The organism is Nocardiopsis lambiniae (genome assembly GCF_031845465.1).
Lineage (GTDB): Bacteria > Actinomycetota > Actinomycetes > Streptosporangiales > Streptosporangiaceae > Nocardiopsis > Nocardiopsis lambiniae.
The window spans coordinates 113,734-229,076 of the sequence record NZ_JAVREP010000003.1; the positions used below are offsets into that span (position 1 = coordinate 113,734).

Genomic DNA, 115,343 nt, shown 5'->3' on the forward strand with positions numbered 1-115,343 from the left:
GGTCGGTGAGGCATTGCTGCACTCCGGTCTCGGGCGGGCCCTCGCCGCGATGGGGGAGACGGGCCCGGCCTGTGCGGCTCTGGAACGGTCGATCGTCCTGTGGGGGAGTCTGGGCGATCGCGAGGGGGAGGCACAGGCACGGGCCCTCCTGGAGCGGACGGCGGTGGCCGCGGGCGCGGGCGCGGCGGTGTCGCCGGGCTGAGCCCGGGCGGGGCGCCCGGTGGCTACTTGGGCCAGTTGCCGCTGTCGGTGCAGGAGGAGGTCTGGCAGGTCGGCGGGGTGCCGGAGCCGTCCTCGGCGAGGGCGGGAGAGCCCAGGAGCGAGACCAGGGTCAGAGCGGCGGCGGTGAGGACGAGGAAGCGGAGTCGCATGGGGGGTGCCTTTCTTCGGTCGGGCTCTCCTTGAGGCGTGTCCACACCGTAGAAATCCGCCCTGTCCTCTCCCTATCCCCGTGCTATTGCCGCCGCGGTCCCCCACCCCCCGGTACCGATAGCGGCGGGGATGAGGACGCGATAGCCCGGTCTTCCACGCTGGTGCACACCCCAGCAGACGCCACCTGAAAGGTCGACGTGGAACATGGAAGCCCGGGAAGTGCAGCAGGCCTTCGGACCCCTCCTCCTCAGATTCAGAGTCCGTAGCGGATTGACCCAGCAGGAGCTGGCCGATTTCTCCACCATCAGCGTCCGCGCCATCCGGGACCTGGAACACGGGCGCGCCCGAACCCCCCGCCGCGACACCGTCCGCCTGCTCGCCGACGGGCTGCGGCTCAACGACAGGGACCGTGAGGACCTGCACGCGGCGGCCGGCCGCCGGTCCGGCCACGGGTGCCCGAGCCTGCGCCTCCAGGACGTCGCGGGAGACCCGCCCGTGGCCCGCACCCCCCTCCTCGGAAGGAAGGGGAACCTGGCGACGCTCACCGCCGGCCTGGCGTCGGTCGGCGACCGGATCGTCTCCGTCGTCGGGCTGCCGGGTGTGGGCAAGTCCCGGCTGGCGGCCGAGGCCGCGGCGCGGCTGCACCGCGACCCCGGCCTGCGTGTCGCCTGGGCCTGCGGCGACGCCTGCGAACTCGTCCATGACCCCGCCCGGACGCCCCTTCCCGCCGCGGCCGTCGACGCCCTCCACTCCGACACGGGCGACACCGACGCCTTGGACACGGTCGCCGCCGTCCTGGGGGACGAGCCCGTCCTGCTCGTCCTCGACGACCCCCGCCCCGACCGCCTGGCCGCCGCGCCCGTGGCCCGGCTCCTGGCGTCCTGCCCCGGTCTGCGCATCCTGGCCACCGCCCGACGGCCCCACGGCCTGCCGGGTGAACAGGTCTTCCTGCTCGATCCCCCTGAGCAGGAGGACGCCCGCGAGATCCTCGACCACCATTTGGGGCTGGCCGACCCCCGGCTGCGCTTCGGCGACCCCCGGACGGAGGAGATCTGCCTCCTGCTCGACGCGTTGCCCGGGGCGCTCGTCTCCGCCGCCTCCTGGTCCTCGGTGTACGACCTGGACACCCTGCGCGCCCTGCTGGTGGAGGACCCGTTCCCCCTGCTCGCGCGGCTCGACGGGGGAGGCCCCGACCGGAGGAACGCCTTCCTCACGGCGGTCGAGGACTGCCCGGGGGAGCAACGAAGCCTGCTGTCGGCCCTGCGCGCCTTCCCCGAAGGGGTCACCGCCGCCTCCCTGGCCGAGGCCTCGGGCAGCTCCATGACCGACTGCGGGCGCTCCCTCGCCGGGCTGATGACCCGCGGCCTGGTCCGTCGCGATCGCGGCTCCGCCCTCTCCCTCTTCCGCACCCCCCGCCTGGTCGGTCTGCTGGACCCGGCCCCCCACACGTTCGACGACCGCATCGGAGCCACGCCGTGACCACCACCGGACGCCTCACCACCGGGCTGCGCGCCGGGACCCGGCGCAGGCTCTTCGAGAACGGCTCGGCCGACGTCTCCGCCGAGCTGGGACCCATCACCGAGGTGGACCTGGCGCACCTGGTCATGCTCGACCGCACCGGGCTGCTGGACCGCGCCCGCACGGCCGCGCTGGCCGGTGCCGTCACGGACCTGCGCGCGGACGGGTTCGCCGCGGTGCGCGGGCTCCCCCGGCCCCGCGGCCTCTACCTCGCCTACGAGGAGTACCTGAGCGGCCTGCTCGGACCGGAGGTCGGTGGCGCCCTGCACACCGGCCGGTCCCGCAACGACCTCAACGCGACCACCGCGGCCATGCTCCTGCGGGAGCGCGCGCACGGGCTGCTCGGACAGACCCTGCGTCTGCACGCGGTCCTGCTCGGTCGGGCCCGCGTCCACCGGGACACGGTCATGCCCGTGTACACCCACTTCCAGGCGGCGATGCCCGTCACCTACGGGCACTACCTCCTGGGCGTGGCCGAGGCCCTGGGGCGGGACGCCGACGCGCTCGCCGAGGCCGCCCGAGGCCTGGACCGCTGCCCGTTGGGCGCGGGCGCGGTGGCCGGCACCGACCTGCCCATCGACCCCGCGGTGACGGCCGACCTGCTCGGCTTCCGCGAGCCCGCGCGGCACTCCGTCGACGCGGTGGCCAGCCGCGACACCCACCTGCGTCTCCTGTCGGCCGCGGCCGGACTGGCCGTCACCCTCAGCCGGCTGGCCTGCGACCTCCAGCTCTGGAGCACCGCGGAGTTCGGGCTGATCGACATGGCCGACCACCTCGTCGGCGGCAGCTCGGCCATGCCCCAGAAGCGCAACGCCTTCCTGTTGGAGCACCTGAAGGCCAAGGCCGGGGCCGCCATCGGGGCCTGGACCGCAGCGGCGTCCATGACCAAGTCCACCCCCTTCACCAACTGCATCGAGGTCGGCACCGAGGCCGTCGCCGCCTGCCGGCCCGGGTTCGAGGCCGTGCACGAGGCGCTGCTCCTGGCCCAGGTCCTGGTCGGCGGTGCCAGGCCCCGACCGCGGGACATGCTCCGCCGGGCGGAGGAGGGGTTCACCACGGCGACCGCCGTCGCCAATCACCTCGTTCGGGAGGGCGTCGCCTTCCGCACCGCGCACCACGCGGTCGGCGCCGAGGTGCGCGCGGCCCTGGACGAGGGCCGCACCGGGATCGACACGGTGGAGGCGGACGGCGTCCGGCGGCCGGTCCCCGCCCACCTGGCCTCGGCCCGGGAGGCCGCGCTCGCCACCCGCGCCGGCGGCGGACCGGGCGCCTTCGACGGCCTCTTCGCCGGTTCCCGGCGGGACCTGCGCGCCCGTGCGCTCGACCTCGCCGCGGCCCGTGAGCGGTGTGCCCGGGCGCACCGCCGCCTCGACGACGCGGTCCGCGAGCTGACCGCGCGGACCCCCTCCGCCGTCTGATCCGCGCCCCACCCCGAGAAGGGAAGTCCCCCATGACCGGTACCACCTCCCCCCGCCTGGTCCTCGTCGAGAGCAACACCACCGGTTCCGGCCGCGAGTTCTGCGCCCGGGCCCGCGCCCTGGGCGTCGAACCCCTGCTCCTCACCCGCGACCCGCGTCGGTACGCGTACGTCGAGCAGGACGCGATCCCCCACCTGGTCACCGACACCGCCGACCGCGAGTCCGTGGCGGCGCTCTGCCGGGGGCTCGGCGGGAGCGTCGCCGGCGTCACCTCCAGTTCCGAGTACTTCGTCGCCACCGCCGCCGCGGCAGCCCGTTCCCTGGGACTGCCCGCCCCCGACCCCGAGGCCGTCGACCGCTGCCGGGACAAGGCCCTCCAGCGGCGGATCCTCGCCGCGGCCGGGGTACCGGGCCCGCTGTCCCGAGAGGTCCGCAGCACGGCCGAGGGGGCGGCGCTCGCCCGTGTCGCGGGAGGGACCGTGGTGGTCAAGCCGGTCCTGGGATCGGGGTCCGACGGCGTCCGGGCCTGCTCCGGTCCCGCCGAGACGGCCGAGGCCCTGCGCCCCCTGCTCGACGCCGAGCCCGGCCGGGCCCTGGTCGAGGAGTACCTCGACGGCCCCGAGTTCTCGGTCGAGACCTTCGACGAACGCGTCGTGGGCGTCACCGCCAAACGCCTGGGATCGCCCCCGCGCTTCCTGGAGACCGGCCACGAACACCCCGCCGACCTGGCTCCGGGCGCCGAGCGTGCGCTGGCGGAGACCGCGCTGGCGGCCCTGCGCGCCCTGGGCCTGGGCTGGGGCCCGGCCCACGTCGAGATCAGGCTGACCACGGCGGGCCCGCGCATCGTCGAGGTCAACCCCCGGCTGGCCGGCGGTATGATCCCCGCCCTGGTCGAGGCCGCCACCGGCGTGGACCTGGTCGCGGCCACCGTCGCCCGCGTCCTCGGGGCGCCGGTGCCCCTGGAGCCGACCCGCTCCGAGGCGGCGGCCATCCGCTTCCTGTTCGCCGGGCAGGCCGGCACCGTCGCCCTGGTGTCGACCGACGGCGCCGAACGCTCGCCGGGGGTGGTCCGGGCCGCGGTCACGGTGCGGGAGGGCGCACGGGTCGAGGTCACGCACAGCTTCCGTGACCGGATCGGCCACGTGATCGCCGTGGCGCCACGGCCCGCACGCGCGGTGGCCGAGGCCGAACACGCCCTCGGCCTCCTGGGCGTCCTCGTCTCCAGGGACGACGACGCCGCCCTTCCCGCCGACTGACTGCCTCCCGTTTCTTCCGGTCCGCCGGGGGACGCGAGGGTTACGTTTCTCACGCCCGATGAGAACCATCCCTCACGACCCCCTGGCGGTTTCCCATGCGGCCCATCTCCCACGGCCCGGCTCCGGAGGATCCCGGACCCGTCACCGTACTGTCCGGGACCTCCTCCGATTCCCACACCTGGAACCTGGTCTTCCTCCAGCTACTCCTGGAGGAGGCCGGGCACCGGGTGGTCAACCTCGGCCCCTGCGTCCCGGACGACCTGCTCATCGACCGGGTGCGCGAGCACCGGCCGCGCCTGCTCGTGGTCAGCAGCGTCAACGGCCACGGGTACGAGGACGGTCTGCGGGCCGTCACCGCGCTGCGGGCGGCACCCGGAACGGACGGGGTGACCGCGGTCATCGGCGGGAAACTGGGAGTGGACGGGGTCCTGGACCGGGACCGCGTCGACGCCCTCGCCACGGCCGGTTTCGACGCGGTCTTCGCCGACGGGGACACCGACGCCTTCCGCGTCTACCTGGGGGGCTTCGTCCTGGAGGCGGCGTCATGACCCCGGCCGCACCGCCGGCGACCGCCCTGGACGCGTTCGGCGGCTTCGTCGGCCGCGAGCACGCCCGAGGCCGCCTCGTGGTCCAGCCCCGCATGGGTTTCAGCGATCCCGGGCGCATGCGCGGCGGGCTCGCCGCGACCCGGGCGGCGGACGCCGCCACCGTCGGCACCATCACGCTCGACAGCTACACCCGCGTCGGCGACGACGAATCCGCCCGCCGGGCGGTGCTCGAAGGGGTCGACCTCAACGGCTACCCCATCGTCGTGCGTCCCGCCCGGGAGACCCACGACGTGCTCGACGGCATCGCCGGTCCCGACTTCCCCGTCCAGGTCCGGCACGGCTCGGCCGCCCCGCAGGCCATCTTCCGCGCCCTGCTCGGGGCCGGGCTGACCGCCACCGAGGGCGGGCCGGTGTCCTACTGCCTGCCCTACGGGCGCACCCCGCTGGAGCGCTCCGTGGACAACTGGCGCGAGAGCGCCGAGATCCTCGCACGGCACGGCGGCTCCACCCACATCGAGACGTTCGGCGGCTGCATGCTCGGGCAGCTCTGCCCGCCGTCGATGCTCGTCGCCATCAGCCTCCTGGAAGGACTGTTCTTCCTCCGGCACGGGGTCACCGGGATCTCCCTGAGCTACGCCCAGCAGACCAGCCCCGCACAGGACCGCGAGGCCGTGCGAGCCCTGCGGCGCCTGGCCGCCGAGTTCCTGCCGGGCGCGCGGTGGCACGTCGTCCTCTACACCTACATGGGGCTGTTCCCGCGCACCCCCGGCGGCGCCCGCTCCCTGCTCCGCCAGGCCGCCCGGACCGCGGTCGAGGCGGGCGCGGAACGGATCATCGTCAAGACGGAGGCCGAGGCGCACCGCATCCCCACCGTCGAGGAGAACGTCCGGGCCCTGGAGGTCGCGGCGCGGGCCGCCGAACAGGCGGAGCCCCTGCCCGAGGGGGACCCCGACAGCGAGGTGTACCGGGAGGCGCGGATCCTGATCCGTGCCGTCCTGGACCACTCCGACGACGTCGGAACGGCGCTGCTGAGGGCGTTCGCCCGGGGGCACCTCGACATCCCCTACTGCCTTCACCCCGATAACGCGGGCCGCGTGCGGTCCCGCATCGCCGAGGACGGCCGTCTGTGCTGGGCGGACACCGGCGCACTCCCCCTCCCCGCCGTGGCCCACCGTTCCGGTGCCGTGACCTCGGCGAACCTGCTCTCGACGCTTTCCTACATGGAGCGCAGGCACGACAGCGGCGTGGCCACCGCGCCGACGCCCCAGGAGAAAAAGGTGAACCCATGACCGCGACCGCGTCGAACGCCTACGGAAGCTCTTTCACCGCCCACATGGTCCTGGCCAGGTGGACCGAGGAGGACGGCTGGTCGCGACCGGCCACCCTGCCCTTCGGGGAACTGCCCATGCACCCCGCGATGGTCGGCCTCCACTACGGCCAGGTCGTCTTCGAGGGCCTCAAGGCCTTCCGCGGCCGGGACGGCGGACTCGCGCTGTTCCGACCGGAGGAGAACGCGCGCCGCTTCCGCCACTCCGCCCGCCGGCTGGCCATGCCGGAACTGCCCGACGACCTGTTCCTGGACGCCGCGGAGGAGCTGGTGGCACGGGACGGCCACGTCCTGGGCGATGGGGACGCCCGGAGCCTGTACCTGCGGCCGCTCATGTACGCGAGCGAGCCCGACCTCATGCTCCGACCCGCCCGGGAGTACACCTTCCTGCTCATCGCGTTCGTGACCGGCGGCCTCTTCGGCGACGCCGACGCGATCTCGGTCTGGGTGTCCCACGACCAGAGCCGTGCCATGCCCGGGGGCACCGGGGACATCAAGTGCGCCGGCAACTACGCGCCCACCTACCTCGCACAGAACCGCGCCCTGGAGCAGGGCTGCCAGCAGGTGGTCTGGCTCGACTCCGAGGAGCGCCGCTGGATCGAGGAGGCCGGCGCCATGAGCCTGTTCTTCGTCCGCGGGGGCCCGGACGGGGCCCGCGTGGTCACCCCCGAACTGACCGGGACGCTCCTGCCCTCCGTGACCAGGGCCAGCGTCCTCGACCTGGCCGCGGACCTGGGCCACACGCCCGTCGTCGAACGCGTCTCGCTGGAGCAGTGGCGCAAGGAGTGCGAGACGGGTGAGATGACCGAGGCCTTCTCCTGCGGCACCGCCGCCGTGATCACCCCCGTCACGCGCGTCCGCGACGCGGGCGGCGACTGGGTGGTCGGCGACGGCGCCCCTGGCCCGGTCACCCGTTCCCTGCGCTCCGCGCTGGTCGACGTCCAGCACGGGCGCCGCCCCGACCCCCGAGGCTGGCTGCACGCCGTCGCCGCACGCTGAACCTCCCCCGACCACACCCTCTGATCACCCCTCACACACAAGGAGTCCGCCATGACCGTCACCGACACCGTCCGCGTTCCGTTCCCCGCCGTCCCCGCGCGGGCCGGCCTCGACGACCCGGCCTCGCTGGACGCCCGCGTCCGCGAGGTCTACGCCCGGGTGGACGCGGGCGACATCGAGGGCCTGCTCGAACTCTTCAGCGACGACGTCGTCTACGACCGTCCCGGCTACCCCTCCATCGTCGGCCGCGACGCCTTCGAGCGCTTCTACCGCCAGGCCCGCGTGATCCGTGAGGGCACCCACACCCCCGAGTCCGTGGTGGTGGGGGCGGACGGCGTGGCCGTCCAGGGGCGGTTCGAGGGCGTCCTCAAGAACGGGAGATCCGTCTCCCTGCGCTACGCGGACTTCTTCGGCACCGCACCCGACGGCCGCTTCCGCCGCCGCGACACCTACTTCTTCTCGCCCATGGTCTGAGCGCGCCCGGGACGGGGCGGATCGGCAACTGCCGTCGATCTGCCCCACCGGTGTGCCGGGTGCCGGGCCCCGCCGAAACTACGTTTCTCCTCGTACCGCATTGGCGATCCCTGGGATCCCCCGACCGACGAGGAACCGTGCGATGTCCCCCCACCTTGACCAGACCTGGCCGCTGAGTGAGTCGCAGAAGGGGATCTGGTTCGCCCAGCAGGCGGACCCCCGGACCCCCATGTTCGTCAACGCCGAGTACTACGAGATCGACGGCGCGCTGGACGCCGCGCTGCTCGCCCGGACCGTCGACCTGGTCGTTGCGGAGGCGGAGAACCTGCGCCTGCGCTTCACCGAGACCGACGACGGGCCCGTACAGCACCCCGATCCCGACATCCGCCTGCCGCTGCGCCTCATCGATCTGCGCGGTGAGGACGACCCGCACGCCGCCGCCCTGGAGTGGATGAGGCGGGACGTGGCCCACGCCCCGGACCCCCGCTCCGACGCGCTGTGCGCCTTCGTCCTGTTCCGCACCGGCGAGGACAGCCACCTCTGGTACACCCGGGCGCACCACCTGGTCGTCGACGGCTACACCTTCATGCTCCTGGCTCGCCGTATCGCCGACGTCTACACGAAGCTGGCCGCGGGGGAGGAGCCCGCACCGGCCTTCGGCTCCCTGCGCGACCTCCTGGAGGAGGACCTGCGCTACCGGGACGGCGGGGAGGGCGTGGCCGACCGCGCCCACTGGGAGGAGCGCCTGGCAGGGGCTCCCGCCTTCACCTCCCTGACCGGCCGCACCGCGCCCCCCTCGCACCGGCACCTGCGCTCCAGTTTCACCGTCCCACCGGAGGAGCTCACCCGCATCGAGGCCGCCGCCGAGCGGATCGGCACCGGGTGGAAGCAGGTCCTGATGGCGGTGGCCGCCGTTTTCACCCGCCAGTGGTCGGGTGAGGACGACCTCCTGCTCAGCCTCCCCGTCGCGGCGCGCACCACCCCGCTGAGCCGCCGGACGCCCGGCATGCAGTCCAACGTGGTTCCGCTGCGCTGCCGGACCGCCCCGGACCTCACCTTCGCGGAACTGGCCCGGTCGGTGGCCGCCGAGCTGCGTGCCTGCCTGCCCCACCAGCGCCACCCGATCGCCTCGACCCTGCGCGTGCTGGGGCAGACCGCGGACGCTCGCCACGAGTGCGGCCCGATCGTCAACATCATGGCGTTCGACTACGACCTCTCGTTCGCCGGCCTGCCGGCCCGGCCGCACAACATCTTCCAGGGGCCCATCGAGGAGCTGCGGATCGACGTTCTCCAGCGCGGTCGCGGGGGAGCCCTCACGATCGACTTCGACGCCAACCCGGCCGTCTACTCCGAGCGGGAGCTGGAACGCCACCGCCTCAGCTTCGAGGTGCTGCTGTCCCGCCTGTGCGCCGACCCCGACCTCCTGCTGCGCGACGCCGACGGCATGGCCCCCGGGGACCGGCGCCGCCAGCTCACGGAGTTCAACGCGACCGGTGCGGGTGTGGTGGATCGGACGGTTGCGGAGGTGTTCGAGGAGCACGTGCGTCGTGATCCGGACGCGGTGGCGGTGGTGTTCGGCGAACAGCGGTTGACCTACGCGGAGCTGGACGCGCGCGCCAACCGGCTGGCGCATCACCTGGTCGAGGTCGGGCTCTCTCGTGGCGACACCGTCGGCATTCTCCTGGAGCGCGGTGTGGAGTTGGCGGTGGCCGTGGTCGCGGCGACCAAGGCCGGTGCCCCCTACCTGTTGTTGGACTCGGGTTTCCCGGATGAGCGGTTGCGGTCGTTGGCCGGGAGTGCGGGTGTGCGGGCGGTGGTGACGCGTGGGGTCTGGGCGGATCGGGTTCCCGCGGTGGTGCCGCCGGTGCTGGTGGACGAGCACACGGAGGTGATCGCCGCCTGTGCGGCCACGACCGTGGTCGCGGGTGTGGTCCCTCAGGACGCGTTCGGTGTCATTTTCACGTCGGGTTCGACGGGTCGTCCCAAGGGTGTGTTGACCTCCCATCGTGCGGTGGTGGGGACGTTCGTGGGGCAGGACTACGTGGATTTCGGTCCGGATCACGTGTGGTTGCAGTGCGCGCCGGTGTCGTGGGACGGGTTCGTGTTGGAGTTCTGGGGTGCGTTGTTGTCGGGTGCGGCGTGTGTGCTCCAGCCGGAGCGTTCGCCGGAACCGGACCGGATCGTGGATCTCGTCAGGCGGGAGTCGGTGACCACGTTGTGGTTGTCGGCGGGGTTGTTCAACCTGTTGTTGGACGAGCATCCGGGGGTGTTCTCCTCGGTGCGGCAGGTGATGACGGGTGGTGAGGCCCCGTCGGTGGAGCACCTGCGTCGTTTCCGTGCGATGTTCCCCGGTGTGCGGTTGGTCCACGGGTACGGTCCCGCCGAGGCGATGATCTTCACCAACGCCGTGACGCTGGGGGAGATCCCCGAGGGGCGGGTCCCGGTGGGGCCTCCGCTGGCGGGCAAGCGGGTGTACGTGCTGGACGAGCGGTTGCGTCCTGTTCCGCCGGGTGTGGTCGGTGAGGTGTACGCGGCCGGGGTGGGTCTGGCGGACGGTTATCTGGGGCTTCCCGGTCAGACGGCGGAGCGGTTCCTGCCGGACCCGTTCGGCGGACCCGGCGAGCGGATCTACCGGACCGGTGACCTGGGTCGGTGGACCGAGGACGGCGAGCTGGTGGTCGTGGGTCGCGCGGACGGTCAGGTGAAGATCCGCGGCTTCCGCGTCGAGCCCGGAGAGGTGGAGGCGGTACTCACGGCGTTGCCTCAGGTGGCCGCCGCGGTGGTGACGGCCTGGGGTGCGACGGTGGGTGAGCGGCGTCTGGTCGCTCATGTGGCCCTGGAGCCGGGGGCGGACCCGGACCCGGTCGGGCTTCGTTCGTCGGTGGCGTCGGTGTTGCCGGAGCACATGGTGCCGTCGGCGGTGGTGGTGCTGGAGCGGTTGCCGTTGACGGCGAACGGCAAGGTGGATCGGCGTGCGTTGCCGGAACCGGATTTCGCGGCGCTCTCCAGCGGGCGTGCTCCGCGTGATGCCCGTGAGGAGGTGTTGTGCGGGTTGTTCGCCGAGGTGCTGGGGTTGGACTCGGTGACCATCGACGACTCGTTCTTCGATCTGGGCGGCCACTCCCTGCTGGCCACCCGCCTCATCGGCCGGGTGCGGGAGGCGTTCGGCGTCGAGGTCACCCTGCGGGAGCTGTTCGCGCACCCCACGGTCGCGGTGCTGGCCGAGCGGGCGTCCGGTGGCGTTACCCGCGGTGCGGACCGGATCGTCCCCACCCGCACCACCCGCCCGGAGCGGGTTCCGTTGTCGTTCGCGCAGCGGCGGTTGTGGTTCCTGGACCGGTTGGAGGGTCCGAGCGCGACGTACAACATTCCGGTGGTGCTGCGTCTGTCGGGCGCGGTGGACGCGGTGGCGTTGGAGGCGGCGCTGGGGGACGTGGTGGAGCGGCACGAGTCGCTGCGCACGGTGTTCCCGGCCGTGGACGGTGAGCCCTACCAGCACGTCCTGGACCCCGGACGAGCACGTGACGCGATCGTCGTGGAACACGTGGACGCCCCGGACCTGCCGGGTTCCCCCGGGGTGGTGCCGCTCTCGGCGCACCGGTTCGACCTCGCGGCCGACCTCCCGGTCCGCGCGCGGCTGACCCGGTCGGTCTCCGGGCACCGCCTGGAACTCTTGTTGCACCACATCGCGGGCGACGGGGCCTCGATGGGGCCGCTGCTGCGTGATCTGGAGATCGCCTACGGGGCTCGGGTGCGTGGAGATGTCCCGCAGTGGGCGCCGCTGCCGGTGCAGTACGCGGACTTCGCGTTGTGGCAGCGGGAGTGGCTGGGGTCGTCCGAGGACGAGGGTGGTGTGCCGGCCCGTCAGGTGGGGTACTGGCGGGAGGTGTTGGAGGGTGCGCCGGAGGAGTTGGCGTTGCCCTACGACCGTCCGCGGCCGGCGGTGGCCTCGCACCGGGGTGGTTCGGTGCCGTTGGAGCTGCCCCCGGGTCTGGGTGCGGCGGTGGAGCGGGTGGCCCGCGAACACGGTGCGACGGCGCACATGGTGTTGCAGGCGGCTGTGGCGGTGGCGTTGTCCCGGTTGGGTGCGGGGACCGACGTTCCCCTGGGTACGCCGGTGGCGGGTCGGTCGGACCGCTCGTTGGAGGACGTGGTCGGGTTCTTCGTGAACACCGTGGTCTCCCGGGTGGACGTGGCCGGTGATCCGACCTTCGGGGAGTTGCTGGGTCGGGTGCGGGATCGGTTCCTGGCGGACCTGGAGCACGCCGACGTGCCGTTCGACGTGTTGGTCGAGGCGTTGAACCCGGTGCGTTCGGCGGGGCGCAACCCGCTCTTCCAGGTCATGCTCACCCTCGAACACGAGGTCATGGAACCCCTGGACCTCGCCGGAGTCCGGGCACTGCCCGCGCTGGACACCGATTACGAGGCCGCCAAGTTCGACCTGCACCTGGCCTTCTCCCGTTCCCCGGACGGTGTCCTGGCCGGGCGGGTGGGGTTCGCTTCCGACCTCTTCGAGGAGTCCACCGCGCGGCGTCTGGCGGGTGTGCTGGTCCGTGTCCTGGACCGGATCACGGCGTGCCCGGACGGCCGGGTCGAGGGTGTGGACGTGGTCTCCGACGCGGACCTTTCGGCCTTGGAGGCGTGGAACGCGACCGGTGCGGGTGTGGTGGATCGGACGGTTCCGGAGGTGTTCGAGGAGCACGTGCGTCGTGATCCGGACGCGGTGGCGGTGGTGTTCGGCGAACAGCGGTTGACCTACGCGGAGCTGGATGCGCGCGCCAACCGGCTGGCGCATCACCTGGTCGCGCGGGGTGTGCGCCGGGGTGATCCGGTGGCGGTCCTGCTCGATCGTGGTGTCGAGCTGGCCGTGGCCGTGCTGGCCGCCGCCAAGGCCGGTGCCCCCTCGCTCCTGCTCGATCCCGGTTTTCCCGACGAGCGGCTGCGGTCCCTGGCCGACGCGGCGCGGGTCCGGTGCGTCATCGGCCGCGCGGCCTTCGGGGACCGGGTCACCGGTGACCGGATCACGGTGCTGGTGGACGAGCACGCGGAGGTGATCGCCGCCTGTGCGGCCACGACCGTGGTCGCGGGTGTGGTCCCCCAGGACGCGTTCGGTGTCATTTTCACGTCGGGTTCGACGGGTCGTCCCAAGGGTGTGTTGACCTCGCATCGTGCGGTGGTGGGGACGTTCGTGGGGCAGGACTACGTGGATTTCGGTCCGGATCACGTGTGGTTGCAGTGTGCGCCGGTGTCGTGGGACGGGTTCGTGTTGGAGTTCTGGGGTGCGTTGTTGTCGGGTGCGGCGTGTGTGCTCCAGCCGGAGCGTTCGCCGGAACCGGACCGGATCGTGGATCTCGTCAGGCGGGAGTCGGTGACCACGTTGTGGTTGTCGGCGGGGTTGTTCAACCTGTTGTTGGACGAGCATCCGGGGGTGTTCTCCTCGGTGCGGCAGGTGATGACGGGTGGTGAGTCGCCGTCGGTGGAGCACCTGCGTCGCTTCCGTGCGATGTTCCCGGATGTGCGGTTGGTGCACGGGTACGGTCCCGCCGAGGCGATGATCTTCACCAATGCGGTGACGCTGGGGGAGATCCCCGAGGGGCGGGTCCCGGTGGGGCCTCCCCTGGCGGGCAAGCGGGTCCATGTGCTCGACGGCCGGCTGCGGCGGGTGCCCGTCGGCGTCGTCGGCGAGGTCTACGCCGCGGGCGTCGGCCTGGCGCACGGGTACGTGGGTCGTCCGGGTGCCACTGCGGAGCGGTTCCTGCCGGACCCGTTCGGGGGACCCGGCGAACGGATCTACCGGACCGGTGACCTGGGTCGGTGGACCGAGGACGGCGAGCTGGTGGTCGTGGGCCGGGCCGACGGCCAGGTCAAGATCCGCGGCTTCCGCATCGAGCCCGGAGAGGTCGAGAACGCCCTCGCCTCCCTGCCCCGCGTCGCTGCCGCCGTCGTGACCGTGTGGCAAGACCGCTCCGGTGACCGTCGCCTCGTCGGTTACGCCGTCCCCGCCGAGGACGGCGTGGGTGCCGGCGTCGACGGCGCCTCGCTGAGGAGCGCGCTGGCGTCGGTGTTGCCGGAGCACATGGTGCCGTCGGCGGTGGTGGTGCTGGAGCGGTTGCCGTTGACGGCCAACGGCAAGGTGGATCGGCGTGCGTTGCCCGAACCGGATTTCGCGGCGCTCTCCAGCGGGCGTGCTCCGCGTGACGCACGTGAGGAGGTGTTGTGCGGGTTGTTCGCCGAGGTGCTGGGGTTGGACTCGGTGACCATCGACGACTCGTTCTTCGACCTGGGCGGCCACTCCCTGCTGGCCACCCGCCTCATCGCCCGCATCCGTGCCTCGCACGGCGCTGAGGTCACCCTCAAGGACCTCTTCCGCACCCCCACCGTCGCGGAACTCTCCGCCGTGCTGGCCGACGGCTCCCGGGACGACGACGCGCGCCCGCGCCTGCTGCCCCGGGAGCGTCCGGAGCGGGTTCCGTTGTCGTTCGCGCAGCGGCGGTTGTGGTTCCTGGACCGGTTGGAGGGTCCGAGCGCGACGTACAACATCCCCTACCGCCTGCGGTTCGCGCACCTGCCCGACCCGGTGGCGTTGGAGGCGGCGCTGGGGGATGTGGTGGAGCGGCACGAGTCGCTGCGGACGGTGTTCCGCGAGGCTGACGGCGAGCCGTACCAGCACGTCCTGGACCCGGTGGCCGCGCGCGGGGCGCTGGTGTTCGAGCGGGGGGTCGACCACGCTCCGCCGCTCTCGGCGTACCGGTTCGACCTGGCGGCCGATCTTCCGGTGCGCGCCCGGTTCACCGGGGCCGTTGACGGATGGTGCCTGGAGATCCTGCTGCACCACATCGCGGGTGACGGGGCCTCGATGGGTCCGCTGCTGCGTGATCTGGAGGCGGCCTATCGGGCCAGGGTCAGCGGAGGTGTTCCCGGGTGGGCGCCGTTGCCGGTGCAGTACGCGGACTTCGCGTTGTGGCAGCGGGAGTGGCTGGGCTCGGCGCAGGACGAGGGGAGCGTTCTGGCGGGTCAGGTGGGGTACTGGAAGGGTGCTTTGGAGGGTGCGCCGGAGGAGTTGGCGTTGCCCTATGACCGTCCTCGGCCCGTGGCGGCGTCGCACCGGGGTGGTTCGGTGCCGTTGGAGCTGCCCCCGGGTCTGGGTGCTGCGGTGGAGCGGGTGGCCCGCGAACACGGTGCGACGGCGCACATGGTGTTGCAGGCGGCTGTGGCGGTGGCGTTGTCCCGGTTGGGTGCGGGGACCGACGTTCCCCTGGGTACGCCGGTGGCGGGTCGGTCGGACCGCTCGTTGGAGGATGCGGTCGGGTTCTTCGTGAACACGGTGGTCTCGCGGGTGGACCTGGCCGGTGACCCCTCGTTCGCGGAGTTGCTGGGTCGGGTGCGGGAGCGGTCACTGGCGGATCTGGAGCACGCGGACGTGCCGTTCGACCTGCTCGTGGAGGCGTTGAACCCGGTGCGTTCGGCGGGGCGCAACCCGCTCTTCCAGGTCATGCTCACCCTCGAACACGACGCTCCGGCCCACTTCGACGTCGGCCGCGGCGGTGCGGTCGTCGAGGAGAACGACGTCGTCGAGGCGGCCAAGTTCGATCTCACGGTGGCGTTCCGTTCCGGCCCTGGCGGACTCTCCGGTCGGGTGGGGTTCGCGTCCGATCTGTTCGAGGAGTCGACCGTGCGGCGTCTGGCGGGTGTGCTGGTCCGTGTCCTGGACCGGATCACGGCGTGCCCGGACGGCCGGGTCGAGGGTGTGGACGTGGTCTCGGCCGAGGACCGTGTCGCTCTGGAGGCGTGGAACGCGACCGGTGCGGGTGTGGTGGATCGGACGGTTGCGGAGGTGTTCGAGGAGCACGTGCGTCGTGATCCGGACGCGGTGGCGGTGGTGTTCGGCGAACAGCGGTTGACCTACGCGGAGCTGGACGCGCGCGCCAACCGGCTCGCCCACCGTCTGGTCGGGGACGGGCTCTCCCGCGGTGACACCGTCGGTGTGCTGCTGGAGCGCGGTGTGGAGTTGGCGGTGGCCGTGGTCGCGGCGGTCAAGGCGGGCCTGCCTTATCTGTTGCTGGATGCGGGTTTCCCGGATGAGCGGTTGCGGTCGTTGGCCGGGAGTGCGGGTGTGCGGGCGGTGGTGACGCGTGGGGTCTGGGCGGATCGGGTTCCCGCGGTGGTGCCGCCGGTGCTGGTGGACGAGCACGCGGAGGTGATCGGGCGAGAGTCCGGTGTCGCTCCGTGTGCGGGGGTCACCCCGGACGAGGGGATGTCCGTGATCTTCACGTCGGGTTCGACGGGTCGTCCCAAGGGTGTGTTGACCTCGCATCGTGCGGTGGTGGGGACGTTCGTGGGGCAGGACTACGTGGATTTCGGTCCGGATCACGTGTGGTTGCAGTGCGCGCCGGTGTCGTGGGACGGGTTCGTGTTGGAGTTCTGGGGTGCGTTGTTGTCGGGTGCGGCGTGTGTGCTCCAGCCGGGGCGGTCCCCCGAGCCCGCTCTGATGGCCTCCCTTGCCGTCGAGCACGGTGTGAGCACGTTGTGGTTGTCGGCGGGGTTGTTCAACCTGTTGTTGGACGAGCATCCGGGGGTGTTCTCCTCGGTGCGGCAGGTGATGACGGGTGGTGAGGCCCCGTCGGTGGAGCACCTGCGCCGCTTCCGTGCGATGTTCCCCGGTGTGCGGTTGGTGCACGGGTACGGTCCCGCCGAGGCGATGATCTTCACCAACGCCGTGACGCTGGGGGAGATCCCCGAGGGGCGGGTCCCGGTGGGGCCTCCCCTGGCGGGCAAGCGGGTCCATGTGCTCGACGGCAGGTTGCGGCAGGTGCCCGTCGGCGTCGTCGGCGAGGTCTACGCCGCGGGCGTCGGCCTGGCGGACGGTTATCTGGGGCTTCCCGGTCAGACGGCGGAGCGGTTCCTGCCGGACCCGTTCGGCGGACCCGGCGAACGGATCTACCGGACCGGTGACCTGGGCCGGTGGACCGAGGACGGCGAGCTGGTGGTCGTGGGTCGCGCGGACGGTCAGGTGAAGATCCGCGGCTTCCGCATCGAACCCGGAGAGGTCGAGAACGCCCTCGCCGGAACCTGCGGTGTGGACCACGCGACGGTCGTCGTACACGGGGACACGGTCGGTGAGCGGCGCCTGGTCGCCTATGTCGTCCCGGTCGCTGACACGGAGGTGGACCCGGTCCGGGTTCGGGTGGCCGCGGCTTCGGTGTTGCCGGAGCACATGGTGCCGTCGGCGGTGGTGGTGCTGGAGCGGTTGCCGTTGACGGCCAACGGCAAGGTGGATCGGCGTGCGTTGCCCGAACCGGATTTCGCGGCGCTCTCCAGCGGGCGTGCTCCGCGTGACGCACGTGAGGAGGTGTTGTGCGGGTTGTTCGCCGAGGTGCTGGGGTTGGACTCGGTGACCATCGACGACTCGTTCTTCGACCTGGGCGGCCACTCCCTGCTGGCGGCCCGGTTGATCGGACGGGTGCGGGAGGCGTTCGGTGTCGAGGTCACCCTGCGGGACCTCTTCTCCCACCCCGCCGTGCTCTCCCTGTCCTCGGTGCTGGACCGGGCGGCTCCCGAGGACGGCGGCGGATCCGTCCGCCTGGCACCCCGGGAGCGTCCGGAGCGGGTTCCGTTGTCGTTCGCGCAGCGGCGGTTGTGGTTCCTGGACCGGTTGGAGGGTCCGAGCGCGACGTACAACATTCCGGTGGTGCTGCGTCTGTCGGGCCCCGTGGACGCGGTGGCGTTGGAGGCGGCGCTGGGGGATGTGGTGGAGCGGCACGAGTCGCTGCGGACGGTGTTCCGTGATGCGGACGGCGAGCCGTACCAGCACGTCCTGGACCCGGTGGCCGCACGCGGGGCGCTGGTCTTCGAACGGGAATCCGATGGTCTGCCCGCCCTGTCCGGGTACCGGTTCGACCTGTCCGCCGACCTTCCGGTGCGCGCCCGGCTGATGGAATCGGACTCCGGGCACCGACTGGAGCTGCTGCTGCACCACATCGCTGGTGACGGCGCGTCCCTCGTCCCGCTGCTGCGCGACCTGGAACGGTCCTATGCGGCCCGCCTGCGCGGCGTGGCCGACGACCGCCCCGCGCTTCCCGTCCAGTACGCGGACTTCGCGTTGTGGCAGCGGGAGTGGCTGGGCTCGGCGCAGGACGAGGGGAGCGTTCTGGCGGGTCAGGTGGGGTACTGGAAGGGTGCTTTGGAGGGTGCGCCGGAGGAGTTGGCGTTGCCCTATGACCGTCCTCGGCCCGTGGCGGCGTCGCACCGGGGTGGTTCGGTGCCGTTGGAGCTGCCCCCGGGTCTGGGTGCTGCGGTGGAGCGGGTGGCGCGGGAGCACGGTGCGACGGCGCACATGGTGTTGCAGGCTGCTGTGGCCGCGGCGTTGTCCCGGTTGGGTGCGGGGACCGATGTGCCGCTGGGCACACCGGTCGCCGGACGCGGTGGGAGCGGCCTGGAGGACGTGGTCGGGTTCTTCGTGAACACGGTGGTCTCGCGGGTGGACGTGGCCGGTGATCCGACCTTCGCGGAGTTGCTGGGTCGGGTGCGGGAGCGGTCACTGGCGGATCTGGAGCACGCGGACGTGCCGTTCGACCTGCTGGTGGAGGCGTTGAACCCGGTGCGTTCGGCGGGGCGCAACCCGCTCTTCCAGGTCATGCTCACCCTCAGACACGGTGACGACCTGGTGATGGACCTGGGCGGCGTCACCGCGGAGCCGGACCTGGACGACGACCTCGACGTCGCCAAGTTCGACCTCAGCATCGGCTTCGAGGTCGGTTCCGGCGGACTCTCCGGTCGGGTGGGGTTCGCGTCCGATCTGTTCGAGGAGTCGACCGTGCGGCGTCTGGCCGGTGTGCTGGTCCGGGTGTTGGAGCAGGCCGTGGCCGACCCGGGGGTTCGGATGCTGGGTGTGGACGTGGTCTCGGCCGAGGACCGTGTCGCTCTGGAGGCGTGGAACGCGACCGGTGCGGGTGTGGTGGATCGGACGGTTGCGGAGGTGTTCGAGGAGCACGTGCGTCGTGATCCGGACGCGGTGGCGGTGGTGTTCGGTGGTGAGCGGTTGACCTACGCGGAGCTGGATGCGCGCGCCAACCGGCTGGCGCATCACCTGGTCGCGCGGGGTGTGTGCCGGGGTGAGGCGGTGGGCGTCCTGCTCGACCGCGGTGTGGAGCTGGCCGTCACCGTGGTGGCGGCGACCAAGGCCGGTGCCCCCTACCTGTTGTTGGATGCGGGTTTCCCGGATGAGCGGTTGCGGTCGTTGGCCGGGAGTGCGGGTGTGCGGGCGGTGGTGACGCGTGGGGTCTGGGCGGATCGGGTTCCCGCGGTGGTGCCGCCGGTGCTGGTGGACGAGCACGCGGAGGTGATCGGGCGAGAGTCCGGTGTCGCTCCGTGTGCGGGGGTCACCCCGGACGAGGGGATGTCCGTGATCTTCACGTCGGGTTCGACGGGTCGTCCCAAGGGTGTGTTGACCTCGCATCGTGCGGTGGTGGGGACGTTCGTGGGGCAGGACTACGTGGATTTCGGTCCGGATCACGTGTGGTTGCAGTGTGCGCCGGTGTCGTGGGACGGGTTCGTGTTGGAGTTCTGGGGTGCGTTGTTGTCGGGTGCGGCGTGTGTGCTCCAGCCGGAGCGTTCGCCGGAACCGGACCGGATCGTGGATCTCGTCAGGCGGGAGTCGGTGACCACGTTGTGGTTGTCGGCGGGGTTGTTCAACCTGTTGTTGGACGAGCATCCGGGGGTGTTCTCCTCGGTGCGGCAGGTGATGACGGGTGGTGAGTCGCCGTCGGTGGAGCACCTGCGTCGTTTCCGTGCGATGTTCCCCGGTGTGCGGTTGGTCCACGGGTACGGTCCCGCCGAGGCGATGATCTTCACCAACGCCCTCACTCTCACCGCCACCGCAGAAGGTCGCGTTCCGGTGGGAGGGCCCCTCGCGGGCAAGCGGGTGTACGTGCTGGACGAGTGGCTGCGTCCGGTCCCGCCGGGTGTGGCCGGCGAGGTCTACGCCGCGGGTGTCGGCCTGGCTTACGGGTACGTGGGCCGCCCCGGCGACACCGCGGAGCGGTTCCTGCCGGACCCGTTCGGCGGACCCGGCGAACGGATCTACCGGACCGGTGACCTGGGTCGGTGGACCGAGGACGGCGAGCTGGTGGTCGTGGGTCGCGCGGACGGTCAGGTGAAGATCCGCGGCTTCCGCATCGAGCCCGGAGAGGTGGAGGCGGTGCTCACGGCGTTGCCTCAGGTGGCCGCCGCGGTGGTGACGGCCTGGGGTGCGACGGTGGGTGAGCGGCGTCTGGTCGCTCATGTGGCCCTGGAGCCGGGGGCGGACCCGGACCCGGTCGGGCTTCGTTCGTCGGTGGCGTCGGTGTTGCCGGAGCACATGGTGCCGTCGGCGGTGGTGGTGCTGGAGCGGTTGCCGTTGACGGCCAACGGCAAGGTGGATCGGCGTGCGTTGCCCGAACCGGATTTCGCGGCGCTCTCCAGCGGGCGTGCTCCGCGTGACGCCCGTGAGGAGGTGTTGTGCGGGTTGTTCGCCGAGGTGCTGGGGTTGGACTCGGTGACGATCGACGACTCGTTCTTCGATCTGGGCGGCCACTCCCTGCTGGCCACCCGCCTCATCGCCCGCATCCGTGCCTCGCACGGCGCGGAGGTCACCCTCAAGGACCTCTTCCGCACCCCCACCGTCGCGGAACTGGTCCAGCGGATCGATCAGGCACCGCCCACCAGGCGGACCCGGCCCAAGCTGAGTCGGCGCACCCACCGGGGCGCACGGCTCTGAGCCGCGGGGCGGCACCGGCGCGGACGGCCCGGTGCCCGCCCCGCCCGCCGCGTGCCCGGGTCCGGTCGACCGCCGGAACCCGGGCCGCGGCTCCGGTCGCCCGCCGTGCCGGGAGCCAACTGCCGCCCACCCTGCCCGCGCACCTGCCGAGCGACGGGGCCCGGTGTTCCTAGGGTCGAAGGCAAGCGAATCAGTAGGCGAACGCCGACAGGCGGGACGACAGGCGGGTCGACATGCTTCCCCTTTCTTATGCGCAGCGGCGGTTGTGGTTCCTGGACCGGTTGGAGGGTCCGAGCGCGACGTACAACATTCCGGTGGTGCTGCGTCTGTCGGGCCCCGTGGACGCGGTGGCGTTGGAGGCGGCGCTGGGGGACGTGGTGGAGCGGCACGAGTCGTTGCGCACGGTGTTCCCGGCGTTGGACGGTGAGCCGTTCCAGCGGGTGCTGCCGATCGAGGAGGCCCGTCCCGTGTTGCCGGTGGTGGAGGTGGCCGAGGGCGGGACCGCCGAGGCGGTGGCGGGGGCGGTGCGGTACGCGTTCGATCTGGGCGGTGAGATCCCGGTGCGCGGGCTGTTGCTGCGCGAACCCGGTGGTGATCACGTGCTGGTCCTGGTGTTGCACCACATCGCGGGTGACGGGTGGTCGATGGGGCCGCTGTTGCGGGACCTGGGTGAGGCCTACGGTGCCCGGCTCGGGGGGAACGGCCCGGAGTGGGAGCCGCTGGAGATCCAGTACGCCGACTACGCCCTCTGGCAGGAGGACGTCCTGGGCGCCGACGACGACCCCGACAGCCTCGCCGCCGAGCAGATCGCCTTCTGGCGGGAGACCCTGGCGGACCTCCCCGAGGTGCTGGACCTGCCCGCGGACCGGCTCCGCCCGGCCGCCGCCTCCTACCGCGGCGGCATCGCCCCCATCTCCCTGTCGTCCGAGACCCACCGCGGCCTCCTCCACTTGGCCGCGGAGCGGGACGCCACCCTGTTCATGGTCCTCCAGGCCGCCCTGGCCGTGCTGCTCGACCGCATGGGTGCGGGATCCGACATCCCCCTGGGCACCCCCGTCGCGGGACGCGACGACGAGGGCCTGGAGGAGCTCGTCGGGTTCTTCGTCAACACGCTGGTGCTGCGCACCGACACCTCGGGCGATCCCACCTTCGCGGAACTGCTGGACCGGGTGAGGGAGGCGGACCTGGCGGCCTTCGCCCACCAGGACCTGCCCTTCGATCGTTTGGTGGAGATCGTCAATCCGGCCAGGTCGGCGGCGCACCACCCGCTGTTCCAGGTGATGCTGGTGCTTCAGAACAACGCCGGGGCGGCGCTCTCGCTGCCCGGTCTGGAGGTGGCCGAGGAGCCCTTCCGGACCGGTATGGCCAAGTTCGACCTCACCTTCATCCTGGGGGAGTCCGCGTCCGGGGGCGGCTCCCCGGCCGGTCTGGAGGGCGGCCTGGAGTACGCCACCGACCTCTTCGACCACACGACCGCGCAGCGCCTCGTCGAACGCCTCGTCCGCGTCCTCGACACGGTGGCGCGGGACGCGGGGGCACGCGTCGGAGACATCGACCTGCTCTCGGCCGACGAGCGCGCCGCCCTCCAGAAGTGGAACTCCACCGCCCTCGACCTGCCCGACCCCACCGCCACCGGCGTCTTCGGCGACCGGGTCCGCGAGGCCCCCGACGCCACGGCCTTGGTGTTCGGTGCTGAGCGGTTGACCTACGCGGAGCTGGACGCGCGCGCCAACCGGCTCGCCCACCATCTGATCGGGTCGGGTGTGCGCCGGGGTGATCCGGTGGCGGTCCTGCTCGACCGGGGTCCGGACCTGGCCGTCACCGTGCTGGCCGCGACCAAGGCCGGGGCCCCCTACCTGCTGCTGGACCCGGCGTTTCCGGACGAGCGGCTGCGTTCCATGGTGGAGGGCGCCGGGGCCCGTCACCTGGTCACGCTGGCCCAGGACGCCGGACGTGCCCCCACCGGCTGTCCGCCGGTGCTGGTCGATGCGCACGCGGAGGGGATCAGAGCCGGATCGGACCGGTCGCCCGAGGTGCCCCTGAACGGCGAGGACGGACTCTGCGTCATGTTCACCTCGGGGTCCACCGGCCGTCCCAAGGGGGTCCTCATCCCGCACCGCGCCGTCGTCGGGACCCTGCGAGGGCAGGGTTTCGCGGACTTCGGCGCGGACCAGGTCTGGCTCCAGTCCGGTCTGCTCTCGTGGGACGTGTTCGCGCTGGAGTTCTGGGGCTCGCTCCTCAACGGCGCCCGCTGCGTCCTCCAGCCGGGGTCGCACACCCGCCCGGAGCTGATCGCCTCCCTGGTGGCCGAGCACGGGGTGAGCACGCTGTGGCTGTCGGCGGGCCTGTTCAACACCATGCTGGACGAGCATCCGGGGGTGTTCTCCTCGGTGCGGCAGGTGATGACCGGTGGGGAGGCCCCCTCGGTGGAGCACCTGCGCCGCTTCCGGCAGGAGTTCCCCGAGGTGCGGCTCATCCACGGGTACGGCCCGGTGGAGGCGATGATCTTCACCAACGCCGTGACGCTGGGGGAGCTCCCCGAGGGGCGGGTCCCGGTGGGGCCTCCGCTGGCGGGCAAGCGGGTGTACGTGCTCGACGGCCGGCTGCGGCAGGTGCCCGTCGGCGCGGTCGGTGAGGTGTACGCGGCCGGGGTGGGTCTGGCGCACGGTTATCTGGGGCTTCCCGGTCAGACGGCGGAGCGGTTCCTGCCGGACCCGTTCGGTGGACCCGGCGAGCGGATGTACCGCACGGGTGACCTGGGTCGGTGGACCGAGGACGGCGAGCTGGTGGTCGTGGGTCGCGCGGACGGCCAGGTGAAGATCCGCGGCTTCCGCATCGAACCCGGAGAGGTCGAGAGCGCCCTGGGCGCGCACCCCGGCGTCGCGCAGGCGGCGGTACTGGTCCGGGAGGACCGGCCCGGCGACCGCCGGCTCGTCGGCTACGCCGTGCTCGAAACGGACTCCGACGCCGACCCCGCCTCCCTGCGTTCCGACCTGGGCGCGGTGCTTCCGGACTACATGGTGCCGTCGGCGGTCGTGCTGCTCGACGCCCTGCCGCTCAACGCCAGCGGCAAGCTGGATCGGCGTGCGTTGCCGGAACCGGATTTCGCGGCGCTCTCCAGCGGGCGTGCTCCGCGTGACGCACGCGAGGAGATTCTGTGCGGGTTGTTCGCCGAGGTGCTGGGGCTGGACTCGGTGACGATCGACGACTCGTTCTTCGATCTGGGCGGCCACTCCCTGCTGGCCACCCGCCTCATCGGCCGGGTGCGCGCGGCGCTGGGCGCGGAGATCACCGTGCGCGACCTGTTCCGCGCCCCCACCGTCGCCGGGGTCGCCGAGGCCCTCGACCGGGAGGGAGGCGGTCCCGTTCGCTCGGTGCCGACCCGGCGCGAGCGTCCGGAGCGGGTTCCGTTGTCGTTCGCGCAGCGGCGGTTGTGGTTCCTGGACCGGTTGGAGGGTCCGAGCGCGACGTACAACATTCCGGTGGTGCTGCGTCTGTCGGGCGCGGTGGACGCGGTGGCGTTGGAGGCGGCGCTGGGGGATGCGGTGGAGCGGCACGAGTCGTTGCGCACGGTGTTCCCGGCGGTGGACGGTGAGCCGTTCCAGCGGGTGCTGCCGATCGAGGAGGCCCGTCCCGTGTTGCCGGTGGTGGAGGTGGCGGCGGGTGGGACCGCCGACGCGGTGGCGGGGGCGGTGCGGTACGCGTTCGATCTGGGCGGTGAGATCCCGGTGCGCGGGCTGTTGCTGCGTGAACCCGGTGGTGATCACGTGCTGGTCCTGGTGTTGCACCACATCGCGGGTGACGGGTGGTCGATGGGGCCGTTGTTGCGGGACCTGGGTGAGGCCTACGGTGCCCGGTGTGGGGGGAGCGGTCCGGAGTGGGAGCCGCTGGAGATCCAGTACGCCGACTACGCCCTCTGGCAGCGCGGGCTCCTCGGGGACGGAGAGGAGCCCACGGAGCTGGCGCGGTGCCAGGCCGACCACTGGGGCGAGGCGCTGACGGGCCTTCCCGAGGTGCTGGACCTGCCCGCGGACCGGCCCCGCCCGGCCACCGCCTCCTACCGCGGCGACGTGTCGACCTTCGAGGTTCCGGCCGACGTCCACCGAAGGCTGGCCGCGCTCGCCGCGGAACGGGACGTCACCCTGTTCATGGTCCTCCAGGCCGCGCTGGCCGTGCTGCTCGACCGCATGGGTGCGGGATCCGACATCCCCCTGGGCACCCCGGCCGCCGGCCGTTCGGACCGCTCTCTGGAGGAGCTCGTCGGGTTCTTCGTCAACACGCTGGTGCTGCGCACCGACACCTCGGGCGATCCCACCTTCGCGGAACTGCTGGACCGGGTGAGGGAGGCGGACCTGGCGGCCTTCGCCCACCAGGACCTGCCCTTCGATCGTTTGGTGGAGATCGTCAATCCGGCCAGGTCGGCGGCGCACCACCCGCTGTTCCAGGTGATGCTGGTGCTTCAGAACAACGCCGGGGCGGCGCTCTCGCTGCCGGGTCTGGAGGTGGCCGAGGAGCCCTTCCGGACCGGTATGGCCAAGTTCGACCTCACCTTCAGCCTCGGCGAACGGCACGGACCCGACGGCGAGCCCGCCGGTCTGGAGGGCGGGTTGGAGTACGCCACCGACCTCTTCGACCCCGAGAGCGCCGAGCTCCTGACCGCCCGCCTGGTCCGTCTCCTGGACGCCGCCTCGGCCGACCCGCGGGCGAACGTCCGCGACCTGCCGCTCCTCACCGGCGCCGAGCACCGTGCCGCCGTGCGCGACTACAACGACACCGCGGTGCGGGGCCGCCCCAGAGTGCTCGTCCACGAGCTCTTCCAGGACCGGGTCCGGGAGACGCCCGACGCGGTCGCCGTGGTCTCCGGGGACCGGAGCCTGACGTACGCGGAGCTGGACTCCCGCGCCAACCGGCTCGCCCACCGGCTGATCTCCCTCGGCGCGGAGCCGGAGTCGGCGGTCGCCGTCCTGGTCGAGCGCTCGGTGGAGCAGCTGATCGCCACTCTGGCGGTCGTCAAGTGCGGGGCGTCCTACGTTCCGCTCGCCGACTCCTTCCCCGTCTCCCGGGTGAGGGACATCATGACCGACACCGGTGCGCGTGTCCTGGTCACCGACCGGGGAGGGCCCGTACCCGACGCCGAAGCCGCGCACGGCACCGCCGTGGCCGCCACGGATGACCCGGACGTTGACCTGCCCGACCACGACCCCGGGGTCCGGGTCGGTGACCGCGCCCTGCTGTACATCATGTTCACCTCGGGCTCCACCGGCCGTCCCAAGGGCGTGGCCGTCGACCACCGCAACGTCGTCGAGCTGGCCCTGGACCACTGCTGGGACGGGGAGAACCACCGCCGTGTCCTGGTCCACTCCGCCTACGGGTTCGACGCCTCCACCTACGAGATCTGGGTTCCGCTGCTGCGCGGCGCCACCCTCGTGGTCGCCCCCCGGACCGACGGGGACGCCCACGTCCTGGCGCGGACCGTCCGCGACCACGGCGTCACCGCCGCCTACTTCACGACCGGGTTGTTCAACGTCATGGCCGACGAGTGCGTGGAGGCCCTGGCCCTGCTGCGCGAGGTGTGGACCAGCGGCGACGTCGCCTCACCCGCGGCGGTGCAGCGGGTCCTGGACCACTGCCCGGACACCGTGGTCGTGCACGGCTACGGACCCACGGAGACCACCGTCTGGTCCAGCTACCAGACCTTCGGCGCGGGGCGCGACCGACTGGCGGAGCTGACCCTGGGCACTCCCATGGACAACACGACCATGTACGTCCTGGACGAGCGGCTGCGGCCGGTACCGCCCGGTGCGACCGGGGAGCTCTACATCGGGGGCTCCCACGTGGCTCGGGGCTACGTGGGCAGGCCCGACCTGACCTCCGAACGGTTCGTCGCCGACCCCCTGGGCGCCCCTGGGGAGCGCATGTACCGGACCGGTGACCTGGTCCGCTGGACCCGGCAGGGGAGCGTGCGCTTCCTCGGCCGGATCGACGGCCAGATCAAGATCCGCGGCTTCCGCATCGAACCCGCCGAGGTCGAGGCCGTCCTGGGGGCCCTGCCGGGGGTGAACCAGTGCGCGGTCGTGGTCCGCGAGGACCGCCCCGGGGACAAGCGGCTGGTCGCCTACGTCGTCATGGAGCCGGGGAGCACCCTGGACCACGCCGCGGCGCAGCGGGAGATGGGCTCCGGACTGCCCGACTACATGGTCCCCTCCCGGTTCGTCCCGCTGGAGCGGCTGCCGCTCACCGCCAACGGCAAGCTGGACCGACGCGCGCTGCCCGCACCGGACTACGGATCCCTCGCCGGGGGCCGCGGTCCCCGGACGCCCCGCGAGGAGGTCGTCTGCGGGATCTTCGCCGAGGTACTCGGGCTCGACCGGGTCGGCATCGACGACTCGTTCTTCGACCTGGGTGGTCACTCCCTGCTGGCCACGCGCCTGATCAGCGGTGTGAACAGGGCGACCGGGCTCTCCCTGGGGGTGCGCGACCTGTTCCGGACCCCCACCGTCGCCGGCCTCCTCGACGCCGAGGACCGGTCGGGCGCGTTGGACGTCCTCCTGCCGCTGCGCGCGGAGGGAGGTGAGCGCCCGCTCTTCTGCGTCCACCCCGCGGCGGGGATGAGCTGGTGCTTCTCCGGGCTGACACGCTGGCTCGGATCAGAACAGCCGGTCTACGGGCTCCAGAGTCGGATCCTCACCGAGCCCGACCGGCTTCCCCCCACCGTCGAGGACATCGCCCGCGACCACCTCCGGGAGGTCGTGCGCGTACAGCCGCGAGGACCCTACAGGCTCCTCGGCTACTCCTTCGGAGGTCTGGTCGCCCACACCATGGCGGTCCTCCTCCGGGAACGGGGGGAGGAGGTGGAGTTCCTCGGACTCATGGACTCCTACCCCGTCCACGGGCGGCAGGGCGTCTCGGCGCCCGGTCACGAACAGCTCATGGACATGCTGCTGGCGCGGCGGCCGGAGGACCTCCGGCCGGCCCCGCCGCGGCAGGGCGGCCCGGACATCCCCAGGGCCGTCCGCGAACTGCGGGACCAGGACCCGGTCATGGCCGGGTTCACCGAGGAGGAGGTGACGGCACTCGTCACCGCCGCCGTCCACCACATCGACCTCACCCCCCGCCACGTCCCCCGCGTCTTCGACGGCGACGTCACCTTCTTCCGCGCCGAACTGGGGCGGATCGAAGGGGCGCCCGACACCGACGCCTGGGACCCGTACGTGGAGGGGGGGATCGACGTCCACCGGGTCGGCGCGACACACGCCCAGATGACGGAGCCGTCGCCGATCGAGCAGATCGGCGGGGTTCTGGCAGCCGCCCTGCGGTCACACAGCGGCTCCGAGCGGAGCACACGAATGAAGGAGACACTCACATGACCAACCCCTTCGAGGACAACGACGGCCGGTTCCGCGTACTCGTCAACGCCGAGGGCCAGCACTCCCTGTGGCCCGCGTTCGCCGACGTGCCCGCGGGCTGGGAGGTCGCCAAGGAGGAGGACACCCGCCAGGCCTGCCTGGACCACATCGAGGCGCACTGGACCGACATCAGGCCCCTCTCACTGGTCGGCTGACCCGAGACGACCCGATCGCGGCGCGGGCCACGAGCACGCGGCCGTACGACCGCCCCGGCATCCGCGGGAGCGGCCGGACACACGGGAGGGCGCCGACCGCGCCGACCCCGGCCGAGAGCCCCGGGACCGGAGGGAGAACCCCTCCGCCCGGGGCTCTCGCATGTCCGGGGTCGGGGCGAAGGACTGCCGGTCGACTGCCGACGGACACTGCCCGCCGACGCCCCGCCCCATCCCTAGCCTTCTCAGTGACCGGAACGGGACCCGGCCGCCTCGGGCGGGCACCGCGACCGGTCCTCCGCGCCCCCGACACGGTCGCGGCGAACCGGCGTCGGCCAGCACCACGAATGGGGTTCGGGAATGCGGATATCGGAAGGCCGGAGTGTCGGCACCACGAGCTCTCCCCGCGGAGCGCGCTCCAGGACGGCCCCAGACGGCATCGGGTTCGGCTCGTGCCGCGCCCACCACGGCGAGATCCTCCAGGGGGTCTTCGAGCACGAGGGAGGCCTGGTGCGCGGCCTGGTGACACTGCCGTGCGACCTGTACGGCTCCTACGCGGTGTTCGAGCCCTCCCCGCTCCCCGTGCTCACTGTGACGCCCTCTGACCGGGTGAAGGCCTTCCGCGCGGCCTCGGAGGCACTCGCGGCCCTGGGGCGCTCCTACGCGGGCGGACACCTCTACATCCAGTCCGAGACCCCGCTCTCGCGGGGGTTCGGCTCTTCCACGGGCGACGTCATCGCGACCGTCCGGGCGACGTTCGACTCCTTCGGGCGGGTCGCGGACTGCGAGACGACGGCCGGTCTGGCGGTCACCTCGGAGAGCGCCTCGGACTCCCTCATGTTCGGGGAGGACGCGGTCCTGTTCGCGCAGCGTTCCGGGTTCGTGATCGAGGGCTTCTCCGCTCCGATACCGCCCCTGGGCGTCCTGGGCTTCGGGACGAGCCGGGACGGGGCCGGGGTGCCCACCCTGGAGATGCGCCCCGCGGTCTACGACGCCGGGGAGATCGCGGCCTTCGCGGAGCTGCGGGCACTCCTGCGCCGGGCCGTCGAGACCCAGGACGCCGCGGCGGTCGGCGCCGTCGCCGGGGAGAGCGCCCGGATCAACCAGCGGCACCTCCCGGTGCCGGGCTACACCGGCCTGGAGGCCCTCGCCGCGCGCACCGGCTCGGTCGGTCTCCAGGTCGCCCACAGCGGCGACATCGCCGGGATGTTGTTCGACGCCACCGACCCGGACGTCGGACACCTGATGGACGAAGCCGAGGCCGGCCTCGCCGACCTCGGAGTGACGAAAAGCTGGCGGTTCGCCGTCGGCGGGAGCGAGAAGGATCCCTCATGACCGTGCAGACCCCCCTCTTCGACTCCATGGTCGAGGCGATGGCCATGCCGCGTTTCGTCCGCCTGCGACCCAACCTCCACGCCGTCGTCTTCAACCTCATGAAGATCCTGCCGGCCCAGTACATCATCGAGGAGGCGCGCGCCACCGGGAGCCTCACCCCGGGCACCCCCGTCCTGGAGACGTCCTCGGGGACCTTCGCCCTGGGACTGGCCATGGTGTGCCGCCGGTGGGGGCACCCGCTGACCATCGTCGGCGACCCCGCCATCGACCCGGCCCTGCGCACCCGGCTGGAGCTGCTGGGCACCCGCGTGGAGATCGTGGACGGCTTCGACGCCCCGGGCGGTATCCAGGGCGCGCGCCTGGCCCGGCTGGAGGAGCTGCGCCGCGAGCGCCCCGACTCCTTCGTTCCCGGACAGTACGACAACCCCGGCAACCCCGCCTCCTACCTCCCGGTCGCCGAGATGATCGCCCGCACCCTCGGACCCGTCGACCGCCTCGTCGCCCCCGTGGGCTCGGGGGGCTCCAGCGGCGGCATCGCCAACGCCCTGCGCGTGCTCGACAGGGACCTGGAGCTGGTCGCGGTGGACACCCCCGGCAGCGTCATCTTCGGTCTCCCGGACGCGCCCCGGGCGCTGCGCGGGCTGGGCAACAGCCTCATGCCGGGCAACGTCTCCCACACCTCCTACGACGAGGTCCACTGGGTGGGGGCCGCCGAGGCCTTCCACTCCACCCGGAGCCTGTTCGCCGACCACGGGATGTTCGTCGGCCCCACCAGCGGCGCCGCGTTCCTGGCCGCCGACTGGCACGCGCGGTGCTCGCCGGACGAGACCACGGTGGTCGTCTTCCCCGACGACGGCTACCGCTACCAGGACACCGTCTACTCCGAGTCCTGGCTGCGCGAGCGCGGGTTCTGGGGCACCGAGCCGCCGGGGGAGCCCCGCACGGCCACCGGGCCGGTCGAGGTCGACCCCCACTGGAGCCGCATGCGCTGGAACCGACGTCCGGCGGCGGAACACGCCCTGGCCCGATGACCGCGTCCCCCTCCGGCCCCCCGACCGAACAGGACCCACGATGAGAACGCTCCCCCTCGCCGACGAACTCGCGACGGCCGACCTCCTGGACCAGCACGGCGCCCTGGAGGTGTGCCGTGCCCCGTTCCGCCGGTACGGCGGCAGACCCGCCTTCCACGGACCGCTGGCCACCGTCCGCTGCCGCGGCGACAACGGACTGGTCAAACGCCTGGTCTCCGAACCCGGACACGGCCGTGTCCTGTTCGTCGACGGCGGGGGAGCCCTCGACGTCGCCCTGGTAGGGGACAACGTCGCCGAGGCGGCCTCGGCCCACGACTGGGCGGGCATCGTGGTCCACGGCGCCGTCCGGGACTCCCGGCGGCTGGCCGGGATCGACCTGGGCGTCATCGCCCTGGGCACGGACCCGCGCCGCCCCTCCCACCGCGGGGAGGGGGAGACCGACGTTCCGATCCGCTGCGGCGGTACGGTACTGCGGCCCGGCGCCCTCCTGTTCGCCGACGAGGACGGCGTCCTCGTCGCCCCTCTCGGTTTCTCCCCACCGTCCACCGCTCGCCCGTAACGACACCCCTGGGGGTACTCGTGTCCACCGCCACCACTCCCCAGGCCTCCGGCCTGGGGAGGAACTTCTCCCGCTTCTGGACCGGGAGCCTGCTGAGCAACCTCGCAGACGGCATCATGCTCACGGCGCTGCCCATGGCCGCCGCCGTGCTGACGAACGATCCCATCCTGGTGTCGGGCCTCATGGTGGCCCGCTTCCTTCCCTGGCTCCTGCTCGGGCTCTTCGCCGGGGTGTTCGTGGACCGCCTCGACCGGGGCCGCATCATGGTCGTGGCGAACCTGGTCCGCGGCGGCGCCATCGCCGCCCTGGCCGGACTCATCGCCACGGGCAACGCCTCGATCTGGGTCCTGTACGCCGTGATGTTCGCGGTGATGACGTGCGAGGTCTTCTACGACCTCTCCGGCAGGGCCATGCTGCCCTCGCTGGTCCCGGCCACCGGCCTGGAGAAGGCCAACGGCCGGCTGGTGGGCGGCAAGACCGTCACGGAGGACTTCGCCGGAGCGCCCCTGGCGGGCCTGCTCTTCGTCGTCGCCGCGGCACTGCCCCTGGCGGTGAACGCGGGCGCCTACGTCCTGGGTGCCCTGGTCCTGCTCGGGCTGCCGCTGGCGGTCCGCCGCCCCCCCGTCGCCGAGGGGGAGGCACCGGGCGCCGGCGGGGCGGGCTCCGTCCTGACCGAGATGCGGGCCGGGCTCCGGTTCGTCTTCCGGGACGGCGTGCTGCGCCCCACCGTGCTCTTCGGCGTCGTCGTCAACATGGCGTTCATGGCCCAGGCCGGCATTCTGGTGCTCTTGGTCCAGGAGTACCTGGAGGTGCCCCAGGCCCTCTACGGTGTCTTCCTGGCCTCCTCCGCGGTCGGTGCGCTGGTGGGATCCGTCCTGGTCGCGCGGGTCACCGCCGCGCTGGGCCGCTTCCGTACCGAGCTGGTCTCCTTCGGACTGATGGGGGTCTGCTGCCTGGTCTTCGGCCTGGTGCCGAACGCCTACGTCGCCGCCGCGGCCTGGATGCTCCTGGGGGCCTCCATGACGGTCTCCAACGTCGTCATGCTCGGTGCCGCCCAGCTCATCGTCCCCGCCACGCACCTGGGTCGGGTCATGTCGGTCATGCAGGTCCTCGGGTTCGGTCTCGCCCCGGTGGGCGCCCTCCTGGGCGGTCTCCTGGGCCGGGTGGAGCTGAGCCACGTGCCGGTCGCCTCGGGCATCGTGATCCTGGTGGCCCTCGCCCTCAACGTCCGGGCCCTGTCCCGCCTCACCGCCAAGGCCGACGCCGCCGCCGCCGCCGCTGAGGCTGCTGCCGCTGCTGCCGCTGCTGCGGACGGGTCCGAACGGCCCTGAAAAAAATCTCGGACGGGATGTCGATCCGGCGCGGGCTCGTTCGACGAACAGGTGAGAGGCGGGGAGACCCCCGCACGTCACGGAAGGCGAATCCCATGCGCTACATGATGTCGATCATGTCCGACCCGCGGGCCGAGGCGGACACCGAGATGGGTCCGGAGATCTTCGAGGCGATGGCCGCCTACAACGAGGAGCTGGTCAAGGCCGGGGTGCTGCTCGCCGGGGACGGCCTGGCGCCCTCCACCGAGGCCCTCCGGGTGACCTTCTCCGACGGCCGGGCGCGGGTGACCGACGGTCCCTTCGCCGAGGCCAAGGAGTTCATCGCCGGGTACTGGATCATCCAGGTGTCCTCGCCCGAGGAGGCCGTGGAGTGGGCCAAGCGCTGCCCCCACCCGCCGGCGGGCGACCCCACCGAGATGCACCTGATCCTGCGCCGCATCATGGACACCGACGACTTCGGCGACGAGATGTCCGAGGAGCTCAAGGAGCGCGAGCGCGAACTGCGCGAGCACAACGCCCACGAGGCACACGGGGGCTGACCCGGAAGCGGCTTGCGGTGACGTGGCTCACGGTGCTCTCATGGGTCCGTGAGTCACGTCGACACCGATACCCGGCGCGCCGTGGAGGCGGTCTGGCGCATCGAGTCGGCCCGCCTCGTCGCCGCGCTCACCCGCATGGTCGGTGACGTCGGCCTCGCCGAGGAGTTCGCCCAGGACGCGCTGGTCAGCGCTCTGGAGAAGTGGCCGCGGGAGGGTCTGCCCGACCGGCCCGGCGCCTGGCTGACCACCGTCGCCAAACGCCGCGTCGTCGACCGCTGGCGGCGCGACGAGCGCTTCCAGGACCGCATGGTCGAGCTGGGCCGCGAAATCGTCGAGAACGACGGGCGGGACGGGTTCGACGCCGTCCTGGAGGAGGACTACGGCGACGACCTGCTGCGGCTCATGTTCGTGTGCTGCCATCCGGTGCTGTCCACGCGGGCCCGGGTCGCCCTGACCCTGCGGATGCTGGGCGGGCTGACCACCGACGAGATCGCCCGCGCGTTCCTGGTGCCCGAGCCGACCGTCGCCCAGCGCATCACCCGCGCCAAGCGCACCCTGGTCGAGAGGAAGGTGCCGTTCGAGGTGCCCGTCGGGGAGGACCGCGACGCTCGGGTGGCCTCCGTGCTGGAGGTCGTCTACCTCGTCTTCAACGAGGGGTACGCGGCCACCTCGGGCGACAGCCTCATCCGCCCCGAGTTGTGCGAGGAGGCCATGCGGCTGGGCCGGGTGCTCGCCGGGCTGCTGCCCGAGGAGCGCGAGGTGCACGGACTGCTCGCGCTCATGGAGCTGCACGCCTCCCGGTTCCGAGCCAGGGTCGCCCCGGACGGGTCCCCGGTGCCGCTCGCCGAGCAGGACCGCTCTCGCTGGGACCGGATGCTCATCACCCGCGGCATGAGGGCGCTGCTGCGGTCACTGCCGCCCGACCCCGCGCAGCCGCGCGGCCCCTACGCCCTCCAGGCGGCGATCGCCGCCGAGCACGCTCGGGCCCTGGACCCCGAGGACACCGACTGGACCGTCATCGCCGCCCTCTACCTGGCGCTGGTCCGGGTGACCGGGTCCCCGGTGGTGGAGCTCAACCGGGCGGTGGCGGTGTCGATGGCCGCCGGACCGGCCGCCGCCCTGGAGATCGTCGACTCCCTCAACGGGTCCCTGGACGGTTACCACCTGCTCCCCTCCGTCCGCGGTGACCTGCTGGAACGCCTGGACCGCGCCGAGGAGGCCGGGGCCGAGTTCCGCCGTGCCGCCTCCCTCACCCGCAACGAACGCGAACGCTCCCTGCTGCTGGCCCGCGCCGACCGCGCCGACCGCGCCGACCGGCCGCCGACCGTCTCGCCCGGAACCGTCATCACCACGGAGGGCGCGCGGGAACCGGAGGACGAGGACTGACGGCGGTCGGCCTCCGGGAGTCGGGGCGTGCCCGCCACGACGCACCTCCTCGGGGGCGGACCCGTCGACCAGGTACGGGGCCGACGCCATGCCTTCCCCACCGCCCGCCGGTCCCGTCCCTCCCGGCCGTCGCCGGATGTCGCTTCCGCCCATGGCGTTCAACCCTGGCGCTCACCGCCCGGAACGGTCCAGACTGCCGGACATGAGACTTCTGGTATTGGGCGGCACGGAGTTCGTCGGGCGGGCCGTCGTCGAGGACGCGCTGGAGCGGGGGTGGGACGTCACCGTGTTCCACCGGGGGACGCGGACCGCGCCGCCGGGGGCGGCCGTGCTCCACGGGGACCGGCTGGCCGAAGGCGGTCTCGCCGAACTGGAGAAGGGCGAGTGGGACGCCGCCGTCGACACGTGGTCGGCCGCGCCCCGCGTGGTCAACGAGTCGGCCCTACTGCTGGCCGACCGGGTCGGCCGCTACTCCTACGTCTCCAGTTGCTCCGTCTACGCCTACCCCTCCGACCCCGGATCCGACGAGACCTGGCCGACCGTTCGGGCCGACCCCGAGTCCGACGGGACCGACTACCCGGCGGACAAACGCGGCGGCGAGCTGGCCGTCGAGGCCGTCTTCGGGGACCGCTCCCTGTCCGCGCGGGCCGGGCTCGTCCTCGGCCCCCACGAGAACATCGGCCGACTGCCCTGGTGGCTGAACCGTATCGCCCGGGGCGGCCCCTTCCCCGCCCCCGGGCCCGCCGACCTGTCGATCCAGTACGTGGACGCCCGCGACCTGGCCGCGTGGACCCTGGACGCCACGGCGGCGAGGGTGTCCGGTCCGCACAACCTGGTGAGCCCGGCCGGACACGCGACCATGGGCGACCTGCTCGCGGCCTGCGTCGAGGTCACCGGCTCCGACGCCGAACCCGTGTGGCTCACCCCCGAGCGGATCGCCGAGGCCGGGGTGGAGCCCTGGTCGCAGCTTCCGGTGTGGACGCCCCCGGGCGAACTGCACGCCGCCCTGCACGACAACGACGTCTCCCGGGCACTGGCCACCGGGCTGCGCTGTCGGCCGGTCGCCGAGACCGTCGCGGACACCTGGGAGTGGCTGGTCTCGATCGGCGGCATCGCCCCGCAGCGGCCCGACCGCCCCCGGGTGGGCCTGCCCGACGGGGCGGAGGAGCGCCTGCTCGCCGGTCTCACCCGCGACTGACGACTGAGGCTCCCAACGAGGGCGAGGAGGGACCGCGGCGGTAGGACCACCACTGAAGTCAGGTGGACGCACCCCTGGGACACGACGAAGGTACGGTGCCGAATCCTCCCGTGGGATGACAGGGGGACCCCGCCGTCGACGGGAGGATTTTCGACGGCCCACACGGCGCACCTCCCACGCGGATCCCGGACGTCCCCGTGCGAGGTGTGCCCGCGGCCCGCCACGGAACGTGGCGTCCTCGTGCCGTGCCCTGCTCCGTGCGGTCCTCACACCCACTCACCAGAGGGACGGTTCACAGTTGAGAAAGCGGCATTCCGCCTGGGCGATCGGCATCGTCGCGGCACTCCTGATCTCCGACACGGCGGTCGTCGCGGCGGAGGAGCGGGAACCCTCCCCCGACCGGATCCTGGAACGGATCGACGGGGTCGCCGACACGGTCGCCCTGGCCGACGCCCTCGCCCTGGCCGAGGCGTTCCCCGGATCTGCCCCGGCGGGCCCGCCCGGGACGGCGACCGTCGCCGCCGACCCCGAGGCCGCGGTCAGCATCCCCCTGGACGGCGCGGACGCCCCGATGCGCGTCGACCTGCCCCGGCCCGAGGGGGCGGAGGGTTTCGTCGGTGACTCCGGGAGCGTCCTGTTCACCGGCGGCTCCGACGACTTCGCCTCGGCGGCCAGGGCGGAGGACCTGGGCGGCGCACGCCTGCTGGTGTACATCGCCTCCGCCGACGCACCCGACGAGTACGCCTTCGACATCGACCTGCCCGAAGGCGCCGAACTCGTCGAACTGGAGGACGGCGGCGCGGCCGTGCGGACCGGGGACGGGCACCTCGCCGGGACGTTCGCCCCGCCGTGGGCGGTGGACGCCCACGGGACGCCGGTGCCCACCTCCTACCGGGTCGATCGGGGCCGGCTGGTCCAGCGGGTCACGGTCGGTGCCACCACCGCCTTCCCGGTGGTCGCCGACCCGTTCTGGATCCCGGTGCTGGCCGTGGGCGCCCGTTTCACGGCGCACGCGCTCACCCAGATGGCCAAGCGCAAGGTCAGCCAGAAGCTCGTGCAACAGGTCGTCCAGAACGGTCGGAAGACGGCCGGGAAGAAGGGCACGAGCGTGTTCACCCAGGGCAGCGGCAAGAACCGCGTCCGCGTGATCGTCGACAACAAGTCCGGCAACATCATCACCGTCACCAAGGGCTGAACCGGGTTTCGGAGCCCACCCGTACGGAAGAGGGGGAGCGCATGAAGATCAGCTATGACGCGGAGGTGGACGCGGCCTACATCACCGTCGTCGACCACATCGGCGACGGGGAGGCCGAGACCCAGCGGCACTCGATCCCCACCCCGGACCCCGAAGGCGAGATCGTCCTCGACTTCGACGCGCGCGGCTTCCTGCTCGGCGTGGAGGTGCTGGGGGCGAGCCGGGTCCTGCGCCCGGAACTGCTCGCCACCGCTGAGGCGGAGTAGGGCACACGGCGAGGGGCCGCCCGCCGGGCGGCCCCTCGTGTCGCATGCTCCCCGGCTATGACGCCGGGGCGTCGGCCTTGCGCGGCGCGACGGTCAGGCCGCTCGCGGCCTCGCCGACGTCCACCACCACCGTGTCCCCCTCGGCCAGCGCCCCCGACAGCAGCTCGCGGGCGAGCGGGTCGCCGATCGAGGACTGCACCAGGCGGCGCAGCGGCCGGGCGCCGTAGTTGGGGTCGTAGCCGGTCATGGCCAGCCACTCCCGTGCCCCCGGCGTCACCTCCAGCTCCAGCCGCCGGTCCGCCAGTCGGCGGGCCAGCTTCTCCACCTGGAGGTCCACGATCCTCGTCAGGTCCTCGATGGACAGCGCGTCGAACATGATGACGTCGTCGAGCCGGTTGAGGAACTCGGGCTTGAACGTCGTCCGCACCACGTCCATGACCCGCTGTCCACGGGTCGCCTCGTCCAGGGTCTGGTCCACCAGGAACTGCGAGCCGAGGTTGGAGGTGAGGATGAGGATCGTGTTGCGGAAGTCCACCACCCGCCCCTGCCCGTCGGTCAGACGACCGTCGTCCAGGACCTGGAGCAGGGTGTCGAACACCTCCAGGTGGGCCTTCTCCACCTCGTCCAGCAACACCACCGTGTACGGGCGGCGGCGCACCGCCTCGGTGAGCTGACCGCCCTCCTCGTACCCCACGTACCCGGGGGGCGCGCCGACCAGCCGGGACACCGTGTGCTTCTCGGAGTACTCGCTCATGTCGATGCGCACGATCGCCCGCTCGTCGTCGAACAGGAACTCCGCCAGCGCCTTGGCCAGCTCGGTCTTGCCGACACCGGTCGGACCGAGGAACAGGAAGGAACCGGTCGGCCGGTCGGGGTCGGAGATGCCGGCCCGGGCCCGCCGCACCGCGTCCGCCACCGCCGTCACCGCGGCCCGCTGGCCGATCAGGCGCCTGCCCAGCTCGTCCTCCATGCGCAGCAGCTTGGAGGTCTCGCCCTCCATCAGCCGGCCCACGGGGATGCCGGTCCAGGACGACACGACCTCGGCGACCTCGTCGGCGCCGACCTCGTCCTTGACCATGGTGGCGCCCTTGTCGGTGGCCTCCTCCGCCTGGGACGCCTCCTCCAGCTGCTTCTCCAGCTGGGGGATGTCCCCGTACATCAGCCGGGACGCCGTGGCGAAGTCGCCCTCGCGCTCGGCCAGCTCCGCCCGGGTGCGCAGCTCGTCCAGCTGCCCCTTGAGGTCACCGACCCGGTTGAGGCCGGCCTTCTCCTGCTCCCACCGGGCGACCAGGCCGTCGAGCCGCTCCCGGTGGTCGGCGAGTTCGGAGCGCAGCCGCTCCAGGCGCTGCCGACTGGCCGCGTCCGACTCCTTCTCCAGCGCCATCTCCTCCATCTTGAGGCGATCGACGGTGCGTCGCAGCTCGTCGATCACCACCGGACTGGAGTCGATCTCCATGCGCAGCCGGGACGCGGCCTCGTCGATGAGGTCGATGGCCTTGTCCGGCAGGAACCGCGCGGTGATGTACCGGTCGGACAGGGTCGCGGCGGCCACCAGCGCCGAGTCGGAGATCTGCACCTTGTGGTGCGCCTCGTAACGGCCCTTGAGGCCGCGCAGGATGGCGATGGTGTCGGTGGCCGACGGCTCGCCCACGAACACCTGCTGGAAGCGCCGCTCCAGCGCGGGGTCCTTCTCGATCCGCTCCCGGTACTCGTCCAGCGTGGTCGCGCCGACCATGCGCAGCTCACCGCGGGCCAGCATCGGTTTGAGCATGTTGCCGGCGTCCATGGCGCCCTCGCCGGCGCCCGCGCCGACCATGGTGTGCAGCTCGTCGATGAACGTGATGACCTGGCCGTCGGAGTCCTTGATCTCCTGGAGGACCGCCTTGAGCCGTTCCTCGAACTCGCCCCGGTACTTGGCGCCCGCCACCATCGCCGACAGGTCCAGGCTGATCAGCCGCTTGCCGAGCAGGGACTGGGGCACGTCGCCCGCGACGATGCGCTGGGCCAGGCCCTCCACCACCGCGGTCTTGCCGACACCGGGCTCGCCGATGAGCACCGGGTTGTTCTTGGTGCGCCGGCTGAGCACCTGGATGACCCGCCGGATCTCGCCGTCCCGGCCGATCACCGGGTCGACCTTGCCCTCGCGGGCCCGCTCGGTGAGGTCGACGCCGTACTTCTCCAGCGCCTGGTAGGTCTCCTCGGGGTTCTCCGTGGTGATCCGACCCTTGCCGCGCACCCGCTCGAAGGCCTCCAACAGGGCCTCGGGGGTGGCGCCGACCTCCCGCAGGAGTCGGGCCGCCTCACCGCCGTCGGTGGCCAGGCCCACCAGCAGGTGCTCGGTGGAGACGTACTCGTCCTCCATGCGCTCGGCCCGCTGGGCCGCGGTGTTGATGGAGACGATGAGCTGCCGTGAGGAACTCGGTGACGCGGTCGTGGACCCCGACACCTTGGGCAGCGCGTCGATGGCCGCGTCCACCTTGTCCTTGAGCAGGTGGGGGTCCGCGCCCACCTCCTTGAGGAGGGGACGGGTGATGCCGTCGGCCTGCTCCAGCAGCGCGGCCAGCAGGTGCACCGGTTCGGTCTGGGGGTTGCCGTCCGTGGTGGCCCTGCGGATGGCCACCGACAGGGCCCCTTGGCTCTTCTGGGTGAGCTTGTAGTTCATGTCCGGTGACTCCTTTCACAAGTAGTGTCACGAAGAGTGATGTCGCTCGGTCGAACGTGCCCCCGTGCCGCTGTGCGGAGCCCCGTCAGAACCGCTCAGGCCTCATCGTCACCGGTGCGTTCCCGCTCGGGGCCCTCCTGCGCGGAGTCGCCCCGGGGACCGTCACCGGTGGGTTCGGCGGTGTTGAAGATCGTCACGCGGGTGCGCCGGACCAGCTCGCCGGGCACTCCGGGACCGCCCTCGGGGCGGGGTGGACGCGCCCGCCGGGCCACCGCCCGACGAGCCGCCTCCAGTTCGTTGGCGAGGTGGAAGACATGCTCGCGCAGCTGTTCCACCTCGTGCTCCAGCTCCAGGATCCGCTTGATCCCGGCCAGGTTGATGCCCTCCTCCTGCGACAGCCGCTGCACCACGCGCAACGTCTGCACGTCGCGCATGGAGTAGCGCCGGCCGCGTCCGGAGGTCCGACCGGGGGAGACGATCCCCAACCGGTCGTACTGCCGCAGCGTCTGCGGGTGCATCCCCGCCAACTCCGCGGCCACCGAGATCACGTAGACCGGCGCGTCGACACCGAAGGAGTCGTTCATCGGTCCTATGCCCCCTTCGCCCGCGCTTCGAGATCGTCGCGCGGGTCGTAGTCGGAGGTCGCGGCGCGGAACTTCTCCAAGGCCTCGCGGGCGTCACCGTTGAGGTTCTTGGGGACGGTGACCTCCAGGGTGACGATCATGTCCCCCGTCGTGCCGTCCTTGCGGGTCGCGCCCTTGCCGCGCACCCGCAGCTTGTGCCCGTTCTGCGTCCCCGGCGGTACCTTCACCGTCACCGGGAAGCCGCTCATCGTCGGGATGCGCACGTCGGCGCCGAGCGCCGCCTCCGGGAAACTGACCGGAACGGTGATGGTGATGTTGTCGCCGCTCCTGCCGAACACCGCGTGCTCCTTCACGTGAACGACGACGTACAGGTCGCCCGCCGGGCCGCCGTTCTCCCCGGGCGCCCCCTTGCCCTTGATCCTGATGCGCTGCCCGTCGGCGACCCCGGCCGGGATGCGCGTCTGGATGGTGCGGGTGCTCTTGCCCCGGCCGCTGCCGTGGCAGGTGACGCAGGGGTCGTCGACGACCAGCCCGCGCCCCTTGCACTCGCTGCACGGTTCGGACAGGGAGAAGCCGCCCAGGTTGGTGTTCTCGTGTCCGGTGCCCGTGCACTTGGGACACATGCGCGGGGCGGTGCCCGCCTTGGCGCCGGTCCCCTTACAGGTGGGACACGGTGCGTCGCTGGCCAGCTGGAAGGAGCGCGTCACGCCCTCCGCGGCCTCGCGAAAGCTCAGATCGGTCTCGGTCTCCACGTCGGTGCCGCGCCGGCTGCGGGTCGTGGTCCCGCCGCGCCCCCGGCCGCCGAACAGTCCGCCGAACAGGTCGCTGAGGCGTTCGCCGCCACCCCCCGAACCGGCCGTGCCCTGGCCGAAGAGGTCGCTCATGTCGAACCCGCCCGGGCCGGTCCCGCCGGGGCGGTAGGAACCGCCGAACAGGGAGCGCGCGTCGTCGTACTCCTTGCGGCGCTTGTCGTCCGACAGGACGTTGTACGCCTCGGAGATCTCCTTGAAGCGCTCTTCCGCCTGGGGGTCGCCGGTGTTGGCGTCAGGGTGGTTCGCGCGTGCCAGCTTGCGGTAGGACGTCTTGACCTCGTCCTTGGAGGCGGTCTTTGAGACTCCGAGGACCTTGTAGTAGTCCTTCTCCAGGTAGTCCTTGGTGCTCATCGACTGGGTGCCTTCTCCCGCTGCTCAGGTCGCGTCCGATGTTGCCAGGTGGCCCCGGGCCCGGCGGGCCCGGGGCCGGGCTCCCGGCCGCACCCGTCGGATGCGGCCGGAGCCCTACGGGTGTCCCCGCTACTCGCCGTTCTCACCGTTCCCGGTCGGAGCGGTCTCGTCCGCCCCGGTCGAGGACTTCTCCCCGGCCTCGGCGGCCTCGCCGCCGTCGATCGGGTCACCGACGACCACGCGGGCCGGGCGCAGGATCCTCTCCCCGAACCGGTACCCCGGCTGGAAGACCTCCATCACCGTCTGGGCGGCGATGTTCGGGACCGGGATCAGGGTCAGCGCCTCGTGGACGTTCGGGTCGAACTCGTCGCCCTGCTCCGCGAACCGCTCCAGGCCCAGCTTGGTGACCGTGGCCTCCAGCGCCTCGCCCACCGCCTTGAAACCGCCGCTGAGCTCGTCGTGATCACGGGCCCGGCCGATGTCGTCCAGGATCGGCAGGAGTTCACCGAGGACCTGGGCGGTGGAGACCTCGCGGACGACCGCCCGGTCCCGCTCGACGCGCTTGCGGTAGTTGGAGTACTCCGCCTGCACCCGCTTGATGTCGTTGGTGAGTTCCACGACACGCTCGTCGGCGTTGATCGCCTCGGACACCACCTGCTCGGGGGTGTCCGGGATCTCGACGCCCTCGATGTCCTCGACGGCCTCGGTCCCCTCGGCCTCCTCCGCGGTGTCCTCGGCGGTCTCCTCCGCCTTGGACTCGCGCACCTCCCCGGTCTCCGGGTCGATGCGACGGTTGTCGCGGATCACCGGGCCCTGGCGCTCCTCGCCGTCACCGGTGGTGCCGTTCGTGTTGTCAGACAGCGCCATGTGCGACGTGCCCTCCTTCCTCTCGGCCCGGACCGGGTCAGGACCGGTCGCCCTTGTCCTTGTCCTCGTCGACGATCTCGGCGTCCACGACATCGGCGTCGTCGGCGGAGTCCGAGGCAGCGGACTCACCGGCGGCCGTGCCGTCGGCACCGCCCTGCTGGTTCTGGCTGTAGATCGCCGAACCGATCTTCTGGCTGGCCAGCGCGACCTTCTCGCTCGCCGAGCGGATGGCGTCGACGTCCGAGCCCTCCAGGGCGGTCTTCAGCTCGCCCAGCGCGGCCTCGGTCTCCGAGCGCACGTCCGCCGGGATCTTGTCCTCGTTGTCCTTGATGACCTTCTCGGTCTGGAACACGAGGGACTCGGCGTTGTTGCGGACCTCGGCGCTCTCGCGACGCTTGCGGTCCTCCTCGGCGTACTGCTCGGCGTCGCGGACCATCTTGTCGATGTCGTCCTTGGACATGGCCGAACCACCGGAGATGGTGACCGACTGCTCCTTGCCGGTGCCCAGGTCCTTGGCGGTGACGTTGACGATGCCGTTGGCGTCGATGTCGAAGGCCACCTCGATCTGCGGGACGCCGCGCGGCGCCGGGGGCAGACCGGTCAGGTCGAAGACGCCCAGCTTCTTGTTGTCGCGGGCCATCTCGCGCTCGCCCTGGTAGACCTGGATCTGCACGGACGGCTGGTTGTCGTCGGCCGTGGTGAAGATCTCGGAGCGCTTGGTCGGGATGGTCGTGTTGCGCTCGATGAGCTTGGTGAACACGCCGCCCTTGGTCTCGATGCCCAGCGACAGCGGGGTCACGTCGAGCAGCAGGACGTCCTTGACCTCGCCCTTGAGCACGCCGGCCTGGAGCGCGGCGCCGATGGCGACGACCTCGTCCGGGTTGACGCCCTTGTTGGGCTCCTTGCCGCCGGTCAGCTCCTTGACGAGCTCGACGATGGCCGGCATACGGGTGGAGCCGCCGACGAGGACGACGTGGTCGATCTCGCTCAGGCTGATCCCGGCGTCCTTGATGACCTGCTGGAACGGGATCTTGGTCCGCTCGACCAGGTCGGCGGTCAGCCGCTGGAACTCGGCGCGGGTGAGCTTCTCGTCCAGGTGCAGCGGGCCCTCCGCCGAAGCGGTGATGTAGGGCAGGTTGATCTGCGTCTCGCTGGAGCTGGACAGCTCGATCTTGGCCTTCTCCGCGGCCTCGCGCAGACGCTGGAGCGCCATCTTGTCCTTGGACAGGTCGACGCCGTTGGAGTTCTTGAACTTCTCGACCAGCCAGTCGACGATCGCCTGGTCCCAGTCGTCGCCGCCGAGGTGGTTGTCGCCGTTGGTGGCCTTGACCTCCACGACGCCGTCACCGACCTCCAGCAGGGAGACGTCGAAGGTGCCGCCACCGAGGTCGTAGACGAGGATCGTCGCCTCGTCCTCCTTCTCCAGGTGGTAGGCGAGCGCGGCCGAGGTGGGCTCGTTGATGATGCGCAGGACGTTGAGGCCCGCGATCGTGCCGGCCTCCTTGGTGGCCTGGCGCTGGGAGTCGCTGAAGTACGCGGGGACGGTGATGACCGCGTCGGCCACGTCCTCGCCGAGGTAGGACTCGGCGTCGCGCTTGAGCTTCTGGAGGATGAAGGCGCTGATCTGCTGAGGGTTGAAGGTCTTGTCGTCGATCTTCACCGACCAGTCGGTGCCGATGTGGCGCTTGACCGAGCGGATGGTCCGGTCGACGTTGGTGACCGCCTGGCGCTTGGCCACCTCGCCGACGAGCACCTCGCCGTTCTTGGCGAAGGCGACGACGGACGGGGTGGTGCGGGAACCCTCGGCGTTGGTGATGACCGTGGGCTCGCCACCCTCCAGGACCGCGACACAGGAGTTCGTCGTACCGAGGTCGATTCCGACCGCACGAGCCATGGTTGCTTCCTCCGTCAAAGTTGAGTCGTTCAGGCGTAAGTTTGCTTCGTCCGGCGAAGAATGTCAAGTCAGTTGAGTCGACCGGACTCAAGTTACTTTCTACGACCTGACAACGACCGACCAGGCGAGGTTGTTCCCGGTGTGGGGTGGTTTCACGAGGAAGATGACGGAAGCCCGGGTGAACCCGGGGGCATCCTTGACCGCGACTCAGGGTCCACCCCGACCTCCGACCGGGGTGGTGCGCGCGCCCTGCCGGACGCCGGTCCGCTGCGACGGGTGCCGACCCCGCCGGTGGTGGTGCGCGCCCGCGCCCACGCCGAGGCCCCCTGCGGCGGGCCCTCCCGCCGTCGCCCGGGGATCCCCGGGCGCGCGTGCGCACCGCCCCGCGCGAGGCGTCCCGCGCCTTCTCCGGGGTCTGGGTCCCGCCCCTCCCGCCGCGTGCCCGTCGGCTCTGGACGACGGGCACGCCCTGATGTCCGATATGTCGCGTAGCGTGCTTTATGCGCGACCGGTGGAATGACCGATGCCGAGTGGCGCGGGCGGGCGATGGAATGGCCGGGGTCGGAGGGCGCTCGCGGGGTGCGCCGGGACCGGAGCGCGTGTCACGAGGGAATTGGTACGGACCCGCGTGGTTCTGTTGCGACGGGAGTCACTAGCGTTGCCCCTGCGTGGTCACGGTTCCCCGCAGAGCCGATGGCCGCCTTGCGATTACCCGCTAGTAACATAAGACTCGACCGCCGGTGTGTGGCGCACCGGCCGACGCAGCAGGATGGGAGGCCACGGGCGATGTTGTACCTGACACTGGGAGTCATCACCTCGGTCCTCGCCGTGGTCGCCTTCACCATGTTCGGTCTGGCCATCCGCCAGATCGTGCGGACCGTGGGTGTGGGCCGACCGGTGGAGGCCGATCGCAAGGGGCCGTTCGGACAACGGCTCACGATGGCGATCATCGAGATCATCGGCCACGGCAGGATGCTCAAGCGACCCTGGGTGGGTGTGGCCCACTGGTTCGTGATGGTCTCGTTCCCCCTGCTGGTCTTCACCGTGATCGAGGCGCAGGGCGAGGTCTTCGACCCGCACTTCCACCTGCCGATCATCTACGACTGGACCGTGTACGGCCTGGCGATCGAGTTCATCGCCGGCACCAGCCTCGTCGGCATCCTCGGCCTGACCGCCTATCGGATCATCAACAGTCCGAAGCGGATCGGCCGCGAGTCCCGCTTCATGCACTCCAAGCACTGGACCGCGTACTACGTCGAGGCGTACATCATCGGTCTGCTCCTGGCGATCTTCGCGATCCGCGGATTCAAGGTCGCCTCCGAGACCTTCCCCTTCCCGGTCTGGGCCACCCCGATCTCGCACGCCCTCGGCGCGGTCCTGCCCGGTGACGCGGCCGTGGCCGACCCGGCCATCGCCCTGATCGCCGCCTTCAAGCTGATCATCAGCTACGCGTTCTTCATGGTGCTGGCCCGCAACCTCACCATGGGCGTCGGCTGGCACCGCTTCATCGCGCCGGTCAACATCTATCTCAAGCGCAACGCCGACGGGATCCCGTCCCTCGGCGCGGCCAAGCAGATGATGAACAAGGACGTGACCGCGCCCCTCGACTTCGAGGAGGCCGACCCCGACGAGGACCCGTTCGGCGCCGGCAAGATCGAGGACTTCACCTGGAAGGGTCTCCTCGACTTCACCAGCTGCACCGAGTGCGGTCGCTGCCAGTCCCAGTGCCCCGCCTGGAACACGGGCAAGCCCCTCTCCCCGAAGAAGGTCATCCTCGACCTTCAGCGGCACGCCTACGAGAAGGCCCCGTACCTGCTCCAGGGCATCAACGCCGAGACCCTCGCGGAGAAGCCCGACGAGAGCCACGCCGGTGTCGACGTCCTCGCCCTCCTGGAGAGGCCGCTGGTCGGCACCGAGGAGGAGGGTGGCGTCATCCACCCCGACGAGCTGTGGTCCTGCACCAACTGCGGCGCCTGCGTCGAGCAGTGCCCGGTGGACATCGAGCACATCGACCACATCCTCGACATGCGCCGCTACCAGGTCATGGTCGAGTCCAACTTCCCGTCCGAGGCCAACACCCTCCTGAAGAACCTGGAGAACAAGGCCAATCCGTGGGGCATGTCCGAGGACAAGCGCATGGACTGGATCGAGGAGCTGGCCTCCCAGGAGAACCCGGTCGAGGTGCGGGTCGTCGACGACAAGCTCGACGCGGACACCGAGTACCTGTTCTGGGTCGGTTGCGCCGGCGCCCTGGAGGACCGCGCCAAGAAGACCACCAAGGCCATCGCCGAACTCCTGGACATCGCGGGCGTCAAGTTCGCCGTCCTGGGCGGCATGGAGGCGTGCACCGGTGACCCGGCCCGCCGCCTGGGCATGGAGTACGTCTTCCAGATGCTGGCCCAGCAGAACGTCGAGACCCTCAACGAGGCCGGCGTCACCAAGATCGTGGCCAGCTGCCCGCACTGCTTCAACACCCTCGCCAACGAGTACCCGCAGCTCGGCGGTACCTACGAGGTCGTCCACCACAGCCAGCTGCTGGCCAAGCTGGTGGACGAGGGCAGGCTGACCCCCGTCGAGTCCATCGACGAGAACATCACCTACCACGACCCCTGCTTCCTGGGCCGCCACAACAAGGTGTACACGCCTCCGCGCGACATCATGGCGAAGGTGCCCGGCGTCAAGACGCAGGAGATGCACCGCCACAAGGAACGGGGCTTCTGCTGTGGCGCCGGTGGCGCCCGCATGTGGATGGAGGAGCGGATCGGCAAGCGCATCAACACCGAGCGGGTGGACGAGGCGCTGACCACCAACCCCGACACCGTGTCCACCGCGTGCCCGTTCTGCCAGGTCATGCTCGGCGACGCGATCAACGAGAAGAAGTCGCAGGGCGAGGCGAAGGAGACCCTGGAGGTCGTCGACGTCTCCCAGCTGCTGCTGCGCTCCATCAAGGGCGACAAGCCGCAGAAGGCGGAGCCCGCCGACGCCTAGTCCCCCCTCCACGAGGGGGAACCCTGCCCCGAGGGGCCGGTCACCGTACGGTGACCGGCCCCTCGGCCTTCTCCGACCGGAGCAGGAGCAGGGCCAGCACCGCGATCCAGGCGAATCCGACCAGCAGGGCCGTCCGCTGGTACAACCCGCCGACGAAGAGCAGCTCCGGGTTCTGCCGGAAGCCGGCGTCCGCCCACAGGAAACAGGCGAAGAACACGATCGCGGTGAGCACCGAGTACCCCGCCACGACCGGCCGGCGGTCGCCCAGGGCGCGCAGCGCGAAGAGCACGCAGGCCAACGGGAGCCCGAAGAAGAACAGCGTCGACGCCGTGTCGTGCAGGATGCCCGACACGGTGTGGACCGCTCCCTCCGGGCTCCCCACGGGGTACCCGCCCACGGGGTCGGCGCGGAACAGTCCGGAGCCGATCAGCCCGATCCCGGACAGGCCCAGCAACCACGGGGTGGGTCCGGCCCGGCCGGTCCGGTTCAGCTCCCGCCACGCGCCGACCGCGAACGCCGTCAGCAGCGCCCCGGTGATCAGGAAGTTCGCCACCTGGACCCCGCCCGCGCCGGTGAGCACCAGCGAGTCGACCGGATGACGCATGGCGGAGTAGCCCGGACGCAGGGCGCCCGCGAGGGTGGCCACCGCCAGGAAGAGGGGGCCGGCGGCGACCCCGCACCACAGGAGCGCGCGGTTGGGTGACATGGACATCCTTCGTCGTCGTAGGTGGTGACAACGATAGATTCCGCGCGGAGGGACCGGAAAGGTCGCCGGTGGCCGGGTCCGGTCGGACGCACCGCTCCCGCGAGTGGGGACGTCGGCGCCCGGACCGCGGTGGAGCCCCGTCACATCACATAACGGTCGGTTTACGGGACCTCGGACGACGGGCCCGTATATCCGCGGTCGGGGAAAGGCCGAAAACCGTGGGGCCGACATGTCGGAGCCGGCCCTTTGGGTGGATGGAAGCGGGTTTCCGGGTGTTCCTCCCACGTGTTTTCACCAGGGAAATCGACCTTTGGACGTTGCTTCCCGAGAAAAGATCATCCGGGATGACACTTCCATTGGATGAAACTTCTCCGGGAATGGCGTTCGCTCCCCGCGGTCTCCGCTTTTCGTGTAGAACTCTTACCAGCACCCCCTGAGGACGCCGAGCGTCTCCTCGGGGTGCTGCCGCCCGCACGCGGTGAGGAAGGGGCGTGTGCGGGCGGCACCCCGCGCATATGACATCCGTCATCGTCGGCACCGGTGGATTCCCACATCGAAGCGGTGACAACGGCGTCTGTGGCCGGAGCTCCGATTCCGCGAATCTGGAGCCATGACGACGACGCACACCGAACTCCCCAGCGACCGTCCCACCGTCGACGAGCCGGCGGTGGTGGTCCGCGACCTGCGCCGGAACTACGGCGACTTCGAGGCGGTCAAGGGCATCTCCTTCGACATCCGCCCCGGCGAACTGTTCGCCCTCCTCGGTACCAACGGGGCCGGCAAGACCACCACCATCGAGACCCTCGAAGGTTTCTGGCGGCCCACCTCCGGAACGGTGCGGGTGTTCGGGGTCGACCCCTACGGCCAGCCCCCCGCCCTGCGAGGCCGCACCGGCGCGGTCCTCCAGGGCAACGGCCTCATGGAGGACCTCACCGTCCGGGAGTCCATCACCCTCACCCACGACCTGACCGCGGAGCCGCGCGACGTCGACGAGATCCTGGACCTGGTGGACCTGGGGGACAAGGCCGGGATCGCCATCCGCCAGCTCTCCGGCGGCCAGAAGCGCCGGCTCATCCTCGCCCAGAGCCTCATCGCCCGGCCCGAGGTCCTCTACCTCGACGAGCCCACCACCGGGATGGACCCCGAGGCCAGGCACACCACCTGGCGCATCATCTCCGAACTGAAGAGCCGCGGCGTCGCCGTCCTGCTCACCACGCACTACCTGGAGGAGGCCGAGCGTCTCGCCGACCGGCTCGCCATCATGCACCGCGGCGAGATCCGGGTCGAGGGGACCCTGGCGGGAGTGCTCTCCACCTGGGGCGACCGCATCGGGTTCCTGATGCCCGAGGAGATCGGCACCGACGACCTGCCCGCGTTCCCCGACAGCACCGTCGGTGTGCGGACCCGCGACGGCCGGCTGTGGGCCACCTACACGGTCACCGGGGCGGACGTCGCCGAACGGGGGCACCGCGTGGTCGCCGCCCTCGTCGCCTGGGCCGCCGAGCGCGACGTGGTCCTGCGCCACCTCCAGGTGCGCGGCGCCTCCCTGGAGGACGTCTTCCTCCAGGTCGCCGGCGCCACCGACCTGGCCGCGGGCTGACCCTCCCACCGCCATCCGACCCTCTCTTCCCCTTGGAGCACCCCATGAGCACCGCGACCACCGAGCCCGCCACCCGGGCCGCCGCCCGACCCGTCATGAGCCCGCTGCGCCAGACCCTGCGCCTGACCCGCACCGAGTTCACCCTCTTCATGCGGTACAAGACCGCCTTGATGTTCCTCGGCCTGGCGGTGTTCATGTTCCTCGTGCCACTGAACATGCCGGGCGACCCCGTCCTCGGTGACATCACCACCGCCGACCTCGCCCTGATCGCCGCGATGGGCAGCGTCGGCCTGATCATCGGCATCGGTCACCCCTCGAACGTCTTCACCGCCCGCCGCGAGTCCCTGGTGCTCAAGCAGATGCGGGTGAGCGGCGTACCGCAGAGCGCGCTCTTCGGGTCCATCACCCTGATGGTGGTCCTGATGTCCCTGGGCATCTCCGTCCTGGGCGTCGCCATGCTGGCCGTCGTCTCCGGCGCGCTGCCGAAGGACCCCGTCATGCTGCTGCTGTCGGTCCTGCTCAGCGCCGTCTCCATGAGCTTCCTGGGCCTGCTCATCACCCCGCTGGCGCGCACCGCGGAATCCGCCCAGATGACCGCGATGGTCCCGATGATGTTCCTGCTGTTCACCGGCGGCAACCTCATCCCGACCGGCATGTTCCCCGACCGGGTCGTCAACATGCTCGGCTACCTGCCCACCGCCGCCGCCGGGCGCCTCGCCCAGGCCTCCTACACCGGCTACGACGTCTTCTCCGGATACGAGTCCGCCACCCCCGCCGGGATCCCGGAGCTGTGGGTCGCCGCCCTTCCCACCATCGGTATCCTGCTCGCCTGGAGCGCCCTGTTCCTCGTGCTGACGGTCCGCTACTTCCGCTGGGACCCCCGTCAGCCCTGACCGGACGGGCGGCGCCCCGACCCACCGCCGCAGAACCCGCCCGCCCCGCCCGGGGCGGGCGTTCCCCGATCAGGGAGACCCGACCAGATGAACGAGGGCGGTGCGACCCACGGCACCGATCGGCGCCGCGACCTGCTCAGGGCGCGCCTGATCAACGCTTCCTCCGTGTTCACCGCCGTGCTGGTGATCCTCCTGTCACCGGGGATCGACCTGATCCACGCCTACGTGAACGGCCGCCCGCTCTGGACGTCGATCACCTCCCTGCTCCTCTTCGCGGCCGTCGCGGTGGCCACGGTGCCCCCCCTGCTCGCCCGCCTGCGTGGACACGGCGATCCCGGTGGGCTCCGGTACCTCGTGATCGTGGTCCTGGCGTGCGCGGGTGCGGGGGTCATCCGGGTCGAGACCCACGCGATCCTGGCCCTGGCCTCGTGGTGGGCCGTGATGTTCCACCTCTACCGGGACCGGTGGCGCAGGGACGTCGGCACGCTGGGGGTCGTTCTGCTGCCGTGGATCGCCTGGCCGTTCCTGTACCGGGAGACCCCGGTCGAGGCGTTCCTGGGGATCTGGCTGATGGCCGTGGTCTACGGAGGACTCCTCTCCCTGGGCTTCGTCGTCACCTTCTGGTTGTGGGACATCCTCCGTGAGGCGGTCTCCGCGCGGGAGACCAAGGCCCGGCTCGCCGTGTCCGAGGAACGCCTGCGGTTCTCCCGGGACCTCCAGGACCTGCTGGGCCAGGACCTGTCCCTGCTCGCCACCCGGGCCGCGCGTGCGGCGCGGGCGGTCTCCCACGCCCCGGAGATCGCCAAGGACGAGGCCGCCGAGGTCCACGCGCTGGCCCGGGACGCGCTGCGACGGGTGCGTTCGGCGGTCAGCGGCTACCGGGAACTGGACCTGGCCGAGGAGGTCCGCTCGGTCACCGCGGTACTGGCGGCCGACGGCACCCGGGCCACCGTGACCGGTCTGGCCGACCTCGATCCCTCCCCGGCGGAGGCCGCCCTGGCCGCGTGGGTGGTGCGCGAGGGCGGCACCAACGTGGTGCGACACAGCGAGGCCACCCGGTGCCGCATCGCCTTCTCCCGGGACCCGGACACGGGGGGAGTCGTGGTGGAGGTGACCAACGACCGGGCCGGCGCGGGACCCGCGGAGGGGCCCGTCTCCGGCGGCGGGCTGCTCGACCGGGTCCGACGGGAGGGTGGCACACTGTCGTCGGCACGGACGGAGGACGGCGGTTTCCTCCTGCGCGCGAACCTTCCCCCCGACACCGAGGAGACGCCTTGAGCCCCCGGGCCGAGCACGACGATCCTCCCGAGGAGACGGCGAACGATCGCCGCATGCGCGTCGTGCGCCTGGTGATCATGTCCTCGATGGGCCTCGTGGTGCTGGTCATGCTGGGCATCCCCCTGCTCGAACTCGTCCTCGGCGGACCGGGCCACGTCCTGTGGCGTTCCCTCGCGGCCGAGGCCACCGTCCTGCCCATGAGCCTGCTCCTCCTGCTCCTGCTACGGGACCGGATCGACGGCCGACGGATCCCCGACCCCCGGTACTACTGGGGATCGCTCGTCCTGCTCGCGGCCACCGTGCTGTTGCTCCAGGGGCCGACCATGGCCATGGGACTGATCGCCTCCTGGTGGGGCGTGGGCGTGTTCACGGCCCCCCGGGAGCGCACCGTCGTCGTCACCCTCGCGTTGGCGGCTGCCCCGTGGCCGCTGATCCTCACCGCCGACGACGGCGTGCCCGTCGCCGTCCACCTGTTCCTGTGGGTCGCCGCCATCGTCTGGGCGCTGCTCCTGGCCTCCGGATCCATGGCCACCATCTGGTTGTGGGACATCACCAAACAGGCCGTCGAGGGCCAGCACGCCCGGTCCCGGCTGGCGGTGACCGAGGAACGGCTGAGATTCGCCCGGGACATGCACGACCTGCTCGGACACAGCCTGTCGGCGCTGGCGGTCAAGGCCGAACTGGCGGGCCGGCTCGTCGACCGGGCGCCCGATCGCGCCGAGTCGGAACTGCGCGAGGTGCACGACCTGGCCCGGGAGGCACTGCGTCAGGTGCGCTCGGCGGTCAGCGGTTACCGGGAACTGGACCTGATCGAAGAGGTCGCCTCGGTGCGCGGTGTCATCGAGACGGCCGGCGCCCGTACCGAGGTCACCGGCCTGGACGTCCTTGGCGGTCTGGAGGAGACCGGCGGGATCGCCGCCCTGGCCGCGTGGGTGGTGCGCGAGGGCGGCACCAACGTGCTGCGGCACAGCGACGCCACCCGGTGCCGGATCGACTTCTCCCTCATCGAGGACGCCGCCGAGGGCAGGGCCCTGATCGTGGAGATCTCCAACGACCGGGCCCGTGAGGGCGGAGACGGCACGGGCAACGGCCTGACCGGCCTGTCCGAGCGGCTGTCCGCCGTGGGCGGCGGACTGACGGCCGCGCGCACCAGGGACGGTGGGTTCCTGCTGCGCGCCGTCCTGCCCGTGTGAGACGGGGACGCCGGTCAGCCGACCTCGGGGGAGACCAACCCGAGGGCACGGTCGAGTTCCTCCATGGCGAGCCGACGGTCCGCCCGCGCCGCCGCGATGAGCACCTCCGCGTACAACTCGATCTCGTCGAGTGCGACGTGATCGTGGAGCGGACCGGGCCGACGCCGTTCGTGGTCCACGCGCGTTCACCCCCGAGAGCGACGAGGTGTCCTGGACGGTGGGGCCCGCCGGGGCATGGCGTGCCGGTCGGGAGTACCCGGATTCCAGGGTACGCGGGGGTCGCCGGCTCCCGCATGACCCGGGAGGACCAGCACGCGGCTCACCCGATCCGGCCAGAGGGACGGCCCTCCATCACCCGCTCACCCATCGCCCCTGTCACCCCGCTCTGCCCGATCGTGGGCGGTGGTCTTCATCACCCCCACGGCCCGTCCGGCCGAGCGACTCCCCGCCGATCCCCTGATGACGGCGGTGGCGCCGCCGGGCGGGGGAGACGCGGCTCTTCCGGACCGCCGTCCTCGTCCTCCCCGTCCACCGTTCCTCCCTCCGGACCCCCTCCGGCCCTGAGGCGGTCATCCGACCCCGGATCGGGCCCGGTGGGCGCACGACGTCGTGCGCCCACCGGGCCCGATCGGCGTTCGGCTCGTCGTCAGCTCCAGTCGACCCGGGCGTGCTCCCTGGCCAGGCGCGCGTAGTGGACGGGGGTGTACTCCAGAACGGCCCGGTCGTCGTCGTTGAGTTCGCGCACGACCTTGCCGGGGACGCCCGCCCACAGGGTGTTCGGGGGCACGGTCTTGCCGGGCGGCACGAGTGCGCCGGCGGCGACGAAGGCGCCCCTGCCGACCCGGGCCCCGCCCATGACGATCGCGCCGATGCCGATGAGCGAGCCCTCCTCGACGATCGCGCCGTGCACCATCGCCTTGTGGCCCAGGCTGACATCGTCGTGCAGCACGACGGGCTGACCGGGGTCGGAGTGCAGGCCGCACTGGTCCTGGATGTTCACCCGCTCGCCCACGATGATGTCCTCGGTGTCGGCGCGCAGCACCGATCCGTACCAGACGCCGCTGTCGGCGCCCAGGCGGACGCGGCCCACCACGACGGCGCCCGGGGCGATCCAGGCGTCGGGGTGGATCTCCGGTGTGCCGAACCCGGCCCGACCGATGCGGGGTCCCTCGTCCGCCCGCCGGCCTTCGATCCCACTGCCCATGTCGTCCTCCCTGTCGGTGGGGTGTGCGTCGACCCCCGTGACGGCGGGGGAGGGGGTGAAGTTGACCGCTCCGCCCCCGCGCGGGGATGATCGCGCATACCTTAGTAAGAACGTGACCGGAGGCCGCACACCGATGTCCCCTCGGGACCCTTGACGGGGCATCGTGGCGTGTGCCTACCGTGGTCGTTCGGTCGTCCACAGTGTGACGCTCCGCGCTCGATCGTTCCCCTCGTGCGATCGAGGTCGTGGTGAAAAAGGACACCCGTTGTATGTAACGCTTTACGCAAAGTTACGGGTGTTCACCGGACAATTGGGTACGGGGCAACTCTCACCTGCTGCGATGTGCAGCCAATGACGGTGTACTAAGACATGAAAGGCACATGAGCGATATGTTGCCGGGTGGCGGACTGCAACAGGACATGTTCCCGACGGTGCGCAAGGGCGGCTACGACAAGGCGTCGGTCGATGAGCGCTTCGTTCGTCTGACCAACGAGAAGCAGGACTTGATCGAGCGCCTGCGCCGCATGGACGACGAACTCGAACAGTACAAGCGCGATCTGGCGATCGCCCGGGAGAAGGCCCAGACCAAGCCCGAGCACGAGCAGATCAGCGAGCGCATGGCCGAGATCCTCCGCATCGCGGAGGAAGAGGCCCAGGAGCGCCGCACCAAGGTCGACTCCGAGGTCCAGGACTCCAAGAAGCGGGCCCAGGAGGACATCTCCAAGCTCCGCAAGGACGCGGAGGAGCACGCCGAGCGCATCATCACCTCCGCGCGGTCCGAGTCCAACGAGATGGTCACCAGTGCCAAGAAGGAGGCCGACCAGCTCCGCGAGCAGGCCAAGCAGGAGGGCGACCGCCGACTGGGCGAGGCCGAGGCGCGTGCCAAGAAGATCCACGACACGGCGGACCGCAGGCTCGCCACGCTGACCGCGACGCACTCCGAGGCGTTGCGCAGGCTGCGCGACATGCACTCCACGCTGGCGGACCTGGTCACCGCCGAGGACAAGGCGGGCGCGATGGACACCGGCCTGACCCGGGAGGAGAGCGTCTCACCGGCCAAGGCCACGTCGGAGCCCGCCAAGGCCCCGGCCAAGGCGGACGCCCCGGTCAAGCCGGAGCCCGCGAAGGCACCGGTCAGGCCCGGGGCGCCGACCGGACCCAAGCCCGAGGCCGCCAAGGCGGCGGAGCCGGCGAAGGCCCCGGAGTCGTTCAAGCCGAACCCGGTCAAGCCGAACCCGGTCACGTCCGAGGCCCCCAAGGCCCCGGCTCCGGACGAGGCGACGATCCGGATCAACTCGCTTCCCGAGGGGCCGGCCCCGGACGAGGCCACGGTGCGCATCAAGCCCACCCCGCGCCCCGACGCCCAGGGATCGCAGGGTCCGCAGGGACCCAAGGCCGAGGCCCCCGGACGGCCGCCGCAGGGCGCCCGCTTCACCGGCCCCGCGCCCGAGGCCCCGCAGTCGCCTCAGGGGCAGCGGCCCCAGGCCCAGCAGGACCCGGACGAGACCGGCGGCGACCCGGGCATCACCGGTATCTACCGGCGTCCGGAGAGCGGCCCGAACCAGCCGCCCACGGGTGACGAGGGTGTGCGGGTGATCCGCAAGCCGTAGCGTTCGCGTAGGGATTCCAGGGGCGGGGACCCAGGTCCCCACCCCTGGTGTTTTGTGACCGGTTGTAGGGGGACGTCCGCCTTGTCACAGGCGGTCGGCTACGATTCCGACAGCCATGATTATCCGCGCGGCCATCAGGTCCGACCTCGGTGCGATTCTGCGTCTCCTTCGCGATCTCGGCGACACCGCCCACACGCAGAGCGCTCACGTTCGCATGTCCTCGGCCGCCGTACGCGCCTGGACCCGGATGGAGAACGACCCCGACCGCACCGTTCTGGTCGCCGAACAGCGCGGTCAGATCATCGGCACCCTCGACCTGTTGGTGATCGCCAACCTCACCCATGACGCCCAGCCCTGGGCGGTGGTGGACAACCTGGTGGTCGATCCCGAGCTGCGCCGCCGCGGCATCGGACGGGCGCTCATGGAGGACGCGGTCGACCGCGCCTCCCGGGCCGGTTGCTACAAGATCGAGCTGCTCTCCCACGAGAGCAGGCACGGGGCCCACGAGTTCTACAAGACCCTCGGCTTCGCCGACTCGTCCGCGGGTTTCCGCCGCTACCTCTGAGCCTTCTCCGCCGCGGGTCGGGGACCACCGCGCAGCGGCACCCCCCGCATGAACACCACCGCGACCAGCCCCAGCACGGCGATGGGCACGCCCGACAGGAACACCCCCTGCATGGCGTGGTCGAACGCGCCCACGACGATCTCGCGCACCGGCCCCGGCAGCGAGTGCACCAGTTCCGGTGACCCCTGCGCGGCCTCGGCGGCACCGGCCAGCTCCGCCGCCGTCTCCTCCGCCCCGGAGTCGATCCCCGCCGCGGCGTCGGCGGCCACCCGCTCGCGGGCGGCAGCGAGCGCCGCCGCGAGTTCGGTGTTGAGCCTGCCCACCATCACGGCGCCGAACGCGGCCACGCCCATCGCACCGCCCAGGTTGCGGAAGAACACCACCGCGCCGGTCCCCGCCGCCATGTCCGCGGTGGTCAGCGAACTCTGGGTCGCCAGCAGCAGAAGCTGCATGTTCAGCCCGAAACCCAGCCCCACCAGGGCCTGACCGGCGATCACCGACGTGAGCCCGGGGTCCAGGTGGGCCACGGAGAGCAGGACGAACCCGACGACGCACAGGACCATCCCGACGACCGGGTACACCTTCCAACGGCCGCTGCCGCTCACCGCGTACCCCGACCCGATCGAGGTGACCAGGAACGACGCCACCAACGGCAGGGTCATCATCCCCGACACGGTCGGGCTCATCCCGTGCACCATCTGGAGGTACTGGGGCATGTAGATGATCAGGCCGAACATCATCATGCCCACGCACATCGACGCCGCCGACGACAGCACGAACGTCCGGTCGCGGAACAGCCGGACCGGGATGATCGCCTCGGGCGCCCGCCGCTCCACCAGCACCGCCGCCGCCGTCAACGCCACCGCGCCGACCCCCAGGCCGATCGCCAGGGGCGAGGTCCAGGCGATCTGGGTGCCGCCCAGGCTGAGCAGCACGATCGCGGTGCTCGCCGCCCCGAAGATCAACGCGGCGCCCGTGTAGTCCACCGGGGAGTCGCGGCGGGGGACGAACGGCATGGTGAACATGAACTGGATGACCACGAACGCGAACACCGCCAACGGCACGGTGATCAGGAAGCACCACCGCCACCCGAGCGGGCTGTCCACCAGGAAGCCGCCGACCAGCGGTCCCAGCACCGTGGACACCCCGAACACCATGCCGATGAGGCCGCTGTAACGGCCGCGCTCGCGGGGGGAGACCACATCGCCCAGGATGATGTTGGGCAGCGTGGCCAGCCCGCCGATGCCCAGCCCCTGGAGGGCGCGGGCGGCGATGAGCCAGTCGATGTCCTGGGCGAGCCCGGCGGCGACCGAGGCGACGATGAAGATGCCCAGCGAGACCTGGAAGAGGAGCTTGCGCCCCCAGATGTCGGACAGCTTGCCCCACACCGGGGTGGAGGCGGTCATGGTGAGCAGGGCGGCGGTCGCCACCCAGGCGAGCCGGTCCTGGCCGCCGAGTTCGCCCATGATCGTCGGCAGCGCGGTGCCGACGATGGAGTTGGTCAGCATCGATGTGAGCATCGCGAGCACGAGACCGACCATGATGCGCCGCACGACCCGGCGGGGAGGGAAGGTCTGGGCGTGGGGGTCGAACGCGGGGACGGGCGGCGATTCCGGGGTGGGGGCGATGGTCGTCCTGTGCACTGCCTGTTCCAACGAAGACCCCTCATCCCGGACACGCGAAAGGCCCCGCGGCGTGTTGCCGGGGGCGAGATGTCCTCCTCCTGGTATAGGTAAACGCTGTTGACCTTGTCAAGTCGGTATCGCTCCACCGTTCCGGTAGGCGAACGGGTGCCGGAAATGCCAATCTGGAATCCGCACAGTCGGAGCAGGGCCACCGGAAGGCGTGGAGATGGACCGTACGGACGGAACCGGAAGCGGTGCCGGGCCCGCCCGTGGCCGTGAGGCGACCAGGGAGCGCATCCTGGCCAGCGCCCGGGAGCTCTTCACCGACGAGGGCTACGGGGCGGTGTCCTCCCGCAAGATCGCCGCGCACGCCGGGGTCAACGTCGCCCTGATCAATCGGTACTTCGGGGCCAAGCGCGGCCTGCTCACCGAGATCCTGCGCGAGGACGGCGTCTTCCCCGGCCTCATCGAGGGCGACCGGGGATCCCTCACCCGCCGACTGGCCGAACACGCGGTCAGCCGCCTGCACGGTGAGGGAACCGCGCTCCAGCGCGCCCTGGACCACTCCGCGGGCGACCCCGACCTCCAGGCCGTCTACCAGGGGCGCATCACCAGCGCCCTCATCGACCCGCTGGAGGCCTACCTCGGCGGGGGCTCGGACGCCCGCGCGCACGCCTCCCTGATCGCCGCCGTGATGCTCGGCCTCACCCGGGTCCGCCTGGTGGAGGGGGCCACGGCGCTGCGCGCCCAGGAGCGGGAGGATCTCACCCGCCGCGTCGAGGCGATCCTCGATCTGTGCCTGACGGATTTCCACGAGGAGTGACCCGCCGTTCCCCCGGTCTTTTGCCGCAACGGCAAAGAAGTGGCGCGCGGGGCGGCTCGACGGTGAGGCTGGTCGTGGAGGTGGTCCACGATGACCCACGAGCACACCGAGGCACCCCTGCCCGAGGAGTTCGGCGCGGAGTACTGGGACGGGCGCTACGCCTCGTCCGAGCGGATCTGGAGCGGGAATCCCAACCCCGCACTGGTCACCGAGGCGGCCGACCTGGCGCCCGGTCGAGCGCTGGAGGTCGGCAGCGGCGAGGGCGCCGACACCCTGTGGCTGGCCGAACGCGGCTGGGAGGTGACGGCGATCGACATCTCGGCGGTGGGTCTGGAGAAGGCGGCAGCGCACGCCGCCGGACGTTCGCCCGAAGCCGCCGCGCGGATCACCTGGCGTCAGGCCGATCTCACGGTGTGGGCGCCGCCCGAGGGCGCCTACGACCTGGTGACCGCGCACTACCTGCACTTCCACCCGAAGGTGCGGGCCGTGGTCTTCCCGGCGCTGGCCGACGCGGTCGCACCCGACGGAACGCTGCTGCTGGTCTCCCACACGCTGCGCGACCTCGCCGACGGGGTGCCGCGTCCGCCGTGGCCGGAGATGTTCCACACGGCCGAGGAGATGGCGGACCTGCTGCCGGAGGAACGGTGGACCATGGTCACGCTGGAGGAGCGACCGCGAACGGCCGTCTACGACGGGGTCGAGTACACCATCCACGACCTCGTCGTCCACGCCCGTCGTCGGGTCTGACCCCCGACCCGCCCCGCCGCCCGAACGGACGGCGGGGCGGGTGCGCTCCTCGGGCGTCTTCTCCGCCGGCCTCCAGAACCCCGTGAACCTCCGCTGCGCTTCGGTTCGTGCGAGGCCGCCCGGGGACAGGCCCTAGTCGCGCAGCTCGGCCACCACGTCGATCTCCACCAGGATGTCGGCGAGGTCGGAACCGACCGTGGTGCGGACCGGGTAGGGCGCGCTGAAGTGCTGCTCGTACACCGCGTTGTACTCGGGGAAGTCGCTCTTGAGGTTCTGTAGGTGCACGGTGGTCTTGACGACGTCGTCGAGGGTCAGGCCGTGCTCGGCCAGGACCGCCGAGACGTTGGCGAGGACCTGCGCGGTCTGCTCGCCGACCGTCGGGGCGACCTCGCCGGTCTCGGGGTCCTGCGGACCGAAGCCCGCGGTGAACAGGAACCCGCCCGCCACGATCCCCTGGCTGTAGGCGCCGGCGGGTGCGGGGGCCTTGTCGGTACGGACCGCCTTCTTGGACATCCGTGATCTCCTTCTCTCGGGTCTCGCGCGGTGGTCCCGCCTCGTCGATAATGCCTGTACCCGTGTTCTTGCGCATGCACATGCGCATGCGCGAACCGGTGCACATGCCGAATGTCGAGACGGCCTGGACCACACTTACTGGCAACAAAGTTATCAATTTTGTTCCCGGCAGCGTATCTTGGGTCACACCGATATCCGGCCAACGGCTCGTCGGACCTGACCGGGCGGTACCCCTGAACGGAGGAACAGTGCAGTCCGAGACCGTATTGACCGGGGGTCGGGTGGTCGACGGCACCGGCGCCCCCTCCCGCTCCGCCGACGTCGTCCTGCGGGGCGACCGCATCGTCCACATCGTCCCGCCCGGCACCGGCCGCCGGATGACCGGCGTCGGCGGCGCCGGCCCCGCGAAGGTCGTCGACATCACCGGGCGCGTCCTCGCCCCCGGCTTCGTGGACATGCACTCCCACTCCGACCTCGCCGTCCTCGCCGACCCCGGTCACGAGGCCAAGGTCCTCCAGGGCGTCACCCTGGAGGTCATCGGACAGGACGGGCTCGGCTACGCGCCCGTCACCGACGGCACCGTCGAGGAACTGCGCGCCCAACTCGCCGGCTGGAACGGCACCCCCGACCTCGATCACGCCTGGCGCGACATCGGCGGCTACCTCGACAGGGTCGACGCCGGCGCTCCCGTCAACGTCGCGCACCTCGTACCCCACGGCAACGTCCGCATGGCCGTACTCGGCGGCGAGGACCGACCGCCCACCGAGGACGAACGCGAACGGATGCGGGCCATCGTCGCCCAGGGCATGGCCGACGGCGCCCACGGGATGTCCACCGGCCTCACCTACACCCCCGGCATGTACGCCACCGACGACGAGATCGTCGCCCTCCTCGAACCCGTGCGCGCGGCCGGCGGCTACTACTGCCCCCACCACCGCAACTACGGCTCCCGGGTCGTCGAGTCCTACCAGGAGTGCCTGGAGGTCGCCCGCCGGGCCCAGGTGGCCCTGCACCTCGCGCACTGCCACGTCAACTTCCCCCAGAACCGGGGCCGGGCCCCCGAGGTGCTCGACGCCATCGACGAGGCCACCGTCCGCCACGGTCTCGACGTCACCCTCGACTCCTACCCCTACCGGGCCAGCGCCACCTACCTCGCCGCCCCGCTTCCGAGCTGGGCGCAGGTCGGCGGTACCGCGGACACCCTCGAACGCCTGCGCGACCCCGCCACCCGGGCCCGCGTCCTCCACGAGATCGAGGTCGAGGGCACCGACGGCAACCACGGCGTCCCCATGGACTGGACGGCGATCGTCGTCACCGGCACCGCCGACCCCTCCCTGTCCTGGGCGGTCGGCGCGTCCATCGCCGAACTGGCCGCCCGACGGGGCCGCGAGGCCGGCGACCTGTACATGGAACTCCTGGTCGCCGACGAACTGCGCAGCGGCTGCCTGCTCCAGGTCGGCAACGAGGAGAACATCCGCACCATCATGCGGCACAGTTCCCACACCGCCGGCAGCGACGGCATCCTCGTCGGCGACAAGCCCCATCCGCGCGGCTGGGGCACCTTCCCCCACTACCTCGGCCACTACGTCCGCGAACTCGGGGTCCTCGAACTGGAGGAGTGCGTCCGTCACCTCACCTCCCGGCCCGCCGGCCGCCTCGGCCTCGCCGACCGGGGCACGGTCCACCTCGGCGCGGTCGCCGACCTGGTCGTGTTCGACCCCGACACCATCGCCGCCCGCGCCACCTACGACGACCCCCGGCTCACCCCGGTCGGCATCGAACACGTCCTCGTCGCCGGCGAGTTCACCGTCCGGGACGGACGACGGACCGATCGCCTGCCGGGCCGCTCCGTCCGGAGGAACAGCCGATGAGCGCGCCCCCCGGCCCCGGGTCCGCCCCGGAACCCGGCATCGACGCCGTCTGCGTGGGCGAGACCATGGCGGTGTTCCACTCCGCCGACCCCCTCGTCGCCGGCGCGCGGCTCACCCTGGGCACCGGCGGCGCCGAATCCAACGTCGCCGTCGCCCTGGCCGGTCTCGGGCACACCGCCGCCTGGGTCGGCCGGGTCGGTGACGACCCCTTCGGGCGCATCGTCACCGACGCCGTCGCCGGACGTGGCGTGGACGTGCGCGACGTGATCGTCGACCCCGAACGCCCCACCGGCCTCTACGTCAAGGACACCGCTCCGGGAGGGGCCGGGGCCCTGTACTACCGCTCGGGTTCGGCCGCCTCGGCGCTCTCCGCCGCGGACGCCGACCGGGTGTGGTCGCGCGGCGCCCGCGTGGTCCACCTGTCCGGCGTCACGCCCGCCCTGTCGGCGCGGGCCGCCGCACTCGTCGAACACCTGCTGGACCGGCGCGCCGGCGGCGACTCCCTGCGCTCCTTCGACGTCAACCACCGGCCCGCCCTGTGGCCTGCGCGGGTGGCCGCCCCGATCCTGCTCGACCTGGCCCGCCGCGCCGACATCGTGTTCGTCGGCCGTGACGAGGCCGAACGCCTGTGGGGCACCCCCACGGCGGAGGACGTACGGGCGGTGCTGCCGGAGGTCCCCGCGCTGGTGGTCAAGGACGCCGAGCACGGCGCGACCTGTTTCACGGCCGAGGAGACGGTCTTCGAGCCGTCCCCCGAGGTCGAGGTGGTGGAGGCGGTGGGCGCCGGCGACGCCTTCGCCGCCGGTTACCTGTCCGGACTGCTCGACGGCCTCCCGACGGAACGGCGGCTGCGTCTGGGCCACGCGGTGGCGGGCGCGGTGCTGCGTTCGCGCTCCGACACCCTGGAGGGCCCGCCGAAGGAGGTCGCCGGCATCCGCGCGGACGGCGCCGTCAGCCGATGACGATGGCGCCCGCCAGGACCGGGTCGCCGAAACTGACGCTGCCGTGACCGGAGGCCAGGGCCCGGCTGCCCTGGCAGCTGGTCCCGGAGAACAGCGCGAACTTGACCTTGGCCTCGGTGGAGACCGCGGTGACCCCGCCCTGGCCGGTCTTCAGGGCGCGGCACCCGCCGTGCTCCACGGTCTGCTGATAGCCGGACTCGAAGGTGATCCGCACCGGGGGCGCCTGGTCCTCCCGGTTCGACAGTCCGGCGATGGCTCCGGCGATGGTGGCGGACATGGTGGCGAGGTTCGCGGGGCGAATCGGCACGGGGCTCCCCTTCACGGCCGACCTCGCCCGGTACGTCGCCCGGCGAGGTCATGATCACGCTCTGTCACGTGGCTACAGGGGTCATTTACCTACACCGGATCGGCGAACGAGGGGAGCCCCGACGGAGTGTCGGCGGATTTCTCCTGTTCGGGGATGCGGCCTCGACGGACATGTCGGGGATCGCTAGGATTTCTCCGGAAAGCGGACCGAGGACGGAGGGAGGGCACGTGCTCAACGCGCTGCTCACCGCCCTCTTCGAGGTCCTCTTCATCGGACCGGCCCCCGACGCCCTTCCGGCCGCCCCGCTGGCGCTGCTGTTCGTCGCGGTGGGCGCGGCCGTGGTCTGGTACCTGGCGCACGGCGCGGTCCCGGTGCCGGTCGGCGACACCACGGCCGGGCGGACGGACGCGATGCGCCGCCGTTCGGCGCGACTCGCGGTGCCCGCCCTGCGCGATCCCGACGCGGCGGGCAGACCGCGTCCCAGAGCACCCGGTACGGCCCCGTAGGCCGTCCCCGACCCGACCCTCGTCGCGTCCGGACGGCCCGACGTCCTTGTTCTCCCTCTGGACGAAGGGTCCTCTTCCGTGTACTCCGTATGGCCGATCTCGGTCGTCATGTCCCTGCTCACCGCGGTCCTGACCGTGCTCACCACCGTGTTCACGCCCCTCGTGGGCGCCCCGGCCGCGGCGCTCGCCGTGCTGGGGCTGACCATCGCCGTCCGGCTGCTGCTCGTCCCGTTCGGCGTCGCGCAGGTGCGCGCCGAGAAGGTCCGCGCCCGGATCGCCCCCCGTCTCGCCGAGATCGCCGCCCGGTACCCGAAGGACCCGGAGAAGAGGGTCGCCGCCCAGCAGAAGGTCTACGTCGAGGCGGGCACCTCGCCCCTGGCCGGCTGCCTGCCCTCGCTGGCGCAACTGCCCGTGGTCATCGCCCTGTACGGGGTGTTCATCGGGCAGGGCCCCGACACCGACCTGCTGACGCACACCCTGGCCGGGGTGGCGCTGGGCGCCACTCCGGCGGCGGCGGGGGTGTCGGGCGCGGTCGTGTTCGGTCTGCTCCTGGTGCTGCTGGCGCTCGTGGCGTGGGGGACGCGCCGTTTCCTGCCGTTGCCCGCCACCACCCCGGAGGCGGCCCGCATGGCCGAGGGGCCGCTCTCCTACCTGCCGTTCCTGACGGTGGTCTTCGCGGCGTTCGTGCCGTTGGCCGCGGGCCTGTACCTGCTCACGTCGGGGGCGTGGGCCCTGGGGGAGCGGCTGCTGCTGCGCCGCCTGGTCCCCGAGCCCGCACCGAAGGCGCTCCCGCGCACCTGAGAGGGCGCTCGGGGGTCAGAAGTCGACGCTGACGCAGGCGAGGCGGTCACCGGCGGTGCCCGCCTCGTCGTGGTCGGTCGCGGTGTGCCGTTCGTGCAGGACCAGGGAGGCGGCCCCGCCCTCGCGGAACTCCCACGGCACGGTGGCGCTGACCGTGACGGCACCGGTCCCGTCCGTGGTGAAGTCCAGCCACACCTCGTTCTCGGGGTTGGCGTAGGCCGGGTCGGTGGAGGGGGTCTCCGCGTCGGCGGCCGGGTCCTCCTCGTTCTGGTAGTGCGGACCGGCGTCCTCCGGTTCCTCCCCGCACGGCCGCGTGTGCACGTGGGCGCCGAAGTCGCGGTCGGCCTCCAGGCCGGTTCCGCTGAACTGCACGAACGTCGAACCGTCCTGGACGCGCACCTGGACGTCGGAGGTGGCGCCCTCGGGCACGGCGGTCTCGTCGTAGGTGATCGCGGCCCGGCTCTCCCCGGGAGGCATGAAGATCCCGGCGGTGACACTGGGGGCGGCGGTCGGCTGGACCCCGGCCGGGCTCTGCGGCGCCTCGGAGCCGTCGCCGTCGCCGGCGCCCTCCTCCCCGGTGCACCCGGTGGCGAGGATCGCGATCAGGGTCAGGGCGCCTACGGCGAGCGGTGACGTGCGCATGACGGAACTCCCGGTGGATGTCGACGGTCGTCCGCAAGATTACCCAAAGCGATCGCTCGATGACCTCGGGTGCGGACTCAGGATGTCGAGGGGGGAGGGAAATGCGTCCTGAGAGTGAAGGCCTCGGGGGTCGGGCCGTGTTCGCGCAACAGGTCGAGACGCCTCCCGGCCTCCTCGACACTGGGGATGCTATCGCTCGGAATCCACCACAGGACCAGGGACGGGCCCTCCATGCGGTCGAACCAGTGCCGCCGTTCGCGCAACAGGTCCAGGTGGTCGGTCCGGTAGGTGAAGTCCCACAGCGACTCCACGTCCTCCCACACCGAGTAGTTGACCAGGTGCGCCTCGCCGAACGGGCGGAGTCCGGTCGCGTCCTCCTTGCCCTCCTCGATCAGCCGCCACACGAAGCCGGGGGCGCTCTCGGCGAGTACGTTGATCGGCTCGATCCGTGAGGTGAACCCCTCCATGGAGGGGTCGGAGAGGGGGGCCTTCAGGAGTCCGAGGTTGAACTGGGCCAACCGGTGACGGGGATCGCTCATGAGGGGTATCGGACCATGCCCGGGGTTTCTATGTCAATCTTTTTTATTTTTAGAGATGGTGACACAGCACCGGCCCGGCTCCGGCGACATCCGGGCCCGCTCCCCGTCCTCTCCGACCTCCGCCAACATCCCCCGCAGCAGTTCCAGGTTGAGCCCGCACGCCAACGGAGGGAACGCCCGGGCCAACGTGTGGAACGGGCAGTTGCGCAACCGCAGCCCGTCCTCCCCCTCCGGATCCGCCTCGGGCTCATAGCCCCGCTCGCGCAGCAGGGCCTCCACCGACCCCGCCGACGACTCCCGCGCGATCCGCAGCCCCTCCGCGCGCGCCGCCGCGTGCAGCGCCTCCTCCGCGCCGTGCCGCTCCACCGCCTCCGCCAGCACGTGCGCCGCCAACTCGTAGTCGCGCGGCGGCAGGTGCAACGACACCTGCCGGTCGGCCCGCCGGTACACCTTCGCCGGTCGGCCCGCGCCCGGTCCCTCCCTGCCGTTCAGCCGTTTGCTCGCCGTCTCCAGCAGGCCGGCCTCGACCAGCCGGTCCAGGTGGTGCGCCGCCAGCGTCCGCTGGACGCCGAGCGCGTCGGCGGCCTCGGCCCGGCCCACCTCACCGCCCGACTCCACCACGTACTCGTACAGTCCGCGCCGCAACGGGTCGGCGAGCGCGCCGGCGGCGTCGATCGAGGAGTCGTCCATGACCCCATTGTCGGCGCCGGCCGCCCGAACGGCGCCCCGCGGAGGGGATGGGACACTGGGGACGCCCACGAGACCCCGTCCGAACAGGCGACATGCGAACGATCAGACGCGACGGCGAGCACGAACTGGAGATCAAGCGCTCCCGGTTCATCTGCGCCCTGGCCAGGGTGTCCGACGAGGAGGCCGCCCGGGAGTTCATCGCGCGGCGTCGCAAGGAGCACTGGAACGCCGGCCACAACTGCACCGCCTACGTCCTCGGTGACGACGGCGGCGTCCAACGCTCCAGCGACGACGGCGAACCCGCCGGCACCGCCGGGGTCCCCATGCTCGAAGTGCTCCGCCACCGTGCGATGACCGACACCGTCGCGGTGGTCACCCGCTACTTCGGCGGCGTCAAACTCGGCTCCGGCGGTCTCATCCGCGCCTACGGCAACGCCGTCTCCACCGCCATCGACGCCCTCGGCGTCCTGGAACGCCGCCGCCTGCTGGTCGTGGACGTGCACACCGACTACGTCATCGGCGGCAGACTGGAGAGTGATCTGCGCGACTCCCGCTTCCACGTCCGCGACGTCGCGTACGAGGACCGGGTCCGCGTCGAGGTGGCGCTCCCCGAAGAGGACCTGTCCGACTTCGAGGTCCGCCTCGCCGAGCTCACCGGCGGAAAGGCCGACCTGGAGGTGCGCGGCACCACCGTCGTCGACGTGGAACCCTGAACCGGGGCTGTTCACGTCGCCGTAACGACTGGTGGCCGTGTGTATCGGCATTCCGGCGTCCGGCTTAGGATTTGCCGTAAACGTCATCGTTCGTGGGGAGAAACCGTTCATGCGCAGCTCACGGGTGCCCCAGGCTCTCACCTGCGGCCTCGCGGCGCTGCTGGCCACCTCGTGCAGCGGTGATCCCGCACCCCCCGCCCCCGAGCCCGAGGCGGAACCGGCCCCGATCCCGACCGCCTTCGAGGGCCAATCCCCGCCCGGGATCGAGGGCGAGGTGCTCCGCTTCCTGCACGGCGACGAGGCCGACGCCCACGCCGTCTTCGCCGACCCGCTCGGGGTGCGGATCAGTTCCGTGGGCGACGCCTTCCTCATCAGCTCGGGTGGGGCCGACCAGCACCTGCTCCAGGAGGCCGCCACCGGCGCCGACCTGTGGGAGGGCGAGGCGCGGTTCCGAGGATTCGGCACCGACGTCGACGGCGCGCCCGTGCTGCTCATGTCCGATCTCGACGGTTCCCCCTTCGTCCTCGACGCCGAGGGCGCCACCCTGTGGGAACCCGCCGTGGAGGGCGACCTCTACCTGGGCGGCGTCGGTGTGCGCCGCCCCGAGGAGTGGTCCCCGGAGGAGGCCCACGGGGAGTACACCGTGCTGGCCGCCGACGGCACGGAGCTGTGGACCTACGACTTCGCCGCCCCCGAGGAACCCGAGGAGGAGGACGCGGAGGCCGACGAGGACGCGGACCGGGCCGACGAGGAGGAACCGGAGGACACGGAGGAGCCCCCCGCGCTCGGCGTCCCCGTGGCCGCCTGGGCCGACACCGTCCTGCTCGCCTCCGGCGACAGCACCCTGCACGCCCGCTCGCTCGACCCGGACGACCCGGGCGCGGAACTGTGGGACGTCGACGCGGGCGAGGACGAGGACCTGGGCCTGTCGGCTTCCGGATCCCTGCCCGAACCCAGCGTTCTGGGCCTCTTCCCGCTTCCCGAACCCGAGGAGGGACCGGAGGAGGACGCCCCGGAGCACGCCCTCGTGATCCGCTGGAGCGGCACCGAGGCGCCCTCCGTGCTCTCCGCCCACGATCCCGCCGACGGCGATCTGCTGTGGACCCTGGAGGAGCCCGGACCCAACCCCGTCGGCGGCCCCTTCGACCCGGCCGGTCCGGCCGGCGGCCTCTACGACACCGCCACGGGGACCTTCCTGCTGCCCCAGGCCAGCGGTGCGGCCACCGCGGTCGCCATCGACCTGGCCGCCGGCGAGGTGCGCTGGGGGCTGGAGGAGGAGGGCGGCGCGTTCTCCCCCGCCTTCACCCACGCCGGGTACGTCTACGGGGCCGCCCGGGGCGGTGAGAACGACTCCCAGGTGGTGCTGGACGCCCTCGACATGAACGTCGTCGCCGACGACCTCTCCGCCCACGTCGAGGCGGTCACCGCCGGCGGGCACGCCATCCTCGTCCAGGACCGCCAGCGCTTCGTCTACGGTCCGCCTCCGCAGGACGATGAGGACACGGGCGAACCCACCGAGGACCCCTCGGAGAGCCCGTCCGACGAAGCGAGCTGACCGGCCGGGAAACCCGCCCGGGGCTCAGCGCTCCCGGCGCTCCGGGAGCCGCACCACGACCTCCAGGCCCAACGCCCCGGTGTCCACCGTGCCGTCGTCGCGCGCCCACCACTGCCGTCGCGCGGCCCTGGTCTCGCCCACCGCGACCAACAGCAGGTCCGGCGGCAGGTCCAGCAGGACGTGTTCGTCGGCCGGACCCAACGGACGCGGCACGACCACCGCCTCGAAATCGCCCGGCTCGGGCACCGTCCCCTGGATCGGATCCGGTGCGGCCACCACCGGAATCGTGTCCGCGATCAACGAGTGCAACGGCCGGTCCGCACGCAACACCCGCACCCGCACGCCTGCCGCGTGCAGGCCGTCACCGAGCACCCGCACCGTGTCGGCGGCCACCTTCGGATCCCCACCCACGGCCAGCAGACCACGCGTCCGGGTCAGGTCCAAGTGGACCAGCGCGTCCCCGTCCTCCTCACGGCCCAGGCACACCAGCACGCCCCGCACGGGTGCGCGCACCGCGGTCATCGCCGCGGTCCCGAAGTGCACCGGCACCGCCGAGCGCCCGCTCCCGTAACGCCAGGTGGTGGTGTCCACCACCCGCCACGAGGACATCGGCGGGGTCGCCCCCGCCGGCACCACGGCGGTCACCCCGGCGGGCGAGGTCAGCAGCGCCACCGGACGCGCCGGCACGTCCGCGGGGGAGGCCAGCAGCTCCGCGTGGGCCGCGGCGGCGCGGCGCGGGGCGTCCGGATCGGCGGTCACCGCCTCCGTCGCGGCCCGCCGCCGCTTGGCGGCGACCCCCGGCCGGGTCGGCCTGCGCTTCTCGGGCCGCGCCGCCCGCGCCTTCCGGAGAGCCCGGAACGGCCAGGTGATCCCGCGCACCACCGCTTCCCAGAACAGGGTGAGGAGCGTCAGCAGGACCAGGCCGACCGCACCGGCGGCCAGGACGCGCGGGTCCATCTTCGGCTTCGCCTCGTCCTCGTCGAGGTCGACCACCTCGCCCCGCACCGTCTCCTCGTCCTCGGGCGGGGGCGTGTACGCGGGCGGAGGCGGAGGCGGGGAGGGGGGCTCCTGCCCCAGCGCCAGCGCGTTCTCGACCGACACCACGCACAACGGGTCACGACCCTCGTACACGCCCTCACCACCGGCGTCGAACGGCACCACCAGTCGCCAGCCCGGCAGCACCGAACGGTCCTCGCCCAGGGCGCCGCCGTCGGACTGCGTCCGCCCGGCGTTCAGCTCGTGGATCTCGTCGGCGCGCTCCGCGTCGCCCAGGATGACGTCGGCGATCGCGGCCAGTCCGGGCGACCCCTCGGGGACCACGTAGTAGTACACGTCGGGGCAGATCGCGTAGGCGTCGGCGGTGTCCGCGGCCACCGGGACCGCGGAGGCCAAGGCGAACGCGGCGGTCAGGGCCGCCACGACCGGTACCGCGCGCGCCGACGGATGACGTCTGGGGGTCACTCGGTCTACTCCTGGGGGTGGTCCGTGAGGGGTGCGGTGAAGGGAGATGACGCACGGGACGTCACGGTTCGTCCGAACCGGTCACGCCCCGGGAGCGTCTGTTCACTTGTGGGCGTGGCAGTCTATGATGACGGATTCGCGGAGAGCCTCGTGCCCCTGGGCCCCGACACCCCCGCCGGACGGCGCGCTCCCAGTCGGTGAACCGCGTCGACCCGCGCACGCCCCGACCCCCGCGCACCCCTCCCCGGGGACCAGGAAAGCGAGTAAGAGGAACCGTGGCCCAGCAACCGCGCGAGTACCTCCGATGGGACCTCCTCGATCGGGACAAGGACCCCATCCCCTGGGATCCGGCCGAGGCCCGGTCGCTCAAGGACTTCTACGAGAGGCTCGCCGACGCCGCCGAGACCGCGGGCCGCGAGGTCCGCAGGCTGGACCGGGGTTCCCTGGGCGAGGGCAAGACCGTGGAGGTGCTCCAAGAGCTCGTCGAGGAACTGCCCAAGTACCTCGACAAGGCGCACGACGCCTACGAGGCCGGGTACAAGGCGCTGGAGACCTGGGCCGACGCCCTGGAGACCGCGCGCAGGCGCAGCGCCTCCGTCGCCCGACTCGCCTCCACCGCCTACCACGGCCTGGAGGACAAGGACGAGTGGAAGGACGGGGACGACCCCCTGCGCGCCTCCCACATCTCCGACCTCAACGCCGTTCTCACCGAGATGGACCGGGTCGCCGACGACACCGAGCGGGCGTTGGAGGAGGCCAAGCAGGGCAGTCCGCGCAAGCTGTGGGGCTGGCTCGACAAGATCGTCACCTGGATCGAGGAGAACCCCCTCATCTACGCGGTGATCATGATCGTGGCGGGCTTGGCCGCCATCTTCATCCCCGGCCTGGGCATCGCCCTGGCCATCGCCGCGCTCGCCCTGGCCACCGCGAACCTCCACCGGGAGGGCAAACTCGGCTTCAACCTGGAGACCCTCACCACCCTCGGCATGGAGGCCCTGTCCCTGGTCCCCGGTGGCGCCCTGCTGCGCGGCGCGTCCGGGCTGGGACGTGTCGCCTCGCGGGCCACCGGTCCCATGGGCCGGGGTGTTCGCAGCGCCGCGACCGCGGTGCGCTCCACCAGTGCCGTCCAGCGGGTCGGCAGCCGGGTCGGGAGCATGCGCAGCGGTTACCAGAGCCTGCGCAACACCCGCACCTCGGTGAACATCGCCCACTCCGTGGTCCGGGACACCGCCAGCGGTATGGCCGCCTCCATCGTCACCCAGGTCGGCGCGGACCCGGGGAACTGGCAGCAGATCATCTCACCCGGCTCGCTCGCCAATGAGGCCCTGGGCGCGTTCGCCACCAACGCCCTCGGCTCGGGCGTCGGCGCGGTCAAGGAGAACCACGGACTGGGGCCGCTCGGCGGGGGACCCTCCGGGACCGGCACGTACACCGGCGGGAGCGACCCCGACGGCACCCCCGTCACCACCCTCGACCACACTTCTCCGTCCGGCGAGGACGTCAGCATCCAGATCCGCCCGGACGAGGTGACCGTCGGCGACACCTCCGTGCGCCCCTCCGGTGACGGCTTCCAGGTGAGCGGTGCCGACGGGGCCTCGGTCAGCGCCTCACGCGGCGGAGACGGCTCGCTCGACCTCACCGGGCCCGGCGGCACCCCCGGACCCTCCTTCGGGGGTGACGGCATCACCGTCCCCACCGGGGACGGGAACGTCACCGTCTCCCACACCGGCGGCACGCCCGGCATCTCGACCCCCGACGGGCTCTCCGTCCAAGGCCCCTCCGGTGCGGGTGAACCCGTCCAGATCACCCAACCCCGCGGTGCCGTCGACCTCGACTTCGGCGACGGCGGCCCGAGGATCTCCCGTCCCGAGACGGGCGTCGACGGCGGCTCGAACCCGACCATCCGGGTCGAGGACCCGGCCGGGGGCACCCGCACCGAGTTCGGGAACGACGGGTACCGGGTGGACGGCGAAGGCGGTTCCACCCAGGGTTACGACCGGGGCACCGACAACGCCACCCTGCGGACCGACGACGTCCGCGTGGACGCCGGACCCGACTCCGTGCGCGTCGTGGACGAGACCCGGGGCGTGGACATCGCCCAGCGCGCCGACGGTTCCGCCGACGGCCGGGGCGCGGGTTCCACCGCCGTCGTGCGACCCGACGGCAGCGCCGAGATCCGTACCGACAATCCGAGTCTCTCCCCCCGGGCCGTCCAGGACGCCGACGGCCACGTCCGGATCGACGGCGACGGCGGGATCCGGGGCAGCGACGCCTGGCCCGGCCAGGTCCGCACCGAGGACGGCACCGGGGTCGTCCTGTCCGACCGCGGCGGCGACACCCACGTCCAGGTGTGGCACGCCGACGGCACCCGGCGCTCCTACGACCTCGACGGCACCCCGCACGGCGGCCACCCGCCGCTGCCGCGCGACCCCTCCACCGGCGAGCCCTACGTCCTCACCGGCGGGACCCGGGTCGCGGTCACCCCCGGGACCGGAACCTCGCCGGCACTGCGCATGGACACCCCCCAGGGGTGGAGCGTCACCACCTCGACCCGGGGCGACGTGTCCCTGCGCGCCCCCGCCGACGCCCGGGGCGACGCGTTGCGGATCGGTCGCGGCGCGGACGGGACCACCGGGATCGGCACCGACCTGCACGGGGTCGGCGGCGGACCCGACGGCATGACCGCCCACGGTCCGGGCGGTGTGCGGGCGGGCAGCGACCGCGACGGATCGCACGTCAGCGACGGGACCACCCGCACCGACGTCCGGAGGGGCGAGTCGAGCGGTCTGGGCCGGGCCGAGACCACCCGTGAGAACGCCCCGGGCCGCCCGATCGCCTCCCAGGGGAACGACGGGAGCCGGGTCACGACCTCCGACGGTGTCACGGTCCGCACCGACGAGGGCGGACGGATCACCACCGACGTCCCCGCCGACGGCGCCCCGCGCACCATCCGCAACGGTGACCGCACCATCGACGCCGGACCCGACGGCGTGGGGCTGCGCGGCCCCTCCCCGGACTCGCCCGGCACCGTCCCGCTGCGCATGGGCGAGACGGCGGGCGACGCCGGACACGTGCCTCCCGGTTGGCGGGTCACCGCTGACGGCGAGGGCGGCATGACCGGGAGCACCCACCCGGACCACCGGATCGAGGCCGACGGTTCCGGACGAGCGGAGTTCCGGAACGGCGACCTCTCCGGCACCCGAAGCGCATCTGGACGCACCAACGTCTCCGACGGCAACGGGGTCACCGTCCAGGACGCCCGGGGCGGGGTCCGCGTGGACACCGGGGAGGGCCACCCCGACCTGCGGATCACCCCCGACCACGTCCAGGTCGTCAACCCCGACGGACAGCAGCAGCGGGTCGATCCCACTGTTCCCGGAGGCCGCCCCGAGGGCGCCGGCGGCGACGGGACCCCCGCGTCCGTGCGCTCGCAGCCCGTGCGGGCGGCCGGGCAGGAGATCGCCTGGCAGCTCACCAAGAACGTGCTCAACCTGTCCTTCGGCTTCGCCGTGGACGCCTCTCGGCAGACCATGCAGGACCTGCTGGGCCACCTCGGCGTCGAGGCGGAGTGGTTGACCGCGTTCATGACCGACATCGACGACCCCAAATACTGGGTCCAGGTCGGCTGCCAGCTCGCGGTCGCCGTCCCCAAGGCCGGCCATGAGGGCCGCATGGCCCACGAGGGCGACCTACCCGACGCGTTCGGTACCGGGCTGCTTCTGGAATCCGCCCACCAGGCCGGTCGCAACAACCTTCGGGACGACGTGATGGGCGAACTGGAGGAACAGGAGAAGGAGGAGCAACGGGAGGCGGAGACCCGCGATCGGCTGAAGGAGGACGTTCGGGCCCGTCTGGAGGTGCTGGACATGATGTTCTCCCAGGACATGGTCGACGAGTTCGCGCGGGAGCACCCCGACCCCACGCTCTCCGAACGCGAGCGCGTGGCAGCGGTCATCGAGGCGGCCACCGACGAACGGGACCGCCTGCGACGAGAGCTGAAGGAACTGGAGAACGGCTAGGGCCGGGTCCGCCGCGGCCCTTCGGGAGTACGAGAGGAGCACCCCCATGGCGAAAGTGGTCAAGATCGACACCGACGCGCTGGAGGACATGCAGCGCGCCCTGCGGCGCATCTGCAACGACTTCGGTGGCGAGGACGTCGAGAGCCCCGAGGACCGGGCCGAGGACATCGGCCCCGGCCGCCTGGTCGACGCCGCCAAGGACTTCGGCAAGGACTGCAAGAAGAACTACGAGCGCCAGGCCGAGGACCTGGGCGCCCTGCTCAACGCCCTGAACCCGGTCATCACCACGTTCTACGAGATGGACGAGGAGCTGGGCAAGGCCCTCAAGGGAGACGGTAAGGACGCCCCGCCGCCGCCCCCGCACCACGCCAACCAGCTCGCCTACTAGGGCGACGACCGTCACCGACCACACCGAGGAGCAGCAGTGCCGTACGTCTTCGAGGAGGACGAACCCGAGGTCGCCATCGGGTTCGACGTCGCCGTCCCCGAGGGCTGGACGCAGTACGACCTGACCGGCGACACCGTGGCCCGCATGCGCGAACAGGCCGTGGCGCTGTACGGCAACCGGCCTGAGGAGCTCAACGCCCTCAACGACCTGCTCGCCGACATCGCCCGGGTCACCCGGGACGCGACCACCGGCGGACTCATCGCCGCCGCCGGGACCTTCGAGGAGTACGACGACGGGTTCTTCATGGCCACCGTCTGCGTCTTCTCGTTCCCCGCCGGACGGGGCGACCAGACCATCGACCCCATCAAGGTCATCGAGTACGTCTACCCCGAGACCGCCACCGCCCGCGAGGGCACCTGGCTGAAGAAGACCACGGTGGACCTGCCCGAGTCCGGATCGCCGGTGTGCGGCCGCATCCACGGCGTCACCGACTACGAGATGGAGGAGGCGCTGGTCCGCTCCGTGGTCATGCACACCTCCTACGCCCTCCCCGGCCTGGACCGCCGCATCATGGTCAGCTGTTCCAGCCCCAACGTCCTCCAACTGGAAGAGGTCATGGACCTCTTCGACGCCATCAGCGGCACCGCTCGCTTCTGGGTCATGGAGGAGGCCGACCAGGCCGGAACCCCGGTCTGACCCGGCCCCCGCCCCGGCCCGGGGCGTCCACCCGACCACACCACGACGATAACCCGACAGGAGAACCCATGCCCGTCTACAACGTCGACAGCGACAAGACCGAGGAGACCTCCGGCTCCCTCATCAAGGAGTTCGAGGCCTTCACCGAACGACTGGGGGCCATCAAGCAGAAGGTCGACGGCCTCATCACCGACGGCTACAGCACCCCCGCCGCCGAGAAGCACTTCCGGCCGTTCTTCGAGGAGTTCAACACCGGCTTCGAGGGTGTGAACAAGGGCTTGGAGGGCGTCGCCAAGTACATCAAGCAGGTCGGTACGACCTTCAGCGAGACCGACGACAAGCTCGGCGAGGGCCTCAAGGGCTGACCCGCCCTCCGGGGCGGCCTCCGCCGCCCCGGACCCCTCCTCCCGCGTTCCCACAAGCAGAGCCCGAAGAAGCGGAAGCAGTCCCACCGTGCGCCTCCTCCTCACCGTGACCCCGGCCACCGGTCCCGCAGCGGACGGTTCCGGGCCCGTCGCGACGTCCCCACTGCGCCTGGACGTCCTGGTCGACGCCGACCCCGGTTCGACCGTGCGCCAGCTGGCCGAGTCCGTCGACCCGATGGTGCGCACCCTGCCCCGCGCCCCCGGCCGTGACGTCCCCCTCTACCTGGGCGACCGCCCCGTCGACCCGGCCCTGTCCCTGGCCGACGCCGGCCTCCTCGACGGCTCCGTCGTCGGAGTCGGCGGCCCCGCACCCGTCGCCGACGAACCCCCCGGCGTGGTCGAGGTCCGGGTGGTCTCCGGCCCCGACGCGGGCCGCATCGTCCGGCTCGACCCGGGGGACTACGTCATCGGTGACGACGAGGTCGCCGTCCTGCCCGTGGACGCCGACGGGTACTGGGCGCGGATCCGCGTCGCCCCCGACGGCTCCGTGGTCTTCCTGACCTCCAGCGGCGGCGACGGCTGCTCCCTCGAAGGCGAGGACCTCGCCGAGAACGACGCCTGGCCCCAGGGCGAGCAGCTCACCCTCGGCGGCACCCTCTTCGAGGCCTGGCCCAACCACCGCCCCGACGCCGCCGTGGTCCCCTCCGAGGACGGCACCGGCCTGGACTACAACCGGCCGCCCCGGCTGCACCCCGCCCCCACCAAGACCTCCTTCAAGCTGCCCTCGCCGCCCGAACCCCCGGAACGGCCGATCGTGCAGCTCATCATGATGATCCTGCTGCCCATCACCATGGCGGTCGGCACCGCCCTCATCATGGGCCGCCCCCAGTACCTGCTCATCGGTCTGCTCGCCCCGGTGTCGGTGCTCTTCACCCAGATGCTCCAGCGCCGCACCACCAAGGCCCGCTACGACAAGCAGCTCACGGAGTACGAGGAGAAGAAGGAGCGCATCACCAGGGACGCCCGAGACGCCCTCCTCGTCGAACAGCGACGCCTGCGCGACACCTGCCCCGACCCCGCCGCGGTCCTCCTCCTCGCCACCGGCCCCCGGTCCCGGCTGTGGGAACGCCGCCAGATCGACGAGGACTTCACCCTGCTACGGGTGGGCACCGGCAGCCTCCCCTCCAAGGTCGTCCTCAGCGACCCGACCAAGGACGACCACCGCCGCGACATCACCTGGAACATGACCGACGTCCCCGTCGGCGTCTCCGTCAAGGACAACGGCGTCGTCGGCGTCGCCGGGCGCGGTGGGGGCGCCCAGGCTCTCGAACGCTGGCTCATCGCCCAGCTCGCCGCCCTGCACAGCCCCGCCGAACTCCAGATCCACCTGCTGTCCATGGAGGGCGACCACGACCGGTGGCGGTGGACCCGCCACCTGCCCCACCTGCGCGGCGAACACCCCCACCTCTCCCTCAACCGGATGGGCATCGACGCCACCACCTGCGCCCGCCGCGTCTCCGAGCTGCTCATGCTGCTGGAAGCCCGCAAGCAGGCCAAACGCGACCTCGCCGACCAGCCCGCCATCGTCGTCGTCCTCGACGGGGCCCGGCGCCTCCGCTCCCTGCCCGGCGTCGTCCAGCTCCTGCGCGAGGGCCCCGAGGTCGGCATCCACACCCTGTGCCTGGACGCGGAGGAACGCCTCCTCCCCGAGGAGTGCCAGGCCGTGGTCACCATCACCCCGCACGGCATGCGCCTGCGCCGCACCTCCTTCGACAACGTCGAGGACGTCCGTCCCGACGGGCCCTCCTCCGCCTGGGCCGAACGCCTCGGCCGCGCCCTGGCGCCCCTGCGCGACAGCAGCGTCGGCGAGGCGGGCGGCTCCCTGCCCCGCGCGGCCCGGCTCCTGGACGTCATCGGCCTCGAACCCCCCAGCGGCGAGGCCATCGCCGCCCACTGGGCCGGCGGCGGTCGCAGCACCGTCGCCACGCTGGGGGTGGGCCTGGACGGGGCGTTCTCGGTGGACATCCGCCGCGACGGCCCGCACGCCCTCATCGCCGGCACCACCGGCTCCGGCAAGTCCGAACTCCTCCAGACCCTGGTGGCGTCGCTGGCCGCCGTCAACCGGCCCGAGTCCATGTCCTTCGTCCTCGTCGACTACAAGGGCGGCAGCGCGTTCAAGGACTGCGTGGAACTGCCGCACACCGTCGGCATGGTCACCGACCTCGACACCCACCTCGTCGGCCGGGCCCTGGTCTCCCTGGGCGCCGAACTCCACCGCCGCGAGCACATCCTCGCCAAGGCCGGGGCCAAGGACATCGAGGACTACCTCGAACTCCTCGACCGCGACCCGCGCATGCCGCAGATGCCGCGCCTGATGCTGGTCATCGACGAGTTCGCGTCCATGGCCCGCGAACTCCCCGACTTCGTCAAGGGTCTCGTCAACATCGCCCAGCGCGGCCGATCCCTCGGCATCCACCTGGTGCTGGCCACCCAGCGCCCCGGCGGCGTCGTCACCAACGACATCCGCGCCAACACCAACCTGCGCATCGCCCTGCGCATGACCGACGAGAGCGAGAGCCGCGACGTCATCGACGCCCCCGACTCGGCGCACATCGGCATCGACACCCCGGGGCGCGCCCACGCCCGCCTCGGCCACGCCTCGCTGCTGCCGTTCCAGTCCGGCCGGGTCGGCGGGCGGCGCGTCGTCGCCTCGACGAACGCCGCCGACCCCGACGTCCACCCGGTGAAGTGGTCGGACCTGGCCCAGCCCGCCCCGGTCGCCCAGGGGAACCGCGGGGAGGAGACCGGCGACGTCGAGGTCACCGACCTCACCGTGCTGGTCGCCGCCGTCAAGGAGGCCGCCGACCGGCTGGGCGCGGAACGCCAGCCCAGCCCGTGGCTGCCCGCCCTGCCCACCCGGCTCACCCTCGGCGAACTGCTGGGCGGCCGGCCCCCGGCCGCCGAGGCCGGCGTGATCCGGGCCGCGCCCGTCGGCCTGGTGGACGTGCCCGCCCGACAGCGCCAGCACCCCTACGCCTTCGACCCGGCCCGCACCGGTCACCTGCACATCATGGGCTCCGGGCGCAGCGGCCGGTCCCAGGCGCTGCGCACCGTCGCCGCCTCCCTGGCCCTGGCCCATCACCCCGGCGACCTGCACATGTACGGCCTGGACTGCGGCAACGGCGCCCTGCTGCCGCTGGAGCGGTTCCCGCACTGCGGCGCCGTCGCCCAGCGCTCCCAGGGCGAACGGGTGGTGCGCCTGCTCGGCATGCTGGAGGAGGAACTCGACCGCCGCCAGAAGCTCCTGGCCGCCCACGGCTGCGCCGACCTGGAGGAACTGCGGGTCAAGCTCCCCCCGAAGGAGCGCCCCGCCCACCTGGCGCTGTTCATCGACCGTATCGACGTGTTCGAGCAGACCTTCGGTGAGTACAACTACGGCGCCCTCGTCGAGGGCGTCACCACCCTCATGCGCGACGGCGCCGGTGTGGGCGTGCACGTGATCGCCGCCGGCGACCGGATCCTCACCCGCACCAAGTACTCCTCCACCACGGAGGAACTCCTGGTCCTGCGCTGCAACGACCGCGCCGACTACGGCACCGCCGGCCTCAACGCCCGTTCGCTGCCCGAGGAGGTCCCCGACGGTCGCGCCTTCCGCGCGGGGGACGCCCTGGAGGTGCAGATCGCCCTGCTCAACCGCAACCCCCAGGGCGGGGCGCAGGTCGAGGAACTGGGGCGGATCGCCGACTTCGTGGTGCGGCGCACCCGGGAGACGCCGCCGGCGGGGCCCCGCCCGTTCCGCGTGGACGTGCTGCCCGACCGGCTCACCTACGACGACATGGCCCGCTACCGCAAGGGCCCGGCCCGCCCGCTGGAGGTCCTGGTGGGCGTCGGGGGCAACGAGCTCGCCGCGATCACCGCCGACCTGGCGAGCGTCCCCACCTTCCTCATCGCCGGGCCGCCCCGATCGGGCCGCTCCAGCATGCTCGCCGTGATGGCCCGCTCCCTGTTGGAGTCCGGAACCGAGCTGCTGCTGGTCACCCCGCGCGGGTCCCGGCTCACCGAGCTGCGCGACCACCCGGGGGTGCGGGCGGTCATCGACTCCGCCGAACCCCGGCTGTCGCAGCTCCACGAGGCCCTCGGCCGGTTCGAGGGCGAGACCGCCGCGGTGATGATCGATGACGCCGAACTCCTGTTGCAGAGCGACCTCGGCAAGGAGTTCACCCGCATCGCCCGGGGCATGGTCGGCCCGGGGTGGGGCATCGTCGCCGCCGGCACCAACGACGCCCTCCAGGGCGGTTTCAACGGTTGGCACGTCCACCTCAAGCGCAACCGCGTCGGCGTGCTGCTGTCCCCCCAGGCGCAGTCCGACGCCGAGGTGCTGGGACTGCGCCTGCCCAAGGGTGTGGCCGGGCCCCGCATCATCCCGGGCATCGCCCACCTGCACCTGGGCGACGGTCAGGTCCGGCAGGTGCGCGTGCCGCTGCCGTGACCGGTACCGGCCGCCCGGTCCCCGCGCCGGGGGCGGGGCGGCCGGTACCCGTTAGGATCCGAACATCCCCATCTGTGCGCTTCCTCCCCCCTGCCCCGCGGGCGGAGGCCCCTCCCGCCCCCAGAGACGAGACCTGTGAGTCGACGGCCGTGAGCACCCAAGCCAACGCAGTCACCCTCCCCGCAACCGCGACCGACCTGACCTCCACCGACCCCACCCGGATCGGCCCCTACCGGCCGCTCAAGCGGCTGGGCGCCGGCGGCATGGGGGTCGTGTACGCGGCCCACGACGCCTCGGGTGAGCTGGTCGCGGTCAAGCTCATCCACCCCGAGTACTCGGCCGACCCCGAGTTCCGGGCCCGTTTCGCCCGCGAGGTCGAACTCCTGCGCCGGGTCGGCGGCGCCTGCGCGGTGCCGCTGCTGGCCGCTGACACCGAGGCCGAGCGCCCCTGGCTGGTCACCCCGCTGGTACGGGGCATGACCCTCAGCGCCTACATGCGCAAGCACGGCCCACTCCCGCAACGGTTGCTCCTGGGCCTGGCCGCCGGTGTGGCCGAGGCCCTGGTCCAGATCCACGCCGTGGGCATCGCCCACCGCGACCTCAAGCCCGCCAACATCGTGCTGTCCCCCGAGGGGCCGCGCGTGCTGGACTTCGGGGTCGCCCGCGCGATCGACCAGACGGCGCTCACCCGCACCGGGTCCGTCATGGGGTCGCCGGGGTGGATCAGTCCGGACCACTACCAGGGCAAGCCCACCAGCACCGCCGACGACATCTTCGCCTGGGGTGCCCTCGTGGCGTACGCGGCCACCGGGCGGCCCCCGTTCGGCACGGGCGACCCGGCCGCCGTCGCGCACCGGGTGATCAGTGGTGAGCCCGACATGGAGGGGTTCGCGGGGCCGCTCGCCGACCTGGCCCGTCAGGCGCTGGCCAAGGAGGCGGAGCAGCGTCCGACGGCCATGCGCCTGGTCGACGGAGTGGTCGCCATCAACGATCCCGGACGCTCCTACGCTCCGATGGAGTCGTCGGAGATGGCCGGCGGGGCCATGGCGGCCGTCGTGGACGACAGCTGGCAGGGGGTGCAGTCGGCGCCCGAGCGCGAGTTCGCCGTCGCCCCGGTCAAGGGGGAGGGGCGCGCCAAACGCGTGCTCACCCTGGTGGGAGCGGGCGTGGGTGCCCTCGTGCTCCTCGCCGGGGTGGCGTTCGGCGGTGTGGCGGTCGCGAACAACTGGGACGCGCTGCCGATGTCGTCCTGGTTCTCCACCGACGAAGGCGCCGGCGCCGAAACGGTCGCCGGCGAGGCCGCGGGGGAGGAACGTCGGCCGGGGCCCGTCGGCAGGGAGGCACAGGAGAGCGACTCCCCGTCGGACGGACCCTCGGACGGTCCGTCCGAGGAGGCCGGGCAGGACGACGAGGACGGGACCGACGAGGGCGAGGCCGGCGGTTCCGACGGCGGGGGCGGCGACGAGGGTACGACCGCCACGGCCTCCGGACTGGTCGGCGCGGGCGTGAGCGCGTCGGGTTCGAGGCCGTCGGGCGACCACGTCATCGCGTTCCGCCCCGACGGCGGTGCGGGGGTGTACGCGAAGCTGGACGGCGCCACGGTGGTGTGCGCGTGGAGCTTCTGCCAGTCCCAGGGCGGCGGCGTGGGCAACGGCGGCGCGGGTTCGGTGTCCTCCAGCCCGTCGGCGCTCACGGGGTACGCGAACCAGGGGAGCCGGACCGTGAAGGCCGAGGTCACCTACACGACCGCGGCCGACGGCACGGTGACCATCACCCGCCTGGTCGAGTACCACCGCACCAGCGGCACCGGGACCCCGCCGTGGTGACCGGGGCGGACACGACGACGGACGACGAACCGAGAAAGGGAAAAGCGATGAAGAGGATCACCGGTCGGGTCGCGGCGGCGCTGGGACTGGCCCTGGTCGTCACGATCGCGAACCCGGCCCCGGTGGGCGCGGTCGCCTACGGCGGCCAGTGTGGCGGCGGGTACGGGAAGGTCAACGAGGCGGCCGTCCCGGGCGGCACGGTCTTCCTGACCTACAACAACTCCAACGGCAAGAACTGCGTCGTGGTGGTGCGGTCCGACCCGGGAGCGCGCGTGTCCATGGACGCCGCGCTCAAGCGCAGCGACACCACCTCCTGGCAGACCGACCCGGGCGACTGGACCGAGTACGCGGGTCCGGTGTACCTGTCGGCGGCGGGTCACTGCGTGGACTGGGGCGGCAAGATCGGCGACGACTGGATCGTGCGGAACGGCACCAACTGCGGCTGACCGCCGGCGGGGTTCGAGGACGACCTCCACCCGTAGGACTCGGTGTCCTCCGACGCCGAAGCGTGGGTTCCGAGCCTCTGGAGCACTCGGCACGAGACGACCTGTGCGGCGGTGGGCTCCCCGTGGGGTGGGGAGCCCGTGCCGGTCATCGTGTGGGTGTCGTGGGTGTGAGGGTGAAGGTGGCCCAGGTGTGGGTGCCCAGGTCACCGAACGGGCAGACCGGTGAGTATCCCCAGGCTGTGGACAACTCCTGGACCATCAACAGTCCGCGTTGGCCCTCGGCTTCCTCCCACTCGTCGGGGGTGCGTGTCGTGGGGATGCGGGGCACGGTGCCGCCGAGGCCGTCGTCGGTGAACCCCAGGGTGAGGGAGCGGTCCCCGACCAGCCACAGGGTGCGGATGACCGCTCCCCCGTTCTCGGTGCCCGAGGCGGTGTACCTGACGCAGTTGGCGAACAGTTCGCTGCCGCACAGCACCAGCGTGTCGGCGACGCCGGGGTCGAACCCTGCCAGGTCGGCGGTCAGCTCGCGGCGGACCCGGGACAGCTCGCGCAGCTCGCCGGGGTAGAGGCGGTGGGTCCAGGTCCGGGTCGGGGTCATACGCCCACCGCCGCCTTGCTTTCCTGCTGGGCGATCCACACGCGGGTCACCTTCGCCAGGTCCTCGAAGGTGACCGGGGGCGGGGTGGGGGCGAGCAGATCCCCTTCCGGCAGACGCGGTTCGGGCAGACGCACCTCGGGGGTGCGGGGTGCGGACGGGCGCGCCTCGGGAGCGTGGGCCTTGGGGGTGCGGGGTGCGCTCCACCGGTGCAGGCGTGCGGTCGCCTCGGCCTGGACCCGGGCCTGGACCCGGGCTTGGGCGCGGGTCTGTTCGTGGGCGGTGTAGTAGGGCCGCACGAGCGGCAGCTCCTCGGCCGGGAAGACCTCGCGGGGCGGGTGCAGGCGCGGGTGGTGTGGGCGCGGGGCGGCCGGGGGTGAGGGGCGCACGGCCGGGCGGGGGTTCTGGGCATAGCGGCGGACCCGGGTGGAACGGCGGCGGGTGTGCCGGCCGCGGGAAGGGGACAGCAACGCTCCGAACAGGGCGAAGACAGCCCTGAGGAACGCGGCACTAGACTGGCGCACGTTGGCAATCCTTGTGATTGAAGGGACGAATTGCTGACCACGACCCCGGGCGCTCGACTAGCGTCGCGGGGTCACTCGATATGCGGTTGTGGCGCCAGAATAGGGCACGCGCGATCGTTCCGCGTACGGTTTCCGGGCAGATCGCCGAAGAAGATCGAAGGTTCCTCGTCTTCGCAGTTCAGGGCACTGGTGTTCGACCCCTGCGCAATGCTCCCTTTCTGAAGGAAATGGCTTTTGGTCCGCTTTGGTTGTTTCGCGTTCTTGGGGTGTATCAGCGCCGATAAAGAGCGATAAGCAGCTTCGCTGGGCAAGTCGATGTCGCGGGCCGCTGAAGCACGTCGGATCACGGCCACCCCGCACCGGAGCGCTCGGGGGCCGAGCCCTCATACGGCCCCGTCCTTCACCCCGGCCTTCGCTCCGTCGGGTCCGGAACCGCGCGGTTGACCTCGGGCTTCCCGCCGCGCCACCGTGTGCTCAGCTCGTGGATCATCACCGCCGACAGCCACAACGCGGTGAGCGGAATGACGAACCACAACATCGCGGCGCTGTAGGGCCGCAGGACCGCGTGTTCGGTGGCCTCCAAGACCAGGTAGGAGATGTAGGCGGCGTAGAAACCGACGAGCAGCGTGCCCTCCCACCGGGTCACGGTCAACCGGGTCAGGGTGATCGGGAGCAACACCAGGGCCACCGCCACCATGATCGGCAGGTCGAACCGCAGGGCCGCCGGCGCGACGGCGATCCCCTCGGGGGCGATGACGGCGGTCAGGCCCAGCACTGCCCCGAGGTTGAACACGTTGCTGCCCACGATGTTGCCCACCGCCATGTCGCGCTCGCCCCGCCTCACCGCGACGACGCAGGTCACCAGCTCGGGCAGTGAGGTACCGACCGCCACCACGGTCAGGCCGATGAGCAGGTCGCTCACCCCCAGCGCCGTCGCGATCGCGCTGGCCCCGTATACGAGCAGCCGTGCCCCGGCCACCAGCAGGACCGTGCCCAAGGCCACGAACGCCAGGTCCACCAGGATCGACCTCGTCCGTGTGGTGCTCCGGACCGGGCCGTCCGCCCCCGGACCGGAGCCATCGGCGCTCACCCTCACGGAGGCCGAACCGTCGATCGCCCGACGCCGGGAGACGATCACCGTGACGGCGACGTAGACCACCAGGGCCGCGAACAGCAGGCCGCCGTCGACACGGCCGAGGTTCCCGTCCAGGGCCATCAGGAGCACGACCACCGACAGCACCACCATCACCGGGATGTCGGCGCGCACGACCTGGGAGTTCACCAGCAGGGGGACGAACAGCGCCGACGCCCCGAGCACGAACAGGATGTTGGCGATGTTGCTGCCCACGACGTTGCCCACGGCCAACCCCGGATATCCGGAGAGCGCGGCGTCGGTACTGACCGCCAGTTCCGGCGCCGACGTCGTGAACGACACCACGGTCAGGCCCACGACCAGCGAGGACATCCCCATGGTCCGCGCCAGCGAGCCGGCGCCCCGGACGAGCGACTCCCCTCCGGCGATCAAGAGTACGAAGCCCGCCGCCAGGGCGAGAATCACCAACACGTTCACGTGGGCCTTCCGATCGTCTCACCGGGTCGCGCTGGGCATACCCGTCACCACAGGCTTTCTCCCATGCGGGTCCCCCGGTTGCCGAATCCGGAGGCGGTTCCCCTTCGCCCGCCGAGCCACGGGCCTCGTCACGGGCAGGGTCGTTCGCTCGGCGGATGTCGGGAGGCCGGGAACCGTCCGCTCATCAACGGCGGTGAAGCCGCACCGAACCGTTCGGTTTCGGCGTTTCCGGAGCGATGAGCCGGTCCCACGCCCCTGCCGTCCGCACATGACGAAGGGCCCGGGGGCGTTGCCCGGGGTCTTCGCGCGGATGTGATTACTTCTCGGCCGCCACGGCCGCGACCCACTCGGGGGAGGTGAAGCTCAGGTGCCCGGCGTCTCTGTTCCGGGTGTCGCGGACGTCGACGCGCTCAGATGCCTCGCGGACCTCTACGCAGTTCGCGGAGGACCCGCTGTAACTCGACTTGTGCCACTCGGTACTCACGACACCACCCCCATGAGACGTTCCCTGCTGATCGACGAAGGCAAGGCTAGCGCGTAGGCGTCGCGCAGCAGTTCGCGAATCCTGGGCAGTACTCCGTCCCCGTAAACGGCGTTCGCCTCCAGGTGGTCCGACGCCGCTATCTCCCTGCCGTCCCTCATGCGGAAGAGCATCATCGGACCGGGAATGCCCATCAACAGAGTCCCCTCCGGGAGTAGGTGGACGGCCACCCGCTCGGGAAGGTTCAGCAGGTGCTGGACCTGCTCCGTCCGGATCGGCTCGGCCACACAGGTCAGCGCCGTCACGGGGAACACGACCGAAACGGTCGCGGAGATCTGGCCCAGTTTGTTCGAGCGCATGCGCGCCAGACGCTCCACATCGACGACCTTTCGGCCCGCCCGGTACACGGCCTCCGCGTAGCTCGGAGACCAGAGCAGTCCGGGTACCACCACGGGGGACACCAGGTCGATGCGCACCGCCTCGCGTTCCAGGTAGTCCACATCCCGTAGGAACGGCGGCAACTCCTCATTGACGGAACTCTTCCAGGCCTCCAGTAGTAATCCGTCCGTGCCGAGCGCGGTGTCCAGAGCATCGACGGCCGGACGGGAGGGGCGTGTCTTGCCCGAGAGGTAACGGGACAGAGACGCCTGCGAGACCCTTGAGCGTGCGGAAAGTGACTTTTGCGTCATTCCCGACAGCGTCAGATGGGTTGCGAGCACCTCACGGAAAAGAGGGGAAACCATGAAGCCGTTTGTACAACAAGTTCCCCGTTGATGTCTGGGGCATTCGAAATATCCTCCTCCGCTGGCGCATAAACCCAGGGTGACCGCACTCTGAGGCCATGCGAGATTTGATGAAGTTGCACAACACCGAGACGGCGGTGCTGGCGCTGCACTCCGCACTTCGTCGCCGAGGTGTGGCGGCAGTGGCCGGCGACCTTCCCGACTCGGTGCGGGCGGAGCACGCGGGGCGGCAGATCACCGTCCGGCTCGTGGACGGCCAGTGGTGGCGTCCGATGCCCGGCGAACCGAGCGTCACCGTCCCGGTCGCCCGCCAAGGCTCCGAGGACCTGCTCGCTCGGCACCTCGTCTCCGAACTCCTGGGGCGGCTGTGAACGCCGACGAACCCCTCACCTGGGCCGAGTTTCGCCGCCTCACTCGGCCCCGCGCACCGCGGATCCCGCAGCCCCGCCCGGAGGAACGCCTTCCGCTGCCCCGCCGCACCGCCATCCGCACGCCCGAACACCCGGGAAGGGAAACCGCGATGCCCGCCCACCCCGACGCCTCGGCCCCCCACTGTGGTCGGCCCGCCACCGCTCCCCAGCGGGAAAAGGCCGACGAACTCTTCGACCGGCTCTCCTCCCTCCTGCGCGACGCCGCCGACCCCGACGCCGACCCCGCCCGGCTGGTCCGCGAGGCCGACCGGGCCTTCGACACCCTGCACCGGCACCTCAGCCGCGGCGGCGCGTTGCCCCGGCCCTGGCGCGACGCCCGCCACTGACCCCGTATGAACGGCGTTCCGTGAGAGATCCGGCGGAATCCCGAAACCCGAGAGCCCACAGCGACCGCTGAGCCGGCGGCCCGCAAAGCGCCCGTGCCTTTGGAGTCTCGCTCGACCCCTTCAGTCGTGACGGCGTGCGGGAGAGTACGGCGTGGAGATCCCCCGCACCAAGGAGAGGCACATGTCCCCCGTCCAGATCATCCGTACCGTGGCCGCCGCGCTGATCGCCGGCGGCGCCGCCCTCGGGCTGGTTCCCGGCGGCTCGTGCGGGGCGGGCTGGTGGTCCCTGCCCAGTACCGGCGATTCGTTCGGGTGGTTCGCCTACACCCCCATCACGGACGGACCGCCCGTCCTGCCGCAGGACATGTGCGAGACGGCCACGGCTCCTCTGGGGTCCTGGGCGATCGCACTGGTCGTGATGGGAGCGGTCCTGCTGGCGGGGGCGTGGTTCACCACCTCGCACCGGAGCGGCGGCGAGCCGAAGGAGTAGGAGCCCCCCGGTGCGGGGTCCGTGTCCACCGGGTTCGGACGGCCTACCATCGCGCTATGGGCAGGGAACCTTCGACTCCGGGGGCGCCGTGGTTCGCGCGCGGCATCGCCCCGGTATGGGACCGGTTGGCCGCACCGGGCGGCGACGCGCCGCCTTTCCGGCGCTCGGATCTGGACGGGCTGCCCGCCCCGGTGGCCCGCTGGCTCGCCCGCGCCGTCGAACCGGGCACCCCGCTCGCCCGCACCGCGCTGCTGGAGATGTCCGGCCGCATCCTGGTCGGCGGCTGGCGGCGGTTCACCGCGCGGCAGGTCATCTCCGCCGGGCGCGGCTACGTCTGGGCGGCGACCGCCTGGTTCGGGCCGCTGCCCGTGTTCGGGTTCGACCGTTACTCCGACGGGACCGGGGAGATGCGCTGGCGGCTGGCCGGTGCGCTGCCGGTGGTGTCGGCCTCCGGCGACGACATCGCCCGCAGCGCCGCCGGGCGACTGGCGGCCGAGCTGGTGCTGACCCCCGGCGCGGCTCTGGCGCCGTTCGTGCGCTGGGAGGCGGTCGACGACACCTGGGCCGGGGCCCGGGTGGAGATCGGCGGCCGGATCCACACCCTGCGCGTGGAGGTCGACGCCGAGGGGACGCTACGGAGCGTGCGGCTGCCCCGGTGGGGTGACCCCGACGGGCGGGGGTTCGCCGAGCACACGTTCTTCTCGCTGTGCTCCGGTGAGCGCCGGTTCGGAGCCGTGCGGCTGCCGGCCCGGGTGACGGCGGGCTGGGACACCGGAGACCGGGGTGGTCCGGGGGACGCCGAACCCTTCATCGACATCGAGGTCACGTCGGCCGCCTTCCGCTGAGCGGCCACGGCAGAACCGACCCGGCCCCTACGACTCCGAGGCCACACTGTTCTCGGAGGAAGGAAACTATTCCTTTACGGCAAGCGATTCTGAGAATACTGTCCAAGGGACATGCTCCCCTCTCCAGAGGAGACCCGTTGGAGTTCACCAAGATCAGCGGCGGTTGTGAGGACGACCAGTGCCCCGCCGTGTACACGACCGACCGGAAGAGCTACATCGTGCAGGGATACACGATCAGCGACCCGGACGTCCTGCGGCGGTTGGGACTCCCGCCGGGAGAGAACGCTGTCGAGATTCCCCACGATCTCTTGGAGGGGCTTCGTGGCGAGGCTCGATGACGACCGGTTCAGTGCCCTGTTCCTCACCTCCGCCAAGAGCGTGTTCCGGTTGGAGACCCTGCCCGTCTACAACCCGGTGTCAGAGGGGGAGAAGTTCCGTGCCTACATGGCCGGTGACCCCTGTCCCCGGGTCGGCGTGGTCACCCCCTACATGCGAACGGTCATGGACCATGTCGCACAGGGAGTTCGCCGCTACCGCGTGCACGTCGTCCACAGCCCGCTGACGGACTACCTGCGGTACGAGATGGAGTGGGGGTACGCGTTCAACGCCCAGGCCGGCGAGGAGATCCTCATTCTCGACACCGCCGAGCGCGGCCGACCGGAAGGCCTCCTGGATGAGGACTTCTGGTTCTTCGACGAGACCCACGTGGTGCGGATGGTCTACCGGGAGGACGGCGAGTACCTGGGAAGCGAACTCGTTGAGGACCCCGAACCGGTTCACTACCGCACCCAACGGGACCTCGCGTTGGCGGGGGCCGTACCCTTCGACCAGTATTGGAGTGCCCATCCGCAGTACCACCGGGACTGATGGCCATACCTGAGTCGTTCCACCAGGACCGCGCCGAGCTGGCCGACCGCCTCCGTCGGCTTCGCGCGGTCTCCGGTATGTCCGGCACACGTGTGGCCGAACTTCTCGGCTGGAGCCAGTCCAAGGTCTCCAAGATCGAGACGGGCAAAGTCACGCCCTCCGGCGAAGACGTCCGGTCGTTGCTCGATCTCTACCGTCCGGAAGTGAGAGAACGGGAAGCTCTGGAGGTTCTCTCCCGAACCCTGGGCGAGCGTCACCGCTCTCTGCTCATGCTGCGCAAACGCGGCCTGGACAAGGAACAGCGCACGATCCAACGGGTGGAGTCGTCCACCCGGGTTCTCCGGGTCTTCGAGCCGAGCGTTGTTCCCGGGCTCCTCCAGTCGGCCGAGTACGCACGAGCGGTCTTCAGCCGCCCGCTCTCCGCCTCCGGTATCGATGCGACCAAGGCGATGAACGCCAGGATCGACCGTCAGGCGAGGTTGTTCGATCCGGATCATCGGTTCCACTTCGTCATCACAGAGGCCGCCCTGCGCTGGCGCATGGGAGGGGCCGCAACGATGGTGGGGCAGATGGACCGCCTGGCGAACCTGTCCACTCTCGTGAACGTGCGGCTGGGTTTGCTTCCCTGGGACGTGGAAGTTCCCGAACTGCCCAACAACGGATTCGACATTCGGGACGACAGAGAGGTGGCGGTGGAGGGGTTCACCACCCACCGGCTTCTGACCGACCCCCGCGACGTCCGCTTCCACCTGGACGTCTTCCAACTGTTCGCTGACGCCGCCGTCTACGACGACGAAGCCCGGGCGTTCCTGGCCGAGCTGGCGCGCGAACACGCCTGACGGCCTCTCATCGGGTTGATCTCACCGAACCGCCACACAACTATTCCTTGATGCTGTAGGTTTCTGAGAATAGTCTCTTGTTGTGTGGGAGGGAAGACTCCCGATCCACCCTCCTGGAAGGACACCCCCATGGAACAGCAGACCTCCTACGAGCCCCCGACCGTCACCGACCTCGGCGACGCCCGCGAACTCATCCTCGGCACCGGCGCGCACGACACCGCCGACATGAACACCGCCCGGTACAACTGACCGTCACGATGACGACGGCGTCGAGCGTGGAACGCGCGCTGACCGCCCTTGCCGCCCGGCACCCCCTGGTGCCGGTGCGGCGCGTCGGCGACGAACACCGTGGAGCGGTCCTGTTCGGTGAATGCCTCGCCGACCCCGCAGAGGTGGAGGAGGCGTTCGCCGCCACCGGGGCCGCCCCGCCCGCCCGGGCCCTGGAAGCGCTGCGTGTGTTCCCCGGCCGCTACGGGGTGGTCTGCCACGACGCGGAGGAGACGGCGGTGACCGGCGATCTCGCCGGGGTCCTCCGAGTCTGGTTCCGGGTGGCCGACGCGACCGCCCCGGCCCGGTTCGCCCTGACCCCGACGGCCCTCCTCGACCCGCACCGGCCCCGAGCCGGGCGGACTCGCCATGAGGCTGTTCGCCCCCGACGCCGTGGGCACCCTGCCGGAAGGTGATCCGTTTCAGATGCCGCCGCCGGCCCGCCACAGCAGGACCGATGAGAACACCGACAAGGTGCTGAACAGGAGGGTGAACGGGACGGCGATCGCCAGGGCGAGCGCCCGGTGCGCGAGGCCGCGGCAGGCCAGGAGCACCAGGGCGGCGGCGCACAGGTCGAGAACGTAGATGCGCGGGTCGGCGTGCTCCGTCGCGTGGGTGCCGACGCTGTATCGGAGATGGACAGGGGCGAGCAGTAGGCCGATGACCAGGGAGGCCGCCGTCGCGCGGCGGAGCGGTTCGCCCTCCCGCAGCCGGTGGCCCATGAACCCGAGCAGCGCCCCGAAGGCCAGGGCGATGACCACCCATGCCCGGTACTCCAGGTCGTTCTGGGCGTACTCGATGAACCTGACCCCGACGAAGTGGCCGAGCACCCCGCCCAGAAGGGCGGTCATCCCCGCCAGAGAGGCAGGGCCCGGCCGGGACGCGGCCCACCCCGCCAGCACCGCCGGTACGACGAACAGGCCGTACGAGGCCGCGGGATACTCGTCGGGTTTGAAGACGTACAGCGCCGAGAGCGCCCCGCACATCGCGCCCAGGACCGCCGCCGCGAGCGGTAGTGGCCACGGGTGCCGGTGCCGGAACCCACGCAGAGCGGAGGGAGGTGGCTGCGGCGATTCGCCCAGGCCGTGCATCCGGTCCACTTCTCCGATCCTGTCAGGTCGTCTCTCTTCCCGAGCCGGGTGGAGGAAGGCTGCCGCGCAGGCCGGGATGAAGGGCATCGGTCACCCGCTCCCGCCCGCGCGGCGCCCCGCCTCCGAAAGCCCCTCCGGGACCGGGTCATCTCCCGGCACCGTCCCTCCGCCCCTCCGCCGTCGCGCCCTACCGCTCCGGGGCGGCCGGCACCCGTGTCCGTCAGCCGTTCGTGGTCGCCACGCCCTGGGAGAAGGTGAGCTGCCCGCCGTTGAGCATGTACACGTCGTACGGGCTGATGGTGTCCTCCGCCGAGTCCACCCATTCCACCCCGCCGTCCCGCGCGTGGCACGTGAAGTCCGCCGGGTCCTCGGCCCCCGGGGCCAGGACGGCCACGTCGTCCATGTCGCAGAACACCGCCTCCGCCCCGCTCTGGTGACGCAGGTTCTCCTCCGCGAACGCGCGGGTGAGCGGCACCTCCGGGTGTTCGATGGAGAAGGCGATCCCACCGGAGCCCTCCTCCGAGGTGAGCGGGAACTCCAGATCGACGCCCCCGTAGACCAGCGTGCAGGTGTGGCTCGCTCCCGCCTCCTCGCGCATCTCCGCCGGACACTCGGCGACGGCCTCCGGATCCACGGCGCCCGCGATCCCGGAGACGTCCGCCAGCAGGTGCCAGGCCGCCCGTTCGGCGACGGGGGCCGAGTCGTCGGGCCGGTCCGGCAGTCCGGACAGGTCCGCCTCCGGAGGGTCGACGGGCACCTCGCCCTCCACCAGCAGCGCGGACAGGTCCTCCTGGGAGGCCTCACCCGGGGCCTCGGGGGCGCCGCCCGAGCAGGCGGTCAGCGCCAGGGCGAGGGCGGCCACGGGCAGCAGGGTCGTGCGGGGGAACAGGGGCATCGTCGCGTTCTTCCGTCGTCGGTTCTTCGTTGCTTCTTCGTCGGCTCTCCGGAACGGCGGGCGGAACGCCGTCCCGGCGGAGTGGGACGCGTTCGACTCCACGTCGGTTCGCGGTCACCGCGCGACACATCTCCCGCGACCGGGCGGGCGAGGGAAAAGCGACGGTCATGTGAGGGTCCGCACGTGCCCTGTGCCACACCCCCGCCGCCCCGGATCCGAATCCCGTTCTCTACCATCCGAGGTATGGACGTCCCAGAGAGCGGCGCCGCCGGATCCGGCGCCCCCGACCTCACCGAGGGGTTCCCGGTCCCCACCCCGGACCGGTGGCGACGGCTCGTCGCCGCGGTGCTCCGCAAGAGCGGTGTCGCCGAAGAACGCCTCGCCGACCACCCCGAAGCCGTGCTGGCCACCCGCACCTACGACGGCTTCGACATCGCCCCCCTGGCCACCTCCGAGCCCCCGGCCGCCGATCCCGGCTACCCCGGCATGGCTCCCTTCACCCGTGGCCACCGCCCCGGCGGCGCCGTCGCCGGTGGCTGGGACATCCGCGCCCGCTACTCGGACGCGGACCCCGGGACACTGCGCCGCCGCGTCCACACCGACCTGATGAACGGGGTCTCCTCCCTGTGGATCGCGGTCGGCGACGGCCGGCTGCCGGCGGACCGTCTCGGCACGGCCCTCACCGACGTCCACCTCGACCTCGCGCCCGTGGTCCTGGAACCCGGCGCCGCCTTCGCCGAGGCCGCCGACGCCCTGCTGAGCGCGCACGCCGACGCCGAGGTCCCCGACGGTCGGATCATCTCCCACCTGGGCATCGACCCGCTCACCACGGCCGCCCGCGCCGGGTCCCGCCCCGACGTCATGGACGCCGTCCGGTTCGCCGTCGACCGCGCCCGGGACCGCCCCGGTCTCGGCCTGACGGTCGCCGACGCCACCCTCGTGCACAACGCGGGCGGTTCCGACGGCCAGGAACTCGGTTACGCGATCGCCGCCGGCGCCGCGCTGCTCCGGGCCCTCGTCGCCGCCGGCCTGGACATCGCCGACGCCGCCGGACGCATCGAGTTCCGGCTCGCCGTGAGCACCGACCAGTTCGCGGGCATCGCCAAGCTCCGCGCGGCCCGCGCCATGTGGAACCGGGTCCTGGAGGTCTCCGGGGTGCCCGCGGACCGCCGCCCGATGAAGGTCCACGCGGTCACCTCCGAGGCGATGCTCACCCGCAGGGACCCGCACGTGAACATGCTGCGCACCACCGTGGCCTGCTTCGCCGCCGGTGTGGGCGGTGCCGACTCCGTCACCGTCCTGCCCTACGACGCGGCCGTGGGCCTGTCCGACGACTTCGCCCGCCGCATCGCCCGCAACACCCAGGCCCTCCTCATCGAGGAGTCCCACCTGGCGCGGGTCATCGACCCCGCCGGCGGCTCCTTCCACGTGGAGGCGCTCACCCGCGACCTCTACCTCGCCGGATGGGCCTTCCTCCAGGAGATCGAGGCCTCCGGGGGCGCGGCCGAGGTCATCGAGGACGGATGGCTGCGCGAACGCGTCGACGACGTGTGGGAACGCCGCCGCCGGGACCTGGCGCACCGACGCGCGCCGCTGACCGGCGTGAGCGAGTTCCCGAACCTCGCCGAGCGGCCCCTGGCCCGCGAGCCCCTCCCCGAACGCGACTCCTGGTTCCCGGTGCGCCGCTACGCCGGTGACTTCGAGGAGTTGCGCGACCGCTCCGACGCCGCCGCCGACCGCCCCACCGCGTTCCTGGCCACCCTGGGCCCGGTCGCCGCGCACACCGCGCGGGCCACCTTCGCCGCGAACCTCCTCGCCGCCGGCGGCGTCGACGCCCACCGCCCCGGCCCCCTGGAGGACGCCGAGGCCGTCGCCCGCGCGTTCACCGCGTCCGGCCTGCGGGTGGCGGTGCTGTGCTCCTCCGAGAAGGTCTACGCCGAGCACGTCGAGGCCGCCGTCGAGGCGCTGAGGAACGCCGGAGCCGAGCGCGTCCTGCTGGCGGGCGCCCCCCGCGCACTGGACGCGGACGCCTTCCTGCACCAGGGGTGCGACGCCGTCGCCCTCCTCACCGAACTGGTCGATCTTCTGGTCCCGAACACCCAGGGGGCGAGCGCATGACCCCGGACATCCCCGGTATCCCCGGCATCCCCGACCTGTCCACCGTGGCCCCCGAGCCGCCCGCCTTCTCCGGAGACGGCGACGGGTGGCCGGCCGCCGTCGAGGCCGCCACCGGCAAGGCCCCCGACGCCCTGGAGTGGGAGACCCCCGAGGGCATCGCGGTCAAGCCGCTCTACACCCCTGCGGACCTGGCCGGGCTGGACTTCGTGGACGGCCTCCCGGGCATCCCGCCCTACCTGCGCGGCCCCTACCCGACCATGTACGTCAACCAGCCGTGGACCGTCCGCCAGTACGCGGGCTTCTCCACGGCGGAGGAGTCCAACGCCTTCTACCGGCGCAACCTCGCCGCCGGCCAGAAGGGCCTGTCCGTCGCGTTCGACCTGGCCACCCACCGGGGCTACGACTCCGATCACCCCCGGGTCGCCGGGGACGTCGGCATGGCGGGCGTGGCCATCGACTCCATCTACGACATGCGCCAACTGTTCGACGGCATCCCGCTGGACAGGATGAGCGTGTCGATGACGATGAACGGCGCGGTCCTGCCGGTGCTGGCGCTGTACATCGTCGCCGCCGAGGAGCAGGGCGTTCCGCCCGAGAAGCTGTCCGGAACCATCCAGAACGACATCCTCAAGGAGTTCATGGTCCGGAACACCTACATCTACCCGCCGCGGCCGTCGATGCGGATCATCTCCGACATCTTCGCGTACACCTCGCAGCGGATGCCCCGGTTCAACTCCATCTCCATCTCCGGCTATCACATGCAGGAGGCGGGGGCCACCGCCGACCTCGAACTCGCCTACACCCTCGCCGACGGCGTGGAGTACATCCGAGCGGGCCGGAGTTCCGGCCTGGACGTCGACGTGTTCGCCCCGCGGCTGTCGTTCTTCTGGGCGATCGGCATGAACTTCTTCATGGAGGTCGCCAAGCTGCGCGCCGCCCGCCTGCTGTGGGCGCGGCTGGTCAAGGACCTGGGCGCGGTCAACGACAAGTCGCTGAGCCTGCGCACCCACTCCCAGACCTCCGGGTGGTCGCTGACCGCCCAGGACGTGTTCAACAACGTGGCCCGCACCTGTGTGGAGGCGATGGCCGCCACCCAGGGGCACACCCAGTCGCTGCACACCAACGCCCTCGACGAGGCGCTGGCGCTGCCCACGGACTTCTCCGCGCGCATCGCCCGCAACACCCAGCTGCTGCTCCAGCAGGAGTCGGGCACCACCCGCTCCGTCGACCCGTGGGGCGGCAGCTACTACGTGGAGCGGCTCACCCAGGAGCTGGCGACCAAGGCCTGGGAGCACATCGTGGAGGTGGAGAAGGCGGGCGGCATGGCCGCCGCCATCGACGCCGGACTGCCGAAGATGCGCATCGAGGAGGCTGCCGCCCGCACCCAGGCGCGCATCGACTCCGGGCGTCAGCCGGTCATCGGCGTCAACAAGTACCTCCCCGACGGCGAGGAGGACATCGACGTCCTCAAGGTCGACAACTCCAAGGTGCGGGCCAGCCAGTTGGAGAAGCTGCGCCGGTTGCGGGCCGAACGCGACGAGGACGCGGTGCGCGCCGCCCTGGACGCCCTCACCGAGGCGGCCGGCCGGGAGTCCAGGGCCGACGACGCCCTCACCGACAACCTGTTGGCGGCGGCCGTCGAGGCGGCCCGCGCCAAGGCCACCGTCGGGGAGATCTCCGACGCGATGGAGAAGGTGTTCGGGCGTCACTCGGGTCAGATCCGTACCATCCAGGGTGTGTACCGGAACGAGGCGGCGGGCAGCGCGGACGCGGCGGGGCTCATGGAACGGGTGACCCACCGGGTGGACGCGTTCACCGAGGAGGAGGGGCGCCGTCCCCGCATCCTGGTGGCGAAGATGGGTCAGGACGGCCACGATCGGGGCCAGAAGGTCATCGCGACGGCCTTCGCCGACCTCGGCTTCGACGTGGACGTGGGTCCGTTGTTCCAGACCCCGGAGGAGGTCGCCGTCCAGGCGGTGGAGGCCGACGTGCACGTGGTGGGGGTGTCCTCGCTGGCGGCCGGGCACCTCACGCTGGTGCCGGCCCTGCGCGGGGAGCTGGTGAAGCTGGACCGCGAGGACATCATGATCGTGGTCGGCGGCGTCATCCCACCGCAGGACTTCGACGCCCTGCGCGATGCGGGCGCGGCGGCGATCTTCCCGCCGGGTACGGTCATCGCGAAGGCGGCCATCGATCTGCTCGACCGGTTGGAGGCCCGTCTGGAGCAGGCCTGACCACGCGCCCCGGGCCCGAGGGCGGTCCGGTCGGCCCGGCGGTCCGGTCGGTCCGGCGGTCCGGCCGGGGCACGGTGACGACGAGAGATGAGGGGACGGCGTGGGGCAGGAGCGGACGCGGCGACGCCGCACGGTGGACGTGGCCGCGCTGACCGAGGGCGTGCTGGCCGGACACCGGCCGACCCTCGCGCGGGCGATCACGCTCGTGGAGTCGCGCCGCCCCGATCACGCCCTGGCCGCCCAGGACCTGCTGGTGCGGCTGCTCCCGCACACCGGTGGCGCCCACCGGGTGGGCGTCACCGGTGTCCCGGGCGTGGGCAAGTCCACGTTCGTCGACGCCCTGGGCACCCGCCTCACGGGGGAGGGGCACCGGGTCGCGGTGCTCGCCGTCGACCCCTCCTCCACCCGTTCCGGCGGCAGCATCCTGGGCGACAAGACCCGCATGGCGCGCCTGGCGGTGGACCCGAACGCGTTCATCCGGCCCTCGCCGACCGCCGGGACCCTGGGCGGGGTGGCCCGGGCCACCCGGGAGACCATGCTGCTCATGGAGGCGGCCGGGTTCGACGTGGTGCTGGTGGAGACGGTGGGGGTGGGGCAGTCCGAGGTTGCGGTGGCCGCGATGGTCGACTGCTTCCTCTTCCTGACCCTGGCCCGCACCGGTGACCAGCTCCAGGGCATCAAGAAGGGCGTGCTGGAGCTGGTGGACGTGGTCGCGGTCAACAAGGCCGACGGACCGCACACCGACGACGCCCGCAAGGCGGCCCGCGAACTGTCGCGGGCGCTGCGCCTGCTCCAGCCGGTCCACCCCGACTGGCGGCCCCCGGTGCTGACGTGCAGTGGGCTGACCGGTGACGGGCTGGGCGAGGTGTGGGACACCGTCCGCGAACACCGCAAGGTGCTGGAGGACGGGGGAGCGCTGGCCGAGCGCCGCAGCGGGCAGCGGGTCAGCTGGATGTGGGACCAGGTCCGGGACCGGTTGATGGACGCCTTCCTGCGGCATCCGGAGGTGGGCTCCCGCATCTCCGAACTGGAGCGCGAGGTCCGGTCGGGGGAGACCACGGCCACACTCGCGGCCGGCGCCCTCCTGGACGCCTTCACCGGGAGTGACGGCGCGGCGGGCGTGGCGGGCGCGGGGGAGCCGGGTGAAGCGGAGAGGCCCTCCACCTTGACCGACGATTGACGGACCTCGAAAACCGGGTGTCATATCGTGAAATCACCTAGCGTAAAAGGTCGATACCGGGCGTCCGAGACCGAGTTCGTGCCCCCGAGGCGAAAATTTCTTCCGGGATGCCATTCCCGAAAGCCCGGCCGGCTTATACCGTGTGTGTCCAACGACTTACCGGACACGCGGACGCGCGAGCGCTTCCCTTCTCGGTGGTCCGGCTCCGTGGGAGTGGTGCCGGACCCGGTGGGCGCGGGCCGCGGTTCTGCGTATGGTTAAGCGAAGGGACCCCTCGCCTTCTCGTGGGGTCGGGAGGAGTGAGCGTGCACAGGCTCGGACTGAGCACAAGGGTGGAAAGCCGCAGCGTCATCGTCGCGATCCAGGGTGAGCTCGACATCGCGACCACCAACGACCTCCAGGAGCACATCCGGTCCGCCATCGACACCCACGGTCCGTGGCTGATCCTGGACATGTCGGGGCTGGACTTCATGGATTCGAGCGGCCTCAACGTGATCATCAACGCCTACCGCACCGTCCGTGAGCGGGAAGGCGCCCTGGCGTTGGCCGCCCTCAACGAACGCGTCACCAAGGTCGTCCGCCTGGTCGGCCTGCACCGTCAGGTCCCGGTCCACCAGACGGTCGCCACGGCCGTCGCCGCGATGGAGGCGCTGGAGGCCAAGCGGCAGGCCGGGTAGGGCGTGTTCCGCGGGCACCCATCCTGAGCCCTTGCCCCGCGGACCGCGTACGGGCCACCGCACAGGGCCGGACGTCCCCCGATGTCCGGTCCTGTTCGTGTGCCGGGGGTCCGGCGAGGTCCCGGGGTGACGGTGGGGCGCCGATCACGGCGGTGCTCCGCGTGGGCCTGATCAGCGCGGACGACGTGACGGTGCGGCCGGGTACCCGGCCGCACCGTCACGTCGGGAGCGGTCAGTCGCCGCCACCGCCACCGCCGCCGCCGTCACTTCCGCCACCGGAGTCGCCGCCTCCCCAGCCGCCTCCCCAGCCGCCGCCGGAATCGGAGGAGCCGCCTCCCCATCCGCCCCAGCCACCCCAGCCACCACCGGAATCGGAGGAGCCGCCTCCCCGGCCCCCGCCCGAGGAGGGCGCCGCACCGGGGTCGCCGGGCTGGCCGTGCGCGGGCGGGGCGTCCCGGCCGTCGCCGGTCCCGTGGCCGTCGTGGTGCACCGGGTCGCCGTGGTACACCGGGCCGCCGTGGCCGGCGCTCCCGTGGCCGTACCCGCCGTACCCGCCGTGTCCGCCGTGTCCCGCGGGCGTGGCGACGCGGCTCCGCCGCAGGGCCAGCACGAGGGCCAGCAGGCCGCCGCACAGCAGCAGGCCGGCCAGCACGCCCTGGGCCAGACCGAGGTACCCCACGAGGGAGTACAGGTCGGGATCCCTGATCAGTACCGGCACCATGACGGCCCAGAGGGCCTGGTACACGATCAGGACCAGGGCCTCGGCGATGAACAGCAGACCCGCCGTGCGGACCAGGCCGGGGGCCGTCGCGCGCGACGCCCGCACCAGGGCCACGATCCCGGCCAGGATCAGGGGAAGGGACGTGATCAGGGCGCCCGACAGGACACCGGGCAGGACTTCGAGGTTCGGTCCCACTGTCGTCTCCACGGGGTTCTCCTAGTGTCGGGGGGTCTGCTGCGGTCGGTGCGGGTCCGGCGCCGGGGTCGCGGCCACGACCAGGGCGATGACGCCCGCGGCCAGGATCAGCCCCGGCACGGCGAACAGCACCGAGTACAGGGGCGAGTGGACGAGCGGGAACAGCGCTCCGGTGACGTTGAGCACGTGCAGTACTCCGTCGCCGAACCCCGAGAGCGCCACCAGGGCGCCCCCGAGCACGGCCGACGTCCGTCGGGCCGGGGCGACCCGGCCCGACGAGGCCATCGCCACGACGCCCAGCACGATGCGCAGGACGATGAACAGCAGGGTGGGGACGGACGCCACGAGAGGTGACAGATGGGAGACGATCATCGGGACGTTCCTCCGTTCGGTGCGGTGGAGTCGGTGATCGGCGCCGCCACGCCCACGAGCGGGGGGAGGGCGGTGCCCATGAGGAGGGGCGGGTCCACGACTGTCGAGACCACGGGTGTTCCTTCCGGGGGCGGGGGTGCGGCGGTCTTCACGGGGGCCGGTCCACCGGTGTCCCCCTGTCCCGGTAGACGTCCCGTTCCGCGTTCCGGTTGCGGATGGCGGCGGGTCCACTCTGGTGCCGGGCACGGGCATTGCGCCAGGGTGGTGTCGTGCGTAACATCTCATCGAATCGCTTCGACTATGGACGGGACGGCACGGTGCGGATCTCCGATGTGGCCCGGCACGCCGGTGTGTCGCCCAGTACGGTCTCCTACGTCCTCAGCGGGAAACGCTCGATCTCCGACACCACCCGACGCCGGGTGCTCGACAGCATCGACGCCCTCGGCTACCGGCCCCACGCGGGGGCCCGATCCCTGGCCAGTCGGCGCAGCAACGTGCTGGCGCTCGTCGTCCCCCTGCGCGAGGACGTGCACGTCCCCGTCGCGATGCGGTTCGCGGTCTCGGTGGTCACCGCGGCCCGTGCCCACGACCACGACGTCCTCCTGCTCACCCAGGGGGAGGGTCCGGCCGGACTGCACCGGGTCGCCGGCAGCGCCATGGTGGACGGGGTCATCGTCATGGACGTCGAGACCGAGGACGCCCGCGTCCCCGTGCTGCGCTCCCTGGACCTGCCCTCCGTGCTCATCGGTGTCCCCGCCGACACCGAGGCGCTGACCTGTGTCGACCTCGACTTCGCCGCGGCCGGTGCCGCCTGCGTGCACCACCTGGCCGATCTGGGGCACCGCGACATCGCGTTCGTCGGACAGCCGGCGTCGGTCTACGAACGGCGCACCGGCTTCGCCGAGCGCACCCTGGCCGGGTTCGAGGCCGCCGCCCGCGAACGCGGTGTGCGGGCCACCTCCCACCCCTGCGACCCGGCCGCCGCCCGGACCCTGGCGGCCGAACTGGTCCGGGACCGCCCCGACCTCACCGGCCTCATCGTCCACAACGAACCCTCCCTCGCCCCCCTGCTGGAGGCCCTCGCCGACCACGGCCGGACACCGCCGGAGACCTCCGTGGTCGCCCTGGGGTCGCTGCCGCCCGGGGTCGCGGAGCTGACCCGGGTGGAACTGCCGGCGGAGGAGCTGGGCGCCCGCGCGGTGGCCCTGCTCATGGACCGCATCGACGGTCCCGAGCATCCGGAGGTGACCCTCCTGGAACCGAGGATCATCCTCGGTGAGAGCACCGCGCCTCCCGTTCGACCGGACTGACCCCCACGGGGGGCGGAGCCGTGACCGGTCCGTCGCGCCCGTCGTCGAAGCGCTTCGACGAACCGGTGCCCCCGCACCCACCGATCGTGATCGCGCCTCCCGTGCGATCCCACCCCCCGACCGGAAGGACAGAGCGTGTTCAACGAGATCGAGGACGGAGTCGAGTGGCGGGGCGGCCACCAGGTCGTCCGTGTCCGGGCCTGGGGCGCCGACGGCCTGCGCGTCCAGGCCGCGCTGTCCACTCTGCGCGAGGACCTCCCCGGGGCGCTCGACGCGCCCCCCGACACCGGGACCGGCACCCGCCTCGTGCTGGACGGGGACCGGGCCCTGCTGGTCAACGGCGCGATCGCGGCCGAGATCGACGCGACCGGGCTGCTCCGGTTCCTGCGCGTCGACGAGGAGGGCCCCGGGGAGGAACTGCTCGCCGAGGAGCGCGCCCACTTCTGGTGGCCGGGCTCCCGGGTGTACACCTCCACCGGCAACGGCTTCTACCGGATCGAGCAGCGGTTCCGCGCCTACGACGGCGAGCGCCTGTACGGCCTGGGCCAGCACACCCACGGCCTGTTCGACCACAAGGGCGCGGTCGTGGACCTGGTGCAGCGCAACGCCGAGGTGACCGTGCCGTTCGCGGTGTCCTCGCGCGGCTACGGACTGCTGTGGAACAGCCCGGCGATCGGCCGGGTGGAGTTCGCCGCCAACGGCACCCGGTGGGCGGCCGACAGCGCCCGCCAGATCGACTACTGGATCGTCGCCGGACCGGAACCGGCGACCATCCTGGAACGCTACGCCGACGCCACCGGGCACGCCCCGATGCTGCCGGAGTTCGCCTCCGGGTTCTGGCAGTGCAAGCTGCGCTACCGCACCCAGGACGAGTTGATGGCGGTCGCCCGCGAGTACCGCGACCGGGGGCTGCCGCTGTCGGTCATCGTCGCCGACTTCTTCCACTGGACCCACCTGGGGGACTGGCGGTTCGACCCGGCGGAGTGGCCCGATCCCGAGGGCATGGTGAAGGAGCTTCGGGAGATGGGCGTGGAACTGATGGTGTCGGTGTGGCCGTCGGTGAGTCCGCTCAGCGAGAACTACGCGCCCATGCTGGCGGCCGGTCACCTCGTCGCCACCGAGCAGGGGCCGCCGGTGCACGCCGACTGGGCGGACAAGGGCGTGGACGCCCACGTCCAGGTGTCGTTCTACGACCCCACCAAACCGGAGGCCCGCGCCTACGTCTGGGACAGGATCAGGGAGAACTACCACTCCCTGGGGATCCGGGTGTGGTGGCTGGACGCCTGCGAACCCGAACTCAAGCCCGGGCACCCGGGGAACCTGCGCTACCACGTCGGCCCCGGGAACGAGGTCGGCAACCTCTACCCGCGCGAGAACGCGCGCGCCTTCCACGAGGGGATGCTCGCCGCCGGAGAGGAGGAGGTCATCACCCTGTGCCGGTCGGCGTGGGCGGGTTCCCAGCGCTACGGGGCGGCCCTGTGGTCGGGGGACATCGCGCCGACCTTCGCCTCGTTCCGGGCGCAGATCCGGGCCGGGCTCAACGTGGCGATGTCGGGGATCCCCTGGTGGACCACCGACGTCGGGGGCTTCCACGGCGGCGACCAGGCCTCCCCGGAGTACCGCGAGCTGCTGGTGCGGTGGTTCCAGTACGGGGTGTTCTGCCCCCTGCTGCGGCTGCACGGCTATCGGGAGCCGTTCTCCCACGCCCTGTACCCGTCCATGACCGGCGGACCGAACGAGGTGTGGTCCTACGGCGAGGAGGTCTACGGGCTGCTGCGGGAGCTGCTGTTCCTGCGGGAGCGGCTGCGGCCCTACGTCATGGAGCAGATGCGGGTCGCCCACGAGCGGGGGCTGCCGCCGATGCGGCCGCTGTTCGTGGACTTCCCCGAGGACCCGCGTTCGTGGGAACCGGGCGACGTGTTCCTGTTCGGCCCCGACGTGCTGGTCGCCCCGGTCACCGAGTACGGGGCCCGGTCCCGCGAGGTGTACCTGCCGGAGGGGGCGGACTGGACCGATCCGTGGACCGGGGAGACGCATCCGGGCGGCTCCCTCATCACCCTGGAGGCCCCGTTGGACCGGGTCCCGGTGCTGGTGCGGGCGGGCTCCGAGGTGCCGATCACGGTGTGACCGCCGCCCCTGGAATATCCCCCGGGGGTCCCTCGTTGCACACCATGCGGGACGGTGCGGTAGCAAGTGTCCCCCGGGCTCCACTCGAAGCCTTCACGGAATACCGCGCCCTTGCGGGTGGTCATGGAGCCGTGTTGTGCACCGCGCCGAGAGGCGACCGCCGTACCGGCCCGCCGTACGGGGGCGGCCCCGCCGAGCGTCACGCTCGGCGGGGCCGTCGCCGTTTCCGGGGTCCGTACCCCGCTCACCGCACGCCCGGCAGGCGCTCCCCGGCCGCTCAGGCGACGGGTCCCGGGGTCACGGAGGCCCCGCCGAAGTGGGCCTTGGCGCTCGTGGAGTAGAGCAGCGCGACCACGGTGAACGCGAACGCGGCGGTGACGAGTTCGGGGACGCCCGCGACGGGCGTGAACACCAGGGCCAGGATGACCACGCCGTAGACGGCGTTGACGCCCAGGGCCGCCGGGCGCGCGGCGGGCCGGCCCTTGCCGACCAGCACCGCCAGGACCAGGGACGCGATGCCGTACACCAGGGCGATCGCGGCGGCGGCGAACACGGCCCAGGTGGGGATCCCCGGCGTCGGCGGGACGGCGTCCACGGTCTCGGTGGCGACTCCGCCGGCCAAGGCGAGGCCGCCGGCGATGAGCTGGTAGGCGGTGATCAGGATGAGCAGGACGAAGACGGCGGTAACGCTGCCGGGCCTGGTGCGTGCGTTCACGTCATGTTCCTCTGCGCTGGGGAGGTGTCTTCCTTACGACATAGCCGCACGGAGGGGCGTTACACGTGTTCGGCGCACCGGAGGGCGGTTCGCGCAGGTCGGCGCGGAGGAATCGGGTCCGACCCCGCCGGGCCGGTGCCGGGTACGGGCGCCCCGGCGGGCACGCGGCGGCACGCGCCGCGGGTGAGGGGCTCCTCCGAGGAGCCCCTCACCCGTGTCCCGCCGGGACCGGTCAGCCGGGTGCCGCGAGGACCCGTCGGATCCGCCCCGCGCCCGGCGGGGCCGTCGCGGCCCCCGGGGTCCGCGCCCCGCTCAGCGCACGCCCAGCAGGTGCTCCAGGGCCAGCTGGTCCAGCCGCTCGAAGTGGTAGCCGCGCTCGCCGACCGCCGCCTCGTCGAAGTCCTCCGCCAGCAGCTCGGCCAGGCCCTCGCCGGTGCCCAGTGTGGGCACGGACAGCTCCGGTACCCGCGATGCCCGCAGCGCCTCCTGCACCTCGGGGTCGGCGCGGAACGCCGCGGCCTTCTCCTTGAGGATGAGGTAGTTGCGCATGCAGGCGGACGCCGACTCCCACACCCCGCTCATGTCCTCGGTGCGCGGCGGCTTGAAGTCGAAGTGGAGCGGTCCGGCGTACCCCGCGCTCTCCAACAGGTCGACCAGGAAGAACGCCTCCTTGATGTCGCCCGCGCCGAACCGCAGGTCCTGGTCGTACTTCACCCCGCGCTGACCGTTGAGGTCGATGTGGAACAGCTTGCCCGCCCACAGGGCCTGGGCGACCCCGTGCGCGAAGTTGAGCCCGGCCATCTGCTCGTGGCCGACCTCCGGGTTGACCCCCACCATCTCGGGGTGCTCCAACGAGTGGATGAACGCCAGCGCGTGCCCCACGGTCGGCAACAGCACGTCGCCGCGCGGCTCGTTGGGCTTGGGCTCGATGGCGAACCGCAGGTCGTAGCCCTGGTCGCGGACGTACCCGCAGAGGATGTCGAACGCCTCGCGCAACCGGTCCAGCGCGGCGGCGTCGTCCTTGCCCGCCTCGGTCTCGGCGCCGTCCTGTCCGCCCCAGCACACGTAGGTGGTGGCGCCGAAGGACGCCGCCAGGTCGATGTTGCGGACGACCTTGCGGAGGGCGTGCCGACGCACGTCGCGGCTGTTGGAGGTGAACCCGCCGTCGCGGAACACCGGGTGGGTGAACAGGTTGGTGGTGACCATGGGCACGGCCAGCCCGGTCTCGTCCAGGGCGCCCCGGAACCGCTTGAGGATCTCCTCGCGCTCGGAGGTCGTGCTGCCGTGGGGGACCAGGTCGTCGTCGTGGAAGGTGATGCCGTGCGCGCCGAGTTCGGAGAGCCGGTGGACGGCCTCGACGGGGTCGAGCGGGGGCCGCACGGCGTCACCGAAGGTGTTGACGCCACGCCAGCCCACGGTCCACAGCCCGAACGTGAACCTGTCGTCCGGTGTCGGTCGGTACGCGGTCATGGAGAGCCTCCTGGGATAGGGACCCTCAGTTTGTCTAGACTCACAACTAATTGTCAACGGGGTGTCCGCGCAGCACCGCCACGCCCCCTCCGGGCAGGAGCAGGCCGTCGGCGGGCGTCTTCGACACCAGGTCCACGGCGTCCGGACCGAGGCCCAGCCGCGCCGGGTCGATCCGCAGCGACCGGTGCCCGTGGTTGGTGAGGAACACCCAGGCCCCCTGCGGCCCCACCCGGCGCACCACGTCCAGCCCCTCCTCGGGGAACGGGCCCTCTCCGGCGGCCTCGGTGAACACCCGGCCCAGCCCCCGGTCGTTCAGGTGCGCGGACACGTACCAGGCCTCACCGGCCCCGTACCGACGCCGGGTCACGGCGGGGGACCCGTCCAGGGGGCCGCCGGCGTAGGCCGCCACCGTCTCGGCGCCCGCCAGGTGTACGTGTTCGCTCCACACGGTCACCTCCTCGCGCACCATCCCCACGTCCACCCCGGCCTTCTCGCCCTCCGCCATCGGGTGGTGCTCCTCCACCCGCACACCGAGCAGGTCGCGCAGCATCCCGGGATACCCGCCGGTGCGCACCGTGCCCGTGGGGTCGGCGATCCCGCTCAGGTACGTGACCACCAGCGTGCCGCCGTTCTCGGTGTAGCGCGCCAGCCGCTCGGCGTCGCGCTCCGACACCAGGTACAGCGACGGCACCACCAGCAGCGGCACCCGGGGCAGCTCCCGGTCGGGGCGCACGAAGTCCACCGTGCGCCCCGACCGCCACAACACCCGGTGCGCCTGGCGCACCGCCTCCAGGTAGTCCACCCGCTTCGACGGCAGCGTGGTGGCGTTCATCGCCCACCAGCTCTCCGGGTCCCAGGTGACGGCGGCGTCGGCGACCACGTCCGAGCCCACCGTCTCGGAGATGCGCCCCAGCACGTCGCCGAGTTCGCACACCTCCCGGAAGATCCGCGAGTCCGGGCCGGCGTGCGGCACCATTCCCGAGTACCACTGCTCCGCGCCGCCCCGGGAGGCCCGCCACTGGAAGAACATCGCCCCCCGCGACCCCCGGGCGACGTGCGCCAGACTGTGCCGGGCGATCTCGCCCGGCGCCTTGGGCCGGATGATCCCGCCCGAGTAGACCACCCCGGCCGCCTGCTCCATCAGCAGCCACGGGCGGCCGTCACCGCGCACCCGGTCCGCCCACGACCGTGCCAGGTCGCCGGCGAACGCCGTCTGCTCGTCCCCGGCCTCCCCGGACCGGTCGGGGTAGTCGTCCACCGACACCAGGTCCACGTGCTCGGCCCACCGCCACGGGTCCACCGGCACCCAGTCGCCGAACGCCAGGTTGGTGGTCACGGGGACGTCCGGTGAGGCGGCCCGCAACACGTCGCGCTGGTCCAGGAAGTGGTCGAGCATCTCGTCCGACAGGAACCGCCGGAAGTCCAGCACGTGCGCCGGGTTGGCCAGGTACTGCGTGGCCCGAGGCGGCAGCACCTGCTCCCACTCGGTGTACCGCTGCCCCCAGAACTCGGTGGTCCACGCCCGGTTGAGCGCGTCCAGGGTGTCGTGACGGCGGCGCAGCCAGTCGCGGAAGGCGCGCGCGCCGTGCTCGGAGTAGGTCCACGTCCCGTACTCGTTGTGCACGTGCCACATCGCCAGCGCCGGATGGTGGGCGTAGCGTTCGGCGAGCGCGCGCACGATCCGCACCGAGGCCCGCCGGTAGGCGGGGGCGCACACGTCGTAGGTGTCGCGGCTGCCGTGGGTGAGCCGGGTCCCGTCGGCGTTCACGGGCAGGGCGTCGGGGTGGGCCAGCGAGAACCACGGGGGCGGCGAGGCGGTGGGGGTGGCCAGCGCCACCCGGATGCCCGCGCCGTGCAACCGGTCCAGGACCCGGTCCAGCCACACGAAGTCGTACTCGCCCTCGCGGGGCTCCAGACGCGACCAGGCGAACACCCCGACGGTGACCAGGGTGACGCCCGCCCGGCGCATGAGGTCGACGTCCTCGACGGCCGTCTCCTCGGGCCACTGCTCGGGGTTGTGATCCCCGCCGAACCACAGCGGCCGAAGGGTCGGGACGGGCGGCGGGGTCTGGGCGGCCATGGGGGGACTCCTTATGTTGGTCGGACGAACGAAGTATGGCGAGGAACCCCTCCCGCACGACACCCCCCACCCCCGGGAACGACATGCCCCACGCTCATTGTGTCCGCACCCGCCACCCCGTCACCTCCTGGGAGGACGCCCTGGTCACCGGGGGCGGCCGGGTGGGGGCGCTGGTCCACTCCACCGCCGCCCGTGTCGCCCTCACCCTGTGCCACGAACGCCTCTTCCTGCCGGTCTCCGAGGTCCTGCCCGCCCCGGAGACCGCGCGGATCCTCCCCGAACTCCGGGACCTGCTGCGACGGGGGCGCTCCCGGGACGCCGCCGAGCGCATCGCGCGGTTCGCGGCGGACGAGCACCCCGGTTACGCCCGGACCCGGTGGATCGATCCACTGGTGGGCGCCGCCGTGCTGACGTTCGCGCCCCTGCGGCCCGGCGCGGGTCCGCCGCTGCGCGCGTGCGACCCGGGGACCGGCCTGGTCTCGGAGACCCTCCCCGACGGGACCGCGCACCGCGCGGTGGCCTCCCGGCCCGACGACGTGGTGGCGGTGGAGCTGGTCTCGCCCTCGGGTCTGGACGGAACGCTGCGCCTCACCCCGCTGGAGGAGACACCCCCGATCCCCGTGGCGGTCGACACCGACATCGCCCCCGGTCGGCTGCGGATGCGCGTCACCTTCCCCGGGAGACCGCCCGGCGCCCTGAGGGGGTACACGGTGGAGTGCGCCCTGACCGCGTCGGGCGGCACCGTCCGACCGGTGGCCGACGGTCTGGCGCTGCGCGGTGTGGAACGGCTGGAGATCGTCGCCCGGATCACGGTGGACGGCCCCGGGGGCGCGGGGACCCCCGGGCCGTCCGCCGGGACCGCGCCCCGGGGGTTCGCGGAGATCCTGGAGCGGCATCGGCCCGTGCACGGCGATCTCATGGACCGGTTCCGGATCGATCTGGCCGGGCCGCCCGCCCAAGGGACGACGCCCGCGCACCTGGCCCGCCTGGTGGACGTCGGCCGGTACGTCATCGTGTCGAGCTGCGGGGACCTGCCGCCCACCCTCCAAGGGGTGTGGAGCGGTACCTACGACCCGCCCTGGCGGTCCGGGTACACGTTCGACGGCAACCTCTTCTCGGCGGTGGCGGCCCTGCACACCACCGGCACCCCCGAGCTCATGACGCCGGTGTTCGACCTCCTGGAGGGGATGCGCGACGACCTGCGCGAGAACGCCCGCCGCCTGTACGGCTGCCGGGGGACGCTGGTGCCCGCGCACGCCTCCACCTCGGGACGCCAGCAGCACTTCGGCCCGGAGTGGTGCCTGACCTGCTGGACGGCCGGGGCCGCCTGGGCGGGGCGGCTGTACTGGGACCACTACGCCCACACCCGCGATCGGGACTTCCTGCGCCGTCGGGCGCTGCCGTTCCTCACCGAGGCCGCCGAGTTCCACGAGGACTTCCTCACCGAGGAGGGGTTCCTCCCGTCGTACTCGCCGGAGAACACCCCCGCCGACGGGGACGGCCAGGCCGCCGTCAACGCCACGATGGACATCGCCGTCGTCCGCGACCTGTGCCGGAACCTGATGCGGACGCACCGCCTCCTGGGCCTGTCGGGCGGTCGCCGGTGGGCGGCCCTGGCCGCCCGCGTGCCCGGCTACCGGATCACGCCCCAGGGCGTGCTCGCCGAATGGGCGGGCCCGGCCGGACCGCTCGCCCAGACCGAACGGCACGGCCACCGGCACGCCTCCCACCTGTACCCGTTCTGGTACGAGCCCGATCCGGCGCTGGCCCCGCTCCGCGCCCGGGAGGCCGCTCGGCGCGCGGTACGGGCCCGCCTGGACTGGTGGCGGGGCGAGGACTCCGACGAGATGGCGTTCGGTCTGGTCCAGCTCGGACTGGCGGCGGCCCGGCTGGGGATGGCGTCGGAGGCGCACACCGCGCTGGGGATGCTGGCCACCCGCTACTGGCGGCCCACCCTGACCCCCACCCACAACCGGGGGGAGCTGTTCAACGTCGACATCGGCGGCGGACTGCCCGCCGTCGTCGCGGCCATGCTGCTCGGTTCGACCGAGGGGCGGATCGACCTGCTGCCCGCGCTGCCGGACACCTGGACCGAGGGGCGGGTGGAGGGGCTGCGCGGCCGGGGCGGCGTCCTCGTCGACTCCCTGGAGTGGGAACGAGGGCGGGCGCACGTCCGACTGCGGTCGGTGGAACCCCGGACCGTCCTCGTCGCGCTCCCGGACGGGACCCGGATCCGGGTGGAGTGCGATCCCCGGCAGGCCATTTCGCTGCGATTTCATCGTTTTCCCCATACCTGGAGTCGAAGCGCTTCGAAAAAGTTCCCATGACCCCCCTTGCCGGGTCCCCGGACGGTATCCACACTGATCGGGAATTGACACTCCGCGCCGGACCCCGGATTCCCCGGCGCGGAGTGTGACCCCCCCGATTTCCGAGGAGCACCCACATGCCCTCCGTCCACCGACCCCGTGCCGGGCGATCGAGAACGCCGCTGGCGATGATCGCCGCCCTGGCCACCACCGCGTCCCTCACCGCCGTCGGCGCGGTGGCCCTCGCCACCGCGCCGGCCGCCGCCCAGGACACCTACACCTGGGACAACGTCCGCATCGCCGGTGGCGGCTTCGTCCCCGGCATCGTCTTCAACCAGACCGAACCCGACCTGGTCTACGCCCGCACCGACATCGGCGGCGCCTACCGGCTGGATCCCGCCACCGAACGCTGGACCCCCCTGCTCGACTGGGTCGACTGGGACCGGTGGGGGTGGACCGGCGTGGTCTCCCTCGCCACCGACCCCGTCGACCCCGACCGCGTCTACGCGGCCGTCGGCACCTACACCAACGACTGGGACCCGAACAACGGGGCGATCCTGCGCTCCGACGATCGGGGGGAGACCTGGGACGTCGCCGAGCTGCCGTTCAAGCTCGGCGGCAACATGCCCGGCCGCGGCCTGGGCGAACGCATGGCCGTGGACCCCAACGACAACTCGATCGTGTACTTCGGGGCCCGGGGCGGCCACGGCCTGTGGCGCAGCACCGACTTCGGGGCCACCTGGGCCGAGGTCACCGCGTTCCCCAACCCCGGCGACTACGTGGAGGACCCCGACGACGAGTGGGGGCTGCTCGACGACGTCATCGGCGTCACCTGGGTGACCTTCGACCCCGACACCGGGACCCCCGGCTCCCCCACCCAGGAGATCTACGCGGGCGTCGCCGACCTCGACGACCCCCTCTACCGCAGCACCGACGGCGGGGCCACCTGGGAGCCCGTCCCCGACGCGCCCACCGGGTACCTGCCCGCCCACGGCGTCCTGGACCACGAGGGGGACCGGCTCTACCTGGCCACCACCGACTCGCCCGGGCCCTACGACGGCGGCGCCGGCGAACTCTGGCGGCTGGACACGGCCACCGGTGAGTGGACCGACGTCAGCCCGGCCACGGGCGAGGACGCCTACTTCGGCTACGGCGGGTTGACGATCGACCGGCAGGACCCGGACACCCTCATGGTCGCCACCCAGATCTCCTGGTGGCCCGACATCCAGATCTTCCGCAGCACCGACCAGGGGGAGACCTGGACGAAGGCGTGGGACTGGGGTTCCTACCCGGAGCGGGTCACCCGCTACGAGATGGACATCTCCACCGCCCCCTGGCTGGACTGGGGGAGCCCGGGCACCGCGCCCGAGACGCAGCCCAAGCTCGGCTGGATGACCCAGGCGATGGCCATCGACCCGTTCGACTCCGACCGGTTCCTCTACGGCACCGGCGCCACGGTGTACGGCAGCGACGAGCTGACGAACTGGGACTCCGACACGACCTTCGACATCGAGGTGAAGGCGCACGGCATCGAGGAGACCGCCGTCAACGACCTCATCAGCCCGCCCGAGGGCGCGCCCCTGCACTCGGCCCTCCTCGACCTGGGCGGGTTCACCCACGAGGACCTGGGCACGGTCCCGGACCGGGTGTTCCAGCAGCCCTCGTGGGGGCACGGCACCTCGATCGACTTCGCCGAGCTGGCGCCCGCGACGATCGCCCGGACCGGCGGCTCGGGCGAGGAGGCCGCCATCGGGATCTCCACGAGCGGCGGTGACTCCTGGTGGGCCGGACAGGAGCCCGGCGGGGTGACCGGCGGCGGCACCGTCGCGGTCAACGCCGACGGCTCCCGGATCCTCTGGAGCCCCGACGGCACCGGTGTGCACGTCTCCACCACCCTGGGGTCGTCGTGGAGCGCGGCCACGGGCGTCCCGGCGGGGGCGCGGGTGGAGGCCGACCGGGTCGACCCGGACGTGTTCTACGCGGTCGCCGACGGCACGTTCCACACCAGCACGGACGGCGGGGCCACGTTCCAGGCCCGGTTCGACGGCCTGCCCGCCGAGGGCGACATCCGGTTCGGCGCGGTGCCGGGGCACGCCGGCGACGTGTGGGTGGCCGGCGGTACCGGCGACCACTACGGGATGTGGCGCACGACCGACGCCGGGGAGACCTTCGAGGCCCTCGCGGCCGTCGACGAGGGCGACGCGGTGGGCTTCGGCGCCCCCGCGCCGGGCGCGGACTACCCGGCGGTGTACACCAGCTCCAGGATCGACGGCGTGCGCGGGATCTTCCGCTCCGACGACGCCGGTGGGACCTGGGTGCGGATCAACGACGACCGTCACCAGTGGGCCTGGACCGGCGCCGTGATCACGGGCGACCCCAACGTGTACGGCCGGGTCTACATCGGCACCAACGGGCGCGGGATCGTCTACGGCGACCTCACCGACGGCGGACCGGGCACCGGGCCCACCGAGGAACCCACCGAGGAACCGACCGAGGGCCCCACGGAGCAGCCCACCGAGGGTCCCACGGAGGGCCCGACCGAAGGCCCCACCGAGGGCCCCGGCACCGCCGACTGCACCTGGGACCACACGGTCACCAACACCTGGCCGAGCGGCTTCCAGGCCCGCGTCACCGTCACCAACACCGGGTCGGAGGAGGTGAACGGCTGGGACCTGGCCTGGGACTTCACCGCAGGTGAGGAGATCACCAGCCTGTGGAACGCCACCCACCGCCAGGACGGGGCGTCCGTGGTCGTCTCCGACTCCGGGTGGAACGCCCGCGTCGCCCCCGGGGCGTCGGTCACGGTCGGCTTCAACGGGCTCGTGGACGGCGAGCCCGGGACACCGGAGGCCCTGACCCTCAACGGGTCGGCCTGCGACTGATCGACGGCGGTCCCGGTCGGCCGGTGGGGGCCGACCGGGACCGCCGCGCGAGGCGCCCCTCTTCCTTTCGCCGCGGGCGTGTCCCCGGTACGACGGGTGTCGTGCGCGAGCCGGCGACGCGAACGGTCCACCTCCTCGGGGGAGATGGACCGTGGAACCGGCGAGGCGCGTGAGGAGCGGGGCCCCCGGGCGCGTCAGCCCTTGACGGCGCCGATGATGACGCCCTTGGTGAAGTGCTTCTGCACCAGCGGGTAGATGATCGTGACCGGCACCAACGCCACCACCACGATCGCCATCTGCACCGCCAGGTTCGGCGCCGAGGCGGTGCCCTGGACCGCGTTCCCGATCAGCGAGTTCGAACTGATCTGCTGGCCCTGCTGCACGTACTGGCGCAGGATCAGCTGGAGCGGCCACTTGGCGTTGTCGTTGATGTACAGGATCGCGTTGAAGAAGGCGTTCCAGTAGCCCACCGCGTAGAACAGCCCCACCACCGCCGTGACCCCCTTGGACATCGGCAGCACCAGACGGGTGAGGATCGTCCACTCCCCGGCCCCGTCGATCCGGGCGCTGTCGGCGATCTCCCCGGGCAGGTTCATGAAGAACGCCCGCATCACCACCAGGTTGAAGGCGTTCACCGCCGTCGGCAGGATCAGCGACGCGTAGGAGTCGATCAGCCCCAGGTCGCTGACCAGCAGGTACAGCGGGATCATGCCCGGCGCGAACAGGAACGTCAGCAGCACGGCGAACAACAGGGGCCGGTGCAGCAGGGACCCCGGCCGGGACAGCCCGTAGGCGGCCAGGATCGTCGCGGTCAGGCTCACCAGGGTGCCCACGGCGGTGACGCCCAGGCTCACCAGGACGGCCCGGGTCACCACGCCCCCCGAGAACAGGTCGGCGTAGGCCCGGAACGAGATCCCTCCCGGGACCACGACCAGGCCGCCCGCCGCGTTGACCGCCGACGCGGGCGACAGGCTGGTGAGGACCACGACGTAGATCGGCAGCAGGATGACGACCGCGACCACCGCCAGGACGGTGTTCTTCGCGGCGCGGGCCGGCAGCGACGGCCGTTCCGCCCAGACCGGGCGGCTCTCGAACAGTGTGCTCATGAGCGTCGGTACACCCCGTGTTCGCCCATCAGGTGGGCCATCTTGTTGGCGATCAGGATCAGCACGAGTCCGACGACGCCCTTGATCAGGCCCGCCGCCGCGCCCGCGCTGAAGTTCCCCGTGACCAGGGTCTGGTGGTAGACGTACGTGTCCAGGACCTCCGAGACCCCCGATCCGAAGGCGTCCCGTTGCAGGTAGAACTGCTCGAACCCGACGTTGAGGATGTCCCCGAGCTTGAGGATGAGCAGCAGCACGATCACCGGCCGCAGCCCCGGCAGGGTGATGTGCCACATCCGCCGCCACCGCCCCGCCCCGTCCACGGCCGCCGACTCGTAGAGGTTCTGGTCGATGGCGGCCAGGGCGGCCAGGAAGATGATCGTGCCCCACCCGGCGTCCTTCCAGACCATCTGGGAGGTGACGACCATCAGGAACGCGTCGGGGTTGGTCATCATGTCCAGCGGCGCGTACCCGGCGCCCCGCAGGGACTGCGAGATCAGCCCGGCCCCGCCCAGGATCTGCTGGAACAGGGTCACCACCAGCACCCACGAGAAGAAGTGCGGCATGTACACGATGCTCTGGAGCACCAGCCGCATCCGGCGGCTCAGCACGCTGTCCAGCAGGATCGCCAGCGCGATCGGCACCGGGAAGAAGAACACCAGCTGGACGGAGGCGATGACCAGGGTGTTGCCCACCGCGTTCCAGAACCTGGGATCGGTGAACAGCCGCTCGAACTGGTAGAGGCCCACCCAGGGACTGCCGACGACCCCGTCCCACGGGTTGTACTGCTGGAACGCGATGATGTTGCCGAGCGTGGGGACGTAGTGGAACACCGCGAGCAGCCCGATCGCGGGCACCGTCATCAGCAGCAGCGAACGGTCGCGCCGCCACCGGGCCCGCAGGGAGGCCCCCCGCCCGGGACGGCCCGTCCCCCGCCGCCGCGCGGGAGGGGAGGGCCGGTCCGGGGCGGGGGCCACCGCGGTGGCCCGCTCAGTCACGGCCGTGCTCCTGGAGTACGCCGAGGTAGAAGTCGCGCCCCTCGTCGCCGCCGTCGCGCCGCCAGTCCGCGATGGCCCGGTCCAGCGCGTCCAGGTCCTCCCGGCCGCGGATGACGTCCTCGACCTTGTCGGTGAGCGGCGTCTCGGCCCCGGCGAAGCGCTCGGGCCGCTGGATGCGGATGCCCGCGAACGGGTCCTCCTCGGAGAACTGCGCCGCGTGGTTGTACCAGGCGGTCTTCCACGGCACGAAGTCCGGATACTGGCTCTCGGTGATGGCGGGCGGTCGGCCGCTGATGAAGTAGTAGCCGTCGTTGACCTCGCCCGCGCCCAGGTCGGTGAGCTGCGGGGCGCCGTTGTCGTCGAGTTCGTGGTGGACGCCCTCGGCGCCGTAGCGGTAGTCCATGTACTCGCGGGTGCCGAAGGGCGCCGCGCAGAAGTTCAGGATGCCCAGCACCTCCTCGATCTGCTCGGGCTCCAAGCCCTTGCGGACGAAGACCGACTGCGCGGAGGGGTCGCCGCGGTGCATGACGGGGTCGGACCCGCCCGCCCCGAACACCGGCATCAGGTCCACGCGGAAGTCGGGGTCGTCCCCGAGCATCTGCCCGTACGACTCGTGCCAGGCGCCGATGCCGTCCT

The 115,343-nt window shown here is 72.0% G+C and carries 90 protein-coding genes (2 of these 90 only partly in view); 59 read left to right on the forward strand and 31 right to left on the reverse strand.

Annotated elements, in window-relative coordinates; translation table 11 throughout:
* Positions 1-202: the 3' portion of an AfsR/SARP family transcriptional regulator gene (locus RM479_RS06590; protein ID WP_311510818.1), read on the forward strand. Its footprint begins 2,780 nt before the window's first position; the window shows 202 of its 2,982 coding nt (coding positions 2,781-2,982); the start codon falls outside the window, past its left edge; the stop codon is at positions 200-202.
* A gap of 22 nt (positions 203-224) precedes the next feature.
* On the opposite strand, the gene RM479_RS06595 is transcribed toward RM479_RS06590, so the two are convergent.
* A complete protein-coding gene (locus RM479_RS06595; protein WP_311510819.1) occupies positions 225-371 on the reverse strand; it encodes a hypothetical protein in 147 nt (48 codons plus the stop codon).
* Between the two features lie 205 nt (positions 372-576).
* On the opposite strand from RM479_RS06595, the gene RM479_RS06600 reads away from it, so the two are divergent.
* From RM479_RS06600 to RM479_RS06690, 19 genes are all read left to right on the forward strand, one after another.
* The gene (locus tag RM479_RS06600) at positions 577-1,851 is read left to right on the forward strand and encodes a helix-turn-helix domain-containing protein (protein ID WP_311510820.1); all 1,275 of its coding nucleotides are present in this window, start codon (positions 577-579) and stop codon (positions 1,849-1,851) included.
* Complete coding sequence (argH, locus tag RM479_RS06605) at positions 1,848-3,308, forward strand: argininosuccinate lyase (RefSeq protein WP_311510821.1); 1,461 nt, start codon at positions 1,848-1,850, stop codon at positions 3,306-3,308. The genes RM479_RS06600 and argH overlap by 4 nt, the downstream gene beginning before the upstream one ends.
* A 32-nt stretch (positions 3,309-3,340) precedes the next feature.
* Positions 3,341-4,564: an ATP-grasp domain-containing protein gene (locus RM479_RS06610; RefSeq protein ID WP_311510822.1), complete on the forward strand. Its 1,224-nt coding sequence runs from the start codon at positions 3,341-3,343 to the stop codon at positions 4,562-4,564.
* Positions 4,565-4,659: 95 nt separating this feature from the next.
* Positions 4,660-5,112, forward strand: a complete 453-nt coding sequence (locus RM479_RS06615) for a cobalamin B12-binding domain-containing protein (RefSeq protein WP_311510823.1) — start codon at positions 4,660-4,662, stop codon at positions 5,110-5,112.
* Positions 5,109-6,401: a methylaspartate mutase gene (locus RM479_RS06620; protein ID WP_311510824.1), complete on the forward strand. Its 1,293-nt coding sequence runs from the start codon at positions 5,109-5,111 to the stop codon at positions 6,399-6,401. The genes RM479_RS06615 and RM479_RS06620 overlap by 4 nt, the downstream gene beginning before the upstream one ends.
* The gene (locus RM479_RS06625) at positions 6,398-7,438 is read left to right on the forward strand and encodes a branched-chain amino acid aminotransferase (protein WP_311510825.1); all 1,041 of its coding nucleotides are present in this window, start codon (positions 6,398-6,400) and stop codon (positions 7,436-7,438) included. Before RM479_RS06620 ends, RM479_RS06625 begins: the two co-directional genes overlap by 4 nt.
* A gap of 51 nt (positions 7,439-7,489) precedes the next feature.
* Entirely contained in the window at positions 7,490-7,912 is a 423-nt protein-coding gene (locus RM479_RS06630; protein ID WP_311510826.1) for a nuclear transport factor 2 family protein, read from the forward strand.
* A 142-nt stretch (positions 7,913-8,054) separates the two neighbouring features.
* Positions 8,055-20,666 (forward strand): non-ribosomal peptide synthetase, encoded by a 12,612-nt coding sequence (locus tag RM479_RS06635; protein WP_311510827.1) that lies wholly within the window; start codon positions 8,055-8,057, stop codon positions 20,664-20,666.
* Positions 20,667-20,899: 233 nt separating this feature from the next.
* Entirely contained in the window at positions 20,900-28,033 is a 7,134-nt protein-coding gene (locus RM479_RS06640) for a non-ribosomal peptide synthetase (protein ID WP_311510828.1), read from the forward strand.
* Positions 28,030-28,227, forward strand: coding sequence for an MbtH family protein (locus RM479_RS06645; protein WP_311510829.1), 198 nt, complete (start codon positions 28,030-28,032; stop codon positions 28,225-28,227). The genes RM479_RS06640 and RM479_RS06645 overlap by 4 nt, the downstream gene beginning before the upstream one ends.
* Positions 28,228-28,584: 357 nt before the next feature.
* Positions 28,585-29,559, forward strand: coding sequence for a GHMP family kinase ATP-binding protein (locus RM479_RS06650; RefSeq protein ID WP_311510830.1), 975 nt, complete (start codon positions 28,585-28,587; stop codon positions 29,557-29,559).
* A complete protein-coding gene (locus tag RM479_RS06655; RefSeq protein WP_311510831.1) occupies positions 29,556-30,590 on the forward strand; it encodes a pyridoxal-phosphate dependent enzyme in 1,035 nt (344 codons plus the stop codon). The genes RM479_RS06650 and RM479_RS06655 overlap by 4 nt, the downstream gene beginning before the upstream one ends.
* Positions 30,591-30,630: 40 nt before the next feature.
* Positions 30,631-31,149: a ribonuclease E activity regulator RraA gene (rraA, locus tag RM479_RS06660; protein WP_311510832.1), complete on the forward strand. Its 519-nt coding sequence runs from the start codon at positions 30,631-30,633 to the stop codon at positions 31,147-31,149.
* A 20-nt stretch (positions 31,150-31,169) separates the two neighbouring features.
* Entirely contained in the window at positions 31,170-32,480 is a 1,311-nt protein-coding gene (locus tag RM479_RS06665) for an MFS transporter (protein ID WP_311510833.1), read from the forward strand.
* 95 nt (positions 32,481-32,575) lie between these two features.
* Positions 32,576-33,019, forward strand: a complete 444-nt coding sequence (locus tag RM479_RS06670) for a YciI family protein (RefSeq protein ID WP_311510834.1) — start codon at positions 32,576-32,578, stop codon at positions 33,017-33,019.
* A 48-nt stretch (positions 33,020-33,067) separates the two neighbouring features.
* Positions 33,068-34,405: an RNA polymerase sigma factor gene (locus RM479_RS06675; protein WP_311510835.1), complete on the forward strand. Its 1,338-nt coding sequence runs from the start codon at positions 33,068-33,070 to the stop codon at positions 34,403-34,405.
* Positions 34,406-34,607: 202 nt separating this feature from the next.
* Entirely contained in the window at positions 34,608-35,603 is a 996-nt protein-coding gene (locus tag RM479_RS06680; RefSeq protein ID WP_311510836.1) for an NAD-dependent epimerase/dehydratase family protein, read from the forward strand.
* Between the two features lie 298 nt (positions 35,604-35,901).
* Entirely contained in the window at positions 35,902-36,798 is an 897-nt protein-coding gene (locus RM479_RS06685; RefSeq protein ID WP_311510837.1) for a DUF4258 domain-containing protein, read from the forward strand.
* 41 nt (positions 36,799-36,839) lie between these two features.
* Positions 36,840-37,064: a DUF2283 domain-containing protein gene (locus RM479_RS06690; protein ID WP_311510838.1), complete on the forward strand. Its 225-nt coding sequence runs from the start codon at positions 36,840-36,842 to the stop codon at positions 37,062-37,064.
* A gap of 55 nt (positions 37,065-37,119) precedes the next feature.
* Here the strand turns inward: RM479_RS06690 and clpB are convergent, their stop codons facing one another.
* From clpB to dnaK, 5 genes are all read right to left on the reverse strand, one after another.
* A complete protein-coding gene (gene clpB / locus RM479_RS06695) occupies positions 37,120-39,726 on the reverse strand; it encodes an ATP-dependent chaperone ClpB (RefSeq protein WP_311510839.1) in 2,607 nt (868 codons plus the stop codon).
* A 95-nt stretch (positions 39,727-39,821) separates the two neighbouring features.
* Positions 39,822-40,310 (reverse strand): heat shock protein transcriptional repressor HspR, encoded by a 489-nt coding sequence (locus RM479_RS06700; protein ID WP_274810750.1) that lies wholly within the window; start codon positions 40,308-40,310, stop codon positions 39,822-39,824.
* Between the two features lie 5 nt (positions 40,311-40,315).
* Entirely contained in the window at positions 40,316-41,473 is a 1,158-nt protein-coding gene (gene dnaJ / locus RM479_RS06705) for a molecular chaperone DnaJ (protein ID WP_311510840.1), read from the reverse strand.
* Positions 41,474-41,602: 129 nt separating this feature from the next.
* On the reverse strand, positions 41,603-42,340 hold the full coding sequence (gene grpE, locus RM479_RS06710) for a nucleotide exchange factor GrpE (protein ID WP_311510841.1): 738 nt from the start codon (positions 42,338-42,340) through the stop codon (positions 41,603-41,605).
* A 37-nt stretch (positions 42,341-42,377) separates the two neighbouring features.
* Entirely contained in the window at positions 42,378-44,234 is a 1,857-nt protein-coding gene (gene dnaK, locus RM479_RS06715) for a molecular chaperone DnaK (RefSeq protein ID WP_311510842.1), read from the reverse strand.
* A 786-nt stretch (positions 44,235-45,020) separates the two neighbouring features.
* On the opposite strand from dnaK, the gene RM479_RS06720 reads away from it, so the two are divergent.
* The gene (locus RM479_RS06720) at positions 45,021-47,222 is read left to right on the forward strand and encodes a (Fe-S)-binding protein (RefSeq protein ID WP_311510843.1); all 2,202 of its coding nucleotides are present in this window, start codon (positions 45,021-45,023) and stop codon (positions 47,220-47,222) included.
* Positions 47,223-47,262: 40 nt separating this feature from the next.
* Here RM479_RS06720 and RM479_RS06725 read toward each other — a convergent pair whose 3' ends face one another.
* The gene (locus RM479_RS06725) at positions 47,263-47,928 is read right to left on the reverse strand and encodes a DUF998 domain-containing protein (protein WP_311510844.1); all 666 of its coding nucleotides are present in this window, start codon (positions 47,926-47,928) and stop codon (positions 47,263-47,265) included.
* A 610-nt stretch (positions 47,929-48,538) separates the two neighbouring features.
* Here RM479_RS06725 and RM479_RS06730 point away from each other — a divergent pair.
* The 4 genes from RM479_RS06730 to RM479_RS06745 all read left to right on the forward strand — a co-directional run bounded on the left by RM479_RS06730 (position 48,539) and on the right by RM479_RS06745 (position 52,892).
* Complete coding sequence (locus RM479_RS06730; RefSeq protein WP_311510845.1) at positions 48,539-49,528, forward strand: ABC transporter ATP-binding protein; 990 nt, start codon at positions 48,539-48,541, stop codon at positions 49,526-49,528.
* Positions 49,529-49,572: 44 nt separating this feature from the next.
* A complete protein-coding gene (locus tag RM479_RS06735; RefSeq protein ID WP_311510846.1) occupies positions 49,573-50,421 on the forward strand; it encodes an ABC transporter permease in 849 nt (282 codons plus the stop codon).
* An 87-nt stretch (positions 50,422-50,508) separates the two neighbouring features.
* A complete protein-coding gene (locus tag RM479_RS06740) occupies positions 50,509-51,699 on the forward strand; it encodes a histidine kinase (RefSeq protein ID WP_311510847.1) in 1,191 nt (396 codons plus the stop codon).
* The gene (locus RM479_RS06745) at positions 51,696-52,892 is read left to right on the forward strand and encodes a sensor histidine kinase (protein ID WP_311510848.1); all 1,197 of its coding nucleotides are present in this window, start codon (positions 51,696-51,698) and stop codon (positions 52,890-52,892) included. Before RM479_RS06740 ends, RM479_RS06745 begins: the two co-directional genes overlap by 4 nt.
* Positions 52,893-52,906: 14 nt before the next feature.
* On the opposite strand, the gene RM479_RS06750 is transcribed toward RM479_RS06745, so the two are convergent.
* Positions 52,907-53,071 carry a hypothetical protein gene (locus tag RM479_RS06750; RefSeq protein ID WP_311510849.1) on the reverse strand — a complete coding sequence of 55 codons (165 nt, stop codon included), beginning with the start codon at positions 53,069-53,071 and terminating at the stop codon, positions 52,907-52,909.
* A 467-nt stretch (positions 53,072-53,538) separates the two neighbouring features.
* Positions 53,539-54,096, reverse strand: a complete 558-nt coding sequence (locus RM479_RS06755; RefSeq protein WP_311510850.1) for a gamma carbonic anhydrase family protein — start codon at positions 54,094-54,096, stop codon at positions 53,539-53,541.
* Positions 54,097-54,485: 389 nt separating this feature from the next.
* Here RM479_RS06755 and RM479_RS06760 point away from each other — a divergent pair, with 389 nt between their 5' ends.
* Complete coding sequence (locus RM479_RS06760; protein WP_311511017.1) at positions 54,486-55,706, forward strand: ATP synthase F0 subunit B; 1,221 nt, start codon at positions 54,486-54,488, stop codon at positions 55,704-55,706.
* Positions 55,707-55,821: 115 nt separating this feature from the next.
* Positions 55,822-56,271, forward strand: a complete 450-nt coding sequence (locus RM479_RS06765; RefSeq protein ID WP_274810762.1) for a GNAT family N-acetyltransferase — start codon at positions 55,822-55,824, stop codon at positions 56,269-56,271.
* Here RM479_RS06765 and RM479_RS06770 read toward each other — a convergent pair.
* Entirely contained in the window at positions 56,262-57,926 is a 1,665-nt protein-coding gene (locus RM479_RS06770) for an MDR family MFS transporter (protein WP_397221514.1), read from the reverse strand. The two genes, RM479_RS06765 and RM479_RS06770, sit on opposite strands and share 10 nt — an antisense overlap.
* A gap of 196 nt (positions 57,927-58,122) precedes the next feature.
* Here RM479_RS06770 and RM479_RS06775 point away from each other — a divergent pair, with 196 nt between their 5' ends.
* Together RM479_RS06775 and RM479_RS06780 are read left to right on the forward strand one after the other, a co-directional pair.
* The gene (locus RM479_RS06775; protein ID WP_311510851.1) at positions 58,123-58,719 is read left to right on the forward strand and encodes a TetR/AcrR family transcriptional regulator; all 597 of its coding nucleotides are present in this window, start codon (positions 58,123-58,125) and stop codon (positions 58,717-58,719) included.
* A 90-nt stretch (positions 58,720-58,809) separates the two neighbouring features.
* On the forward strand, positions 58,810-59,466 hold the full coding sequence (locus RM479_RS06780) for a class I SAM-dependent methyltransferase (RefSeq protein WP_311510852.1): 657 nt from the start codon (positions 58,810-58,812) through the stop codon (positions 59,464-59,466).
* 132 nt (positions 59,467-59,598) lie between these two features.
* Here the strand turns inward: RM479_RS06780 and RM479_RS06785 are convergent, their stop codons facing one another.
* Positions 59,599-59,979 (reverse strand): RidA family protein, encoded by a 381-nt coding sequence (locus RM479_RS06785; protein ID WP_311510853.1) that lies wholly within the window; start codon positions 59,977-59,979, stop codon positions 59,599-59,601.
* Positions 59,980-60,227: 248 nt separating this feature from the next.
* On the opposite strand from RM479_RS06785, the gene RM479_RS06790 reads away from it, so the two are divergent.
* Together RM479_RS06790 and RM479_RS06795 are read left to right on the forward strand one after the other, a co-directional pair.
* The gene (locus RM479_RS06790) at positions 60,228-61,850 is read left to right on the forward strand and encodes an N-acyl-D-amino-acid deacylase family protein (protein ID WP_311510854.1); all 1,623 of its coding nucleotides are present in this window, start codon (positions 60,228-60,230) and stop codon (positions 61,848-61,850) included.
* Positions 61,847-62,812, forward strand: a complete 966-nt coding sequence (locus RM479_RS06795; protein ID WP_311510855.1) for a sugar kinase — start codon at positions 61,847-61,849, stop codon at positions 62,810-62,812. The genes RM479_RS06790 and RM479_RS06795 overlap by 4 nt, the downstream gene beginning before the upstream one ends.
* On the opposite strand, the gene RM479_RS06800 is transcribed toward RM479_RS06795, so the two are convergent.
* Positions 62,802-63,119, reverse strand: coding sequence for a hypothetical protein (locus RM479_RS06800; protein ID WP_274810768.1), 318 nt, complete (start codon positions 63,117-63,119; stop codon positions 62,802-62,804). The two genes, RM479_RS06795 and RM479_RS06800, sit on opposite strands and share 11 nt — an antisense overlap.
* A 227-nt stretch (positions 63,120-63,346) precedes the next feature.
* Between RM479_RS06800 and RM479_RS06805 the strand changes: the two genes are divergently transcribed.
* Together RM479_RS06805 and RM479_RS06810 are read left to right on the forward strand one after the other, a co-directional pair.
* Entirely contained in the window at positions 63,347-63,625 is a 279-nt protein-coding gene (locus RM479_RS06805) for a DUF6412 domain-containing protein (RefSeq protein WP_397221518.1), read from the forward strand.
* Between the two features lie 78 nt (positions 63,626-63,703).
* The gene (locus RM479_RS06810; RefSeq protein WP_311510856.1) at positions 63,704-64,426 is read left to right on the forward strand and encodes a YidC/Oxa1 family membrane protein insertase; all 723 of its coding nucleotides are present in this window, start codon (positions 63,704-63,706) and stop codon (positions 64,424-64,426) included.
* Between the two features lie 15 nt (positions 64,427-64,441).
* Here the strand turns inward: RM479_RS06810 and RM479_RS06815 are convergent, their stop codons facing one another.
* From RM479_RS06815 to RM479_RS06825, 3 genes are all read right to left on the reverse strand, one after another.
* A complete protein-coding gene (locus tag RM479_RS06815; RefSeq protein ID WP_274810770.1) occupies positions 64,442-65,068 on the reverse strand; it encodes a superoxide dismutase family protein in 627 nt (208 codons plus the stop codon).
* A 77-nt stretch (positions 65,069-65,145) separates the two neighbouring features.
* On the reverse strand, positions 65,146-65,607 hold the full coding sequence (locus RM479_RS06820) for a DUF3291 domain-containing protein (RefSeq protein WP_311510857.1): 462 nt from the start codon (positions 65,605-65,607) through the stop codon (positions 65,146-65,148).
* A 33-nt stretch (positions 65,608-65,640) separates the two neighbouring features.
* Positions 65,641-66,297 carry a helix-turn-helix transcriptional regulator gene (locus RM479_RS06825; protein ID WP_311510858.1) on the reverse strand — a complete coding sequence of 219 codons (657 nt, stop codon included), beginning with the start codon at positions 66,295-66,297 and terminating at the stop codon, positions 65,641-65,643.
* 92 nt (positions 66,298-66,389) lie between these two features.
* On the opposite strand from RM479_RS06825, the gene RM479_RS06830 reads away from it, so the two are divergent.
* A complete protein-coding gene (locus RM479_RS06830; RefSeq protein ID WP_311510859.1) occupies positions 66,390-67,010 on the forward strand; it encodes a YigZ family protein in 621 nt (206 codons plus the stop codon).
* A gap of 109 nt (positions 67,011-67,119) precedes the next feature.
* Positions 67,120-68,565, forward strand: a complete 1,446-nt coding sequence (locus RM479_RS06835; protein WP_311510860.1) for an outer membrane protein assembly factor BamB family protein — start codon at positions 67,120-67,122, stop codon at positions 68,563-68,565.
* Between the two features lie 24 nt (positions 68,566-68,589).
* Here the strand turns inward: RM479_RS06835 and RM479_RS06840 are convergent, their stop codons facing one another.
* On the reverse strand, positions 68,590-70,026 hold the full coding sequence (locus RM479_RS06840; RefSeq protein ID WP_311510861.1) for a hypothetical protein: 1,437 nt from the start codon (positions 70,024-70,026) through the stop codon (positions 68,590-68,592).
* Between the two features lie 275 nt (positions 70,027-70,301).
* On the opposite strand from RM479_RS06840, the gene RM479_RS06845 reads away from it, so the two are divergent.
* The 7 genes from RM479_RS06845 to RM479_RS06875 all read left to right on the forward strand — a co-directional run bounded on the left by RM479_RS06845 (position 70,302) and on the right by RM479_RS06875 (position 82,255).
* Positions 70,302-74,045: an RHS repeat domain-containing protein gene (locus tag RM479_RS06845; RefSeq protein WP_311510862.1), complete on the forward strand. Its 3,744-nt coding sequence runs from the start codon at positions 70,302-70,304 to the stop codon at positions 74,043-74,045.
* A 46-nt stretch (positions 74,046-74,091) separates the two neighbouring features.
* Positions 74,092-74,433 (forward strand): hypothetical protein, encoded by a 342-nt coding sequence (locus RM479_RS06850; RefSeq protein WP_311510863.1) that lies wholly within the window; start codon positions 74,092-74,094, stop codon positions 74,431-74,433.
* Between the two features lie 36 nt (positions 74,434-74,469).
* The gene (locus RM479_RS06855) at positions 74,470-75,129 is read left to right on the forward strand and encodes a hypothetical protein (protein WP_311510864.1); all 660 of its coding nucleotides are present in this window, start codon (positions 74,470-74,472) and stop codon (positions 75,127-75,129) included.
* Positions 75,130-75,197: 68 nt separating this feature from the next.
* Entirely contained in the window at positions 75,198-75,494 is a 297-nt protein-coding gene (locus RM479_RS06860) for a WXG100 family type VII secretion target (RefSeq protein ID WP_311510865.1), read from the forward strand.
* Between the two features lie 88 nt (positions 75,495-75,582).
* On the forward strand, positions 75,583-79,983 hold the full coding sequence (locus tag RM479_RS06865; protein WP_311510866.1) for an FtsK/SpoIIIE domain-containing protein: 4,401 nt from the start codon (positions 75,583-75,585) through the stop codon (positions 79,981-79,983).
* A gap of 149 nt (positions 79,984-80,132) precedes the next feature.
* Complete coding sequence (locus RM479_RS06870) at positions 80,133-81,809, forward strand: serine/threonine-protein kinase (RefSeq protein WP_311510867.1); 1,677 nt, start codon at positions 80,133-80,135, stop codon at positions 81,807-81,809.
* A gap of 47 nt (positions 81,810-81,856) precedes the next feature.
* On the forward strand, positions 81,857-82,255 hold the full coding sequence (locus tag RM479_RS06875; RefSeq protein ID WP_311510868.1) for a spore-associated protein A: 399 nt from the start codon (positions 81,857-81,859) through the stop codon (positions 82,253-82,255).
* A gap of 145 nt (positions 82,256-82,400) precedes the next feature.
* Here RM479_RS06875 and RM479_RS06880 read toward each other — a convergent pair whose 3' ends face one another.
* The 5 genes from RM479_RS06880 to RM479_RS06900 all read right to left on the reverse strand — a co-directional run bounded on the left by RM479_RS06880 (position 82,401) and on the right by RM479_RS06900 (position 86,114).
* Positions 82,401-82,853, reverse strand: coding sequence for an ATP-binding protein (locus tag RM479_RS06880; protein WP_311510869.1), 453 nt, complete (start codon positions 82,851-82,853; stop codon positions 82,401-82,403).
* Complete coding sequence (locus RM479_RS06885) at positions 82,850-83,374, reverse strand: hypothetical protein (RefSeq protein ID WP_311510870.1); 525 nt, start codon at positions 83,372-83,374, stop codon at positions 82,850-82,852. Before RM479_RS06885 ends, RM479_RS06880 begins: the two co-directional genes overlap by 4 nt.
* 400 nt (positions 83,375-83,774) lie before the next feature.
* Positions 83,775-84,944, reverse strand: coding sequence for a calcium/sodium antiporter (locus RM479_RS06890; protein WP_311510871.1), 1,170 nt, complete (start codon positions 84,942-84,944; stop codon positions 83,775-83,777).
* A gap of 316 nt (positions 84,945-85,260) precedes the next feature.
* Complete coding sequence (locus RM479_RS06895) at positions 85,261-85,428, reverse strand: DUF397 domain-containing protein (RefSeq protein WP_311510872.1); 168 nt, start codon at positions 85,426-85,428, stop codon at positions 85,261-85,263.
* The gene (locus RM479_RS06900) at positions 85,425-86,114 is read right to left on the reverse strand and encodes a Scr1 family TA system antitoxin-like transcriptional regulator (protein WP_397221526.1); all 690 of its coding nucleotides are present in this window, start codon (positions 86,112-86,114) and stop codon (positions 85,425-85,427) included. Before RM479_RS06900 ends, RM479_RS06895 begins: the two co-directional genes overlap by 4 nt.
* 152 nt (positions 86,115-86,266) lie before the next feature.
* Between RM479_RS06900 and RM479_RS06905 the strand changes: the two genes are divergently transcribed.
* From RM479_RS06905 to RM479_RS06945, 9 genes are all read left to right on the forward strand, one after another.
* A complete protein-coding gene (locus RM479_RS06905) occupies positions 86,267-86,539 on the forward strand; it encodes a hypothetical protein (RefSeq protein ID WP_311510874.1) in 273 nt (90 codons plus the stop codon).
* Positions 86,540-86,688: 149 nt separating this feature from the next.
* Entirely contained in the window at positions 86,689-86,925 is a 237-nt protein-coding gene (locus RM479_RS06910) for a hypothetical protein (protein ID WP_311510875.1), read from the forward strand.
* Between the two features lie 181 nt (positions 86,926-87,106).
* Positions 87,107-87,415, forward strand: a complete 309-nt coding sequence (locus RM479_RS06915; RefSeq protein WP_274812447.1) for a hypothetical protein — start codon at positions 87,107-87,109, stop codon at positions 87,413-87,415.
* A gap of 56 nt (positions 87,416-87,471) precedes the next feature.
* Positions 87,472-88,260: a DUF6544 family protein gene (locus RM479_RS06920; RefSeq protein WP_311510876.1), complete on the forward strand. Its 789-nt coding sequence runs from the start codon at positions 87,472-87,474 to the stop codon at positions 88,258-88,260.
* A gap of 137 nt (positions 88,261-88,397) precedes the next feature.
* Positions 88,398-88,598 carry a hypothetical protein gene (locus tag RM479_RS06925; protein ID WP_311510877.1) on the forward strand — a complete coding sequence of 67 codons (201 nt, stop codon included), beginning with the start codon at positions 88,398-88,400 and terminating at the stop codon, positions 88,596-88,598.
* Positions 88,582-89,127: a DUF6879 family protein gene (locus tag RM479_RS06930; RefSeq protein WP_311510878.1), complete on the forward strand. Its 546-nt coding sequence runs from the start codon at positions 88,582-88,584 to the stop codon at positions 89,125-89,127. The genes RM479_RS06925 and RM479_RS06930 overlap by 17 nt, the downstream gene beginning before the upstream one ends.
* Entirely contained in the window at positions 89,127-89,966 is an 840-nt protein-coding gene (locus RM479_RS06935) for a helix-turn-helix domain-containing protein (protein WP_311510879.1), read from the forward strand. The genes RM479_RS06930 and RM479_RS06935 overlap by 1 nt, the downstream gene beginning before the upstream one ends.
* Before the next feature lie 129 nt (positions 89,967-90,095).
* Positions 90,096-90,215 carry a lasso RiPP family leader peptide-containing protein gene (locus RM479_RS06940; protein WP_274812452.1) on the forward strand — a complete coding sequence of 40 codons (120 nt, stop codon included), beginning with the start codon at positions 90,096-90,098 and terminating at the stop codon, positions 90,213-90,215.
* 8 nt (positions 90,216-90,223) lie between these two features.
* Positions 90,224-90,649 carry a hypothetical protein gene (locus RM479_RS06945; RefSeq protein ID WP_311510880.1) on the forward strand — a complete coding sequence of 142 codons (426 nt, stop codon included), beginning with the start codon at positions 90,224-90,226 and terminating at the stop codon, positions 90,647-90,649.
* Positions 90,650-90,655: 6 nt separating this feature from the next.
* Here RM479_RS06945 and RM479_RS06950 read toward each other — a convergent pair whose 3' ends face one another.
* Together RM479_RS06950 and RM479_RS06955 are read right to left on the reverse strand one after the other, a co-directional pair.
* Positions 90,656-91,324 (reverse strand): DUF6518 family protein, encoded by a 669-nt coding sequence (locus tag RM479_RS06950; protein ID WP_311511020.1) that lies wholly within the window; start codon positions 91,322-91,324, stop codon positions 90,656-90,658.
* Between the two features lie 220 nt (positions 91,325-91,544).
* Positions 91,545-92,219, reverse strand: a complete 675-nt coding sequence (locus RM479_RS06955) for a hypothetical protein (protein WP_311510881.1) — start codon at positions 92,217-92,219, stop codon at positions 91,545-91,547.
* 243 nt (positions 92,220-92,462) lie between these two features.
* Here RM479_RS06955 and RM479_RS06960 point away from each other — a divergent pair, with 243 nt between their 5' ends.
* The 4 genes from RM479_RS06960 to RM479_RS06975 all read left to right on the forward strand — a co-directional run bounded on the left by RM479_RS06960 (position 92,463) and on the right by RM479_RS06975 (position 98,428).
* Entirely contained in the window at positions 92,463-94,337 is a 1,875-nt protein-coding gene (locus tag RM479_RS06960) for a methylmalonyl-CoA mutase family protein (RefSeq protein ID WP_311510882.1), read from the forward strand.
* Positions 94,334-96,571, forward strand: a complete 2,238-nt coding sequence (gene scpA, locus RM479_RS06965; RefSeq protein WP_311510883.1) for a methylmalonyl-CoA mutase — start codon at positions 94,334-94,336, stop codon at positions 96,569-96,571. The genes RM479_RS06960 and scpA overlap by 4 nt, the downstream gene beginning before the upstream one ends.
* Positions 96,572-96,671: 100 nt before the next feature.
* Positions 96,672-97,751 (forward strand): methylmalonyl Co-A mutase-associated GTPase MeaB, encoded by a 1,080-nt coding sequence (gene meaB, locus RM479_RS06970; RefSeq protein WP_311510884.1) that lies wholly within the window; start codon positions 96,672-96,674, stop codon positions 97,749-97,751.
* Between the two features lie 305 nt (positions 97,752-98,056).
* The gene (locus RM479_RS06975; RefSeq protein ID WP_311510885.1) at positions 98,057-98,428 is read left to right on the forward strand and encodes an STAS domain-containing protein; all 372 of its coding nucleotides are present in this window, start codon (positions 98,057-98,059) and stop codon (positions 98,426-98,428) included.
* A gap of 232 nt (positions 98,429-98,660) precedes the next feature.
* Here the strand turns inward: RM479_RS06975 and RM479_RS06980 are convergent, their stop codons facing one another.
* Both RM479_RS06980 and RM479_RS06985 read right to left on the reverse strand, forming a co-directional pair.
* Entirely contained in the window at positions 98,661-99,356 is a 696-nt protein-coding gene (locus tag RM479_RS06980; RefSeq protein WP_311510886.1) for a hypothetical protein, read from the reverse strand.
* A 9-nt stretch (positions 99,357-99,365) separates the two neighbouring features.
* Complete coding sequence (locus RM479_RS06985) at positions 99,366-99,716, reverse strand: hypothetical protein (RefSeq protein WP_311510887.1); 351 nt, start codon at positions 99,714-99,716, stop codon at positions 99,366-99,368.
* A gap of 317 nt (positions 99,717-100,033) precedes the next feature.
* Here RM479_RS06985 and RM479_RS06990 point away from each other — a divergent pair, with 317 nt between their 5' ends.
* Together RM479_RS06990 and RM479_RS06995 are read left to right on the forward strand one after the other, a co-directional pair.
* Positions 100,034-101,026 carry a LacI family DNA-binding transcriptional regulator gene (locus RM479_RS06990; RefSeq protein ID WP_311511021.1) on the forward strand — a complete coding sequence of 331 codons (993 nt, stop codon included), beginning with the start codon at positions 100,034-100,036 and terminating at the stop codon, positions 101,024-101,026.
* 135 nt (positions 101,027-101,161) lie between these two features.
* Positions 101,162-103,153: a glycoside hydrolase family 31 protein gene (locus tag RM479_RS06995; RefSeq protein ID WP_311510888.1), complete on the forward strand. Its 1,992-nt coding sequence runs from the start codon at positions 101,162-101,164 to the stop codon at positions 103,151-103,153.
* A 277-nt stretch (positions 103,154-103,430) separates the two neighbouring features.
* On the opposite strand, the gene RM479_RS07000 is transcribed toward RM479_RS06995, so the two are convergent.
* From RM479_RS07000 to RM479_RS07010, 3 genes are all read right to left on the reverse strand, one after another.
* Entirely contained in the window at positions 103,431-103,868 is a 438-nt protein-coding gene (locus RM479_RS07000; protein WP_311510889.1) for a hypothetical protein, read from the reverse strand.
* A gap of 312 nt (positions 103,869-104,180) precedes the next feature.
* Entirely contained in the window at positions 104,181-105,338 is a 1,158-nt protein-coding gene (gene xylA / locus RM479_RS07005; protein ID WP_311510890.1) for a xylose isomerase, read from the reverse strand.
* A 46-nt stretch (positions 105,339-105,384) separates the two neighbouring features.
* Positions 105,385-107,418, reverse strand: a complete 2,034-nt coding sequence (locus RM479_RS07010; RefSeq protein WP_311510891.1) for a beta-galactosidase — start codon at positions 107,416-107,418, stop codon at positions 105,385-105,387.
* An 83-nt stretch (positions 107,419-107,501) separates the two neighbouring features.
* On the opposite strand from RM479_RS07010, the gene RM479_RS07015 reads away from it, so the two are divergent.
* Positions 107,502-109,745 (forward strand): glycosyl hydrolase family 95 catalytic domain-containing protein, encoded by a 2,244-nt coding sequence (locus RM479_RS07015; RefSeq protein WP_311510892.1) that lies wholly within the window; start codon positions 107,502-107,504, stop codon positions 109,743-109,745.
* 116 nt (positions 109,746-109,861) lie between these two features.
* Positions 109,862-112,606 (forward strand): cellulose binding domain-containing protein, encoded by a 2,745-nt coding sequence (locus RM479_RS07020; protein WP_311510893.1) that lies wholly within the window; start codon positions 109,862-109,864, stop codon positions 112,604-112,606.
* Positions 112,607-112,800: 194 nt separating this feature from the next.
* Here RM479_RS07020 and RM479_RS07025 read toward each other — a convergent pair whose 3' ends face one another.
* The 3 genes in view from RM479_RS07025 to RM479_RS07035 are tightly spaced (each overlapping or abutting the next) and all read right to left on the reverse strand, a layout consistent with a single transcriptional unit that may run on beyond the window.
* Positions 112,801-113,712 (reverse strand): carbohydrate ABC transporter permease, encoded by a 912-nt coding sequence (locus tag RM479_RS07025; protein ID WP_311510894.1) that lies wholly within the window; start codon positions 113,710-113,712, stop codon positions 112,801-112,803.
* The gene (locus tag RM479_RS07030; protein WP_311510895.1) at positions 113,709-114,707 is read right to left on the reverse strand and encodes an ABC transporter permease; all 999 of its coding nucleotides are present in this window, start codon (positions 114,705-114,707) and stop codon (positions 113,709-113,711) included. Before RM479_RS07030 ends, RM479_RS07025 begins: the two co-directional genes overlap by 4 nt.
* Positions 114,700-115,343, reverse strand: the 3' end of a protein-coding gene (locus RM479_RS07035) for an extracellular solute-binding protein (protein ID WP_311510896.1). It continues 1,012 nt past the right edge of the window; 644 of the gene's 1,656 nt are visible here — the last part of the coding sequence; the start codon falls outside the window, past its right edge; the stop codon is at positions 114,700-114,702. Before RM479_RS07035 ends, RM479_RS07030 begins: the two co-directional genes overlap by 8 nt.

Bases quoted from the DNA above. Each gene is read 5' to 3' on its own strand.
- RM479_RS06595 (WP_311510819.1), bottom strand. From the start codon at position 371: ATGCGACTCCGCTTCCTCGTCCTCACCGCCGCCGCTCTGACCCTGGTC.
- RM479_RS06600 (WP_311510820.1), top strand. From the start codon at position 577: ATGGAAGCCCGGGAAGTGCAGCAGGCCTTCGGACCCCTCCTCCTCAGA.
- RM479_RS06610 (WP_311510822.1), top strand. From the start codon at position 3,341: ATGACCGGTACCACCTCCCCCCGCCTGGTCCTCGTCGAGAGCAACACC.
- RM479_RS06615 (WP_311510823.1), top strand. From the start codon at position 4,660: ATGCGGCCCATCTCCCACGGCCCGGCTCCGGAGGATCCCGGACCCGTC.
- RM479_RS06620 (WP_311510824.1), top strand. From the start codon at position 5,109: ATGACCCCGGCCGCACCGCCGGCGACCGCCCTGGACGCGTTCGGCGGC.
- RM479_RS06625 (WP_311510825.1), top strand. From the start codon at position 6,398: ATGACCGCGACCGCGTCGAACGCCTACGGAAGCTCTTTCACCGCCCAC.
- RM479_RS06630 (WP_311510826.1), top strand. From the start codon at position 7,490: ATGACCGTCACCGACACCGTCCGCGTTCCGTTCCCCGCCGTCCCCGCG.
- RM479_RS06635 (WP_311510827.1), top strand. From the start codon at position 8,055: ATGTCCCCCCACCTTGACCAGACCTGGCCGCTGAGTGAGTCGCAGAAG.
- RM479_RS06640 (WP_311510828.1), top strand. From the start codon at position 20,900: ATGCTTCCCCTTTCTTATGCGCAGCGGCGGTTGTGGTTCCTGGACCGG.
- RM479_RS06645 (WP_311510829.1), top strand. From the start codon at position 28,030: ATGACCAACCCCTTCGAGGACAACGACGGCCGGTTCCGCGTACTCGTC.
- RM479_RS06650 (WP_311510830.1), top strand. From the start codon at position 28,585: ATGCGGATATCGGAAGGCCGGAGTGTCGGCACCACGAGCTCTCCCCGC.
- RM479_RS06655 (WP_311510831.1), top strand. From the start codon at position 29,556: ATGACCGTGCAGACCCCCCTCTTCGACTCCATGGTCGAGGCGATGGCC.
- rraA (WP_311510832.1), top strand. From the start codon at position 30,631: ATGAGAACGCTCCCCCTCGCCGACGAACTCGCGACGGCCGACCTCCTG.
- RM479_RS06670 (WP_311510834.1), top strand. From the start codon at position 32,576: ATGCGCTACATGATGTCGATCATGTCCGACCCGCGGGCCGAGGCGGAC.
- RM479_RS06680 (WP_311510836.1), top strand. From the start codon at position 34,608: ATGAGACTTCTGGTATTGGGCGGCACGGAGTTCGTCGGGCGGGCCGTC.
- RM479_RS06690 (WP_311510838.1), top strand. From the start codon at position 36,840: ATGAAGATCAGCTATGACGCGGAGGTGGACGCGGCCTACATCACCGTC.
- clpB (WP_311510839.1), bottom strand. From the start codon at position 39,726: ATGAACTACAAGCTCACCCAGAAGAGCCAAGGGGCCCTGTCGGTGGCC.
- RM479_RS06700 (WP_274810750.1), bottom strand. From the start codon at position 40,310: ATGAACGACTCCTTCGGTGTCGACGCGCCGGTCTACGTGATCTCGGTG.
- dnaJ (WP_311510840.1), bottom strand. From the start codon at position 41,473: ATGAGCACCAAGGACTACCTGGAGAAGGACTACTACAAGGTCCTCGGA.
- grpE (WP_311510841.1), bottom strand. From the start codon at position 42,340: ATGGCGCTGTCTGACAACACGAACGGCACCACCGGTGACGGCGAGGAG.
- dnaK (WP_311510842.1), bottom strand. From the start codon at position 44,234: ATGGCTCGTGCGGTCGGAATCGACCTCGGTACGACGAACTCCTGTGTC.
- RM479_RS06720 (WP_311510843.1), top strand. From the start codon at position 45,021: ATGTTGTACCTGACACTGGGAGTCATCACCTCGGTCCTCGCCGTGGTC.
- RM479_RS06725 (WP_311510844.1), bottom strand. From the start codon at position 47,928: ATGTCACCCAACCGCGCGCTCCTGTGGTGCGGGGTCGCCGCCGGCCCC.
- RM479_RS06730 (WP_311510845.1), top strand. From the start codon at position 48,539: ATGACGACGACGCACACCGAACTCCCCAGCGACCGTCCCACCGTCGAC.
- RM479_RS06735 (WP_311510846.1), top strand. From the start codon at position 49,573: ATGAGCACCGCGACCACCGAGCCCGCCACCCGGGCCGCCGCCCGACCC.
- RM479_RS06740 (WP_311510847.1), top strand. From the start codon at position 50,509: ATGAACGAGGGCGGTGCGACCCACGGCACCGATCGGCGCCGCGACCTG.
- RM479_RS06755 (WP_311510850.1), bottom strand. From the start codon at position 54,096: ATGGGCAGTGGGATCGAAGGCCGGCGGGCGGACGAGGGACCCCGCATC.
- RM479_RS06760 (WP_311511017.1), top strand. From the start codon at position 54,486: ATGTTGCCGGGTGGCGGACTGCAACAGGACATGTTCCCGACGGTGCGC.
- RM479_RS06765 (WP_274810762.1), top strand. From the start codon at position 55,822: ATGATTATCCGCGCGGCCATCAGGTCCGACCTCGGTGCGATTCTGCGT.
- RM479_RS06775 (WP_311510851.1), top strand. From the start codon at position 58,123: ATGGACCGTACGGACGGAACCGGAAGCGGTGCCGGGCCCGCCCGTGGC.
- RM479_RS06780 (WP_311510852.1), top strand. From the start codon at position 58,810: ATGACCCACGAGCACACCGAGGCACCCCTGCCCGAGGAGTTCGGCGCG.
- RM479_RS06785 (WP_311510853.1), bottom strand. From the start codon at position 59,979: ATGTCCAAGAAGGCGGTCCGTACCGACAAGGCCCCCGCACCCGCCGGC.
- RM479_RS06795 (WP_311510855.1), top strand. From the start codon at position 61,847: ATGAGCGCGCCCCCCGGCCCCGGGTCCGCCCCGGAACCCGGCATCGAC.
- RM479_RS06815 (WP_274810770.1), bottom strand. From the start codon at position 65,068: ATGCGCACGTCACCGCTCGCCGTAGGCGCCCTGACCCTGATCGCGATC.
- RM479_RS06820 (WP_311510857.1), bottom strand. From the start codon at position 65,607: ATGAGCGATCCCCGTCACCGGTTGGCCCAGTTCAACCTCGGACTCCTG.
- RM479_RS06825 (WP_311510858.1), bottom strand. From the start codon at position 66,297: ATGGACGACTCCTCGATCGACGCCGCCGGCGCGCTCGCCGACCCGTTG.
- RM479_RS06830 (WP_311510859.1), top strand. From the start codon at position 66,390: ATGCGAACGATCAGACGCGACGGCGAGCACGAACTGGAGATCAAGCGC.
- RM479_RS06835 (WP_311510860.1), top strand. From the start codon at position 67,120: ATGCGCAGCTCACGGGTGCCCCAGGCTCTCACCTGCGGCCTCGCGGCG.
- RM479_RS06850 (WP_311510863.1), top strand. From the start codon at position 74,092: ATGGCGAAAGTGGTCAAGATCGACACCGACGCGCTGGAGGACATGCAG.
- RM479_RS06860 (WP_311510865.1), top strand. From the start codon at position 75,198: ATGCCCGTCTACAACGTCGACAGCGACAAGACCGAGGAGACCTCCGGC.
- RM479_RS06875 (WP_311510868.1), top strand. From the start codon at position 81,857: ATGAAGAGGATCACCGGTCGGGTCGCGGCGGCGCTGGGACTGGCCCTG.
- RM479_RS06880 (WP_311510869.1), bottom strand. From the start codon at position 82,853: ATGACCCCGACCCGGACCTGGACCCACCGCCTCTACCCCGGCGAGCTG.
- RM479_RS06900 (WP_397221526.1), bottom strand. From the start codon at position 86,114: ATGACGCAAAAGTCACTTTCCGCACGCTCAAGGGTCTCGCAGGCGTCT.
- RM479_RS06905 (WP_311510874.1), top strand. From the start codon at position 86,267: ATGCGAGATTTGATGAAGTTGCACAACACCGAGACGGCGGTGCTGGCG.
- RM479_RS06910 (WP_311510875.1), top strand. From the start codon at position 86,689: ATGCCCGCCCACCCCGACGCCTCGGCCCCCCACTGTGGTCGGCCCGCC.
- RM479_RS06915 (WP_274812447.1), top strand. From the start codon at position 87,107: ATGTCCCCCGTCCAGATCATCCGTACCGTGGCCGCCGCGCTGATCGCC.
- RM479_RS06920 (WP_311510876.1), top strand. From the start codon at position 87,472: ATGGGCAGGGAACCTTCGACTCCGGGGGCGCCGTGGTTCGCGCGCGGC.
- RM479_RS06935 (WP_311510879.1), top strand. From the start codon at position 89,127: ATGGCCATACCTGAGTCGTTCCACCAGGACCGCGCCGAGCTGGCCGAC.
- RM479_RS06940 (WP_274812452.1), top strand. From the start codon at position 90,096: ATGGAACAGCAGACCTCCTACGAGCCCCCGACCGTCACCGACCTCGGC.
- RM479_RS06945 (WP_311510880.1), top strand. From the start codon at position 90,224: ATGACGACGGCGTCGAGCGTGGAACGCGCGCTGACCGCCCTTGCCGCC.
- RM479_RS06950 (WP_311511020.1), bottom strand. From the start codon at position 91,324: ATGCACGGCCTGGGCGAATCGCCGCAGCCACCTCCCTCCGCTCTGCGT.
- RM479_RS06955 (WP_311510881.1), bottom strand. From the start codon at position 92,219: ATGCCCCTGTTCCCCCGCACGACCCTGCTGCCCGTGGCCGCCCTCGCC.
- RM479_RS06960 (WP_311510882.1), top strand. From the start codon at position 92,463: ATGGACGTCCCAGAGAGCGGCGCCGCCGGATCCGGCGCCCCCGACCTC.
- scpA (WP_311510883.1), top strand. From the start codon at position 94,334: ATGACCCCGGACATCCCCGGTATCCCCGGCATCCCCGACCTGTCCACC.
- RM479_RS06985 (WP_311510887.1), bottom strand. From the start codon at position 99,716: ATGATCGTCTCCCATCTGTCACCTCTCGTGGCGTCCGTCCCCACCCTG.
- xylA (WP_311510890.1), bottom strand. From the start codon at position 105,338: ATGACCGCGTACCGACCGACACCGGACGACAGGTTCACGTTCGGGCTG.
- RM479_RS07010 (WP_311510891.1), bottom strand. From the start codon at position 107,418: ATGGCCGCCCAGACCCCGCCGCCCGTCCCGACCCTTCGGCCGCTGTGG.
- RM479_RS07015 (WP_311510892.1), top strand. From the start codon at position 107,502: ATGCCCCACGCTCATTGTGTCCGCACCCGCCACCCCGTCACCTCCTGG.
- RM479_RS07020 (WP_311510893.1), top strand. From the start codon at position 109,862: ATGCCCTCCGTCCACCGACCCCGTGCCGGGCGATCGAGAACGCCGCTG.
- RM479_RS07025 (WP_311510894.1), bottom strand. From the start codon at position 113,712: ATGAGCACACTGTTCGAGAGCCGCCCGGTCTGGGCGGAACGGCCGTCG.